The following is a 115343-nucleotide window of genomic DNA, read 5'->3' as shown; positions in this document are numbered from 1 at the left end:
CTGCCCGCCACCGGCGGTACGGAACCCGAACCGGTCGAGCAGGTACGCCAGTCGGCCCCGCTCGACCTGCGCCGCACCAGGCTGCGCGCCGTCACCGCGGACGACTACGCGGCCCTCGCCGCCGCCCTGCCCGGCGTCCAGCGGGCCGCCGCCACGCTCCGCTGGACCGGCAGCGGCCAGGAGGCCCACATCGCCGTGGACGCGTACGGCACCGGGGAACCCTCCGCGGGCCTGCTCGCCGAGGTGACCTGGGCGCTGGAGGCGTACCGCCGTATCGGCCACGACCTCGTCGTCGGCGCCGCCCGGCCGGTGCCGCTCGACATCGCGCTGCGGGTCTGCGCGGTCCCGGGCCACCAGCACGGGCAGATCCTGGCCGAGCTGTACCGCGTACTCGGCCGGGGCCGCCTCCCCGGCGGACGGCTCGGCTTCTTCCACCCGGACGCGCTCACCTTCGGCGAACCGGTCCGGCTCAGCCGCCTGGTCGCCGTCGCGGCCGCGGTGCCGGGCGTGCGGAGCGTCCACGTCACCCGGCTGCGAAGGCAGTTCCACGAGGACCGAGGAGAGAGGGGGGACGGCGTGCTGCGGCTCGGCCCGCTGGAGATCGCCACCTGCGACAACGACCCCGACCGGCCGGAGAACGGCCGGCTGACGATTTCCCTCGGAGGTGCCCGATGAGCGACGACTGCACCTGCGGCGGAGCGTGCGGCGACGGATACGGGCCCGATGGCGGCACCGGTCGCGGTGGTGGCGCGTGCGGCGGTGGCGCGTGCGGCGGTCACGACGAGCGCCTCGCCCCCGCCCCGCTCCACAATCCCCCCGGCCGCACCGCCCTCGACTACCGCGTCGGCGACCACGGCTCCTTCCTGGCCGCCCTGCTCGACCGGCTCGCCTCACCCGCGTACCCGGCGCTGCGCGGGCTGACGGTCCGCACCCCGGACGACCCGGCGATCGGCCTGCTCGACGCCACCGCCGTCCTGGGCGACCTGCTCACCTTCCACTCCGAGCGGATCGCCGACGAGGCCTACCTGCGCACGGCGGACGAACACCGCTCCCTGGTGCTGCTGGGCCGGCTGGTAGGCCACCGGCCGCGTCCGGGCGTCGCCGCCGCCACCCATCTGGCGTACAGCCTCGAACGGGACCCGCGCGCCGAGAGCCTGCCCGTGGTCATCCCGCGGGGCGCGCGCAGCCACAGCGTGCCCGCGTCCGCCGACGAGGAGTCGCAGACCTTCGAGACGAGCCGTGACCTGACGGCCCGCTGGGACTGGAACGAGCTGAAGGTCCGGCGCCGCCGCCCCTCCCTCGTCACCCCCGAGGATCTGGAGCGCCGGTCCGCGCTGTTCGTCGCCGGCACAGCCAACTCCCTGGCCGTGGGCGACCAGCTGCTCTTCGTCTTCGGCGAACAGGCGGGTGCCCGGCGGCTGCTGCTGCCCGTGGCGAGCGTCCGTGTCGACCGGGACGACGAGATCACCGCCATCGGGCTGCCCCGGTCGGCCCCGCCCACCTTGCGGGAACTCGTCGACGAGGTACGGCGCTGGACCACCGAGCCCGCGGCCCCCGGCGAGCCCGGCGACGAACCGCCCACACCACAGGTGCCCAACCCGCGCCCGGTCAGCCGCCTGATCGACGACCTCGACGACCAGGTCCTCGCCCCGCTGCGCGCGGACCTGGACGGCATCGGCACACCGGAGAGCCTCGCGGCCCGCCTCGCCGAGCCCGGCGCACGCCTCGGCGAGGCCCAGGTCCTCGCGACACCGTACGAGGACGTGGCGGCCTGGTTCGAGCAGCTGGCAGCCGTACTGGCCGAACTGGGCGAGCGCGCACTGGAGTTGGCGCCCGCCCAGCCGGTCCCGCCAGAGGAGGGGGAGGGCCCGCCGGCGGCAGTGGCCCGGAGCGCGCCCGCGTCGGCGACCGGCCGCCACGAGGCCGCCTTCCAGGCCCTCGGCTCCGTCCTGCCCGCCCTCCGCGGCAGGGCACCGTCACCGTCCTCCACCGCCGGGCGCAGGTCCCGCCGCCCCGGCGCGGACACGGCCCGACTGCTCTCGGTCCTCGACCCCGGCCTGAGCGGCCTCTACCCGGCCTGGCGCACGGCCGCCGCCCCCGGCACCCCACAGCTCCTGCGCGAGCTGCTCGCCCTGCGCGTGACCACCGCCCCCTTCGGCGCGATGGCCCCGCTCAAACCCGTCCAGGACGACCGGGGCCGGGTCATCCGCACCGCGGACTGGCCCCTCACCGGCGCCTCCCTCGTCAGCATGCGTGTCGTGTTCGACACGGCGGGCAAGGCCCCGGTGCGGGCGGAGTTCCAGTACGTCGAGGGCAGCAGCTCCGACCAGCGCGCGGAGAACCTCCCCCTCGCCGTACCGGTCACCTTCCGGCTCGGCACGGGCGAGGTGGACCTGAACACCCACGCGGTCCAGGACAGCGAACAGAGCCGGCCCGACGAGCGGCCCGCCGCCGCCCAGGAGCCCGGCGTCACCGCGGTCCTGCGGGCGGGCCTGCCCGAGCGCACCCTCTTCGTGTCCCGCCCCGACGAGGACGGCCTGGTCCACGTGGGCGTCCACAACGGCACCAGCGAACAGGTCACCCTCCGGCCCGGCGTCCCCGAGCAGTTCACGCACGGCGAGTACGAGGTCGGCCTCACCTACACCGTGGGCAGCGCCGCCCCGAACGTCGAGGTGGTCATCGCCTCGAAACCCGCGCCCGCCAACCGTCGCCTGCTCCAGCTGGACTCGGTGCGCGACGGCATCACGGTAGGCAGCTGGGTGGCGATCCAGCGCCCCACGAAGGGGGCCGAGGGCGGCATCCCGGGCGATCCCGCCCTCGCGTACGTCACCACGAAGGTCGTGTCGGCGCGGACGGCCGCGTACACCAACTACGGCATCACCGGCCGGGGCACCGAACTCGTCCTGGCCGACCCCTGGCTGGACGAGTTCGACGTCCTGCTCTCGCACATCCGCGACACCACCGTGCACGCGGCGGGCGAACCGCTGCGCCTCGCCGACGAACCGCTCGGCGAGGACGTGCACGGCAACGACATCGAACTCGCCGAGCTGTACGACGGGTTGCGGCCCGGCCGCACCCTGATCGTCGACGGGGAGCGCAGCGACCTGCCCGGCGCCACCGCCGTACGGGCCACCGAGGTCGTCACCGTCGCCGCCGCCCAACCGGCGCTCGACCCGCGCCTGCCAGGCGACCACGTGCACACCGAGCTGACGCTCACCACGGACCTCGCGTACCGCTACCGCCGCGACAGCGTGCGGATCCTCGGCAACGTGGTCGAGGCGACGCACGGCGAGTCCCGCGACGAGGCGATCGGCGGCGGCGACCCGGAGCGGGCCAACCAGACGTTCGCGCTCTGGCAGTCGCCCCTCACCTGGCTCGCCGACGACAACCCGCTCGGGGCCGCCCCCGTCCTGGAGGTCAGGGCCGACGGCGTGCTCTGGCACGAGGTCGACAGCCTCGCCGGACGCGGCCCGCGCGAGCAGGTCTACATCACCGGCAGCACCGCCGACGGCCGCACCACCGTGACCTTCGGCGACGGCGTCCACGGCGCCCGGCTGCCCGGCGGCCACGAGAACATCCACGCCCGCTACCGCTTCGGCACGGGCCGGGCCGCCAACGTCCCCGCGGGCCGCGTCACCCAGGCCCTCACCCGGCCCCTGGGCGTCTCCGCGGTCACCAACCCGCGCCCGGCCACCGGCGGAGCGGACGCCGACGGACCCGCCCTGACGCGCCGCACGATCCCGCTCGCCGTCTCGGCGCTCGACCGCCTGGTGTCGGAGGCCGACTACGAGGACTTCGCCCGCTCCCGGGCCGGCGTCGGCCGGGCCGCCGCGCGGGAACTCTTCGACGGCCGGCGGCGTGTGCTGCACGTGACCGTCGCCGGCACGGACGACGTGCCGATCGGGGGAGCCGGAGTCGGGACGGGAGCCGGCGACGGCGGCGACTCGCCCCTCCTGCGGTCCCTGCGCGCCGCGCTCACCGAGTACGGCGACCCGAACCTCCCGGTCCGCGTGGACGCCCGCGAACTCGTCGCACTCCTCGTGTCCGCGAAGGTGAAGGTGGCGCCCGACCACTCCTGGCAGCTCGTCGAAGCACGCCTGCGCCAGGCACTCCTGCGCGAACTGGGCTTCCAAGGACGTGAGTTGGGGCAGACCGCCCGCCTCTCCGACATCCTGGCCACGGCCCACCGGGTGCCCGGTGTCGACTACGTGGACGTCGACGTCTTCACCGGCGTACCCGCCTCCACCACCGCGGGGGAGCTGACAGAGCTGCTCGCGAACCCCGGCCTGCCGAAGGCCTCGGTCCCGGCGCGCGGAGCGACGTACGACGAGAGGACCCACACCGTCCGCAGGAAGGACGGCGAGACGCTGTCGGGGATCTGCGCCCGCTACGGCGTCCCGCTCACCGAACTCCTGCGCCTCAACCCCGACATCACCGACACCCGCCGCCTGGCGAAGGGCCGCTCGGTGTACGTCTTCCGCGGCATCCGCCCCGCCCAGCTCGCCCTGCTGTCGCCGAGGGCCGCGGACACCCTGATTCTGACGGAGGTCAACTGATGTCCAGGGAACCGGACGGACTCGCCGAGCTGCTTCCCCAGTGGCACCGGCTGCGCGACGCCCAGGAGGGCGAACCCCTGCGCGCCCTGCTCGCCGTCATGGCCGAACAGCTCGACCTCGTACGCGAAGGGGTCGAGCAGGGCTACGAGGACCTGTTCGTCGAGACGGCGGCCCCCTGGGTGCTGCCGTACCTCGGCGACCTGGTCGGCTACCGCACCCTGCCGGGGTACGAACGTGTGCTCACGCCTGGTCTGCGCGGCGGGAGTCCGGCCGCGCTCACCGAGGCCGTCGCACCCCGCGCCGACGTCGCCGCCACGGTCGCGAACCGCCGCCGCAAGGGCACCCTCCACCTCCTCGAAGAGCTCTCCGAGAACGTGGCCGGCTGGCCCGCACGCGCCGTCGAACTCTCCCGCCACCTCTCCCACCAGCAGCCCGTAAAGCTGTACGAGGCCGGAACCGATGCGGCGGGGCGCGGCACCCGCGGGCGGCTGGCCGACCTCAGGGACGGCTCCGCGCTCGACCTGGCGGGCGGCCCCTTCGGTGAGGTGGCCCGCTCGGCCGACGTACGAAGGGCCGACTCCCGCCGCCGGCAGGGGGGTTGGACCCCGGCGGGCGTCGGACTGTTCGTCTGGCGGCTGAAGGCGCACTCGCTGACGTCGTCACCCGCGTACTGCGTCGACCGGGCCCGCAACCTCTACACCTTCTCCATCCTCGGCAACGACACCCCGCTCGTCACCAAACCGGTCCCCGAGCCCTCGCCCCACCACATCGCGGAGATCGACAACGTCCCGGCGTTCATCCGGCGCCGTCGCCTCCACGACCGCCTCGCCGACCACTACGGCCCCGGCAAGAGCTTCGTCATCCGGCGCGACGGCGAGGACCGGCCCGTACCGCCCTCCGACCTCGTGGTCGCCGACCTGTCGGACTGGCGCTACCGCCCCAAGCGCGGCCAGGTCGCGGTCGACCCCGAACTCGGCCGCATCGCCTTCGGCGCGAGGACCGCGCCCCGCAAAGGCGTCTGGGTCGACTACCACTACGCGTCCGGCGCCGACCTGGGCGGCGGAGAGTACGTACGGGACCGCGAGCCCCGTCCGGACGCCACCGTGTTCCGGGTCGGCCCCGGTCAGACCCACCGGCAGATCATGGACGCCTACCGGGCCTGGCAGCACGACCGCCGGGCGGGCCGCTGCGGACCCGAGGGCATCATCGAGATCACCCACAGCGGTGCCTACCAGGAGCAGCTGGACTTCGACCTCGACCCGGGCGACCGGCTGGAACTGCGCGCCGCCGAGGGCACGCGCCCGGTGATCCGGCTGCTCGACTGGTACAGCAACCGCCCCGACGCCCTCAACATCCGTGCCGTCTCCGACGACTGCGCGCCCGGCGAGCGGCCCCGGATCGTGCTCGACGGGCTGCTCGTCACCGGCCGCGGCATCAACGTCACCGGCCCGATGTGCGCCGTCGTCGTACGCCACTGCACACTCGTGCCCGGCTGGTCCCTGGAGCCGGAGTGCGACCCGCACTCCCCGGAGGAACCGAGCATCGTCCTGGAACGCACCACCGCGTGCCTCCAGATCGAGCACAGCGTCCTCGGCACCATCGAGGTCATCGGTGACGAGGTCTCCGAGGAGCCCCTCGACATCCACCTGCGCGACAGCATCCTGGACGCCACCGCCGACGACCGCGAGGCACTCTCCGCCCCCGACTGCCGGCACGCCCACGCCGTCCTGCACCTGCACCGCACGACGGTGATCGGCGAGATCCACACCCACGCGGTCCGCATCGCGGAGAACTCGCTCTTCACCGGCCGCCTCCACGTGGCCCGCCGAGGCATCGGCTGCCTGCGTTTCTCGTACGTCCCCACCGGCTCCCGTACGCCCCGCAGGTACCGCTGCCAGCCGGACCTGGCGGGCCCCGGCCGGGCCTTGCGGGTACGCCCGCGGTTCACGTCCACGCGCTACGGGACGCCCTGGTACGGGCTGCCGGCCGACCGGGTCGCGGAGGAGATCCGGCGCGGCGCCGAGGACGGGGCCGAACTCGGCGCCTTCCACGACCTGTACCGGCCCCAGCGCGAGGACAACCTGCGGGCGCGGCTCGCGGAGTACACGCCGGCGGGAACGGACGCCGGAATCTTCTTCGTGACGTAGACCCGACCGACCCGACCGACCCGACCGACCCGACAGGCCCGACCGAGGCGCCCCGCCCGCCTTCTCCGCCCCACGACTTCGACGACAGCGGTTGGCAGTTGTGAACCGCGCTTTCCAAACCAGGGGGACACCCTTCATGCACGCAGACCTTTCCCGCTCCACCTTCCGCCCGGAGCGGCACTACTCGGCGGTCCTGGTCCAGCAGGGCCGCGTCCAGCTCGACGCGGACGCCAACGAACAGACCGCGATCCAGCTCCATCAGGCCCGCGCGCTCACAGCCGACCTGATCGGCCCGCACGGCGGACCGCGCGACGCGGCCGGCTTCCGGATCGAGTACGTCGGCGGCAAGCACGACATCGACACCCTCCACATCCACGGCGGCCGCTACTACGTGGACGGCATCCTGTGCGACGCGGACCGCCCGGCCGCCGGGGTCCCGGTACCGCACGAGGACGCGGAGGACAGCGCGGACAGCGCGGACAGCGACGGGCAGGACACCGCGCGGCCGGCGCCGCACTGGACCTACTGGGACCAGCCGGACGGCTTCCGCGACCCGGAGAAGCCCGGCGACCGGCTGCCCTCGCCCGCCCGGGCGCCCTTCGTCGCCTACCTCCAGGTCTGGGAGCGCGCGGTCACCGCGGCCGAGGACCCGACGCTGCGGGAGGTCGCGCTCGGCGCGGCGATGCCGGACACCGCCGCCCGCGCCAAGGTCGTCTGGCAGGTCCTGCCCCTGGCGCTCGGCGACCTGCAGATCGAGGAACCCGAACCCTCGAAGGACACGGTCCGCGAGGCCTTCACCCGCTGGGCGGCCAGGCAGACCATCTCCACGGCCCGCCTGGCCGCCCGCGCCGAACGCCCCGGACACGCCGACGAGGACCCCTGCCTGGTCAAGCCGGACGCGCGCTACCGGGGCCCGGAGAACCAGCTGTACCGAGTCGAGATCCACGCGGGCGGCGAGGCGAAGGACGCCTCGTTCAAGTGGTCGCGCGAGAACGGTTCCGTGGTCTTCCCGGTGCACGAACTGGACGGCATGTGGGTGGAGTTGGCGTCCCTCGGCCACGACGACAAACTGGACCTGGACGTGGGCGACCGCGTCGAGTTCACGGACAGCGCGTACGCCTCCCGCCTCGAACCCCTGCCCCTGCTGAGGGTCGAGGAGCTGGACCTTCCCGGCCGCCGCGTACGTCTGTCGGCGGAGCCGGAACCGGGCGTCGGCAGGCTGCCGCACCTGAACCCGTTCCTGCGCCGCTGGGACCACCACGAGGGACCACGGCGCAAGGGCCGCACGACAACCCCGCGGGGCGGCGCGGTTCCTGTCACGGAGGGGGAGTGGCTGCCCTTGGAGGACGGTGTCGAGGTGTACTTCGCCAAGGGCGGCGCCTACCGCACCGGCGACCACTGGACCGTGCCCGCCCGCACCGCGACCGGCGGCGTCGAATGGCCGGCCGACCGGTCCCGCAGGCCCCTGCTCCAGCCCCCGGCCGGCATCACCCGCCACTTCGCGCCGCTGGCCCTGGTCAAGGGCGAGGCGGGCGCCGTGGACCTCCGCCTCGCCTTCGCACCTCTCGCCACCGACATCCCGGCGGCGGACGAGGCGACGCTCGCGGCGGAGGCCAGGGCCCGCGAGGAGGAACAGCGGGCAGAGGCAGCCGACCCGTCAGGCGGCAGGTCGCAGACCACCGCGGAGGCGGAGAACGCCGCAGACGCAGACGCAGACGCACAAGGAGAGAAGTAACCCATGGCCACGCCACTGACCGCGTCCAAGTTGCTGGAGATCCTGCGTGCGGAGGGCCTGACGGTCCACGAGGTCCGCAACTGGCGCAGTCACAACCGCAACAGCAAAGGCGCCTGGGGCCCCATGAACGGCGTGATGATCCACCACACCGTCACCTCGGGCACCGCCGCCTCCGTCGACATCTGCTACGACGGCTACTCGGGCCTGCCCGGCCCCCTGTGTCACGGAGTCATTGACAAGAAGGGCGAGGTCCACCTGGTCGGCAACGGCCGCGCCAACCACGCGGGCCTGGGTGACGGAGACGTCCTGAGAGCCGTCGTCAACGAGACGAAGCTCCCGGCCGACAACGAGGCGGACACCGACGGCAACCGTCACTTCTACGGCTTCGAGTGCATCAACCTCGGCAACGGCAAGGACCCGTGGCCCGAGGTCCAGAAGGAGGCCATCGAGAAGGTCTCGGCCGCGATCTGCCGCGCCCACGGCTGGAGCGAGCGGTCCGTGATCGGCCACAAGGAGTGGCAGCCCGGCAAGATCGACCCGCGCGGCTTCACGATGGACAGCATGCGCACCCGCATAGCGAACCGACTGAAAGGCAAACCCACCACTCCCAAGCCCCCCACGACGCCCCCCAAACCGTCGTACGTCCCGTTCCCCGGCAGCGCCTTCTTCCACATAGGCCAGAAGTCCGCCGTCATCACAGCGATGGGCCGCCGCCTGGTGGCGGAAGGCTGCGGCCGCTACGAATCGGGCCCAGGCCCGGACTGGACGGAAGCAGACAGGAAGTCCTACGCGGCCTGGCAACAGAAACAGGGCTACAAAGGCAAGGACGCGGACGGCATCCCAGGCAAGAAAACATGGGACGCCCTGAAGGTCCCCAAGCCCAACTAGTACTCCAGCCGTAGTCAGTGATCTTCATTCCTGTGCGGGTGTGCGGCTGTGCGGCTTGTCGTCGGTAGTGGCCGGCCTGGGACCGGGCTTGGTAACGGCGTCGCCAGTCAAACCAGCCAGCCGAGCCGGTGGGCAGTGTCGTGGACGGGGCGGCGGATCAGCAGCCGGCGGCTGCCGGAGGGCGGGGTCCGCCAGGTCGACGGCGGCCCCATGTTCCCGGTCCACTGCCGCGTGCCCGCTCCGGCCGGCATAGACCGATCAGACGGCGACCTGGGCATTTTCGATCCTGCCGGCGGTGCCGGTGTACTGGCGCTGGACGCCGACTGCACCGATGCCCTTCTTCACGTCCCCGGGCTCGTCGAGCACCGGCACCGCCTGGTCGTCGTGCAGGTGCTCCACCACGTACTCGCGCAGGTCGTCGCGTACCTGGTCGGCGTCCTTCTCGGCCTGGCCGAGCGGATGCTGCATGCCGTCCGGGGTCCTGTCCCCAGCCCACTCGGTGATGGTCCAGCAGTTCTCGCGCATCAGGCGCTCGAACGCCTCCTGCCGGCGCGCAGGGTCTACGCTGTGACCTGCGGCCACCGCATGATCCTCAGTCTTCACACACCGACGATCAACGGGGGACGCACCCGTCTCCCCAACACGTCAGGGCCGCGCAGCGTCCGCCTGCCGTCCTGTGCCAGGAGGACATGTGCCAGGAGAACGAGTGCCAGGAGGACAGGTGCAACGTGGCGAAGTCTGGTGGGTCGCGTTCGACGAGCGGCGGCCGGTCGTGCTGTTGTCGGAGGACGACGCGTCCGGGATCCAGGTGATGCAGATTGTCGCTCCGGCGGGCGTCGACCTCAGCGGTCTGGGCGTTGAAGTGGTAGTAGGAGCCGTGGAAGGACTGCCCTTTGAAGGCGTGCTGCGGATCGCGCTCCCTCGTCCAGGCTTCACCCCTTGCACGTGGCTGACCACAGTGGCCCGGGACGACCTGATCGAGCGAGCGGGCGTCCTGGGCTCCGCGAAGCTCAGCGAGATCAGGGACGCCCTCCGTCTCGGTGGACTCGGGTAGGCGAACTCGGGTAGGCGAAGCGGCTCGGTGGGTAGCCCCGGCCTTTACGCCGCCGTGGTGTCCGAGGGCGCCGGGCGGGCCGGCGAGCGGGTGTGCGAGGGCTGTGGTGAACAATTGAGGGCCGCAGCTCGGCCACGATCTCGGCGTAACGGGACGCGCTGACACTGCCGACCCTCTCGCCGGTGTCAGCGCTCTTCTCGATCCCCTCGGACACGGACTTCGCACCATCAGCAGTAGACGGCGTTCGCCCGCCGGTCCGCCCCCGCCACACAACGTGCCCCGCAGACCAGGCACCTGGCCAAATCCTCGCCGTCCAGCTCCGCCGCCGCCCGCGTCCGCAGCCGTCGAACCCGACGCCACTGAGCTGGTGGAGACGGCCGGCCGCATCCGGTTCGCGATCGCTGACTGCGCGCTGGAGGCCGCCACTACCCCCCGCTGGGCGGATAAGAAGGCCGCTCAGGAATAGCCACCCCCGCAGAAGGCAACACCGGCAACGCCCCTTCATAGACCCACGCGGCAAACAGCTCATCCAACGGCTCAGCCGAATACCGAGCCACATGCGCAACAAACGCAGCAGTGGTAACAGCCCCACCCCGATGCACGGAAACCCACCCCCGCAACATCCGGAAGAACACCTCATCCCCCAACGCACACCGCACGGCGTGCAACACGAGCCCGCCCCGCTCATACAGCCGATCGTCGAACATCAGCTTCCGCCCGGGATCGGCCAGCCGAAGATCCTGCGGCTTCCCGGCCAGCCCTCGGTGCGCGATCCCGGCCAAGGCCTGCGCGCTACGCCCACCCGACCGCTCGGACCACAACCACTCCGCGTACTTCGCGAACCCCTCGTTCAGCCAGATGTGCCGCCAGTCGGCGATGCTCACACTGTTCCCGAACCACTGGTGCGCCAACTCGTGCGCGACCAGCCGCTCGGACCCCCGCCCCCCGTCCACATGGTTCGCACCGAACAGTGAGAGCCCCTGCGCCTCCACGGGCACGTCGAGCTCCTCCTCGGTGACCACGACCGCGTACTCACCGAACGGATAAGGCCCGAACAGCTCCTCGAAGAGCGTCATCATCGCGGGCTGCCGCGCGAAGTCCCGCGAGAACTCGGTGAGCAGCCGGGCCGGAATGTGCCCCGACTGCGGAACCCCGCCAAGACCCGGATCGCCGAGCAGCACGGTCTGGTACTTGCCGATGGAGAGCCCGACCAGATAACTGGACGTCGGCGCCGCCTGCTCGTACACCCAGGTGGTCGTGGACGCCTTGGGCGTACGCGTCAGCAGCCGCCCGCCCGCCACCACCGAGTACGCCGACGGCGTGGTCACGGCGATCTGGTACGAGGCCTTGTCGGCGGGCCGGTCGTTGCACGGGTACCAGGACGGCGCCCCCACCGGCTGGCTCGCCACCAGCGCCCCGTCCTCCAGCTCCTCCCAGCCGATCCCACCCCACGGACTGCGGACCGGCTTGGGATTGCCCGACCAGTGGATCTCCACGGTGAACGCGGCCCCGGCGCGGATCGCCTTCCCCGGGCGGATCCGCAGCCGGCCGCCCCGGTGGGTGTAGTGCTGGGCCCGCCCGTCGACCCTGACCCGTCCGATCCGGAAGTCGGCGAGGTTCAGCTGGAACTCGGCGAGCGGCGAGCGGCCCGCTATGGCGTTCAGGCGCGCGGTGCCGGACAGCCGGTTGGGTCCCGGACGGTAGTCCAGGGCGAGTTCGTACCGGTGCACCCGGTAGCGGGGATCACCGTTGGCCGGGAAGTACGGATCCGCTCCCGTTGTCTGCTGAACCACTGAAGTGTCTGCTCCCTGCGCTGTGCTCGTACGGCGTGCCGGCATCGCCTCCCGGGCGCCGTACGAGTCGCGCCTAGGAACGCCACGCCTCGATCGGGTTGCCCAGCCAACGGGTGTCGTCGGGAACGGACTCCGCCGCCATGACGAGGGACGCGGGTCCCAGTGTGCTGCGCGCCCCGACGGTGCTGCCGGGCAGAACGATTCCGCCCGGGCCCAGGGTGGCGCCCTCACGGAGGACCACAGTATCCGTCCTCAAGATCCGGTCGTGGAAGAGGTGGGTCTGCAGCACACAGCCACGGTTGACCGTCGCCGCGTCCTCCAGTGTCACCAGATCCGTCTCGGGCAGCCAGTAGCTCTCCACCCAGACACCCCTGCCGATGTGGGCGCCGAGGCCGCGGAGCCACAGGTTCATGACGGGGGTACCCGGCACGGACCCGGCCAACCACGGCACGGCGACGACCTCGACGAAGGTGTCGGCCAGCTCGTTTCGCCACACGAAACCGCTCCACAGCGGGTGCTCACCGGCGCGGTGACGCCCCACGAGCAGCCACTTCGCGACCACGGACAGCAGCCCCGCCGCGGCCCCGGCAGCCGGCAGCACCAACCCGGCAAGGGCCCAGGCCCACGCCCCCAGCGCGCTCAGCGCGGCCACCGTCAGTACGGCGAGCGCCGCCGAGCAGAAGACGGGCACGATCCGGCACAGCTCGACGAGCCCGCGCGCCCACAGCAGCCGCACGGGCGGGTCGTACGTCAGACTCTGGTCGCCGCCCTGCGTGGAGCGGGGCAGCCTGACCGGCGGCAGCCCCAGATAGGAACTGCCCTTCTTGGCCTTCTTCGGCGTCGCGGACAGCACCCCGACCAGGCCGCCGTCCGGCACCGAGCGGCCAGGTCCGGTCATCCCGGAGTTCCCGAGGAAGGCCCGGCGTCCGATCTCGGCCCGCCCGATACGCATCCAGCCGCCGCCGAGTTCGTACGGCGCGGTCAGCGTGTCGTCGGCCAGGAACGCGCCCTCGCCGACCGTCGTCAGGCTCGGCAGCGCGAGGACGGTCGACACCTCGGCGCCCCGCCCGATCCGCATCCCCAGCAGCCGGAGCCACACCGGCGTGACGAGTCCCGCGTACAGCGGGAACAGCGTCTCCCGGGAGCGGTCCATCAGCTGGGTGACCGTCCAGGCCTGCCAGCCGATCCTGCTGTGCGTCGGATGCGTACCGGGCCGCAGCCCGAGGCTGAGCACCCGCACGGCGACCAGCAGGAGCAGGGCGAACGCGAGACCGAAGGCGAGCGTCGCCGGCACCAGCGCCACGGCGGCACCACGCAGGGCGTCGACGAGCCCGGCGTCCGGCGCGACGAAGGCGCCCACCACGAGCAGCGCGGCAAGTCCGGAGACCACCGGCAGCATCGTCAGCGCGAACCCGGCCGCCCCGTACATCACACGCCAGTACATACCCTTCTGGGGGCGCTCCTTGGGCCAGTCGCGCTTGGCCTTGCCGAGCTTGGCCGCGGGCGCGCCGGCCCACCGCTGACCGGTCGGGACGTGCCCGACCACGGCGGAACCGGGAGCCACCTCGGCCCGCTTGCCGACGCGGGCGCCGGGGAAGAGGATGCTCCGGGTGCCGACCACGGCGTGCGCGCCGACCTTGACCGCGCCGATCTCCAGCCGGTCGCCGTCCAGCCAGTGCCCCGACAGATCCACCTCGGACTCCACGGCGGCACCGCGGCCCAGCTTGAGCAGGCCGGTCACGGGCGGCAGCGAGTGCAGATCGACGTCGGGCCCGATCTTGGCGCCGAGCGCACGCGCGTACCGCTCCAGCCAGGACCCGGTCAGCGAGGTCGCTCCGCTGAACTCGGCGAGCCGCTCGGCCGTCCACAGCCGCAGATGCACACTCCCGCCGCGCGGATACCGCCCCGGCGTCACGTTCCGCAGCAGCAGCCGCGCCCCGCCGGCCCCGATCGCGAGCCGTCCGGGCGGGCTGAAGAGCAGGGCGGCCAGCGGGGCGACCAGCCACCAGGAGGCGGTCGGCGCCCACGGGTACGCCCCGAACCAGTGCAGCGCGTTGCCGAGCGCGGCCAGCGCCACCGTCCAGCGCAGCCCGAGCAGCGCGAACAGGGGGAGGAGCACCAGCAGCTGCACGACCTTGGCCCTTGGCGGCACCGGCGCGATCAACCGCTCGGCACCGTCACCCTGCGCGGACTTCTCCAGATGCCGGGCCAGCTTCCGCAGCACCGGCTGCTGGTAGATGTCGAGCACGGCGGCGCTCGGGTAGCGGGTACGCAGCCGCGTGGTGAGCAGGGCGGCGGCGAGACTCCCGCCGCCGATCGCGAAGAAGTCGTCCCGGGCGGAACCCACCGGGATGCCCAGCACCTCACTCCACTGCTCGGCGAGCCACGCCTCGGTCCCGTAGAGCTGCTCGGTGGGTCCGCCGGTCTCCAGGTTCTCCAGCGGCCAGGGCAGCGCGTCGCGGTCGACCTTGCCGGACGTACGGGTCGGCAGCTCGGGCACGAGCGCGATCAGCGGGACGAGGGCGGCGGGCAGCTCGGCCCGCAGCCGCTTGACAGCCGCCGCGTGATCCCAGCCGCCGTCCTGGGGCCCTTCTTTCCGGAGGCTGTCCTGCACCTCGTCCTGGAGGACGACATAGCCGACGAGCAGCTGGTTCCCGCCGCGCGCGGTCCGTACGGCGGCAGCGGCGCCCGCGACGCCGGGCAGCCCCTGGAGAGCGGTGTCCACTTCCCCCAGCTCGATCCGGCGCCCGCCGAGCTTGATCTGCTCGTCGGCCCGCCCGAGGAAGATCAGCCCCTCCGGCTCCGCCCTGACCAGGTCACCGCTTCGGTACGCGCGCTCCCACCCGAGCGACGTCAGCGGGGCGTACTTCTCGGCGTCCTTCTCCGCATCGAGATAGCGGGCGAGCCCCACCCCGCCGATGACGAGCTGCCCACTGCCGCCCATCGGCACGGGTTCCCCGGCCTCGTCGACGACGGCCAGCTCCCACCCGTCGAGCGGCAGCCCGATCCTGATCGGCTCCTCGCCGGTCATGAGCGAGGCACAGGCGACGACGGTGGCCTCGGTGGGTCCGTAGGTGTTCCACACCTCGCGCCCCTCGGTGACCAGGCGCTGCACCAGTTCGGGCGGGCAGGCCTCACCGCCGAAGATCAGCAGCCGTACCTCGTTGAGCGCCTCCGGCTCCCACAGGGCGGCCAGCGTCGGCACGGTGGAGACGACGGTGATCTCCTGCTCGATCAGCCAGGACCCCAGGTCGGCGCCGCTGCGCACCTGCGAGCGCGGTACGGGCACCAGGCAGGCCCCGTAACGCCAGGCCAGCCACATCTCCTCGCAGGAGGCGTCGAAGGCCACGGAGAGCCCTGCCATGACCCGGTCACCGGGCCCGACGGGGTCCTCGGTGAGGAAGAGACCGGCCTCGGCGTCCACGAAGGCGGCGGCACTGCGGTGTGTGACGGCCACACCCTTGGGCTTGCCGGTCGAACCGGAGGTGAAGATGATCCACGCGTCGTGCCCGACGCCCGGCCGCGAGGCGGGCACCTCGCTCCGCCCCTCGACGGTCAGCTCGTGCCCGGCCCCGACGACAGCGCGTACGTCCGCCTCCCCGAAGACCAGCTCGGCCCGCTCGTCCGGGTCCTCGGCGTCCACCGGCACGTAGGCGGCCCCGGCGGCCAGCACGGCCAGAACGGCCACGTACAGCTCATTGGTGCCGGACGGCACGCGTACGCCGACGCGGTCCCCGAGGCCGACGCCCGCGTCACCCAACCGCCGCCGCAACGCCTCGACCTCTGTGGCCAGGGCACGGTAGGTGAGGGAGTGACGGCCGTCGTCGAGGGCGGGCTCGTCGGGATACGTGCGAACGGAGGCGTCGAGGATGTCGACGAGCGTGCGCGCAGAAGGTGCGGAGGCTGCGGAGAATCGTGCCCGGTCACCGAACTCGGCCCGTACTTCGTCGTCGGACAACTGGAACGCGGGGCCATGCTGGAGGGCTGCCATCGGGTCCTCACATGTCGTTCCCGGAACTCCCGGGGGAGCCGACGGACCCCAGGTATGCCTGGGGGTATTCCGGTCAGTTCCGAACAAGCGTGGAATTTTAGTACGACGCTAGCCCCGACCTCGCGCGTCAGCGACGCGAACGGGTCTGTGCGGGGCCCTGGGACCGGCCGTCGCACCCCTCTGACGTGGAGTTATGTCACCTTGACGAGATCTGCCCCACACATGACGGAAACGCGGCGACGAACGCCGTCCAGGTGTCCGGCGAGACGGCCAGCGACTGCTTCCGAATGTCCTTGGAATCCCGCACGTGGACGGTGGCGGTGTGCACCGCGACCTCGACGCAGTTGTCGCCACCGCCACCGCTGTAGCTGCTCTTGAACCAGGTCGTTTCACTGGTAGTCATAGCGCTCCTCGCATCTGTTCCAGCAAGCTGGTTGTGGCCTGATGGCTCAGGGCCTGCGAGCGAATTTTGCCATAGCGCTGAAGCATGTGACTTGCGGCTTTCGGATCGGTGATCAGCAGGCTGCTGCCGTGCCCCTCGACATAGCCGACCCATCGGTGATCGGGCGTCTCGGCGAGATACATGTCGCCCTCGGCGCCCGCGTGTTCCTCCTGCAACGATGGCATGACCTGCAGTTCCACGTTGCGGTAGCGGCCAACCGTGAGGAGGTGCTCCACGAGGGTTCTTGTCACCGCGACTCCGCCCATCCGGCGCTCCAGAATCGCCTGCTCGACAACGAAGCTGAACGACGTGTTCGGGCGCTCGACGAGGAGTTGCTGCCTGGCCAGCCGAGCCGCCACCTGGAGTTCGGACTGTTCATCCGTGAGCGGAGGGAGATAGCGCTCGAAGAGGGCCCGGATGTACGACTCGGGCTGCAACAGGCCCGGAACCACCCGGCACTCGTACGCGTACAAGGAGATGGCCTCTTCCTCGATGCCCGCCCACTGGCGGAACCAGGACGCCAGGCCCGCCTTACGGGTAAGGCTGCGCGCCGCCGCTGCCAACACCCGTGCCGCAACGGCACCCAACACCTCCTCCGAGCGATCCAGCAACTCCCGGGGAGGGAACCGCCTCCCCTGCTCGATCTTGGCGACGTACGCGGTCGAGTAACGCACGAGAGGCGCGAACTGCTCCTGCGTGAGCCGGGCTTCCTCCCTCAGGACCTTGAGTACCGCGCCGAAGGTCTTGAGGCTGTCGGACAGTTCCGGTTCACAACCCCCGCCCACCCCGCCGCCGTTGTCAGCCGTCGCCATTGAAGCCGCCTTCCCCAGTGCTGCTGTGCTGTCGAGCGGATCAATGGTTACGTAAAGCGACCATCCCAGTCCAGAGAGTGAACCCGTACAACGCGATCTGTATCGGCGCCGACCCTGCTGTCACTGGTGCCGCTCCCCGCAGGCTGAGGCGCATGCAAGCCCCTCACATCCCCGCCCCCGCGCAGCCGACCCGCACGTTCGCGCAGCGCTTCTCCGCGACCAGACGCGGCGCCCGCCTGGCCCGGCTGCTGGCCGCACACCAACTCACCGAGTGGGGCCACCCCTACGGCACGGAGGTGCACGACACGGTGGTCCTGGTCGTCGCCGAACTGGCCGCGAACGCGGTCCTGCACGGCCGGGTACCGGGAAGGGACTTCGCCCTGGACCTGGCCGGTGACGAGGCGCGAGGCGTCATCCGCATCGAGGTGACGGACACGCACCCCGCCCTGCCGACCCGCAGAACCCCGCCCCCGGACGAGGACCAGGGCCGAGGCCTGCTCCTGGTCGACGCACTGGCCACCCGCTGGGGCGTACGAGACCGGGTCGGCCCGGGCAAGACCGTGTGGGTCGAGTGCTCGGCTGTCTCTTCAACCTGAAGTTCGTGGTGTCGGGCTTGCTGGACCGTCGGTGGGCGAGGCCGCTGACCGGAGCGGAGACTGGGCGCTCGGGACCACGGTGGCTCCTCAGGGAGTGCTCCTGTGACCGTACCCTCCCGCGACCGTGTCGCTGAGGCGGCGGAGTCTTCTCAGCGCCTCCCGCCACCCAGCCGAATATCCTGGTTCCAGGCGTTGCTCCGGCCGTTCGCCCCCGTCTTGCACACCGTGTCGTAGCAGCGCCAGAACCAGGTGCTGTTCTTGCGGCGGCGCAGTTCGATGCTCGTGCCGCCGCAGCGGGCGCACTTGGGTGGGCGGGTGAACAGCTCGGCGTGCTGGATCTCCAGCAGCTTGCGGGCGAAGTAGCCGCCGCGCATCGTCAGCATCACCTCACGGGTCCAGGACTGGGACAGCGTGTTGAGGCTGCCGATCATCACTGTCCGCTCGTCGACCACCACGATCTTCTGGTGCATGAAGTTGACCGGGATGACGGTGGGGACGACGGCCCGGAGGTCCGCGATGAGGTCCTGGTTGGCCGGGCGGCCCTGGAGCTGGTCCGTGTCGTCGCGGAGGAACACGGTGACGCGTACACCGCGTCGGACCGCGTCGCGCAGCAGGGGCAGGATGCCGCGTACGCGCTTCGCCACCCAGGGCGCCCACAGCCACAGCGAGGTCTCCGCCTTGCGGATCTCGTCCTCGAACGTGCTGTAGAAGGTCAACTCGTCGTCGATACCGGTTACTTCGACATGCCTCGCCAGGATGTCGGCGAGTTCCGTGCCGAATCCGCCCAGGTCCCGTCCGTTCTCCTGCGGCGGGGTGATCAGGTGGCTGGCCCGCAGCCGCCGTACCCCGGGGGTGTTGACCAGTGCGGCCAGGTGCGCGAAGACCCTGCCGTCCTTCGCGGCCTCGATGCGCTCCCAGCTGCCGATGACGTAGAGGCGGCTCTGGGCACGGGTGGCCGCCACGTTGAAGAGGCGCACACCGTCCCGTAGCCAGTCGGAGGCGTCCGTCCCCCGGTGTGCCATCGACATCCACAGGTCCCTGCCCTCGGCGCCCTCGACCGTGTCGAAGACGACGACGGGGAACTCCCGCCCCTGGAAACGGTGTGCCGTACCCACCTCCGCCAGCGGGCCGCCGCCGCTCTCCACGTCCCGCAGGGCCTCCAGGGTCGCGTCCGACTGGACGCCGTACGGCGTGACGACGCCCGTCTCCTCGCCTCGCGCGCGGTGGTACTCCACCAGCGCCCTGGCGATCAGGGACCCGGCCGGCCACCAGCCGCTGCGACTGCCCGTCAGGTGGGGCCTGGCCAGTTCGTGCAGCCCGTCGGTGTCGACGATGACGATCTCGGGGTCGTCCTCGGGCCTCGGTGCCGCGATCTGCCGGCCGCCCTCCAGCATCCCCCCGTACGCGAGCGAGTTGGCCAGCCCCATCACCGCCGGACCGAAGCGGTGTTGCTGGACGAGGGCGACGCAGGCCGGATGACGTTGCGCGTCCTGCGGGTCCCGTACTCCGCAGTGCTGGAAGACGTCCGGGAGCAGCCAGCGCTTGACGTCCGGGCGGCCGAGATCCTTGAGCTGCGACTCGATGACCGGGCCGAGCTGCATGAAGTCGCCCAGCAGGACCGCGGTGCGCGTCGCCTTCGCGGTCGCGAGGATCACCTCGGGCAGGGTCGCCGCCCCCGCCTCGTCGACCAGGACGACGTCGTACGGGCCCTCGAAGACCGCCTTGTTGGTGCGGAACCGGGCGAGAGTCGTCGCCACCAGCTTGGCACTCTTGATGATTTCGCCCTCGGCGTCGCGGGCGAGCCGTTCGTACTCCTCCTGGACCTGCTCGAACTCGCCCTCCAGCGAGGCCCGCCGGGCGGCATCCGCCGCGACCTGAGGGCGCAGCCGCTCGGCGCGGGCGTGCCGGGCGGGCCAGTTCTGCCGCTCGGCGAGGGCGGTGAGCGCCGCTGCCTGCTGGGCGCTGAGTACGGCCTTCTCCAGGCGGGTGGCTGTGTCGCGCCGGACGGTCACGAGTTCCAGAACCGACTTGTAGGAGGACTGCGTCGAGATGACGGCCTGCTCCAGCATGTTGATCTGCTGAGGGGTGTGGGCGATGCCGGCGATGAGGCCCGCCAGCTCGGTCTCCAGCGCGGTGACGTGAGCGTTCGCCGTGATGCGTGCGGCCTTCGCCGCACGGTGCTCGCGCGCCGCGTCCTCAGCTGCGACGGCCAGCTGCTCCTGGATCTCCTGCCGTTTCTCACGGGCGCGCCACCGGGCCATGGACCCCTTGGCGTCGAGTTGCTTCGCCTGTTCCCGCAGATCGCGGAGGTGGTCATCGGTCAACAGGACGTCGGCCTCCTTGCGCTCCGCCGCCCTGAGGATGCGGGCCTGCTCCTTGCGCAGGCGGTCGACCGCGGCCCATTTCTGACGCGACGCCTGCGCCTCGTCCCTTCTCCGGCGGGCCGCCTCCGCTCCTCGCCGCACCGAGTCCCGTACCGTCACGGCCTCCTTCGCCAGGGCTGCGGCCGCTACTGCCTTGTCCTGTACGGAGACCGGATCCTGGCCGGGAGTGCGCAGCAGCTTCAGGGCTTCGAAGTACGCGGCCGGATCGAAACGCACGAGTGAGGTGTCCAACGCGGCCAATTCCGCGGCACGGGCGCGGACGTCCACCAGCGCGGCCTCGATCCCGCGTCGGCGCTCAGCCGTCCCGGTGAGCCGCTCGCGGACCATGAGAGGTAGCGACACCTCGGGGTTGTCGGCGACCTCCCGGAGTTGCGGAGGGCCCACCCGGACGATGTCACCGGGACCGTGCCGGTTCTCCTTCACCACACCCGACAGGGCGTTGTCCACCGCGATGTTGGTGGCGGACACCAGCAGTACCCGCTCGCCCCGGGCGATCAGGTCGCCGATGGCTCGCCTGAGCACGGTGGTCTTGCCCGTGCCCGGTGGACCCCACACCAGATGGACACCCTCGCCGAGACACGCGCGGTAGGCGTCGCCCTGCGCGGGATGGAACCCCGGAGGGTCGGGATCCGAGGAGGACGTGCCGCCGATCGAGGCGGCAGCCAGCGCGCTCGCCAGCGGAGCCTCACCCAGCCCCGCGATGCCGTCGCGCAGGGCGGTGACGAGGAAGGTCGGTGGCTGCTTGTACATCCACAGATACGGATCCGTCAGATCGGCGAACTCGGCAACCTTCAGTGTGAGCAGAGAGCCGTTCTGCACCGTCTCGGAGACGGAGAACCCCTGCGCCTCGATGCCGTCCGGATCCGGGCCCGCCAGGCGCAGGTCGTTCAGCTGGTCCGGTCCGATGTCGGAACCGCGCACGTCGACCGCGTACCAGCCCTCCTCCTTGGTGCGGACCGCGCGCCCCACCCGCTGCCAGCGCGGTCGTTTTCCCGTCCCGCCCATGACCGCGATCAGTTCGCCCAAGGCAGTAGTGATCTCCTCGCGCCACCCCATCTGCCGTCGCCCCCATCCACGTTCGCGACAGATTCCGCGCAGACCCTACCCAGTAGGCACCCGTGGTGACACCGAGGTCATCCGCGGTGAACGTCGCGGGCACGGTGCGGTCCGGGCGATCCCTGCCCGCCGCACCGGGGCCAGGCGGTCGATACGGCCGAGAGGGGGCTGTCGGCCGTTTCCGGAGAGCAAGCGAAAGGTGGTCAATCTGATCAAGACGCAGCGCATCCCGTGCCTTCCGCTTCGTAGCTTGCGCGCTTGTAACCGCCTGCCGTGACGCACGAGGCGCAAGTTCCGCTCAGCCACTGCGCCAGAGTGCTTTTTGGTCATACCAGTGGCAACTACTGCCTGGTGCATGGTGGTTGCATGTACGGTCACCTGCGGCACTTGGGGCTATGCACGGAACGCGTGGTTCCAGGCCGTAGTCAGTCGTAACCGGTCGGGGGGCAGGTTTTGTGGAGGCGCTCAGCGAGTGACTGGGCTGGACCGCGTTGCTGTATGGGCGCCTGACCCCGACACCTTGATGCTCGCGCGCGGCCCCCGCCATCGGCCTGCAGGCTCATACCCGAAAGGCGGACTTTTCCCGCTCCAGGAGACAGTGCTGCGCGACATTCTCGCCGACTGCGACTGCGACTGCGACTGCGACTGCGACTGCGACTGCGACTGCGACTGCGACGGCGTGGTGCGCTGGGGCGGTGACGACTCCCGCGTCGACGAATCCCTGTTCCATCTCGACCGTGGCCCCGCCGACCCGCAGGTCCGCGAACTCGCCGACAGACTGCGTAAGGGCGAGGCAACGCCCGGCCAGGGCGCGGGGAAGGCTGTGAACGTCATGGCCGACTCGCGACGCTCACGTGCGAACCGTCTTGCGAAGGAGCAGCGCGAGCGCTGACCTCACCTCTGGCTGAGTCCACACCTTTCGCACGGTGGTAGTCCACAAGTGCCCTCGCCCGTGCACCGGTGGACTGACTGGTGTTCCGCGTCCGGGACACCGGCCCTGTCAGGTTCCAGGTGTTGGAAAACAGAAAAACCCCAGGTGAACTGGGGTTTTTCGCTGGTGTCCGAGGGGGGACTTGAACCCCCACGCCCGATAAAGGGCACTAGCACCTCAAGCTAGCGCGTCTGCCATTCCGCCACCCGGACAAGGTGTCTGTCGCGCGGGGTTCCCCTCGCGGCGACGAAGGAAACATTACCAGGCTTTGGAGAGCCCCCGATCACCGGCCGATCGCCTGACGCCCGCCGGTTGGCGGGCGTGAACGGCGTGTGACGGGCGTGGTCCGGCCTTGGGCGGGGAGGACCGGAGAGAGAGGATGAGGGGGAAGGACGTGGGGAACCACCAGCAGTGACAGTGGGAGGAAGCGCGTGAGCGAGCAGGACACGACCAGGAGCATCAAGGGTGAGGACGAGGTCGTCGACCTCTGCCGCGAGCTGATCCGCATCGACACCAGTAACTACGGCGACCACTCAGGTCCGGGTGAGCGCAAGGCCGCCGAGTACGTCGCTGAGAAGCTCGCCGAGGTGGGTCTCGAACCGCAGATCTTCGAGTCGCACACGGGCCGCGCCTCCACGGTGGTCAGGATCGAGGGGGAGGACCGCTCGCGGCCCGGCCTGCTCATCCACGGCCACACCGACGTCGTACCGGCGAACGCCCAGGACTGGACCCACCACCCGTTCTCCGGCGAGATCGCCGACGGCTGTGTGTGGGGCCGCGGCGCGGTCGACATGAAGGACATGGACGCGATGACCCTCGCGGTCGTCCGCGAGCGGGTGCGCGGCGGTCGCAAGCCTCCCCGCGACCTCGTGCTGGCCTTCCTGGCCGACGAGGAGGCGGGCGGCAAGTTCGGTGCCAAGCACCTCGTCACCAAGCACCCCGACCTCTTCGAGGGCGTGACGGAGGCGATCGGCGAGGTCGGTGGTTTCTCGTTCACGGTCAACGAGAACCTGCGGCTGTATCTGGTGGAGACCGCCCAGAAGGGCATGCACTGGATGAAGCTGACCGTGGACGGCACCGCCGGGCACGGTTCGATGATCCACAAGGACAACGCGATCACCGAGCTGTCGGAGGCGGTCGGGCGGCTCGGGCGGCACAAGTTCCCGGTGCGCGTGACGAAGACCCTGCGGCACTTCCTGGACGAGCTCGGCGACGCCCTCGGCACCGAGCTGGACCCGGAGAACATGGACGCGACGCTGGCCAAGCTCGGCGGTATCGCCAAGCTCATCGGCGCCTCGCTCCAGAACACCGCCAACCCGACCCAGCTGGGCGCGGGCTACAAGGTGAACGTCATCCCGGGGCAGGCCACCGCGCACATCGACGCCCGCTACCTGCCGGGGTACGAGGAGGAGTTCCTCGCCGACCTGGACCGGATCCTCGGCCCGAACGTGAGGCGCGAGGACGTGCACGCGGACAAGGCCCTGGAGACCACCTTCGACGGGGCCCTGGTGGACGCCATGCAGACCGCGCTGATCGCCGAGGACCCGATCGCGCGGGCCGTCCCGTACATGCTGTCCGCCGGCACCGACGCCAAGTCCTTCGACGACCTCGGCATCCGCTGCTTCGGCTTCGCCCCGCTGAAGCTGCCGCCGGAGCTGGACTTCGCCGGGATGTTCCACGGCGTCGACGAGCGGGTGCCGGTCGACGCCCTGAAGTTCGGCGTGCGGGTGCTCGACCGCTTCATCGAGGCGTCCTGAAATAAACCGCTGAAACGACACTCCAATAATCGCCAGCGCGTACGGAGCCGACTGAGAAGAGTGAATGCGCTCATAAGCTCGTAGCCCTATTACTCCCTCCTCGTTACTGCTGATGTGATCCGCGGCTGGGATCACATTTACCTACCAGGAGGAATAATGATCAAGAAGATCGTCGCCGCTGCGGCTGCCACGGGTGGCCTCGTTCTCGCCGGTGCGGGTCTTGCGGTTGCCGACGCCGGTGCTCAGGGTGCCGCTGTCGGCTCCCCGGGCGTGCTCTCGGGCAACGTCGTCCAGGCGCCCATCCACATCCCGGTGAACGTCTGCGGCAACACGGTCTCCGTGATCGGGCTGCTGAACCCCGCCTTCGGCAACACCTGCGTCAACGTCTGACGTTGTGCTCACCTCATGAGGGCCTGTATCCCATGAAGGCCTGAGTCCATGAGGGTCTGAGTCCGCGGCCCCGGAGTGCGTGCCATGCGCTCCGGGGCCGCGGACATTCCGTATATCGCGATACCACGCACCACACGGTTCACAAGGGGCAGGGAAAACTATGCGACAGGTCACCCGCAAAGGCCTGATGACGGTGGCGGCGGCAACCGGTGTGCTCGCGGCCACCGGCGGTTACGCGCACGCCGACTCGGGGGCGCACGGCACCGCTTCGGGCTCCCCGGGCGTACTCTCCGGCAACTCGGTACAGGCCCCGGTGCACGTGCCGGTCAACGTCTGCGGCAACACCGTGAACGTGGTCGGCGTGCTCAACCCGGCGGTCGGAAACAAATGTGCCAACAAGGGGGCAGGTAAGGGAGCAGGCAAGGGCGCCGGCTCCGGTCACCACGGGAACGGCGGCTCGGGTGGGGGAGCCGGATCGCAGGCCGGGGAGCATACCGGTGACTCGTCCGGAGTGGGCTCCGGCAACCACGTGCGGATCCCGGTGGACGTACCGGTGAACGTCTGCGGCAACAGCGTCTCCGTCGCCGGTGTCGGCAACACGGCCACGGGCAACGCCTGCGGGAACACCGGCAGCGACGGGCACGGGGGACCCAATTCTCCGGGCAGGCCGGGACAGCCCGGTGACTCGGAGCACCCGGGTACGCCGGGTGGGCCGGGCAGGTCGGGAGAGTCGGACGACTCGGGGCGGCCCGGTTCGTCGGGGCACGGAAACCAGGGCGCCTCGCACGCCGACACCTCGAACGCGCATGCCTCGGACGCGAACGCCCTCGGCGCCCAGGCCGCCGGCCGCTCGGACGGCTCCGCGCACCTCGCGCAGACCGGCGCCGGTGTGCCGCTCGGCCTCGCGCTGCCCGTGGGCGCGGGCGCGCTGCTGGCGGGCGCCGTGCTCTACCGCAAGGCACGCGCGGCGGCGTGAGCCCCTGAAGGCGAGCAGGTCGAACGGAGCGGGCCCCGCACGAGCGGGGCCCGCTCCGTTTCAGCCTTCCCGCGTCACCAGGTGGCCCGCACCTGGCGGATGATCCGCCGGCGCAACCGCACCCTGCGGCTGCCGTCGGTATGCAGGCTGAGGCGGTCCAGCTCCCAGTGCCCGTACTCCGCGTGGTCCGTCAGCAGGCGTGCCGCTTCCTTGCGGGAGACCCCGCGCGGCACATACACGTTGACAAATTCGTATTCCGGCATCGCATCTATTGTGCGTGCGGAGGCCCGGTACGGATAGCGTCTGCACTATGTCTGATGCTGCGCAGCCCACCGCTGCCGAGGTACGCGCCGCCGCCGAGGCGGTCAAGACCGCGCTCGACCGCCACCTGGCTGCGGTCGAGCGCAGGTCGGGTGAGGACGACCCGGCCGTCTACGAGGCGTTCAACGAGTTGGCGGCGGCCGCCGAGGAGTACGACGAGCTCCTCTACGACCGCTACGACGAGGTCACCCCTTTCGAGATCCCCGGCTCGGACGACGCGCTGCCGCCGTACACCGGGCCGGAGGAGCCCAACGCGCTGAGCGTGCTGATCCGCCGGGACTATGTCGTGGTGGAGCCGCAGCGGCTGCTGGCGCAGGCCCAGCGGGTCGAGGCGGTGGAGGAGTCCGGGGCCGTGACGCCGGGCTTCGACGCCGCGTCCGGGACCGTGCACGGTGCCCTCGGCGTCCTCTTCGGCGAGTTCGAGCCCGACGAGATCGGCTCCCGGCACAAGGAGTTCGGCCTGGAGGAGGGCGACTCGACGCTGTGGGTGACCGCCTCGGACGAACCGGCCGAGCCGGGTGAGTGGCTGGAGGCCCCGTTCGAGCAGGCCGACACCCACCAGGTGGTGTGCCGCTTCGACGTCAGCGCGGTCTTCGACGACGACGCCGACATCGAGGACATCGAGGACATCGAGGACATCGAGGACGAGGTGGCGGACGAGGTGGCGGACACCGTCGGGCCGGAACTGGAAGACACGCTCGACGGGACGGAAGCCGAGAACCTCCGGTCGCGCAACGCGGACCGCTGACAGCCCGGCCGCACTGCGACAGCCCGCTCCACCGCGATGGTGGCGGTCACCGGCCTCAAAGGGGCCCGTGACCGCCACCATCGCGTTCGGAGATCCGGGCGGACTCAGACCGACGGCGGGATCTGCGCCGTGATCAAGGCCGGCAGCCTCGTCGTGCGGGGCTTCGCGGGGGTCTCCGCCACCGCGTGCGGGAGTGCCTGTTCCACGCCGTGCACCACGGAGAGGTGTCGGTCGGCGCGGCCGAAGGCGGTGTAGACCCAGGGCCTGGAGAGCGCCTGCGCCGCGTCGCCGGGCAGGACCACGACCGCGGCGGGCCAACGGACCCCGACGGCCTGGTGGGCGGTGAGCGCCCAGCCGTGCCGCACGGTCTGCTCCACCCGCTCCTTCGGTACGACGACGGGCACACCCGCGCACTCCAGGTGCAGTCCGGCGGCGTCGGCCTTCACCACCTGGCCCAGGACCGCACGGCCCGGTGTCGCGGAGTACGCGACCCGGTCGCCCGGATCGAAACCGCCGAAGCGGCCGGGGCCGGGGTTGAGCCGCTCCTTCAACGCCGCGTTGAGGACACGGGTGCCCGCCGCGCCGCCGTGGCCCGGAGTGATCACCTGGGTCTGCTCGGCGGGGATGCCGATCGCGCGCGGGACCGAGTCGGCGACCAGCTGCACGGTGCGGTGGACCGCCTCCCCGGCGTCACGCACCGGGATGATCACCACTTCCTTACCGGGAGCCTCGACCTGGTTCAGCTCGCCGATGCCGATGCCCGAGACCAGCTCGCCGACGGGACCCGGATCCGGGGTCCGCGAGGCGATCTGCGGGCACACCCGCGCGGCGAGCAGATCCGCGAAGACCCGCCCGGGACCCGCCGACCACAGCACGCCGGGGTCCCCGCTCAGCACGAGCCGGGCGCCGTCGGGCAGTGACTCGGCGAGCATCGCCGCGCTCTCGACGTCGAGCTGCGGCGCGTCCAGCACCACGAGGAGGTCGGTCCGGAACATGCCGTCGCGGTCGCGCCCCGGGCCCTCCTCGCCGGAGAGCAGACCGGCGACGGTGGCCACCACAGCGGCCGACGGATCCGCGGCCGGGGCCGCGTCCCGCGCCTCCCGCGCGCCCGCGTCGGCGAGCAGTCCGGCGAAGCGGCGGCGGCCGTCCGGGTGATGGGCGGCGGCGCACACCCTGAGACCGAGGGACAGAGCCGCCGCCACCAGGGCCGCGGGCTCCGCGCGGGACGCCTCGCCGCCGGTGTGCAGGACCAGACCGTGGCCCGCGACCGCCCGGATCAGCCCGGCGGCCGAGCCCGTCGCGGCGGGCTCCCAAATTGCGGCCGCGCCGTCCTCCTTGGGCAGGGAGTTGACCACCCGGGCCAGCCCGTCGGCGAGGCTCTCCTCGGCGAGCGCGTACCGCTCCAGGCCGATGAGGACGCGCACGGGACGCGCCTCCTCGGCCTTCTCACCCTCCGCGCCGTCCGCGCCGACCTCGCCGTCCTGGGCGTCGTCCTCCTCGGACCGCCGGGGAGCCGGTGGTGCGCTGCCGGGCTCGTCCAACGCGTCCTGGAAGACCAGGGCGTCGCCCTCGGCCAGCGCGCTCTGCACGGCGGCGTCGGGGTCGGGCACCGAGCGCTGCGCGAGCGCGGCGTGCAGGGCCGCGGCCTCCAGGGCGGTGTGCCCCACCAGCGCTGCCTGTTCGAGGAGCCACACGGTGACCGCGCGGCCCCGCCGTTCGTCGTCGGGACCGCACTCCGCGCTGAGCAGGGCCCGGGCGAACCCGTCGGCCTGCTCGGGACGCACGCCTGCCACACGGAGCAACTGCCAGGGGTCCTCGCGCAGCTGCCCGTCCGCTCCCTCGCCGAGGGTGGCGGCGGTCTGCGGCGCCAGCGCCTCCGGGGCGCCGCCCCGGACGAGCACGGCACGGACCGCCTCGACGGACTCGGAGGCCATCGACGCCGGGGCGCCGGAGGGCACGGGCTGCGGGCGGCGCGCCGGCTCCTGCGCGACCCTGCGCGGGGTGGGCTCCGGCCCGCCGAAGACGCTCGCCGAGGGCTTCTCGCCGCTCTCCACCGCCCGGACGGCCGCGAGCAGATCGGCGGCCGTTCCGCTCAGCGCCGTCCCCGCCAGGACCGGCCCTTCCTTCTCCGCCTTCCGCCGCTCGATCCGCTCCCGCAGCTCCCGCTGCGCGGCCAGCTCGGCTTCGGCCTCGGACAACTGGACCGCACCCTCGGTGGCGCCCTCGGCAGGACTTTCGGTGCCCTCGGCGGCGCTGTCGGCGGCCCCACCGTCCGCACCGGCGTCCCCGTCGACGGGGACGGCTCCACTCGAAGAGCCCTCTGCGGTGTCCGCCGAGGAGTCCTCGGCCGCGTCCGCCGTGTCCCCCGCACCCGTGTCCGGCGAGGCGCCGGCGCGGGCCGCGGTGCCCGGCTGATCCCCTGCTCCCGGCATCCCGGACTCGGGACCGGCGTCCGGCGTACCCGGCTCGGCTTTCTCCGCGGCGGCGGACGGCTCCGTGGTCACAGCGTGCTCCAGTCGTGATCGGGATAGTCTGGCGATGTACTGGAGAAAGGCAAACACGTTGAAACGCATCCTGGGCGTTGTCCGCCTGTCCCAGCTCACGGACGACAGTAGCTCTCCCCACCGACAACGAGAGGCCATCGAACACTGGGCCGACTCACCCCATGTAGACGGGGAGATCATCGGTTGGGCGGAAGACCTCGACGTGTCCGGCGGACTGTCCCCGTTCAAGCGGGGAGAGCTTGGGCCCTGGCTCACTGAGCGCGCAGACGAGTTCGACGTCATCGCGTTCATGAAGATCGACCGCATCAGTCGCAGGGCTACCCACTTCTCGGAACTCATCGAGTGGTGCAAGGCCAACGGTAAGACCCTGCATTCCGTACAAGAGGGATTCGACCTCGACAACCCTTACGGCAAGATGCTGGCTCAGATGATTGCCGTATTCGCGGAAGGCGAATTGGATGTCATCAAAGCCCGGATCAACGACGGTGTGGCTACTCGCCTAGCTCAGCGTGTATGGATTGGAGGCCGCCCCTCCATGGGATACGCCCTGGAGAAGCTGTCTGATGGAATCGGGAAGCGCTGCGTACAGGACAAGGATTACGCTCCGAATGTTCGGAGAATCTTCGATCTTCTGATGCAGGACTGGACTCCATTCCGGATCGCAGTACAGCTTACGGAAGACAAGGTTCTTACCTGGGTCGACCGGCAAAGGGAGACGGCAGGAAACGAGGTCCGCAATGCCGCATGGCGAGCAGACAGCGTGAATGCGGCAATGTCCAATCCCAGGGTGGCAGGTATCTACACCTATAAGGGTGAGATCGTGGAGGACGAGAACGGAGACCCGGTGACTATCACTGACACTCCGATTCTCAGTTACCACGAATGGAAGAAAGCTGTATCCAAGCTGAGCGAGCTTGCCGGTACAACTCCTGCGAAGAAGTCGCAAAGTATGCTGGCCGGTGTCGGCTCCTGCACTGTGTGCGGCCGTAGCTTGGCCGCTGTCTACGGAACGGGAAAGCTGGCATCTGGGGAAGTGAAGAAGTACCCCCGATACCGGTGCTCGACTTACAGCATCCCTGGGGGGAAGTGCCCGCAGAAACTCTTGGTAGACCGGCCCGCGCTGGAAGGCATCGTGAATTCAATGTTCCTCGGTTCGGTGGGAACCCTGGAGGTTCACGAGAAAGTGGGCGGCCCCACCAACGACTACGAATCTGAGCTAAAGGCGGTCGCTGCTCGCCTAACCAAGCTCGAAGAGGACTTCACTAAGGGGAGGTATGACGGGGACGAGAAAGAGGCTTCCTACTGGAGGATGCAGGAATCTTTGACTTCCCGCATTTCGGTCCTCCGCAGGAAGACGCGAGAAGATCAGAGCAGGACTCCCGGCTACCGTGCCACAGGCGAGACATTCGCTGAGGTCTGGACTCAGAAGGACGACGACCAGAAGCGGACGTTCATGCAAAAGCATGGAGTCACGGTAAAGGTGATGAACCGGCAGACCGAGGACGACCCGGTTACCGTATTCATGGATCTGGGAGACATTACGGGTATGGCTAGGGCGGCAGGTCTTCAGCTGCCGTCCGAATTTCAAGACAAGTGGGTCGTGGTGAATGTGACCACTGAGGAATCAGAGGAGCTGGCCAATACTCCTGCTGTAGATCGTGATCACGAGTGAGTCGTCGTAGTGGCTGTGAGGGGCTCGTCAGTTGTTGCCGGTAACGCTTACTGCCCGCCGAGTCGGAGTACAGCAACCACGTACAGGCTCCCGGACACCGTCAGAAGCAGAAAGGCGAGAACCGTGTGGACGACGAGCCCTCGCCCTGGGGCAAGGCCCAGACGTGCCCGGGCCGCACGGCTCACACGGGGCCTGGGGGCGCCTCGCGCGGCGTTCGCGTCCGCCTTCTCGATCGCTCGGCGCAGCTTCCTGCGGCTTCTCTCGGTCGTGAGACCCAGGCGCACGCCGTGGGCGTCACGCACCAGCAAGGTCCGGTACACGCCGCCGTACGAGAAGGTCGTCAGCAGCCAGACTGTGGTGATCCGGTTGAAGTCGACGGCTCGTTCGCCGGTCAGGGTGTGCGCAGTCAGGTACGACGATGAGTGCCGGAACGGGACGCGTTCCTCGCACAGTGCGGGCAGGAGGACGAAGCTGGCAATCGCGGACAGCAGGCCGAGCACGATCGGTGTGCCTTCGGGGGCTACCCCCGCCCTGGCCAGTCCGTAGCCGCCGAAAGGCAGCAGGAGTACCGTCACCGCCAGGCCCGATCCCATGCGTGCACGCGTCACGCTGCGGGTGGTGGTTGCTTCCACTCACGCCCCCGTTTCTGCCGGCAGACATCAGCATGCATGCGCGGCGGCTTTTGCGCATTGCCGGTGTCCGGCAATCTTCAGCTCGGGACCCGTCGGGTCCAGGGCCCCAGTACCAGCAGCAATAGGTGATCGTCGTTCGTCGCGGGAACAGGACGACCACCGCTGATCTTGGTGAGGTGTGTGGACTCTTCAAGATAGTGCGGTGGCCGCGAGCCACGGCGTAGACACTGCTCGCTGGCAGGAGGCGTTCGAGGCCCTGATGGGCCAGATAGCGGGCCGGTTCGCGCGGGTTGAACCCCGGCGCCGGGTCCGGGACTTGGTGCAGGGGCTGGTGTCGGACCTGCCGCGCAAGAACTGTTGGTCGATCGCCGAATGGGCCGGGGAGGCGAGTCCGGACGACATGCAGCACCTGCTCGGCCGGGCCAAGTGGGATGCCGGCCGCGTGCGTGATGACGTGCGTGAGTATGTGCTGGAGCATCTACGCGACGAGGATGCGGTGCTGGTGGTCACGGTTCCCTTGTCGAACATCCAGAAGTCCCCGACTTCCGACAGGGGGTTTTTTCGGTCGGTCACGTCGAGAATCCGGATGTCTTCGCCTGCGGGGGCCTGGTGCTGGTAATACCTCTCGAACTCGAATCGCAGGTAGTCAGAGAGCGGCTGAGACACGATGTGTACGCGTCCCACATTTCCGGTGCGCACCATCTGAATCCAGGAGTCCTCATACGGGCCAGGGAATTTCTTGCCCCGCTGGAAGGCTGGGAATTCGGCAGCTTCCTGCGCCATCCGGTATTCGGGCAGGGTCTCAAGTCGCCATGTTTCGCTCTGGAAGTCACGGAATTTGGCCTGCCACTCGTCACCATCCAAGAGCACGAATTGCCTCCCTCAGGACGGCTTCCGGGATCTCTACGAGCCCCTCGCCGGACGGCGGGGTGAAGGCGTCGGACACGTCGCCCTGGACGACGAACGAGCCGGACACGGTCCGGTAGACGTTGGGACAGTCCCCCTGCCCGCACTCTCCTGTGCCGTTGCCGGTCAGTCGGGTCAGTTCCTCGCGTGCCATCTGAACTCCCCTTGTGAGCGGCCCCAGTTGGACCCTCTGGGACGACCGTACGAGGGCGGGACCAGGGGCGTCTATGCACACACGCGGGTCATGCACGTCTACGACTAATGATCATGGTCTAGAGGGCCTGAGGCCCCCAGTAGCGGTAGTGTGGTCCCGTTCCATTGATCGATACATCGTCGGGATAGTGATGCACGGGCGCCGACACGTCGTCGAGCGCCCGGCAGATCTCGTCAGGAAGACTAAGGGTCTCCACTGACAACGCGGCCGTGAGCTGCAGTGCGTTGCGCGCGCCGATGATCGGGGCGGCCACCCCCGGCCGGTCGCGGACCCAGGCGAGGGCCACCTGGAGCGGCGTCACCGCGAGGCCGTCCGCGGCCGTCGCCACCGCGTCCACGATGCGGCTCGCCGCGTCGTCCAGATACGGCGCGACGAACGGCGCCAGCTGCTCCGAGGCGCCGCGCGAGTCCGCGGGCGTCGCGTGCCGGTACTTGCCCGTCAGGACGCCCCGGCCCAGCGGGGAGGACGGCAGGAGCCCGATGCCCAGGTCCAGGGCGGCGGGCAGCACCTCGCGCTCGACGCCGCGCTGCAGCAGCGAGTACTCCATCTGCGTACTGGCCAGCCGCGTGCGTGTCCCGGGGGCCGCGAGTTGCCAGGTCGCCGCCTTCGCGAGCTGCCAGCCGCAGAAGTTGGAGACCCCGGCGTACCGTGCCCGGCCGCTGCTGACAGCGATGTCGAGGGCCTGCAGGGTCTCCTCCAGTGGCGCGCCCGGGTCGAAGGCGTGGACCTGCCACAGGTCCACATGGTCCGTGCCGAGGCGGGCCAGTGAGGCGTCGAGGGCGGACAGCAGGTGTCCCCGCGAGCCGTCGAAACGCCGGACCGGGTCGGGCACACTGCCCGCCTTGGTGGATATGACGAGGTCCCGGCGGGGGACCAGCCCCTCCATGAGCCGTCCGAGCAGATACTCGGACTCCCCGTCCCCGTACACGTCGGCCGTGTCGACGAGGGTGCCGCCCGCCTCCCAGAACGCCTTCAACAGGTCCGCGGCGTCGTGTTCGACGGTGTCCCTGCCCCAGGTGAGGGTGCCGAGCCCGATGCGGGACACGCGCAGGCCGGTACGGCCGAGATGCCTCTGCTCCATGGTGGCTGAGATTACTGGCCACGGGTCGACGCGTGGGAAGCCTGTGGACAACCTTCGTCACATGATCCGCAACGCTGTCCCTGCCGCTCGGCCCGGCGGCGCGCTAGGGTGCCGGACAAGGGACGTTACTGATCAGTAAGGGGAATCGGCCATGCAGCTCGGGATCAACCTCGGCTACTGGGGCGCCGGAATGGACGCGGACAACCTCGCCGTGGCCAAGGAGGCCGACCGCCTCGGGTACGCGGTCTGCTGGGCCGCCGAGGCGTACGGATCGGACGCGGCCACCGTGCTGAGCTGGGTCGCCGCACAGACCGAGCGCATGGACGTCGGGTCGGCCATCTTCCAGATCCCGGCCCGCCAGCCCACGATGACCGCGATGACCGCGGCCACCCTGGACTCGCTCTCCGGCGGCCGTTTCCGCCTCGGCCTCGGCGTCTCAGGACCGCAGGTCTCCGAGGGCTGGTACGGCGTCAAGTTCGACAAGCCGCTGGCCCGCACCCGCGAGTACGTCGAGATCGTGCGCAAGGCGATGACCCGCGAGCGCCTGTCGTACGAGGGCGCGCACTGGACCCTGCCGCTGCCGGGCGGCCCGGGCAAGCCGCTCAAGCTGACCGTGCACCCGGAGCGCGAGCACATCCCGCTCTACATCGCCGCGATCGGCCCGAAGAACCTGGAGCAGACCGGCGAGATCGCCGACGGCGCCCTGCTGATCTTCCCGTCCGCGGACCACATCGAGGACACCGCCATCAGGCACCTGCGCGCGGGCCGCGAGAAGGCCGGTCTGACCATGGACGGTTTCGACGTCTGTCCGACCGTGCCCCTCGCACTCGGCGACGACAAGGACGTGACGGCGCTGGCCGACATGTTCCGCCCGTACACCGCTCTCTACGTGGGCGGCATGGGCAGCCGCAAGCAGAACTTCTACAACCAGCTCGCCCAGCGCATGGGCTACGAGAAGGAGGCCGCCGAGATTCAGGACAAGTACCTGGCCGGCGACAAGGAGGGCGCCGCGGCCGCCATTCCGCACCAGCTCATCGACCAGACCACGCTGCTCGGTTCCGTGGACCGCATCGCGGACCGGATGAAGGCCTACGCCGCCGCGGGGGTCACCACGCTCACACTGGCCCCGGCGGGCTTCACCCTGGACGAGCGGATCGCCGCGCTGCGGGCCGGCACCGACGCCGCGGAGCGGGCCGGAGTCGCGTAGCCACGCCCGGCGGGACGGGGGACTTGCGCGGGACGGGAGAGTTCTGCGGCCGTGGTGGGGGCTCGGGGGTCTTCCCCGCCACGGCCGTCACGCAGAACAACGCGCGACGGCCCGCTCGGTTACGCGCCCCGCATTCCCTTCGCGTCCACCGTTCAGCGGATTTGTCCGACACAGATGTTGCCGCACCCCTGGCTGCCCATTTGACTCTTTCTTTGCGGACTCCCGCAGCAGGTGGGAGTCGCGCGTGGAGGTGGCAGTCATGCTTTCGGCCAAGAGTCTTTTCCAGGAGATCATCGACAACGACGAGTCCTTCCGGCTCTTCTGCTCCATCGCCGCCAGCGGGGAGACACAGGGAGGCTGGGAGAACGCGCGGATCGCGGCCCTCGTACCGGAGGCCGAGCGCGCACTCGCACCCAAGATCACCCGGCACGGTGCGGACGAGGACAAGCACGGCCGGATCTTCATCGCCCTCATGAGCAAACGGGGTCTCACACCCGTCGAGGTACCGCCCGAGACGGACTACACGATGCTCCTGGAGAAGAACGGCATCGGCCTCACGCACGACAAGCTCAAGGGTGACGAACCGCTCACCGTGCAGGACATCGTCACCTACCTGTCCCACAGCAGGGTCACGGAGCAGCGTGCCGCGGACCAGATGGTGATGCTCCGCAAGGACTTCGGGGACCACCCGGAGATCGGCAGGGCCGTACGGATGATCTCCGACGACGAGGACAACCACCTCGCGTACTGCCACGAGGAACTGCTGCGCTTCGCCCGGGCGGGGCACGGCCGGACCATCCAGCGGACACTGCGCGAGTGCGCGCTGGCCGAGGCCGGCGTCTACCGCGACATCAGCCTCGCGGTGATGGCCCGCATGGGACGCGTCCTCGGCTGGTCCCGGCCCAAGGCGGCGCTGCTCGCCACGGGCATCCGCGCCGTGTACGCGTACGAGCGGACGGTCGGCTGGCGGCGGATGGTCTCCCTGACGATGCCGGAGCGACGCGACGCCCTGGGCGGACCGGCGACGGCGGCACCCGGATACGCCTGACCGCCACCGCCCACCGCCGCCCACAGCTACCGTCCACCACGCGCGCGTGGCGCCTCGTACGCGTCACGCGCGCGTGGGGCTCGTCGAAGGCCCGGCCGTACCCCCGGCCGCGACCCGCTACAGCCACCCCCGCCGCTTGAAGAGCCGGAACAGCAGCACCTCAAGGACCACCATGAGCAGAATGACCGCCGGGTAGGCCCAGAGCCAGCGCAGCTCCGGCATGTGCTCGAAGTTCATGCCGTAGATCCCCGCGATCATCGTGGGGACCGCGGCCATGGCCGCCCACGAGGAGATCTTCCGCATGTCGTCGTTCTGCCGCACGCTCATCTGGGCCAGGTGCGCCGACAGGACGTCCGAGACCAGCCGGTCCAGGGACTCCACCGACTCGTTGACGCGGGTCAGGTGGTCGTTGACGTCCCGGAAGAACGGATGGGCCTTGTCGTCGATGAACGGCACCGCGGGGCCGACCACACCGGCGCCCGCCAGGCGGTTCAACGGCACCGACAGCGGCCCGGTGGCTCTGCGGAACTCCTGGATCTGCCGCTTGAAGGTGTAGATCCGGGACGCGGTGTGCCGGGAGCCGCCGTCGTCCGGAGAGAACACCTCCGCCTCCAGCTCCTCCAGGTCGGTCTGCAGCTCGGTCGCCACCTCCAGGTAGTGGTCGACGGTGGCGTCGGCGATCGCGTAGAGCACCGCCGTCGGACCGAGACGCAGCATCTCCGGGTCCTTCTCCAGCCGGCCGCGCACGGACTTCAGGGGCGAACCCTCGCCGTGCCGCACGGTCACCACGAAGGAGTCGCCCAGGAAGAGCATGAGCTCGCCGGACGACACGGTGTCGCTGTCCGGCTCGTACGTCACCGGCTTGAGCACCGCGAACAGCGAGTCGTCGTAGACCTCCAGCTTGGGGCGCTGATGCGCCTTGAGGGCGTCCTCGACGGCCAGCTCGTGCAGTCCGAATTCGTCCGTGACGAGATCGAACTCCCGCTCCGTCGGCTCGTGCAGCCCTATCCATACGAAGGAGTTCCCGGAGGCACGTGCCGCGGCCAGCGCGTCGGACAGGTCCTCCGGGCCCTCGGTCCGGTGCCCGTCCCGGTAGATGGCACAGTCCACGATCACAGAGCGAAGTCTCCTGTCACTGATTCTCCGGCGCACTCGATAGGGCGCCTACGCTGGGCCGCATGCCCACCTTGATCCTCGTCCGGCACGGACGCTCCACCGCCAACACCGCGGGACTCCTCGCCGGATGGACACCCGGCGTCGCCCTCGACGAGCGCGGCAACGCGCAGGCGGCGGCACTGCCCGGGCGCCTCGCGGACCTGCCGCTCGCCGAAATAGTCAGCAGTCCCCTCCAGCGCTGCCAGGAAACGATTCAGCCGCTCCTCGACGCCCGTCCCGCCCTGACGGCCCACTCCGACGAGCGCATCGGGGAGTGCCACTACGGAGACTGGTCCGGGCGCAAGCTCGCCGAACTGTCGGGCGAGCCGCTGATGGAGGTCGTGCAGGCACACCCCTCCGCCGCCGCGTTCCCGGGCGGTGAGTCCATGCGCGCGATGCAGACCCGGGCCGCCGAGGCGGTACGGGAGTGGAACGCGCGCGTGGAGCGCGATCACGGCAGCGACGCCGTCTATCTCATGTGCTCGCACGGCGACATCATCAAGTCGCTCGTCGCCGACGCACTCGGTCTTCATCTGGACCTCTTCCAGCGGATCTCCGTAGAACCGTGTTCCATCACCGCGATCCGTTACACACGACTGCGGCCATTTCTCGTACGCCTGGGGGACACCGGCGATCTCGCCTCCCTCGCGCCGCGCGAGGAGCCGTCAGGCGGCGAAGCCGCGGTCGGGGGTGGTGCGGGCGCACCGTGATCGTCGGCCGCAGTAGGGTGATGCGGTCGAAGCAGCGCAGCAGTTGTCAGCAGCAGACGCAAGTGACGGCAGAAGCAGTCGATCGATCCAATGGAGACAGGACGTGTCCCGTCAGGTGTTCCTCTACGACCCGCCGGACCGTTTCGTAGCCGGTACGGTCGGGCTGCCAGGGCGCCGTACCTTCTTCCTGCAAGCCTCCTCCGGCCCCCGGGTGACCAGCGTCGCCCTGGAGAAGACGCAGGTCGCGGCGCTCGCCGAACGAATGGACGAGCTTCTCGACGAGGTCGTACGGCGCACCGGCGGCATCGCCCCCGTCCCCGTCATGGCCCCGACGGTGATCTCCGACACCGCCCCGCTCGAAACGCCCGTCGAGGAGGAGTTCCGGGTCGGCACCATGGCCCTCGCCTGGGACGGCGACGAGCAGCGCATGATCGTCGAGGCGCAGGCGCTCGTGGAGCTGGACGCCGGCTCCGACGAAGACCTGGCCGCCGCCGAGGAGGAGCTGCTCCAGGACGAGGAGAACGGGCCGCCGATGCTGCGCGTACGCCTCACCGGCGCACAGGCCCGCGCCTTCGCCAAACGCGCCCTCGAAGTCGTCAACGCCGGCCGGCCGCCCTGCCCGCTGTGCAGTCTCCCGCTCGACCCGGAAGGACACGTATGTCCGCGCCAGAACGGATACCGCCGCGAGGCGTGACCACGGCCGAGCTGCTCGCCGAGGGTGAGCTGACCGTCCGCGGCCGCATCCGGGAGGCCTCGAACGCGGTACTGCTGTGCGACGTGTCCTACGAGGGGCGCGAGGCGTCCTGCGTCTACAAACCGGTCGCCGGCGAGCGGCCGCTGTGGGACTTCCCCGACGGCACCCTCGCCCAGCGGGAGGTCGCGGCCTACGAGGTGTCCGAGGCCACCGGCTGGGGGCTCGTCCCGACCACCGTGCTGCGCGACGGCCCGTACGGCCGGGGCATGTGCCAGCTGTGGATCGAGCCGCCGGGCGATGAACCGGGTGACGGCCACGACGACGGCAGCGCCGACGGCGACGACGGCGAAGGCATCGGCGAAGGCATCGACGGAGGCGCCGGGCTGCTCGCGCTCGTCGACGCCGAGGAGCCGGGCGAGGGCTGGAAGGCCGTCGGTCTGGCCGAGGTCGGCGAGGGGCGCACCGCCCTGCTCGTGCACGCCGACGACGAACGGCTGCGCCGGCTGGCCGTCCTCGACGCGGTGATCAACAACGCGGACCGCAAGGGCGGGCACCTGCTGCCCACCTCCGGGGGACGGCTGTACGGAATCGACCACGGCGTCACCTTCAACGCCGAGAACAAGCTGCGGACGCTGCTGTGGGGCTGGGCGGGGGAGAAGCTCACCGCCGAGGCCGTCGAGGCCCTGGAAGGGCTCAGGGACGCCCTGGGAGGGCCGCTGGGCGTACGGCTGGGGGAACTGATCACCGAGGCGGAACTGGACGCCACACGCGCCCGTGTGGCCGGTCTGCTCGCCTCCGGGCGGCATCCGGAGCCCTCGGGGGAGTGGCCCGCGATCCCGTGGCCACCCGTATAGCTGAAACGCACACATCGAGGCCGTGCGCAAGAACGCCTGTCCGGCCATCTGCCCTGGTCCGGTTCGTATACGGAACATCCGTCCGGTTAGGCTCAAGGTATGCATGCCTGGCCCGCTTCCGAGGTCCCCGCCCTGCCCGGCAAGGGCCGCGACCTCAGGATCCACGACACCGCGACCGGTGGTCCCGTGACCCTCGACCCCGGTCCCGTCGCCCGAATCTACGTCTGCGGCATCACTCCGTACGACGCGACCCACATCGGTCACGCGGCGACCTACAACGCGTTCGACCTCGTACAGCGCGTGTGGCTCGACACCAAGCGGCAGGTTCACTACGTCCAGAACGTGACGGACGTCGACGACCCTCTGCTGGAGCGCGCCGCGCGGGACAACGTCGACTGGGTCTCTCTCGCCGAGCAGGAGACCACCCTCTTCCGCGAGGACATGACCGCCCTGCGGATGCTGCCCCCGAGGCACTACATCGGCGCGGTCGAGGCCATACCCGGGATCATCCCGCTGGTCGAACGGCTGCGGGACTCCGGTGCCGCCTACGAACTGGAAGGTGACGTCTACTTCTCCGTGGAGGCGGACCCGCACTTCGGCGGGGTGGCCAACCTCGACGTGGCGGCCATGCGGCTGCTGTCCGCCGAGCGCGGCGGCGACCCGGACCGTCCGGGCAAGAAGAACCCGCTCGACCCGATGCTGTGGATGGCGGCCCGCGAGGGCGAGCCCAGCTGGGACGGCGGATCGCTCGGCCGGGGACGGCCCGGCTGGCACATCGAGTGCGTCGCGATCGCGCTCGACCACCTGGGGATGGGCTTCGACGTCCAGGGCGGCGGCTCGGACCTCGCCTTCCCGCACCACGAGATGGGCGCCTCCCACGCGCAGGCGCTGACCGGCGAGTTCCCCATGGCGAAGGCGTACGTGCACGCCGGCATGGTCGGGCTCGACGGCCAGAAGATGTCCAAGTCCAGGGGCAACCTCGTCTTCGTGTCCACGCTCCGCCGCGAGGGCGTCGACCCGGCTGCCATCCGGCTCGCCCTGCTCTCGCACCACTACCGGGCCGACTGGGAGTGGACCGACCAGGTGCTCCGGGACGCCCTCGCGCGCCTGGAGCGCTGGCGGGCCGCCGTGTCGCGGCCCGACGGCCCGTCGGCCGAGACGCTCGTCGACGAGATCCGCGAGGCCCTCGCGAACGACCTGGACGCGCCGGCCGCCCTCGCGGCCGTCGACCGCTGGGCCGCGCTCCAGGCGGAGCGGGGCGGTACGGACGAGGGTGCCCCCGGCATCGTCTCCCGTGCCGTGGACGCCCTGATGGGCGTGGCCCTCTAGGAGCCTTCGGAGAGCGGGCGCCGCACAACACCGGGCGCCGCACAACACCGGGCGCCGGACGGGTTGTCGCCCGTCCGGCGCCCTCTGTGCCCTCCACCGCGCGTCACGCGTGCGGTGGTCCGTTCGTCGTGCCCCTACTTGTTCACGATCACGGCCTGGATGGTGTTCGTCGAGGAGTCGTAGATCCCGATGACCTGCTGGTTGAAGGCGAAGGCCTCCTGGACCTCGTCGTGCGTCACCTGGTTCGGGTTGACCAGCGGACGCCAGCCCTGGTTGATGTACAGGTAGAGGATCGACGGCTGGCCCGGCAGCGGGGTGACGACGTCCCAGAAGTGCTCGGCGACACCGCTCGTCAGCGCGGCGGCCTCGACGGCGCTGCGCATGACCAGTGGCTGGCCGTGCTGCTGTTGCTGCTGCCCGCCGAGTTGTTGGAGTAGCTGCTGGTACGGCTGCTGCTGGCCCAGCTGCTGGAGCTGCTGCTGCAGATGCTGGGGAACCTGCTGGCCCATGCCCTGCTGGCTCATGCCTTGCTGGCCGGACGGTTGCTGCTGACCGTATCCCTGCTGCTGCCCGAACGGCTGCTGACCGTATCCCTGCTGCTGGCCGAAGCCCTGCTGCTGCCCCTGCTGCGGGGGAGCCGTGCTCGGACCCTGCTGCTGGCCTTGCTGGCCGAACCCTTGCTGGCCCTGCTGGCCCTGCTGGCCCTGCTGGCTCATCTGCGGGGTGGTGCTCATGCGGGTGCCACCTTCCCTCAATGGTTGGGCGATGGTCGAGCGTTGATGGTCGGTCGGTAGGGTCAGCCCGTGACGACCAGGCCGACGATCTCGTCGTCCGAGAACCAGACCCGTACATCGGGCCGGCCACCGGCGAAAGCGGCCTGCACCGACTGGCGGATCTCCGGAGACGGGTTGTTCAGGCTCCGCCAGCCACCGGCCACGAAGAGCCGGAGCCTGGGCGGGAGCTCACGCGGATAGGGCACCAGTTCGTCCCAGTACCGTTCGGCCCGGCCCGAACCGACCGCCCCCGGCAGCAGGTGGGCCACCGCCGCCTTGATGTCCGGCCTGCTGCCGATCCGCTGCGACGCGGGCCGGCCCGGCGCGTCCTGCTGCGGGGAACCGGTGGCCCGCAGTACCTTGCGCGCCTTCTCCGGGGTCATCGGCTCCTGGCCGGCCGCCCTGAGCATGCCCTGCAGCGCGGCCAGGGCGCCGACCACCACCGGGGAGGCGGAGGACGTCCCGGAGAACGTGTCGGTGAACCAGGCGATCTCCTCGGCACCGCCCTGCAGATCGCCGGGCCGGTCCCAGAAGCCGCCGGTCGTGGTGACCTCACGGCCCCAGCCCTGCGCGTCCACCCGTGCCCCGTAGTTGGAGAACGCCAGCCGCGAGCGGTCCGGGCCGTGGTCGCGGCCGTGGGTGCCGGGCGGCGGGGCGCCCGCGCCGACCAGAATCGCGCCGGAGGACTGGTGGGACGGGTTGAAGGGGTTGCGCCACCACTCGGGGAAGTCGTCGGGGCGGCGTTCGTACTCGGCGTCGTCCAGCGACTCGCCGCCGTTGCCTGCGGCCTCCACCACGATGATGCCCCGGGCGGTCGCGTACCGGATGGCCGCGAAGTCGTCGGGCCACCACTCGATGGGGGTGTAACCACGCTGGTCGTCGCGCTGCTGGTAGTCGAACCGCGGTCCCGGGCGGTGCAGTTCGATCAGGATGATGTCGCCGGGGCCGAGCCGGTCGGCCGCCGCCTGGATCGCCGCCGCCGTGCCGATGCCGTGGAAGGACGCGGCAGCGGTCACGCTGTCCGGCGCGATGCCGGTGATCCCGTACTCGTTGCGGTCGCCGCCGATCACGCCGATCACGGCGGTGCCGTGGTTGCGCCAGGCCAGGTCCTGGATCGGCGTGCCGACGACAACACCGGCGAGCTTCGCGGCCAGGTCCTCGTGGCCCAGCTGCCAGGCCCCCTCCACGTCGATCACGGTGACGCCCTGCCCGGACCCGCCGGGCCGCTGCCAGGCCCAGTACGCGTCCACACCTTCGGGCGCCGGGCGCAGATAGCCCTGGCGGCTGGTGAAGTCGGGGGTGACGGGGGCGCCCTCCTTGTGGCGCCTGGTCTCGTCGGCGCTCTGGCCGACGGACCCCACGGAAGCCGGTACGGCGGCCGGTTTCACGTACGCCGTGGCGATCTCCGGCAGCGCGGCGATCCGTGAACGCAGTTCCTGGGCCCGTTCCTCGCCGCCCCGTACCCGGTAGAACAGGCCGAGGTCGGGCAGTGTCTCGGCGCCGACGGCCGGCGGCTGGGCCGCCGACCGGAGCCGTTCCTCGCTGCCGAACAGCGGCTCAAGAGCGAGCTGTTCGTCGCTGAGGAACATGGTGAGTGCCGACACGTCGGCGCCGGCCGCCGAACGGACCCCTTGGGCCCCGGCGCGCAGTTGGGCCTCGGGCCGAGCGACGGCGATCAGCTCCTGCTCGGCCCCCCGGTAGTCGAATCCCGCTCCGTCGGGTCCCGGTCCGGACGCTCCCGGGCCCCGCTCGGGCTGTACCTGGTCGGTCATCGCGTGCCGCTCCCCTCGGTCCGTGCGGGTACTCAAGTTGTCGGTGTCGCCGTCCAGTTGCCGTGCGTCGGCGAAGTGTTCCGGTGCTGATTCCTCCGGTCGTCTCCTCCGGTCGTCTCCTCCGGTCGTCGTTCCGGTCGTCTCTCCGGTTGTTTTCTTCGGTGGTGTCCTTCGGGCACACCCTGCTCCTCCCGGGCCGACTCGTCCACCCCCGAGTTCGCCAACTGCGTTTGGGAACAAATTGAATTGGGTACCGTGTGCAATTCGTCCGGAAACCGATGTCACGTCACAATCCGGCCAAAGGCTGCGGAGACGGGTGTCATGTGATGGGGTGGCAGCGTCTGTTGACCGTAGGGCCGACAGCGCGTCGGCCCTCTGGTGGAAGGACGCACCGTGGCACTCGCAGACCGTTCCTTCGCACGTCGAAGAGTTCTCACCACGGCCGCTGCCGTCGGGGGCGCGACACTCCTGGGCGGCACGGCGCACGCGGCCGACACGCGAGTAACGGCAGACACGCGGGTAAAGGCCTGGCCCGATCGATTGCCGCTGCCGGCCGGCTTCCAGCCGGAGGGCATAGCCATCGGCTCGACCCCGTACGCGTACTTCGGATCGCTGGCCGACGGCTCCGTCTACCGGGCGAGCCTCGCCACCGGGCGGGGCTCCGTCATCAGCCAGGGACCCGGCGCCGGACACCCGTGTGTGGGCCTGAAGACCGACGACCACGGTCGACTGTTCGTCAGCGGCGGAGTCGGCGGGGATCTGCGTACCGTCGACATACGCACGGGGAAGACCGAGAGGACGTACGCCGTCGGTGGGTCGTTCGTGAACGACGTGATCCTCACTCCGCGCGCGGCCTGGTTCACCGACTCGTTCGCGCCCCGGCTCTACCGGCTGGCGCGCGACAGGCACGGGCGGCCCGGAGCCGTACCCCAGGTGTGACAGGTGACAGGTGACAGGTGACGGGTGACAGGTGACGTGTGACGTGCGAAAGGGCGGTGCGCCCGCAGCGCACCGCCCTTTCGGCCGGTCGGTTCGGTCGGTCAGTCCTCCGACGACTCCGGCGGCTCCTTCGAGTCCGCGGTGCCCGGCGACTCCTCCGCGGAGCCGTCGGTGGTGCCCTCGGCGTCACCCGTCGTGTCCGTCGTGTCACCGGTGGCGCCGTCGGTCGTCTCCGGCCGTTGCGGCCTGAGCGGCCTGGCGCGACCGCCCGGACCGTCACGCAGGTACGTGGCGGGGTCGCCGCTCTCCGTGGCATGGCTGCCTGGTGCCGCCGCGGGCCCGCTCCCGTCCCGCCGGCGCAGATAGCGCTCGAACTCGCGGGCGATCGCCTCGCCCGACGCCTCCGGCAGCTCGGCGGTGTCCCGGGCCTCCTCCAGCGTCTGCACGTACTCCGCGACCTCGCTGTCCTCCGCGGCCAGCTGGTCCACGCCCACCTGCCAGGCCCTGGCGTCCTCGGGCAGCTCGCCCAGCGGGATCCGCAGGTCGATGAGGTCCTCCAGGCGGTTCAGGAGGGCCAGCGTCGCCTTCGGGTTCGGCGGCTGCGACACGTAGTGCGGCACGGCCGCCCACAGCGACACCGCCGGTACGCCCGCGTGCGTGCACGCCTCCTGGAGAATGCCGACGATGCCCGTGGGGCCCTCGTACTTGGTCTCCTCCAGGTCCATCGTGCGGGCCAGGTCCGGGTCGGAGGTGACTCCGCTGACCGGCACCGGACGGGTGTGCGGGGTGTCGCCGAGCAGCGCGCCGAGGATCACCACCAGCTCCACGCCCAGCTCATGGGCGAAGCCCAGCAGCTCGTTGCAGAAGGAGCGCCAGCGCATCGACGGTTCGATGCCCCGTACCAGCACCAGGTCCCGCGGTTTGTCGCCGCCGACCCGGACCACTGACAACCTTGTCGTCGGCCACGTGATCTTGCGCACACCGCCGTCCAGCCACACCGTCGGCCGGTTCACCTGGAAGTCGTAGTAGTCCTCGGCGTCGAGCGCCGCGAACACCTCGCCCTTCCACTCGCTGTCCAGATGCGCGACCGCGGTGGAGGCGGCGTCGCCGGCGTCGTTCCAGCCCTCGAACGCGGCCACCATGACCGGGTCGACCAGCTCGGGAACCCCGTCGAGCTCGATCACTCAGCGCCTCCTTCCGACGTACCCTCGCGTACGCCCCAACCTTACGGCTTGCGCACCGGGCGTCCGCAGCCCCCTCGCATGGGGGAGTGCCCGGATCACTGCCCCGTTCGGTGCCTCGGAACACCCCGCGGTCATCCGAGCTGTCGGGATCCTCACAGCGTCGAACGCAGCCACTGCTCCACGCTCGCGATGTGCACGGTCGCCCACGAGCGGGCCGCCTCCGCGTCCCGGTCGCGCAGGGCGCCGAGGATCGCGCGGTGTTCGCGCAGGGTGCGGCTGACCGCGTCCTCCTGGGTCAGGCCCCGCCAGATGCGGGCACGGGTGGTGGGTCCCGAGAGGCCGTCGAGGAGGGAGCAGAGCACGGAGTTGCCCGAGCTCCGCACGATGCCCCGGTGGAACTCCAGGTCGCAGGCGACCAGTTCCTCCACCGAGGGTCCGGCGCCCAGGGCGTCCAGCTGTGCGGTCAGCGCGTCCAGTTGCTGTTCGCTGATCCGCCGCGCCGCCATCGCCGTCGCGGCCGGCTCCAGGATGCGGCGTACCGCGAGGAACTCCAGGACCGTGTCGTCGCGGTGGAAATCCACGACGAAGCTCAGTGCCTCCAGGAGGAGCTGCGGGTCGAGGCTCGTGACGTAGGTGCCGTCGCCCTGCCGTACGTCCAGGATGCGGATCAGGGAGAGGGCGCGCACCGCCTCGCGCAGGGAGTTGCGGGACAGGCCCAGGTCGGCGGCGAGTTCACTCTCCTTCGGCAGCCGGTCGCCGGGGCGCAGCGTGCCGGAGACGATCATTCCCTTGATCTTCTCGATCGCCTCATCGGTGACTGCCATGGCAGGCCTCCCCGTCCCTCAGGCTGTCACGCGGACACCCGATGACTTACGTCTGTCGTGCGTCCGTCTCGCATCCGACTCGCATCCGATGTCTCATTATGCGGCTCACACAAGGTCGGACCGTGACACGAGAGCCGCCAGGTCCGCAAGCGCCGCGCCCTCGTCGAGCGTGGTGAGCGTACGGCCGCGCATCAGGAACCGGCCGTCGACGAGCGTGTCCCGTACGTCCTCGGCGCGGGCCGCGTACGCGAGCGCCGACCAGGGATCGTGGCGGGGCGCCAGATGCGGGCCGCCCAGGTCCAGGACGATCAGGTCGGCGCGCTTGCCGGCCTCCAGCGAACCCAACTCGGCGTCCAGTCCCAGCGCACGGGCGCCCTCGATCGTGGCCATCCGCACGGCCTGCTCGGCGCCGACGGCCGTAGGGTCCTCGTCGGCCTTGTGCACGAGGGCGGCGAGGCCCAGCGCGCGCAGGACGTCCAGCGTGTTGGAGCTGACCGCGCCGTCCGTGCCGAGGCCGACCGTCACACCCGCGCTCAGCAGCCGCGGCACGGGGGCGATGCCGCAGCCCAGCTTGAGGTTGGAGACCGGACAGTGGGCGACCGACGTGCCGGTACGGGCCAGCGCCGCGATCTCGGCTCCGGTGAGGTCCACGGTGTGCGCCAGCAGCAGATCGGGGCCGAGCAGTCCGAGCGAGTCGAGCAGTTCGACCGGCCGCTTCCCGTACCGCACCTCGACGGTGGCGACCTCGGTGGCGTTCTCCGCCGCGTGGATGTGCAGCAGCGCGCCGAACTCCCGCGCCAGCGCCGCGATCTCGGTCAACTGCCCGGGGGAGAGGGTGTAGGCGGAGTGCGCGAAGAGGACGGGACGCGTACCGGGCCGCCGCGCCCCCGCCCCGGCACGGCCCGCCAGGTCGCGGCGGGCCCACGCCAGCCGGTCCTCGTACGCGATGCCGTCGGCCGGGTCCGGTACGTCCATGAAGGTCGGGCCCGTGTGCAACCGCCAGCCCGCCTCGCGCGCGACCTGCTCGGCGGCCTCGTGGAACCAGTACATGTCGAGCGCAGAGGTCACCCCGGCCCGTACGCTCTCCGCGATCGCGACCCGGATCGCCGTGGCGACGTTCTCCGCCGACAGCAGTTCGCTCTCCCAGCGGATCACCCGCTCCAGGAACCCCTGGAGCGTCACGTCGTCGGCGCGGCCCCGCAGCAGCGTCATCGCCAGATGGGTGTGCGCGTTGACCAGGCCGGGGAGCACGAGGCAGCCGGTCGCGTCGAGGGTGTCGGCGGCCGTGAACCGCCCTCGCAGCTCCTCGGCGGGACCCACCTCGACGATCTCGCCGTCGCGGACGGCCACGGCTCCGCCGGGCACGATCGTGCCGGCCTCGTCGACGGTCAGGACGTCACCGCCGTGCACCAGCAGGTCGGCGGTGGCGGTGGTCGCGGAACGCGGGTTCGGGACGGTCACAGCGCGCGCTCCTCCGCCTCGGCCAGCAGGCGCAGCGCCTCCAGCGCGACCACCGCGCCGCGCTCCACGCCCACCGCGACGACCTCGCGGTGCGGGTTGTAGCCGCCGGTACCGGCCTCGTCGACCAGCTCGTCCGCGTTCGCGCCGTCGATCACGAGCACCCCGCCCGCGGTCAGCCCGCGCAACGAGGCCGTCACATACAGAGCGGACAACTCCATCTCGATGGCCGCGAGCCCCGCCCCGTCGTACGAGAACAGGGGGAGCAGCCCCGGCTGGAACGCGGCCCGCGTCCACACGAGACCCCGGTGGTGCGGAGCGCCCTGCTCACGTGCCGCCAGCTGGAGCGCGAGCACCGCCTCCGGGGTGGCCACCGCCGGATACTCGGGCGGCAGCAACTGCTGGGTCACCCCGTCGTCGCGTACCGCCGCCTCCGCGATGACCAGGTCGCCGTCCTGGATCCCGGGCCGCATCGCACCGGCCGTACCGAACCGCACGAAAGTGCTCACGCCGGCGTCCGCCAGCTCCTGGAAGAGCAGGATCGCACCCGGCGCGCCCACCCCGTGGGAGGCGACGACGACCGGCACACCCTGCCAAGTCCCCGTGAAAGCACGGTATTCGCGGTGGTACGAGACCTCCTCGGTACCGTCGAGCAGCGCGGCGACGATCGCGGCCCGCGCGGGATCGCCGACGACGACGGCGCGCGCGGGCAGGCCGGTGCGGGGTATGCGGGTGATGGGGGCCAGGTCCTGCGGGGCCTGTTCCTGCGTCATGGGGTGACTCCAGTGGTACGCGTGGTCATGCGGGTACGGGCGGCGCGGCGGCGGCGCTGCGCCGTGCTGAGGAAGAGGGCGACGAGCGTGACGACGTACGGGGCGGCGTCGGTCGCCTGCTGCGGCATACCCAGGCCCTGGAGCCGGAAGCCCGCGGCCTCGGCGAGTCCGAAGAGCAGCGCGGCGAGCAGCACACCGAGCGGCAGGGCCCGTCCGAGCATGACCGCCACGACCGCGATCCAGCCCCGGCCGGCCGTCATGTTCTCGGAGAACAAGGTGACGTTGCCCAGGGCGAGTTGCGCTCCGGCCAGTCCGCACAGCACACCGGACACCAGCACGGCCGCGTACTTGTAGCGCGTCGGGCTCACGCCGAGCGTGGCGGCGGCGTCCGGTGCCTCGCCGACCCCGCGCAGCCGCAGCCCCCACACATGGCGGGACAGCAGCAGCGCGGACACCCCGACCGCCGCCCACGCCAGATACGCGAGCGGCGAGAAACCGCCGACCAGCGGCAGCCCGGCCAGTGACGGGTCGTCGAAAGTGCCCTGCACGCCGAAGACCGTACGCAGCAGGAAGCCGGTCAGGCCCACGGCCAGGAGGTTCATGGCGATGCCGAGCACGACCGCGTCACCGCGCAGGGTGACCGCGCCGACGGCGAGGATCAGGGAGTACGCGGCGGCGGCCAGCGCGGCGGCCAGGACACCGAGCCAGGGGCTGCCGGTGAACCAGCTGGTGGTGACGGCCGTGAAGCAGCCCATCAGCATCATGCCCTCAAGGCCGATGTTGAAGACGCCCGCCCGCTCGCACAGGGCGCCGCCGAGCGCCGCCAGCAGGATCGGCGTCAGCGCGCGCAGCGCCGACATGAGGAGATCGGAGTCGAAGAACATCAGGCGAACTCCCCCTGGGAGGCGGGGTCTTGGGCAGTGGGCGCCGGGTCGGCGGGCTCCTGGGGTTGCTGCGGCTTTCGGCCACGCGGTCGCGGGAAGCGCAGCCGCGGGAAGCGCAGCCGCGCCGCGAGGAACACGATGACGATGGCCTGGAGCACCTGCGTCAGCTCGCGCGGCACCTCGGTCGTGCGCTCCATGGACAGTCCGCCGACCTGGAGGACGGCGAAGAAGAACGCCGCCAGCACCGTGCCCAGCGGGGCCGCCGCGGCGAGCAGTGCCGCGGTGAGACCCGTCCAGGTGTAGCCGGGGGCGGTCAGCGATCCGTCGAGGAAGCGGTAGGGGAAGCTCAGCACACCGATCGCGCCGACCAGCCCGGCCAGCCCGCCGGAGGTCGCCACCAGCCGGAGCGTGAGGCCCTTGCGCTGCACGCCCGCGTACGCGGCGAAGCGCGCGTTGAGGCCGGTCATCCGGATCTCGTACCCGACGGCCGTGCGCCGGTCGGCGAACCAGTACGCGCCCGCCGCCAGGACGACCAGCAGCAGTCCGGCCGTCACGGTCGACGTGCCGAAGGCGGGCAGGGCCACGCCCTCCGGGAGGCGCCGCGTCTGGGGCAGGCTGGAGCCCGGCTCCTTCAGCGGATAGCGCACCAGGTAGGAGGCGAGCGAGGTCGCCGGATAACTGAGCAGCAGGCTGCTGACCAGCAGCGGCACCCCGAACCGGTTCTCGCACAGCGCGGCCAGCGCGGCGTACGCGGCGCCCGCCAGGACCCCGGCGAGGAGCGCCGTGACGACGGTGAGCGGCGCGGGCAGCGGTGAGTACAGGCCGGTGACGGCGGCGGCGATGCCGCCGAGCACCATCTGCCCGTCCCCGCCGAGGTTGATGAGCCCGGCGCGCAGCGGGATCGCCAGCGCGAGGGCCATGCCCAGCACACTCGTACCGGTGGTGAGCGTCGACCCGATCCCGTCGGCGCCGAGCGAGCCGGTGACGACCGCCCCGTACGCGGCGAACGGATCGGCGCCCGTGCCGACCAGGAACAGGGCGCCGATGACGAGCCCGGCGACGACCGAGAAGGTGACGGGGGAGCGCAGGGCCCCCTTGATACGGGCCGCCCCCTTGGTACGGGCCAGGTCCAGGGCCGAGGCCATGTCAGTCTCCGTCCGGCGCGGGGGTGTCGGTTGCGGCAGAGGTGTCCGGCGCGGCGGCTGCCGGGGCCGGCGTTTCGGACCTGCCGCCCGCCATGGCCAGGCCCAGCGTCGCCTCGTCCGCGTCCGACCTGTCGTACGAGGCCGTCACCCGGCCCTCGTACATCACCAGGATCCGGTCGGCGAGGCCCCGGATCTCGCTCAGTTCGGCGGAGACGAGGAGGACGGCGTGGCCCGTGTCACGGTAGGCGACCAGCTCGTCGTGGATGGCCTGGATCGCGCCGATGTCCACCCCGCGCGTGGGCTGCTCGACCAGCAGCAGCGGCGCTCCGTGCGCCAGTTCGCGGCCGATCAGCAGCTTCTGCAGGTTGCCGCCGGACAGGGCCGAGGCCGGCACGTCGGGTGTGGACGCCTTGATGCCGAAACGCTCGACGAGATCGCGCGCGTGGGACCGTACGGCCGAGGGCGGCAGCAGGCCGTGCCGCGAGGACAGCGAGGTGCGGTGGTGTCCCATGGCGAGGTTGTCCGCGACGGAGGCCGCGGGCGCGGTGCCGACCGCGTGCCGGTCCTCCGGCACGTAGGCGAGGCCCTTCGCGCGTCGCTCGGTGGCCGAGGCGTGCGTGATGTCCTCGCCCCGCAGCCCGACCCGCCCGGCGACGGTCGGCCGCAGCCCGGCCAGCGCCTCGACCAGCTCGCTCTGGCCGTTGCCCGCGACCCCCGCGACACCGACGATCTCCCCGGCCCGCACCGACAGCCCGACGTCGTGCACGCCCGCCGTGCGCAGCCCCTCGACGTCCAGCACCACGTCACCGGGCGTGCCCGGCGGGTGGACGCGGTCCAGCTCGACAGCGCGGCCGGTCATCGCCGCCGCGATCCCGGCGCCGCTCGTGTCGGCCGTACGCAGCCGGGCGACGACCCGCCCGTCCCGCAGCACCGTGACGTTGTCGCTGCCCTCCAGCACCTCACGCAGCTTGTGGGTGACAAGGATCACCGTCCGACCGCGTGCCGTCAGCGACCTGAGTACCGCGAACAGCGCGTCGGCCTCGGCGGGCGTCAGCACCGCCGTCGGCTCGTCGAGGATGAGCGTACGGGCGCCGCGGTGCAGCAGCTTCAGGATCTCCACGCGCTGGCGCAGCCCCACCGGCAGGTCGCCCACCCGGGTGTCCGGATCGACGACGAGGCCGTGCTCGGCGCACAGTTCACGTACCCGGCGCCGTGCCGCGGCCCGGTCGACCAGGCCGAAGCGGCGCGGTTCGGCCCGGTAGACGACGTTCTCGGCGACCGTCAGCGAGTCGAACAGCTTGAAACTCTGGTGGACCATGCCGAGCCCGGCGGCCATCGCGGCGGCCGGACTCCCGAAGGCCACCTCGACGCCGTCGACGCGTATCGAACCCGCGTCAGGCCGTTCCATCCCGTACAGGACGGACATCAGCGTCGACTTGCCCGCGCCGTTCTCGCCCATCAGCGCGTGGATCTCGCCGCGCCGGACCGTCAGATCGACCGCGTCGTTGGCGAGGGTGCCGGGGAAGCGCTTGGTGATGCCGCGCAGCTCGACGGCGGGAGGCAGCGCGGGAGCGCCGACGCCCGCCGCCGGTATGTCACTTGGCGGCCGGGTCATCGACCGTCAGCTCTCCGGACACGATCTGGTCGCGCAGCGCCTCGACCTTCTTCAGTACGTCCTTGTGGTCGGCGATCACGCACTTCGACGCGTCCACACCGTCCTCAAGGCCGGTCAGGCTGATGCCGCCCTCCTTGAGGCCGTACGAGACGGTCTTGCCCGCCTTGCCGGCCAGAACCTGCTCGATGCCCTCCTGGACGGCGACATCGGTCTTCTTGATCACGTTGTCGACGACGGTGCCGGGAGCGGCCGTGCACTGGTTGACGTCCACGCCGTACGCGTACGCCTTCTTCGCCTTGGCCGCCTCGAAGACGCCGTAGTTGCCGGCCGCGGCCGCCGCCATGATCTGGTCGGTGCCCTTGGCGAGCAGCGAGTTCGCCTGCTCCTTGGCGCGCGCCGAGTCGTCGAACGGCGACTGCCCGCCGACGAAGCGGGTGCTCGCGGACGCCTTCGGGGCGACCTTCTTCGCACCGGCCGCGAACGGGTCGCTGTAGCGCCGGAACTGCCCGGTGTCGAGCACGACGACCGCGCCGACCTTGCCGCTCCCGCTGAGCAGCCCGGCCTCCGCGCCCGCCAGGTAGACGCCCTCGTGCTCGCGGAAGACGGCACAGCTCACGTTCGCGAACGTCTTCTCGGTGCAGGCGTCGACCATCAGGAACTGCTGCTTCGGGTGCGCCTCGGCCTGCTGCGCGACCACGTCGGCGAACTCGAAGCCGACCAGCACGACGACGTCGGGCGCGGCGTCGACCGCGGCCTGCACGTTCTGCTGCTGCGAGGCGCTGTCGGAGGACTGGTAGACCTTCTGCGTCCCGTCGTGCGCCTCGGCCGCCGCCTTCACCCCGTCGACCGCCAGCTTCAGGAACTGGTTCTGGCCGACCGAGTCCGGCGTCACCAGCGTGAAGGACGTGCCGCCGCCCTTGGCGCCGGCCGAGGAACCGTCGTCCTTCGCGGCGGCGTTGCAGCCGGTGGCGGCGACGGCCAGCAGCACGGTGCCGGAGGCTACGGCGGCGAGGCGCAGCGAGCGGGGACTACGGGTACGGGTACGAGGCATGGGACCGGCCTTCCGTGAAGGTGCGTGCGGCGGTGCGCGCTCAAGCGGAAACGCTGAGAGGTGGAGCGGGGGCGGAGCGAGGGGTGGCACGGTGGACACCGGAACGGGAGCCGGTGCCTCGGCGGTCAGCGTCGACAGCCGTCGCTTGCACAGCGGCCGTGGTCGGGGAAGCGGCGCGTCGTCAGCAGCACACGTCCTCCAACACATCGGCCCACAGGGTCGCGGGTGCTGGACTGTAACACCGGTTTCCGGACATCCGCGCGCCCGTCTCGAACTGTGGTTCTCGGCGCTTCTCTCGGGGTTCCCCGAGGTCATGTACGGTGTCGCGCATCTTCGGAACTTCAGGAGTGCCCCGCTATGCCCCAGGAACTGCGCGCTGTCGACTGGACCGGAAACAGCCTCGCGCTCATCGACCAGACCGTCCTCCCGCAGCACACCGAGACCCGCCACATCCGTGATGTGGACGACCTGGTGGACGCGATCAGGCGGCTCGTCGTCCGCGGGGCGCCCGCGATCGGAGCGGCCGGGGCGTACGGGGTGGCGCTCGCGATGCTCCAGGGGGAGCGCGAGGAATGGTCGCGCGGTCAGGTCCTCGCGGCCGTCGCGCGCATCCGTCAGGCACGGCCCACCGCGGTGAACCTGATGGTGTGCGTCGACCGGGTACTGACCCGCTTCGACGACGGACTGGACGCGGTGCTCGCGGAGGCGGCCGCGGTACAGCGCGAGGACGTGGCGGCGAACCGGGCGATGGGCGCGTTCGGCGCGGACTGGCTGCTGAAGCGCGTCGGCGTGGACCGGCCGCTGCGGGTGCTGACCCACTGCAACACCGGGGCGCTCGCCACGGCCGGGTGGGGCACGGCGCTCGGCGTCATCCGCGAACTGCACGCCAGGGGACGCCTTGAGCTCGTGTACGCCGATGAGACGCGCCCGTTGCTGCAGGGCTCGCGCCTCACCGCCTGGGAGCTGGTGCAGGAGGGCATCCCGCACTTCGTCCAGGCGGACGGGGCGGCGGCCGGGACGATCCTTCGGGGCGAGGTGGACGCGGCGATCGTCGGGGCCGACCGGATCGCGGCCAACGGGGACACGGCGAACAAGGTGGGCACCGTCGGGGTCGCGCTGGCGTGCGCCGACGCGGGTGTGCCGTTCCTGGTGGCCGCGCCCACGACGACGGTCGATGTGGCGACGGCCACGGGGGCCGAGATCCACATCGAACTGCGGGACGAGGGTGAGGTGCTGGAGTGGGCGGGCGTCCGGACCGCGCCGGCCGGGTCCCGCGGGCACAACCCCGCGTTCGACGTCACGCCGGGACGGTTGGTGACGGGGCTGGTCACCGAGCGGGGTGTGCTGGAGGTCTCCGCGGGGGAGCTGCCGGGGGACCGGCTGCGGTAGCCGCGTCCGCACCTGGCGGGACGTCGACTCGGATTCACTCTTGGCTGCGGGCCGGGCTGGGCCGGTAGGGGCTGCCCGCGCAGTTCCCCGCGCCCCTGAAAACGGGGCTGCGCCCCAACTTTCGCCCCCGGCGAAGGAACAACCGGCGCCCTGCAAGCGCCACAAGGGGGCGTGCGGGACGGCGCGCCCGGCCCCATGCCCTCGCGTGCCCCCGCACCCGACGCACAACCGGCGCCCCGCCAGCGCCTCAAAGGGGCGCGGGGAACGGCGTGCCCGGCCCCGCGCCCTCGCGGCCCTGCGGCGGAGGAGCAACGGGCGCCTTGTAAGCGCCTCAAGGGGGCAGGGGGGACGGCGTGGCCGGCGCCCGCGTGCCCGGCCCCCGCGCCCTCGCGGCCCCGTGGCGGAGGAGCATCCGGCGCCCCGTAAGCATCTCAAGGGGGCGTGCGGAACGGCGTGCCCGGCCCCCGCGCCCTCGCGCCCCCGCGGCGGAGGAGCAACCGGCGCCCCGTCAGCGCCTCGAAGGGGCGCGGGGAACGGCGCGACCGACCGCACACCCCCGACGCACACCGACGTCCCCCCAGCGGCGCAGCCTGACGCGCAGGCCAGGGCCCCGAAGGGGCGTAGGGAACTGCGCGACCAGCCCCCACCGGCCCGCAGCCGGCGGGCGACGACGCTCAGCGGCCCGTGAGTTCCAGTTCCAGGAGCCACTCCACGACCTCCGTGTGGTGGCGCGCCCGGCGAGGCGTGTCGCCCCAGACGTACAGGCCGTGGCCCGCCACGACAACCGCCGGCATACGCGGATCCCGCGCCGCCTCCAGCCGGTCGCCGAGCACCGTCATGTCCTGGCTGTTGGCGATGACGGGAAGGGTGACCTCCACGTCATGGGCCGGCACTCCGACCCCCTTCAGCATCTCCAGGTCCTTGAACACGATCCCGCCCGGCGACCGCCGCCCCAGCGCGACGGACGCCACCGTGTGCACGTGCACCACGGCACCCGCACCGGTCAGCGCCGCCACGCGCGCGTGCAGCTCGGCCTCGGCGGATGGCTTGCCGCCGCTCACCGCGCCACCCCGCCCGTCGACCAGCACGACGTCCGCGGGCGTCAGTTCACCCTTGTCGTGACCGCTCGCGGTGACCGCGAGCCGCAGCGGATCGCGGGAGAGCACAACGGAAAGGTTCCCGGAGGTGCCGCGCATCCAGCCGAAGGAGGCGAAGCGGGCGGACTCGGCGGCGAGGACGGCCCCGGCCTCCTCCAGATCGAGCGTGCTGACGTCGATGGTCACGTGGTGCTCCCTGAAGTACTGGTGCCGGTACCGCTACTGGTACGGGCACTGGTGTCGCTGCCGCTGCCGCTGCGGATGATGTCGATCTCGTCGAACGAACCCGCCTGCGCGTGGTCACCGACGCCCTGCTCGTAGTACGGCTCCCCGGGCCGCCTGATTCCGACGGCGTGCCAACCCGCGGCACGGGCCGCGTCCAGCTCGCCCGGCCGGTCGGAGAGGAAGAGGAGGCGCCCGGCCTGCGTACCGGTCGCTGCGGCGATACACCGGTACGACTCCGGCTCCTGCTTCGGCCCCGCGTTCTCCGTGTCGTACAGCCCGTCGACGAGCGGCAGCAGATCACCGTCGGGGCTGCTCGCGAACCACGCGCGCTGCGCGGCCACGGACCCGGACGAGTACACGTGCAGCCGTATGCCGTCGCCGTGCCACCGGCGCAGCACCGGCACCACGTCGTCATAGAAGTGGGAGACCAGGTCGCCCCGGGCGAACCCCTCCGCCCAGATGACGCCCTGAAGGGTCTTCAGCGGGGTGGCCTTCACATCCCCGTCGAGCCACTCGTTCAGCGCCTCCTCGATCCGTACGGTGCCGGCGTCCGGCTCGCCCAGCAGTTCACGTACCTGGGCGACCGCCCGCCGTACCTGCGGATCGTCGCCCCGCTCCGCCAGCAGCGCCCCGAAACGGGAGCGCGAGTACGGGTAGAGCACGTCGACGACGAAGCCCGTGGCGCTCGTGGTGCCCTCGATGTCGAGCACCACGACGTCCACGTCGAACGTCGATCGCAGGCTCACGCCGCGGCCCGGTCCTGCTCGTACCCCGCCGCGATGGTGTCGTAGTCGGGGAAGCGGCCGGCGATGGTGGAACCGGTGAAGCTGCCGATCCAGCCGTCCTCCTCGTGGAAGAACCGGATCGCGGTGAACGCCGGCGAGGTCCCCATGTCGAACCAGTGCGTCGTGCCGCGCGGCACACCCAGCAGGTCGCCCTTCTCGCAGAACACGGCGTGCACCTCGCCCTCGACGTGCAGATAGAAGATCCCGGAGCCCGCGACGAAGAACCGGACCTCGTCATCGTCGTCGTGGGTGTGCTCCTGGAGGAACTTCTCCCGCGCGGCCTTCGCCTTCGCCGGGAACTGCGGGTCGTCGCTCGGGTGAAGTCCGAGGACGTCGACCTTGGTGAAGCCCTCCTCGGCGTTCAGCTTGTCGATCTCCCGGCCGTACGCGGCGAAGACGGTCTCGGTGTCGGCGTCCGCGGGGACGTCCTCGCGGACCGGCCACTGCTCGTAGCGCACCCCGAGCGGAGCGAGCGCGGCGGCGATCTCGGCGGGCTCGGAGGTGCGGCGCACCGTCGTCTCGGGTCCGGACTCGGGCCACGTGGTCAGCAAGGTCATGAGAGCACTCCAGGAGTGGGGAGGGACGAAGGGCAGAGACGAAGGACAGGGACGAAGGACAGGGACGGCGGACCGCCCGGAACGGTGGACACCCGTCCGCATACTGGACCGGCGGTCGGCCGGCCCCGTCGCGAAGCAGATGGCCGGGGTCCGCGCGGCGGACAGCGGTCGGAAGCAGGGATCTCGACGTCGGGATCCGGACCCGTGATCAGCCGCGACACACCGCGCCGGTACAGCGGTGTGTCGCTGTCGCGCCTGGTGTCGCCATCGGAGACCTCACTGTCCCGGGTCGGGTGCCGGTCTTGAGATCGTAACTCCCGACCGGCGGTCGGCCGAGTGTGACGAAGTTGTTGTCTCAACCACTGAGAATGCGGTCCCAACACTTTGACGACTGGCTGGAAACATTCTCATGATCTGCGTATGAAGACGCTGCTGCTCGTGCGGCGGCTGTACGTGGACTTGCTCCGGTCGACCACAGCCCGCTGTCGCTGACCCGCCCGCGGCCATGGCCTGAATCGGCCCCCGCCCGGCGTTCCGGACCGGCACCCCCGCACTCCGCACGCCCTCTTCTTCCCCTCCGCGCACCGCCCCTGGAGCCGTCATGCCCCGTACCCGTACGCGTCTGCCCCGTGCCCGTATGCCCCGCACCCGTCTGCCGTTCGCCGCGCTCTCGCTGGCGTCCGCCTCCGCCCTCCTCCTCGCGGGGTGCTCGCAGTCGTCGGACGCCTCGGAGAAGGCCGGCGACAGCGCCGCGCCCGCCGCCACCGCCACCGGAAAGAAGCCCGCGCCCTTCAGCGGGGGCAAGGTCAAGGTCGCGCTGGTCCGGCAGAGCGGCGCCGGCGACTACTTCGAGCAGTGGGGAAACGGGGCCAAGGCGCAGGCCAAGGCCCTCGGCATCGACCTGACGGTGTACGACGCCCAGGCGGACAACGCCAAGCAGGCGACGGACCTCTCCTCGGCCATCAACTCCGGGGCGAAGACGATCATCGTCGACCACGGGTTCCCGGCCACGATCCAGCCGGAGATCGACAAGGCGGTGAAGAAGGGCATCAAGGTCGTCGTCTACGACGTGGAGACCACGAACAAGTCGGTCGTCAGCACCAAGCAGGACGACGCCAGCATGGCCCAGGCCGTCCTCGACGTGATGGCCGACGAACTCGGCAAGGACGCGAAGGTCGGCTACGTCAACGTCGCCGGGTACGCGGCCCTGGACAAGCGCGACAGCGTCTGGAAGAAGACGGCCGACGCCAACGGCTGGAAGCAGGCGTTCAAGGTCGGCAAGGTCACCGACTCCACGGCCACCGACAACGTGCCCCTGGTCAGCGCGGCGCTCACCCAGCACCCGGACGTGGCGGGCGTCTTCGCCCCCTACGACGAACTCGCCAAGGGCACCGTCCTCGCCGTCCAGAACAAGAAGCTCCAGGACAAGGTGAAGGTCTTCGGCGCGGACGTCTCCAACGCCGACATCCAGAACATGACCGCGAAGGACAGCCCCTGGGTGGCCACCGCGGGCACGGACCCCTCGGCGGTCGGCGCCGCCGTCGTCCGTACCGCGGCGCTGGCTCTGGCCGGGCAGCTGAACAAGACCTCGGTCGAGTTCCCGGCCGTCGCGATCACCCAGGACTTCCTGAAGAGCAAGGGCATCGAGAACATGGACCAGCTGCGCGAGGCGCTGCCCGCGCTGAACCTCGCCAAGGTCAGTACGGCCGACTGGATCCCCAATGTCGCCCACTGACCGGCCCACTGACCGGCCCACTGACCGGCCCGGCGACCGGCCCGTCGGCCCACCGGGTGCCGCTTCCGCCGCGGTGAGACTGCGCGCCGTCGGCATGGCCTTCGCCGGGAAGACGGTCCTGGAGTCCGTCTCGCTGGACATCGAGCCCGGCAGCGTCGTCGCGCTCCTTGGCGCCAACGGCGCGGGCAAGTCCACCCTGATCAAGATCCTCTCCGGGGTGCACACCGACCACAGCGGGCAGGTCGAGGTGAACGGCAAGCCCGCCGCCCTCCAGTCTCCGCTCGCCGCCCGCCAGTTGGGCATCCAGACCGTGCACCAGCGCATCGGCGAGGGGATCGTCCCCGGCCTCACGGTCGCCGAGAATTTGGTCTTCGAGGAACTGGCCCAGCGGCGCGGCAACCCGTTCCTCGACGGACGCCGGCTGCTGGCCCGCGCCCGGGAGATCCAGTCGGCGCTCGATCTCGGCTGGAGCGACCAGGTCCTCAAGCGGGACGTCACCGAACTCGGCATCTCCGACCGGCAGCTGCTCATCCTTGCCCGCGCCCTCGCGACCAGCCCCCGGCTCCTCGTCCTCGACGAGCCGACCTCCGCGCTCTCCGCCGCCGAGGCCGAGCGCCTGTTCGCGCTCGTCGAGCGGATGCGGGACGACGGCATCGCCGTCCTGTACGTCTCCCACCGACTCGGTGAGATCGACGCGCTCGCCGACCGGCTGGTCGTCCTGCGGGACGGCCGTCTCACCGAGGACCAGGTCAAGCCCTTCGACTGGGACCGCGCGCTGCGCGCCATGCTCGCGCAGGCCCAGGGCGCGCGGACGGCCCGCCCCACGGACGCCAAGCAGGCCCCCGGCTCCGGCTCCGATTCCGATTCCGGCTCCGGCTCCGGCTCCGGCTCCGGCACCGGGTCTGATTCCGGCTCCGGCTCCGGGTCTGATTCCGGCTCCGGCTCCGGCACCGGGTCTGATACCGGCTCCGGGCCCAATTCCGGGCCCAATTCCGATTCAGGTCCCGGTTCCGGTGAGATCGCCGTCTCGATCAAGGGCGTACCGCTGCTCCCCGGCCGCACCCCCCAGGACCTCGACCTTCGGGCGGGTGAGGTCACCGGAGTGGTCGGGCTGCTGGGCGCGGGCAAGACCGAACTGGCCCGCGGTCTCTTCGGCGCCGAGCCGTTCCCGACCGGAACCGTCGAACTGGACGGGAGGCCCTACGCACCCCGCCGCCCCGCCGACGCGATCCGCCGGGGTGTGCATCTCGTCCCGGAGGACCGGCACGCCGACGCTCTGGTCCCCGGCTGGTCGCTGGCCCAGAACGTCTCGCTGCCGTTCCTCAGGTCCCTCTCCACGGCCGGGCTCGTGAACCGGCGCAGGGAGAACGCCCTCGGCCGCGACACCATCGAACAGCTCGGCGTCGTCGCCCGCGACGAGCACAGCACGGTGGAGGAGTTGTCCGGCGGCAACCAGCAGAAGATCGTCGTCGGCCGCTGGCTCGCCGAGAAACCCCGTGTCCTCATCCTGGACGAGCCGTTCCGAGGCGTGGACATCGGCGCCCGCCGCGACATCGGCCGCCGCGCCCGCGCCCTGGCCGCCGAAGGAGCCGTCGTCCTCGTCCTGTCCGCCGACGTCGACGAGGTCCTGGAGGTCGCCGACCGGGTCGTCGTCCTCGCCGCGGGGGAGATCCACCTCGACGCGTACGGCGAGGACGCGGAACGCGACCGCGTCATCCGGACCATCTCGGCGTCCGTCTGATGCCGGTCATCACGAAGCCACAGCGGAAAGTACGGGGAAGTACGCCATGACCACCACCCGGAGCACCGAGGTGCCGACCAAGGCGGCCCTGCCGCCCGCGACCTCTCCTGCCCTGCGGGTCCAGAGCGCCGTCATCAAGTACGGCTTCATCTTCGTCACCGTCACGCTCTTCGCGTACTTCGCGCTCAGCGAGCCGTCGTTCCGCGACTCCGCGACGCTCCTGGACACCCTCCGGTACGTGTCCGTCGCCGCGATCCTCGGCCTGGGCGTCACCCTCACCATGGCGGTGGGCGGCATCGACATGTCCGTCGGCGCCGTCGCGGGGCTCGGCGTCACGGTCGCCGCCAAGACGATGGTCTCGTACAACCAGGTCGGCCTCGTGGCGATCCTCGCCGTCATCGCGGCGGGCGCGCTGGCCGGGCTGCTCAACGCGCTGCTGATCGTGGTCCTCAAGATCCCCGACATGCTGGCCACGCTCGGCACCATGTTCGTGATCCAGGGCACCAAACTCGTCCTGGTCGACGGCCAGTCCATCACCCCAGGCATGACCCGGTCCGACGGCTCCACCGCGCCGGGCAAGTTCACCGAGGGCTTTCTGCGCATCGACCGCGGTTCGGTCCTCGGTATCCCGGTCTCGGTGCTGATCTTCGGCGCGCTCACGGTCGTCGCCTGGGTGTTCCTCGCCCGCACCCGCTGGGGCCGCGTCCTGTACGCGATCGGCGCGAACCCGGAGGCATCCCGGCTGGCCGGCATCCGAGTCGGCGCCTACCGGGCCCTGGCGTACGTCATGTCCGGCGTCCTCGCCTCGATCGGCGGCCTCATCCTGGCCTCCCGTATCGGACAGGGGGACGTCTCGGCCGGCACTTCCCAGCTCCTGGAGGCGGTGGCGGTCGCCCTGGTCGGCACCTCCGTCCTCGGTCGTGGCCGCCCGAACGTCTGGGGCACCGCCCTGGGCGCCGTTCTGATCGGCATCATCACGACCGGTCTGACCATCAAGGGCCTGCCGTACTACACGCAGGACGTCGTCGAGGGCGCGGTCCTCATCCTCGCCCTGGTCTTCAGCTTCACCCTGTCCAAGCGCCGCACCGCATAGCCGTACCGCCGATCGTCTGTCGCGTACCGAACAGCCGTACCGACGCGTACCGAACAGCTGTACCGAACAGCGCTACCGCACAAGAGAGTTCACATGGGCTACCGCATTCTGGAGACCGAGGACGTGCCCGCGTACCTGCGCGAGCGCGGCCACTGGGACGACCTGGACGACCCGGACGACCCGGACGACATCCAGGTCCGCGAGGTCTCCGACGGCAACATGAACCGCGTGTTCCTCGCCTCGAACGGCGCCGGCACCCGCGGCCTCGCCGTCAAGCAGGCCCTGCCCTGGGTCCGGGTCGCGGGCCCCTCCTGGCCGATGAGCCCCGAGCGCGCCGACGCCGAGGCCCGCGCCTACGAGCAGGTCGCCAGGGTCGCCCCGGACAAGATCCCGGCGATCCACGGCTACGACGCCGGCAACCACGCCCTCGTCATGGAGGACATGTCCGACCTTGAGGTCCTGCGCACGGTCCTGAACGAAGGCGGCTCCTACGGCCCGGACACCTCACGCAGGGTCGGTGAGTTCGTCGCCCAACTCGCCTTCGCCACCAGCGACTTCGGTATGCCGTCCGCCGAGCGCAAGGCTCTGATCGCGGCCTCCGTCAGCCCCGAGCTGTGCAGGATCACCGAGGACGTCGTCCTCTCCGAGCCCTACATCGAGCACGAGCACAACCACTGGCATCCCGAACTCGACGACCTCGCCGCCGAGTTCCGCGCCGACACCCGGCTGCGCACCGAGGTCGCCGACCTGCGCCACACCTTCATGACGTCCGCGCAGGCCCTGCTCCACGGCGACCTGCACACCGGCAGCGTCATGGTCGGCGAACGCGACGACACCCCCGTGATCCGGGTCTTCGACCCCGAGTTCTCCTTCGTCGGCCCGATCGGCTACGACCTCGGCCTGTACTGGGCCAACGTCCTCGTCGCCACGGCCCGGGCGCGGGCCCTCGGCACGGTCACCGACCACGCGGCCCAACTCCGCCTCTGCTGGGAGGGGTTCGAGACCGGGTTCCGTGGCCTGTGGCCGACCCGCGTCGACACCTTCTTCGACGACGCCTACCTCGACCGCTTCCTGCGCCGTGTGTGGACCGACGCGGTCGGATTCGCCGGCACCGAGATCGTGCGCCGCGTCATCGGCTTCGCCCACCTCACCGACCTGACGACCCTGCCCGACCCGGTCCCCGCCTCACGCGCCACACTCCAGCTCGGACGCCAACTCATCCTCCGCAGGACGGAGTTGCTCCGCCCCGAGGACATCGAGGACATCGAGACCACCGGCAGCACCGGCAGCACCGGCAGCGTCAGGGCATCGCAGATGTGAACGAGCCAACAGGTGTGCCGATCCTGTGAGTTCGCGTGACGGACGGCGTGCGCACGGTGACAATCTGCTCATGGACACGCTACGGGGCGGACGGGACGGGCGAGACGGGGGGCACGGGGGGCACGGGGGGCACGGGGGGCACGGGGGGGACGAGTGGAGACCACCGTCCGAGGTGCGCAACATCGTGCGCGACAGCACGATCGAGTACCTCGTCCAGGCCGGCTGGATCCAGGGCGACCTGGTCGTCAACCTGCCGCCTCCGCGCGAGGCGGTCGACACCGCGGCCGAGGAACTGGCCCGGTCCGTACGCGCCCAGTGGTCGGCCGAGGTGGCCGCCTGGGAACTCGGCGACATCGAGGGCCCGCTCGCGGTGCGCTGGCTGGCCCGCTGGGGAGCCACCGCCCCGGCCGGCGGCACGGCACCGGCCGCGGACGCCACCGCGGCACGGCCCGCGCGCAGCGACCGGCTCGGCGACATCGCGGACGCCCTGCTCGACCTGGACGCACGGCGCCTCCTCGTGCTCGGCGGCCCCGGCTCCGGCAAGTCGACCCTGCTCGCCATGACCGTCGTCCTGCTCGCCGCACGCCACCTGGGTGATGTGACCCGCCGCGTGCCCGGCGACCGGGGCGTACCCGTCCCGCTGCTCCTCTCGCTGGAGTCGTGGGACGCGGAGAGCGTGGGGCTGCGCGACTGGCTGGTCGCCCGGCTCGCCGAGGACCACCCCGGGCTGCCCCGGGTGGCCGGCGCGCATCCCGCCCGCCGCCTCGTACGGGACGGCCGCGTCCTGCCGGTACTCGACGGCCTCGACGAACTCCCCGAGCACCGCCGGGCCGCCGTGATCCGCGAACTGAACTCCGCACCCAGGGAGTTGGGCTTCGTCCTGGCCTCCAGGACCCAGGAGTACCGGACACTCGACGTCAGGGTCGTGGGCGCCTCGGACATCGAGGCCCTGCCGGTGGGCCCACGTGACGCCGCGGTCCATCTGCTGCGCACGGCCGACCGGGCACGGCACGAACAGTGGGGCCCGGTCCTCGACGAACTCGCCGAACACCCCGAAGGACCCCTCGGCCAGGCCCTCTCCACCCCGTTGATGATCTGGCTCGCCCGGCGCGCCCACCGGCCGGCCCACACCGACCCGGCCCGCCTCGCCGACCGCGTCCGGCTGCCCACCAGGGAGGCGGTCGAGAGCCACCTGATGGACACGGTGATCCCGGCCGCCTTCGCACCCCGAGCCCACGACAGCGAGCGGCTGCACGCGCCGGGCCACTGGAACCCCGCCCGCGCCCGGGGCTGGCTCGCGTTCCTCGCCCGCGAGCTGGAACGCCGCCGCACCGGCGAGTTCGCCTGGTGGCGGCTGAACCGGGCCAGGGCGGCACGGCTGCTCGCGATACCGACCCTGGTGGCCCTCTGTATCGCGCTCGCCGAGTCGATGATGGCGGCGGTGACCCGGGTGGAAGACGCCTACAGCGACTCGCCCCAGCTGAACATCGACATGTTCGACCGCAACTACCTGTTCGGCGCCGCCGTCCTCGCCACCGGCATCCAACTCACCACGCTCCAGTGGTACGGCGACCGCTTCTGGGAACCGCGCCGCCGGGCCAACCCTTTCAAGGCCGGTGCCGCGCTGCGCTCCGTGTCCCGGGCGGCCTCCGTGCGCCGCGCGTTGACCTCGCTCGCCATTCTCGTGGTGCCCGGCGGGTTCCTCCTGCTCATGGCCCAGGGCACCTATCACAGTGAGGCGTTCACGGCTCAGGCCGTCCTCGGATACATCCTGCCCGCGCTCGTGATGCTCGTGATCGCCGCGCCCGCCGACACGGTCGACGCGGCGACCCCCGACGAACTGCTGGCGGGCGAGCGCCGCGCGGGTCTGCTCACCCTCGGCGTGGTCGCCCCGCTGATCGGCCTGGGCACCGGAGCGCACAGCCTGCTGACCGAGCACGGCACGGTCGACTTCTGGGTGGCCTTCGCCAAGGGCATGACGGGCGCCGTGATCGTCCTGGTCGCCGTCAGCCCCTGGTGCCTGTGGGTGGTCTCCAAGTCATGGCTCGCCGTGCTGGGCCGGGTGCCCTGGTCCCTCATGGAGTTCCTGCGGGACGCGTACGGCGGGGGACTGCTCCAGCGGTACGGTGGCACGTACCGGTTCCGGCATCTCAGGCTGCAGGAACATCTGGCGGGGCGTCCGGCCGCCGTGCTGCCGGCGGACCCACTCCTGGCCGCCTCCACCGGGGCCGGCCCGCGGCAGCCGTTCACGGTGACGGGCCCGCAGCCGAGCCCGCAGCCGAACCGGCAGCCGCACCCCGCCGGGCCGCAGCCCCGGCTCTCGGAGTTCCTGGACAATCCACCGCCGCTGCACGAACTGTCCGGCTACACCGTCGTCTCCAACGACCACGAGTACGCCCTGGACGCCCGTGACCGGCGTCTGCCGCTGGGGCACTGGCCGCTGTGCGGTCTCTTCATGGTGCTCGCGGCGGTGCGCATGGCCGCGACCGGCAACTGGGACAACACGATGGGCTGGAGCAGCGTGCTGTTCTGGCCCGTGTTCGCCGTGTTCGTGAACGTGGCCGCGTTCCTGCTGCCGAAGATGCGCCTGACCTTGCGCATCGACCACTGGGGGATCGTCGCGTCCAGGGGAAGACGGCGGGCCGCGTACTCCTGGGAGGACGTTCTCGCCGTTCGCGTCCGGCAGGTGTACGTCCGTGGCCGCAACCAGCGGGTGTACGGGCCGCATGTACGGTTGCGGCCGGGGGCGCCGGAACCACCGGGGATGTTCCGGGGGCGCGATGGGTGGTACCTGGTGATGGCGCTGCACTTCCGGGAGAGCGTGCCGCCTGACCTCGCCGGTGCGCTCACCCGCTTCTCCGGCGGGCGTTGGCGGGGTTGAGCGTTCCGCCGCGAGCGTGATGATGCGGCTGCGGGGCGATGGAGGCCGGCCGCGCCGTTCTCCGCGCCCCCGAAGGACTGCGCCGTTCCCCGCGCCCCTGAAAGGTTGAGGTGGCGGGGTGCGTTGCTTGTCGTTCTTGGGGGCGCGGGGAACGGCGCGGCCGGCCACGACGGGCCCGCACCCGCTCACCGGCAGGGGCCCTCGGGGCCTACTTGTTGTCGAGCAGGTTCTGGACCTTCCCGCGTATCTCGTCGTTCGCGAGGCCGCGGATGGTCAGGGTGGTGCGGCGGCGCAGGACGTCGTCCGCCGTCTGTGCCCACTCGTTGTCGCGGGCGTACACGACCTGGGCCCAGATCTCGGGAGCGTCCTCGTGCACGCGTCCGGCCAGCTCCGGGTTGTCCTCGGCCAGCCGGGCGATGTCGAAGGCCAGCGAACCGTAGTGCGTCGCCAGGTGCTTGGCCGTGTCGGCGGCCATGCGCGGACCGGGCGCCGGGGAGTCGACCAGGAGCCGGTGCGCGACCGCGCGCGGGTTGGCGACACCCGGCAGCGGCAGCTTCTTCGGCAGCGCGGAGATCGGCTCGAAGTCCTCACCGAGCGGACGGCCCGGCAGCGACTCCAGCTGCTTCATGACGGTCCGGCCGATGTGCCGGAAGGTCGTCCACTTGCCGCCCGCGACGGACAGCATGCCGCCCCTGCCCTCGGTGACGACCGTCTCCCGCTTGGCCTTCGACGTGTCGCCGGGGCCACCGGGCAGGACGCGCAGACCCGCGAAGGAGTACGTGATCAGATCGCGGGTCAGCTGCTTGTCGCGGATCGAGAAGGCGGCCTCGTCCAGGATCTGGGCGATGTCCCTCTCGGTGACCGAGACGTCCGCCGGGTCGCCCTCGTACTCCTCGTCGGTCGTGCCGAGCAGCAGCATGTCCTCCCAGGGGAGGGCGAAGGTGATGCGGTACTTGTCGATCGGGGTGGCCAGCGCGGCCTTCCAGGGGGAGGTGCGCTTGAGGACCAGGTGCGCGCCCTTGGAGAGGCGGATGGACGGCGCCGCGTTCTCGTCCTCCATCTTGCGCAGGTGGTCCACCCACGGCCCGGTCGCGTTCAGCACCAGGCGCGCCGACACGCCGAACTCGTCACCGGAGAGTGTGTCCTTCAGCTCGGCGCCGGTCACCCGGCCCCGGGTGAAGCGCAGGCCGGTGACCGCGGCGTGGTTGAGCACGGTGGCACCCGACTCGACGGCCGCGCGGACCGTCATCAGGGCCATCCGGGAGTCGTTCATCTGGTCGTCGCCGTAGACGGCGACGGCCTTCAGGTTGTCCGTACGCAGCTCGGGAACGTCCTGTGCGGCCTTCGACGGCGAGAGCAGATGGCCCACACCGTCACCGAAGGCCGAGAGCGCCGAGTACGCGAAGACACCCGCGCCCAGCTTCGCCGCGCCGTGCGGCCCGCCCTTGTACACGGGGAGGTAGAACGTGAGCGGGTTCGCCAGGTGGGGGGCCACCTGACGGGAGACCGCACGGCGCTCGAAGTGGTTCTCCGCCACCAGCTTCACCGCGCCGGTCTGCAGGTAGCGCAGACCGCCGTGGAGCAGCTTGGAGGAGGCGGAGGAGGTCGCGCCGGCGAAGTCGCCGGCGTCGACCAGGGCCACCCGCAGACCCGACTGAGCGGCATGCCAGGCGGTGGAGATGCCCAGGATTCCGCCACCGATCACCAGGAGGTCGTATGTCGTCCTGGACAGCTGCTCCCGGGTCTCGGCGCGGCCCACTGCCTTCGCATGGAACGCGGCGGAGCCGTTGGCCGGGTGCGTCCCAAGAGCCGGGACACTCTGCAGGGTGGTCATTGCGAATTACTCCTCGTCAGCATCGTCTTCGAGCCAGCCCATGGACCGCTCGACGGCCTTGAGCCAGCTCTTGTACTCACGGTCGCGGGTCTCCGCGGCCATGTTCGGGGTCCATTCCGCGGCCCGCCGCCAGTTGGCGCGCAGGTCCTCGGTGTTCGTCCAGAAGCCGACGGCGAGACCGGCGGCGTAGGCGGCGCCGAGGCAGGTGGTCTCGGCGACCATCGGGCGCACCACGGGGGCGTCCAGGACGTCGGCCAGGGTCTGCATCAGCAGGTTGTTGGAGGTCATGCCGCCGTCGACCTTGAGGGCCGTGAGCTCGACGCCGGAGTCCTTCGTCATGGCGTCGCTGATCTCACGGGTCTGCCAGGCGGTGGCCTCCAGGACGGCGCGCGCGATGTGCGCCTTGGTGACGTACCGGGTCAGGCCGGTGATCACGCCGCGGGCGTCGGGCCGCCAGTACGGGGCGAACAGACCGGAGAAGGCCGGTACGAAGTACGCGCCGCCGTTGTCCTCGACCGACAGCGCGAGCGTCTCGATCTCGGCGGCGGACTTGATCAGGCCCATCTGGTCGCGCATCCACTGCACGAGTGAGCCGGTGACGGCGATGGAGCCCTCAAGGGCGTAGACCGGCTTCTGGTCGCCGATCTGGTATCCGACGGTGGTCAGCAGGCCGCTGTACGAGTTGATGAGCTTGTCGCCGGTGTTCATCAGCATGAACGTGCCGGTGCCGTACGTGGACTTGGCCTCGCCCTCGGCGAAACAGGTCTGGCCGAACAGGGCCGCCTGCTGGTCACCGAGCGCGGAGGCGACCGGGATGCCGCCGAGCAGGTCGCCCAGCTTGCCGCCGGTGACCTCGCCGTACACCTCGGCGGAGGAGCGGATCTCGGGCAGCATGTTCAGCGGGACGCCGATGGACTCGGCGATCTTCGGGTCCCACTGCATGGTGTGCAGGTTCATCAGCATCGTGCGGGAGGCGTTGGTGACGTCGGTGACGTGCCGGCCGCCGTTCACACCGCCCGTCAGGTTCCAGATGACCCAGCTGTCCATCGTGCCGAAGAGGATGTCGCCGGCCTCGGCGCGCTCGCGCAGGCCCTCGACGTTGTCGAGCAGCCAGCGGGCCTTGGGACCGGCGAAGTACGAGGCGAGCGGCAGGCCGGTCTCGCGGCGGAAGCGGTCCTGGCCGACGTTGCGGCCGAGCTCCTTGCAGAGCGCGTCGGTGCGGGTGTCCTGCCAGACGAGGGCGTTGTGGACGGGCTCACCGGTGTTCTTGTCCCACAGCAGCGTCGTCTCGCGCTGGTTGGTGATGCCGATGGCCTTGATGTCGTCGCGGGTGATGCCGGCCTTCTCGACGGCCGAGGCGACGACCTCTTCGACGTTGGTCCAGATCTCGGCGGCGTCGTGCTCGACCCAGCCCGGCTTCGGGAAGATCTGCTCGTGCTCCTTCTGGTCGACGGAGACGATCCGCCCGTCCCGGTCGAAGACGATGCAGCGGCTGGAGGTGGTGCCCTGGTCGATGGCGGCGATGAAGGGGCCGGCGGTGTGCGCGTCGGTCACGGTGTGCTCCTGAAGGTCCGTGGATGAAGGGCTGGCTTACGGCGTATTGCTCCCGGCTCCGGCCGACGTCCGTCCCGTACCGGACGGACGTCGGCGCCGAGCGGACGTACGGCTCTAAGCAAAGGCGACGTTGTAGATGCCTGCGGCGATCGCTCCGCCGATCAGCGGTCCGGCGACCGGGATCCAGGCGTAGCTCCAGTCCGAGCCGCCCTTGTTGGGCAGGGGCAGCAGGGCGTGCACGATGCGCGGGCCGAGGTCACGGACCGGGTTGATCGCGTACCCCGTCGGACCACCGAGCGAGAGACCGATGCCGACGACCACGAAGGCGGTGATCAGCGCGCCGAGGGTGCCGAGACCCTTGCCGCTGTCGTTGAGCCCTTGGGTGAGGACCGCGAGCACCAGCACGATCGTGCCGATGATCTCCGTGGCCAGGTTCTGCCACACGACCCTGATCTCCGGGCCGGTGGAGAAGACACCGAGCACCGGGCCCGCCTTGGCCTCCCGGGCCTCCACGGACTTGACGTCCTGTGCACCGGGGCCCCCGACGATGGCGCGGTCGGTGAGGTGCGCGAGGAACTGTCCGTAGTACGCGATCCACACGAGTACCGCGCCGATCATGGCGCCGAGGAGCTGGCCCGACCAATAGGTCAGGACGTTGCTCCAGTCGTCGTCCTTGATCGCGATGCCGAGGGTGACGGCCGGGTTCAGATGGGCACCGGAGAGAGGCGCCGATATGTACACGGCGGTCATCACCGCGAAGCCCCACCCGAAGGTGATGGCGAGCCACCCGGCGTTGCGTGCCTTGGAGGCCTTCAGCGTGACGGCGGCGCACACGCCACCGCCGAGCAGGATGAGTATGGCGGTACCTATGGTCTCGCCGATGAAGATGTCGGAGCTGGACACCCGCGACTCCTTTGTCCTTCGTCCAGGGGAAGGCGAACACCGGGTCCCTCCGGTGGTTCGCGACCTCAGGTGAGGTCGTTGCCGGCCCTTGGCCTTGTCACACTCTAACGCGTATTGCCGGTAGGTGTTCGACAATGCCGACCGATGGACGGGAGTCTTGCTCTGCTAATACCACCTCGTCAAGGCCCCTGTTATCGAAAACACGATCGTTATTGACTGCTGTGACCTATCGATCAAGAGAACGACCGCACACCGCGTGCGAGCAGGAACGTTCCGTGGCCGGCGGAGCACGACGAAGGCCGGTACGTCGTCGACGTACCGGCCTTCTTCCCACGATCGCGGGCCCGGACCCGGCCGGGCCCCACCCGGGGCCCGGCGCGGGCTCAGAACCGCCCGGCGCCCAGGTCCCTGGAGACCGAGCGGGCACAGTCGCGGACGGCGGCGATCAGTTCGGGACGCAGCTCGCCGTCCTTGTCGCAGACACGCTCCACCGCCCCCGTGACCCCCACCGCTCCGACGGGCATCCGCCGCTGGTTGTGAACGGGGGCCGCCACCGAGGCCACTCCCGTCCAGGTCTCCTCGACGTCGGCCGCGTACCCGCGCGCGCGGGTGAGGTCGAGGATGTGCTCGAACGCCTCGGGCGCGCTGACCGTACGCGCCGTGAACTCCTCGCGCTCGGCCTCCAGGGCCTCGCTGTGCGCCACCGGGTCGTACGCCGACAGGACCTTGCCCAGCGCCGTGGAGTGCAGGGGCTGCATGGCCCCGACCTCCAGCACCTGCCGGCTGTCGTCGGGCCTGAACACGTGGTGCACGATCAGCACGCCCTGCTGGTGCAGCACCCCCAGATAGACGCTCTCGCCGCTGGAGCGGGCCAGGTCGTCGGTCCACACCAGGGCGCGCGCCCGCAGTTCGTGCACATCGAGATAGGTCGTCCCCAGGCGCAGCAGCTCGGCGCCCAGCTGGTAGCGCCCGGAGGGCCCGTCCTGCTCGACGAAACCCTCCTGCTGCAGTGTGCGCAGGATGCCGTGGGCCGTGCCCTTCGCCAGGCCCAGCGACGAGGCGATGTCCGACAGGCCGAGCCGTCGCTCCCCGCCCGCGAGCAGCCGCAGCATCGCGGCCGCCCGTTCGAGCGACTGGATGTTCCGTGCCATCGCCGTCGTGCCCTCCGTCCCTTTGGACCGTCGGTCGCCGCTTCGCTGCCACCGTTCGGCAATGTCGAACATTACCGCTCGCCGCCGACCTCCCGCTAACGGGTGGTCGTGATGAGTTGCGAACGCATCCCACCCGGCACCGGGTACGGATCGCGCGTCCGTCCCGTGGACGCCCTGACCCTCCGGTGCCGCCGCGGGCTACCCTGACGGCGTGCGCCTTCCGCAAGAAGCGCAAAGCCGACAGCCGTCGCACTCCAGGGAGCATCTTCCATGGCCTCGTTGCCGAACCCGTCCCTTCCGTCCGAGTCGGCCTACAGCCGGACTCGAACCGACGCCCTCCGCGAGGCGCTCGCCACCCGCGTGGTGGTGGCCGACGGCGCGATGGGCACCATGCTCCAGGCACAGGACCCGACCCTTGAGGACTTCCAGAACCTTGAGGGCTGCAACGAGATCCTGAACCTCACCCGCCCCGACATCGTGCGCTCCGTCCACGAGGAATACTTCTCGGTGGGCGTCGACTGCGTCGAGACCAACACCTTCGGCGCCAACCACGCGGCCCTCGCCGAGTACGACATCGCCGAACGCGTCCACGAACTCTCCGAGTCCGGCGCGCGCATCGCCCGCGAGGTCGCCGACGAGTTCACCGCCGCCACCGGACAGCAGCGCTGGGTCCTCGGCTCCATGGGCCCCGGCACCAAGCTGCCGACCCTCGGCCACGCCCCGTACACGCTCCTGCGCGACGCCTACCAGCGGAACGCCGAAGGCATGATCGCCGGCGGCGCCGACGCGCTGCTCGTGGAGACCACCCAGGACCTGCTGCAGACGAAGGCATCCGTGCTGGGCGCCCGCCGGGCCCTGGACAACCTCGGCGTGGACCTGCCGCTGATCGTCTCCGTGACCGTCGAGACCACCGGCACCATGCTCCTCGGCTCGGAGATCGGCGCCGCGCTCACCGCGCTCGAACCGCTCGGCATCGACATGATCGGCCTGAACTGCGCCACCGGGCCCGCCGAGATGAGCGAGCACCTGCGCTACCTGGCCCGCCACTCCCGCATCCCGCTGTCCTGCATGCCGAACGCGGGCCTCCCGGTCCTCGGCAAGAACGGCGCCCACTACCCGCTGACCGCACCCGAACTCGCCGACGCCCAGGAAACCTTCGTCACGGAGTACGGCCTCTCGCTGATCGGCGGCTGCTGCGGCACGACGCCCGAGCACCTGCGGCAGGTCGTCGAGCGCGTACGGGACATGACACCGGCCCCGCGCAACCCGCGCCCCGAGCCCGGCGCCGCCTCGCTCTACCAGACCGTGCCGTTCCGCCAGGACACCGCCTACATGGCGATCGGCGAGCGCACCAACGCCAACGGCTCGAAGAAGTTCCGCGAGGCCATGCTGGAGGGCCGCTGGGACGACTGTGTGGAGATCGCCCGCGACCAGATCCGCGAGGGCGCGCACATGCTCGACCTGTGCGTCGACTACGTGGGCCGCGACGGCGTCGCCGACATGCAGGAACTGGCCGGCCGCTTCGCCACCGCCTCCACCCTGCCGATCGTCCTCGACTCCACCGAGGTCGACGTCCTGCGGGCCGGCCTGGAGAAGCTCGGCGGTCGCGCGGTCATCAACTCCGTCAACTACGAGGACGGCGACGGCCCCGAGTCCCGCTTCGCGAAGGTCACCAGGCTCGCGCAGGAGCACGGCGCCGCGCTCATCGCCCTCACCATCGACGAGGAGGGGCAGGCGCGCACCCCCGAGCACAAGGTCGCGATCGCCGAGCGCCTCATCGCCGACCTCACCGGCAACTGGGGCATCCACGAGTCGGACATCCTCATCGACACCCTGACCTTCACCATCTGTACCGGCCAGGAGGAGTCCCGGGGCGACGGCATCGCCACCATCGAGGCGATCCGGCAGCTCAAGCAGCGCCACCCCGACGTCCAGACCACCCTCGGCCTGTCGAACATCTCCTTCGGCCTCAACCCGGCCGCGCGCGTCCTGCTCAACTCGGTCTTCCTCGACGAGTGCGTCAAGGCCGGCCTCGACTCGGCGATCGTGCACGCCTCGAAGATCCTGCCGATCGCCCGCTTCACCGAGGAGGAGGTCACCACGGCCCTCGACCTCATCCACGACCGCCGCCGCGAGGGCTACGACCCGCTGCAGAAGCTGATGGCGCTGTTCGAGGGCGCGACCAGCAAGTCCCGCAAGGCAGGCCGCGCGGAGGAACTCGCCGCCCTGCCGCTGGACGAGCGGCTCAAGCGGCGCATCATCGACGGCGAGAAGAACGGCCTCGAACAGGACCTGGACGACGCCCTGAAGGAGCGCCCGGCCCTCGACATCGTCAACGAGACGCTGCTCGACGGCATGAAGGTCGTCGGCGAGCTGTTCGGCTCGGGTCAGATGCAACTGCCGTTCGTGCTCCAGTCCGCCGAGGTCATGAAGACCGCGGTGGCCCATCTGGAGCCGCACATGGAGAAGACCGACGACGACGGCAAGGGCACCATCGTGCTGGCCACCGTGCGCGGAGACGTCCACGACATCGGCAAGAACCTCGTCGACATCATCCTGTCCAACAACGGCTACACCGTCGTCAACCTCGGTATCAAGCAGCCCGTCTCCGCGATCCTCGATGCCGCCAAGGAACACCGCGCGGACGTCATCGGCATGTCGGGGCTCCTGGTCAAGTCCACGGTGATCATGAAGGAGAACCTGGAGGAGCTCAACCAGCGCAAGATGGCCGCCGACTACCCGGTCATCCTCGGCGGCGCCGCCCTCACCCGGGCGTACGTCGAGCAGGACCTGCACGAGATCTACGACGGCGAGGTCCGTTACGCCCGCGACGCGTTCGAGGGCCTGCGCCTGATGGACGCCCTCATCGGGGTCAAGCGCGGGGTACCGGGCGCCGTGCTGCCGGAGCTGAAGCAGCGCCGGGTGCGCGCAACCGCCCAGCCGGTCGTCGAGGAGCACCCGGAGGAGGGCGCGGCCCGCTCGGACGTGGCCGTCGACAACCCGGTCCCCACCCCGCCCTTCTGGGGCACCCGCGTCATCAAGGGCATCCAGCTCAAGGAGTACGCGTCCTGGCTGGACGAGGGCGCCCTGTTCAAGGGCCAGTGGGGCCTCAAGCAGGCCCGCACGGGCGACGGGCCGACGTACGAGGAGCTGGTGGAGACGGAGGGCAGGCCGCGCCTTCGCGGCCTCCTGGACCAGCTGCAGACAGGGAACCTCCTCGAAGCGGCGGTCGTATACGGCTACTTCCCGTGCGTCTCCAAGGACGACGACCTGATCCTCCTGGACGACCAGGGCAACGAACGCACCCGCTTCACCTTCCCGCGCCAGCGCCGCGGCCGCCGGCTGTGCCTGGCCGACTTCTTCCGCCCCGAGGAGTCCGGCGAGACGGACGTCGTCGGCCTCCAGGTCGTCACCGTCGGCTCCCGGATCGGCGAGGAGACGGCGAAGCTCTTCGAGGCGAACTCCTACCGCGACTACCTCGAACTGCACGGCCTGTCCGTCCAGCTGGCCGAGGCGCTGGCCGAGTACTGGCACGCGCGCGTGCGCTCCGAACTCGGCTTCGCCGGCGAGGACCCGGCCGACGTCGAAGACATGTTCGCGCTCAAGTACCGCGGCGCCCGCTTCTCCCTCGGCTACGGCGCCTGCCCCGACCTGGAGGACCGCGCGAAGATCGCCCGCCTCCTGGAACCGGAACGCATCGGCGTCCACCTCTCGGAAGAGTTCCAACTCCACCCGGAACAGTCCACGGACGCCATCGTCATCCACCACCCGGAAGCCAAGTACTTCAACGCCCGCTGAGGGGGGCGCCCCACAGGCGCGCGAGGAACGGCGCAGCCTTTCGCCCTTCTCCAAGGGGCGCGGGGAACGGCGCAGTCTTTCGTCTTCCAGGGGCGCGGGGAACGGCGCGCGCAACCACGACGCACCGTCAGCTGACCAAACACCTCCGCGCCCCCAGCCCTCGCAGGGGCCCGCCCCGTCCCATGAGGCGCTCGCGCGAGCGCCGACGTACACTGGTCGGTCCAGTGCAGGCCGGTTCCCCAGGAGGGAACCGGCCTTCTCGTCCCTAAACGGAGGTGCGCCTATGACCAGTACGGTCCCCCCACCAGGCACCCGGACAGCCGAAGGCTCCACCCTTCAGGCAGTTCTCCTGGACATGGACGGAACCCTCGTCGATACGGAGGGCTTCTGGTGGGACGCCGAGGTCCAGGTGTTCGCCCAACTCGGCCACCGGCTGGACGACGCCTGGCGCCACGTCGTGGTCGGCGGCCCCATGACCCGCAGCGCGGGCTTCCTCATCGAGGCCACCGGCGCCACGATCACCCTCTCCGAGCTCACCGTGCTGCTGAACGACGGGTTCGAGAACCGCATCGCCCGGTCCCTCCCGCTGATGCCCGGCGCCGCTAGACTCCTGGCAGAGCTGGCCGCACACGGCATCCCCACCGCGCTGGTCTCCGCCTCGCACCGCCGCATCATCGACCGCGTACTGCTCTCGCTCGGCGCGCAGAACTTCGCCCTGACCGTCGCGGGCGACGAGGTGGAGCGCACCAAGCCCTTCCCCGACCCGTATCTGATCGCCGCCGCCGGGCTGGGCGCGGACCCGGCCAGGTGCGCGGTCATCGAGGACACCGCGACGGGCGTGGCCGCCGCCGAGGCAGCGGGCTGCCAGGTGGTGGCCGTGCCCTCCGTGGCGCCGATCGCGCCGGCCGCCGGAAGGACCGTCGTGCGGTCCCTCGAACAGGTCGACCTGCCTTTTCTCCGAGGCCTGATGACAGAGAAACGCTAATCGTTCACTCACGGTGCACGAGTAAATGCGGAAAAACTGCGTGGTCACAGCACCGGAATAATTCGATCGCCTCCCGCGCGCCTCGGATGGCCGAATTCCGGTACTGTCACACACAGTTGCAGGTGTGACGTTCGCCACTGCGGCGGGGGTCGACAGAGGGCTGTCAGTGTGCCTGACAAGCCATTTCGGTGGTCGCAGGCGTGCCCTTGTGTCCTGATTCGTGGACCGACGTACGAATCCTTCCACTGTCGGTTTTTCGGTGCGTCCGCAGCCGGTCTCGCAGCGTGATGGGAACTCAACTCCGGTACCTGCGAACCGTCCTGCCGGTCCCGACTAATCTCAACGCGAGAACATCGCCGTAACCCCCGTGTACCCGACCGCAACACCCCGGCATGCCGGGCCCGCGGGATCGACAGCTCTGGAGAACTTCGAGCATGAACCGTAAGCCTTTGGTGCTGCCGGCCGCGATCGGTCTGCTCGCCTCTGTCCTCGCCGCATGCGGCGGATCCGACAGTGGAGGCGACGGCGGCGACGCAATCGTCGTCGGTACCACCGACCGGTTCACCGCCTCGAAGGAGGCACCGGCCCCGTTCGACCCGGCCTACGCGTACGACGTCGGCGCCTGGAACGTTCTGCGCCAGACGGTCCAGACCCTGATGGCCATGCCCAACGGCGGTGGCGACCCCACTCCGGAGGCTGCCGAGGAGTGCGGATTCACCGACTCCGGCAACGAGCGCTACGCCTGCACGCTGCGCAAGGACCTCAAGTTCTCCAACGGTGACCCGGTCACCGCCGAGGACGTGAAGTTCTCCATCGACCGCGCGCTGCAGATCAAGGCCGACACCGGCGTCTTCGCCCTGCTGTCGACCGTCGACGCCGTCGAGACCAAGGGTGACCGCGAGGTGATCTTCCACCTCAACAGCGCCGACGCCACCTTCCCGTTCAAGCTGTCCACGCCGGTCGCGGGCATCGTCAACCCCGACGACTACGCCAAGAACAAGCTGCGGGACGGCTTCGAGGTCAGCAGCTCGGGCCCGTACACCCTCAAGGCCGAGGCCAGCGGCGACGACGTCACCAAGATCGTTTACACCAAGAACCCCTACTACCAGGGGATCTCGGACATCAAGAACGACAAGGTCGAGCTGCGGTCCTTCGAGGACGCGGACGCCATGGGCGCCGCGATCGACAAGGGCGACATCGACATGATGACCCGCACCATGTCGCCCGAGCAGATCAAGAAGCTGCAGAACGCCGAGGACAGCGACATCGATGTGATCGAGCAGCCCGGCCTGGAGATCCGCTACATCGGCTTCGACGTCGAGAAGCCGACCCTGAAGGACAAGGCGGTCCGCCAGGCGGTCGCCCACATCGTCAACCGCGGCGAACTGACCTCCAAGGTGTACGGCACCGGCGCCGACCCGCTGTACTCGATGGTCCCGGCCACGGTCACCGGCCACGCCAACTCGTTCTTCAACGAGTACGGCGAGCCGGATGTCGCCAAGGCCAAGGCACTGCTCACCGCGGCGAACATCACGACGCCGGTGAAGTTCACGATGAACTACACGACGGACCACTACGGACCCGCCACGAAGACCGAGTTCGAGACGCTGCAGAAGCAGCTCAACGACACCGGCCTCTTCGACGTCGACATCAAGGGCGAGAAGTGGGACACCTACCGTCCCAAGCAGCGTGAGGGCAAGTTCGCCGTCTACGGCATGGGCTGGTTCCCCGACTTCCCGGACGCGGAGACCTTCCTCACGCCGTTCCTGGACAAGGACAACACCATCGCGTCGCCGTACGTGAACAAGCGCATCCGGGAGGACCTGATCCCGGAGTCGCGTCGCGAGGCCGACCGCCTCAGCGCCTCGAAGAGCATCGAGGAGATCCAGAGCATCGTCGCCGACGACGTCCCGCTCCTGCCCCTGTGGCAGGGCAAGCAGTACGTCGCCGTACGGGACGACATCACCGGCGCCGAGTACGCGCTCAACTCGTCGGCCACGCTGCAGCTGTGGGAGCTGGGCCGCGGAGTGGGCAGCGACTGACGACCTCCGTCTCCATGAGAATGGCCGCCCCCCGCTGAAAGGGGGCGGCCATTCTCACTGTGCGGCCGGTACCGTTCTCGGCCCTCACTCCGGGGCGCCGCACGGTCACTGCGCGCCGGGGCGCACCAGACCGCTCTCGTACGCGTACACCGCGGCCTGCACACGGTCCCGCAGCCGAAGCTTGGTCAGGACATGGCCCACATGCGTCTTGACCGTGGTCTCGCTGACGAACAGATCGGCGGCGATCTCCGCGTTCGACAGCCCGCGGGCCACCAGCTTCAGAACCTCCACCTCACGCTCGGTCAGCGTGTGCAGGGTGTCCGGCACCGGCTCGTCGCCCGAGGGCAGATGACCCGCGTACTTGTCGAGCAGCCGACGGGTGATACTCGGCGCCAGCATGGCCTCGCCCGCCGCCACCACCCGGATCGCCTGCACCAACTCGTTGGCCGGGGCGTCCTTCAGGAGGAAACCGCTGGCGCCGGCGCGCAGGGCCTCCACCACGTACTCGTCGAGATCGAAGGTCGTCAGCACCAGCACCTTCGCCGGACCGTCCCGGCCGGGGCCGGTGATCTGCCGGGTGGCCTCGACCCCGTCCATCCTCGGCATACGGATGTCCATCAGAACCACATCGGGCTGCAGGGCACGTACCTGATCGATCGCCTGGAGACCGTCACCGGCCTCGCCGACGACCGCGATGTCCTGCTCCGCCTCCAGAATCATCCGGAAGCCGGTGCGCAGCAGCGGCTGGTCGTCGACCAGTAGGACGCGGATGGCCACGTGAGTCTCCTTCGCTAGTCCGGCCCCATTCTGCCCTGCGGGGGTCACCCGCTACGCCCGCGGGGCACGCGCGCGGCCCGCACGCTCAGGCGCCGCCGGACCCGGGCGTCCGCACCGGCAGCGGATACGGCGGGGGAGTGCCGCCGAATTCCGGGCAGACCGCCCGGTGATCGCACCAGCCGCAGAGCTTGGTGGGCCGCGGACGCCAGTCACCGGTCTCCGTGGCGAGCCGGATCGCCTCCCACAACGAGTGCAACTTGCGCTCCACATGCTCCAGATCGGCCGGCACCGGGTCGTACGTGAGCACGTCGCCGCTGCCCAGATAGACGAGCTGGAGACGGCGCGGGACGACCTGTCTCAGCCGCCACACCACAAGGGCGTAGAACTTCATCTGGAACAGGGCGCCCTCCGCGTACTCCGGACGCGGGGCCTTGCCCGTCTTGTAGTCGACGATCCGCACCTCACCCGAGGGCGCCACGTCCACACGGTCGATGATGCCCCGCAGCTTCAGGCCCGAGTCGAGCTGAGCCTCCACGAACAGCTCGCGCTCCGCCGGTTCCAGACGGGTCGGGTCCTCCAGGGTGAACCAGCGCTCGACCAGCCGCTCCGCCTCACCGAGCCAGCGCGTCAGCTTCTCGCCCGCGCTCTGCTCGTCGGAGTCCGCGAACAGCTCGGCCAGCTCGGGCTTCGCCTCCCGCAGCCGGTCCCACTGACCGGGGATCAGCGACTTGGCGCGCGGCGCGGTCCGCTCGGTGGCCGGGGCGTCGAAGAGCCGCTCCAGCACCGCGTGCACCAGCGTCCCGCGGGTCGCCGCCTCGCTCGGCTTCTCCGGCAGCTTGTCGATCACCCGGAAGCGGTACAGCAGAGGACACTGCATGAAGTCCCCGGCCCGCGAGGGCGACAACGAGGTCGGAGCCGCGGGATCCCTGACACGGCCCAAGGACGCGCGCCCGGAGGACCCGCTCCCGGAGGACTGCGCTTCCGCACCCGGAGCCGACCCGTCGCCGCGCGCGTCCTCGGCCCCCGGTGTTGCGACCGCGGACCCGGCCGCCGCGTCGCCGGGCCGGGGCACCACGGCTCCGGCCGGCCCGGCAGGGGACGCCGCGAGAGGCGCGGCCACGACGTCGGACGGCTGGACCACGTCGTCCGCCGGTACGGCTTCGGAGCCGTCCCGCGCGACGCCGTCGGTGCTGGTTTCCATGACGACAGACCTTACGGCTCGCCACTGACACCGCGACCCACGGTGACCTGCGCGCGGTACGCCCGCCCGGGAAACGGAGGGGGTGCCGGGGCCGAACACACCGCGACGGCCGCATACCATCGACCACAAGACCTCTCGCGTGCATGATCGCGAGCGGGACACGCGTCGAACGAGGGGACATCGTGGACGAGAGCGGCGGGAGCGGGCAGCCGCTATCCGGTACTGACGAGGCGGACGAGCGCCGCACGGGTCAGCCGCGACCCGGTGACCCGGCGACCACGACGGCCCGGCCGCCCTCCGACCAGCAGCCGCACGACGCCGGCACCCCGACGGAACCGGGGGAAGCGACCGGCCCGGCCCACCCCGAACCGACGGACGACCAGGACGGCGAAGAGCACACGCCCGCACCGCACACCGACACGAGCCACCACCCCGCGCACACAACCGAGGCGCACACGACCGAGGCGCACGGGCCCGAGGGCCACAGGTCCGAGGCGCACACCACCCCGGCGCCCGGCGGCAGGAAGGGCCCCGCCCCCAAGCGGCCCAAGGAACCCGGCGGCGGCCTCCTCATGGGACGCCCCTTCGGCGTACCCGTGTACGTGGCACCCAGCTGGTTCCTCGTCGCCGCCCTCATCACCTGGGTCTTCGGCGGCCAGCTCGACCGCGTCCTGCCCGAGCTTGGCATGGCCCGCTACCTCGTCTCCCTGTTCTTCGCGGTCGCCTTCTACGCCTCCGTACTCGTCCACGAACTGGCGCACACGGTCGCGGCCCTGCGCTTCGGGCTTCCCGTGCGCCGGATCCAGCTCCAGTTCTTCGGCGGCGTCTCCGAGATCGAGAAGGAGTCCGAGACACCCGGACGCGAGTTCGTCCTCGCCTTCGTCGGCCCCCTGCTCTCCCTCATCCTCAGCGGCCTCTTCTACCTCGCCCTCCAGACCGTCGAACCGGGCACCGTCCCCGGCGTCCTGCTGGGCGGCCTGATGATCTCCAACCTGATCGTCGCCGCGTTCAACCTGCTCCCCGGCCTGCCCCTCGACGGCGGCCGCATGCTCCGGGCCGTCGTCTGGAAGATCACCGGCAAACCCATGAGCGGCACCATCGCCGCCGCCTGGGTCGGCCGCGCCCTCGCGATCTCCGTACTCATCGGACTGCCCCTGCTGACCCACTCCGGCAGCCTCGGCACCGACGCCCAGGACATCGGCGGCATGGACACCGTCATGGACGCCCTGCTCGCCGCGATCCTCGCCGGGATCATCTGGACCGGCGCGGGAAACAGCCTCCGCGTCGCCCGCCTGCGCGAACACCTTCCCGAGCTGAGGGCCCGCGCCCTCACCCGGCGCGCGGTCCCCGTCGAGACCCACACCCCGCTCTCCGAAGCACTGCGACGCGCCAACGAGGCCGGCGCGCGCGCCCTGGTCGTCGTGGACGCCGACGGCGACCCCCTCTCCCTCGTCCGGGAGGCCGCCATCGTGGGCGTTCCGGAACACCGCCGCCCCTGGGTCGCCGTCAGCGGACTCGCCCAGGACCTCACCGACGGCATGCGCGTCTCCGCCGAACTGGCCGGCGAGGACCTCCTGGAAGCCCTGCGCGCCACCCCGGCCACCGAGTACCTCGTGGTGGAGGACTCCGGTGAGATCTACGGAGTCCTCTCGGCGGCAGACGTGGAGAAGGCCTTCGTGAAGGCCATGGCCCGCCCGAGCTGAGCACGCGCCCGCAGTACACCGGGCCCCTGGTCGGCGCCCTCCGCAATCGCCGGTAGGCTGAGTGACATGTCCGAACCGACCGGTGCCGCCCGCAGACGCGGGCCCTTCAAGGTCGGGGACCAGGTACAGCTGACCGACCCCAAGGGCCGCCACTACACGTTCACGCTCGAAGCGGGGAAGAACTTCCACACCCACAAGGGTTCCTTCCCGCACGACGAGCTGATCGGCGCACCCGAGGGCAGCGTTGTCCGCACCACGGGGAACGTCGCCTATCTGGCACTGCGCCCCCTGCTCCCCGACTTCGTCCTGTCCATGCCCCGCGGCGCCGCCGTGGTCTACCCCAAGGACGCGGGGCAGATCCTCGCCTTCGCCGACATCTTCCCCGGCGCACGCGTCGTGGAAGCAGGCGTGGGCTCCGGCTCGCTCAGCACCTTCCTGCTCCGTGCCGTAGGTGACCAGGGCATGCTCCACTCGTACGAGCGCCGCGAGGACTTCGCCGAGATCGCCCAGCAGAACGTGGAGCGCTACTTCGGCAGCCCCCACCCCGCCTGGCAGCTCACCGTCGGAGACCTCCAGGACAACCTCTCGGACACCGAGGTCGACCGCGTCGTCCTCGACATGCTCGCCCCCTGGGAATGCCTGGAAGCCGTCTCCAAGGCGCTCGTCCCCGGCGGCATCGTCTGCTGCTACGTGGCGACCACCACCCAGCTCGCCCGGACCGTCGAGTCCATCCGCGAGATCGGCTGCTTCGCCGAGCCGTCCGCCTGGGAGTCGATGGTCCGCAACTGGCACATCGAGGGCCTGGCCGTCCGCCCCGACCACCGGATGATCGGCCACACCGGCTTCCTGCTCACCGCCCGCCGCCTCGCGGACGGCGTCGAGCCGCCCATGCGCCGCCGCCGCCCCTCCAAGGGCGCGTACGGCGACGACTACACCGGACCGAACGCCGACGGCGGCGCCGCCGGCCGCTGAGGCGGCCCCGTGCCGCACACAACGCGCAAGCACCGTGGCCGAGTTCCCGAGAACCCCTCGGAACTCGGCCACAGCGCATTTCCCTTGACGTTGTGCCAGTACCGTCCACCCCACCGTTCCCTCGCGGTGTGACGTGTGGCACCATTCTGGCCACCCCACCGGCACAGCCCTCACAGGAGACACTTCCTAGTGCAGCACTCCGCCGTCCCGGAACTGGCCCACACCCACACCCGCCCGATCCACTGGGTCGCCACGGCAGCAGCGCTGGCCGCGGTCGTCGCGGCCTCGGGCTTCCTGCAGCCCGACGAGGCCACGGCCGCCCAGCACGGCATCGAGGCGAAGAGCGCCCCGGCGGCCATCACACCCCCCGACCCCGCCCACGCCGACTACCCCCTGGACTGCGGCCCCGCGAAGGTCCTCGTCCAGAAGAAGGCCTCCGGCGACCTCGACGGCGACGGCCTCCCCGAGACGGTCGCCGTCGTCCGCTGCGACGCGGGCTCCGGCACCCCGCCCAGCGGCGTCTACGTCCTCACCAGGTCCGAGGGCACCTCGAAAGCCAGAGTCGTGGCCACCCTCGTGGACCCCGAGGACCGACTGTCCGTCCAGGACTTCGCCCTCCGCGACGCCACCGTCACCGCGACCCTGCTCGGCTACTCGTCGCCCGACGTACCGAGTTGCTGCCCCGACGTGAACGAGGGCGCCAAGTGGCAGTGGAAGAACGGCGCCTTCGTACGCTCGACACCGCCCGCGGCCCGCAGTATGTGAGACCGGGGCACCGCGGCGGGTGGAACCGCACATGTGAGAAGAAAGACAACCAGGAGGAACCGGGCACCCGCGTCACGCGAGGTGCCCGCGCACTCACTCCGCGTCTGGACCGAAGACCTCGACACTGTCCGACACGCGGCGTACATGGATGCAGTCGCCCGGACACTCCTTCGCGGAGTCGGCGACATCACGCAGAAGCGTCAGGGGTACGGGCGTTGTCGCCCCCGGGGTCTGCAGAAGCTCGTCACCAGGGCTCTTGACATAGGCCAGCCCGTCGATGTCCAGTTCGAACACCTCGGGCGCGTACTGGGCGCAGATCCCGTCACCGGTGCACAGGTCCTGATCGATCCAGACCTCAAGCGCCTCGCCGTCGACTCCGGCCTCCTGCTGCACGGTCATTTCTCCTGCCGTTTCCTGCGCAGAGCGGCCCGAAGACGGGGAATCGGGCCAGCTCTGACGGGTGTTGAACAGTTCGACCCTACCTCTGTCGGCTTCCCGAGCACGTTGGGTGGGTATCCCACTGGCGTGAGGGAGAGCGCAAGGGTGAAGATCGGACACACCCCGACAGTCTTTTGATCTAGGGGTTTCAATCGACACCCACCCAGGTAGGGTCTGGAAGCGTCCAGCTCCCCTTGGAGGAGGTGAGGACCGTGGCAGCCCACGACGACGACATGAACCGCGGCATCCGCCCGGGACGAGGGTCCGACGACCCGTCCGGGCAGATTGCCTACCTTGAGCAGGAGATCGCCGTCCTGCGACGCAAGCTCGCCGACTCTCCGCGACACACGAGGATTCTCGAAGAGCGGATCGTCGAGCTGCAGACCAACCTGGCCGGCGTCTCCGCGCAGAACGAGCGGCTGGCCAACACCCTCCGAGAGGCCCGCGACCAGATCGTGGCACTCAAGGAGGAAGTCGACCGGCTCGCACAGCCGCCGGCCGGCTTCGGAGTCTTCCTCGCAGCCAACGAGGACGGCACCGCCGACATCTTCACCGGAGGCCGCAAACTCCGGGTGAACGTCAGCCCCGGCGTCGAGCTCGAAGAGCTCCGGCGCGGCCAGGAACTGATGCTCAACGAAGCCCTCAACGTGGTCGAGGCCATGGAATACGAGAGCGTCGGCGACATCGTCACCCTCAAAGAGATCCTTGAGGACGGCGAGCGCGCCCTCGTACAGGGGCACACCGACGAGGAGCGGGTGGTACGGCTCGCCGAACCACTGCTGGACGTAGTCATCCGTCCCGGCGACGCCCTCCTCCTCGAACCCCGCTCCGGCTACGTCTACGAGGTCGTGCCCAAGAGCGAGGTCGAAGAGCTCGTCCTCGAAGAGGTCCCCGACATCGGCTACGAGCAGATCGGCGGTCTGGGCGGCCAGATCGAGATGATCCGCGACGCGGTCGAGCTCCCCTACCTCTACCCCGACCTCTTCAAGGAGCACGAACTGCGCCCACCCAAGGGCGTACTGCTGTACGGGCCCCCCGGGTGCGGCAAGACACTCATCGCCAAGGCCGTCGCCAACTCACTGGCCAAAAAGGTCGCGGAAGTGACCGGGCAAGCCACCGGCAAGAGCTTCTTCCTCAACATCAAGGGCCCCGAACTCCTCAACAAGTACGTCGGTGAGACCGAGCGGCAGATCCGCCTCGTCTTCCAGCGCGCCCGTGAGAAGGCCAGCGAGGGCACCCCCGTCATCGTCTTCTTCGACGAGATGGAATCCCTCTTCCGCACCCGCGGATCAGGCGTCAGCTCGGACGTGGAGAACACCATCGTCCCGCAGCTGCTCGCCGAGATCGACGGCGTGGAAGGCCTGCAGAACGTCGTGGTGATCGGCGCCTCGAACCGCGAGGACATGATCGACCCCGCCATCCTGCGCCCCGGCCGCCTCGACGTGAAGATCAAGATCGAGCGTCCGGACGCCGAAGCGGCCAAGGACATCTTCGCCAAGTACCTCACCGAGCGGCTCCCGCTGCACCCCGACGACGTCGGAGAGCACGGAGGCAGCAAGAGCACCACCGTCCAGAGCATGATCCAGACCGCCGTCGAGCACATGTACACCGAATCCGAGGAGAACCGCTTCCTCGAAGTCACCTACGCCAACGGCGACAAGGAAGTCCTCTACTTCAAGGACTTCAACTCCGGCGCCATGATCGAGAACATCGTCGGCCGCGCCAAGAAGATGGCGATCAAGGACTTCCTCGAACACGCCCAGAAGGGCCTGCGAGTCTCCCACCTGCTCCAGGCCTGCGTGGACGAGTTCAAGGAGAACGAGGACCTGCCGAACACCACCAACCCGGACGACTGGGCCCGAATCTCCGGAAAGAAGGGCGAACGGATCGTTTATATCCGGACACTCATCACCGGAAAGCAGGGCGCGGACACCGGACGCTCCATCGACACGGTGGCGAACACCGGTCAGTACCTGTAAAAGACAGGGTGGCTGCGGGTGCCCTCACCGGGTACCCGCAGCCAACTGTTTTCCAGGGCACAGCTGGAGCTGAGCAATGACGCAAATGATCTCCCCACCAGTGCAAAGGCGCTCTAGGCTCTTCGGTACCGCCGAGTCGCGCAGTGCGGGGACGGGCACCGCACACGCACCGGAGCGCCAGCGGTACTTGAGCGGCGTCCCCGACCGAGGACGCCGCCGGGCAAGGAGGGCCGCATGACCGTACGGCGAGTAATGGGCATCGAGACGGAATACGGGATCTCCGTCCCCGGCCACCCCAACGCCAATGCCATGCTCACCTCGTCCCAGATCGTCAACGCCTACGCGGCGGCGATGCACCGGGCCCGGCGGGCCCGCTGGGACTTCGAGGAGGAGAACCCCCTGCGGGACGCGCGGGGCTTCGACCTCGCCCGCGAAGCCGCCGACTCCAGCCAGCTCACCGACGAGGACATCGGCCTGGCCAATGTCATCCTCACCAACGGGGCACGGCTGTACGTCGACCACGCACACCCCGAATACAGCTCCCCCGAAGTGACCAACCCACTGGACGCCGTCCTGTGGGACAAGGCCGGCGAACGCATCATGGCGGAAGCCGCCGAGCGCGCCGCCCAGCTCCCCGGCGCCCAGCCGATCCACCTCTACAAGAACAACACCGACAACAAGGGCGCCTCCTACGGCACGCACGAGAACTACCTGATGAAGCGGGAGACCCCCTTCTCGGACATCGTGCGCCACCTCACGCCGTTCTTCGTCTCACGTCAGGTCGTCACCGGAGCCGGCCGCGTCGGCATCGGTCAGGACGGGCACGAACACGGCTTCCAGCTCAGCCAGCGCGCCGACTACTTCGAGGTCGAGGTGGGCCTCGAAACCACCCTGAAGCGCCCCATCATCAACACCCGCGACGAGCCGCACGCGGACGCCGAGAAGTACCGCCGCCTGCACGTGATCATCGGCGACGCGAACCTCTCCGAGATCTCGACCTACCTCAAGCTCGGCACCACCGCCCTCGTCCTGTCCATGATCGAGGACGGCTTCATCGCCGTGGACCTCGCCGTGGACCAGCCGGTGCGCACCCTGCACCAGGTCTCGCACGACCCGACCCTCAAGCGCCTGATCACACTCCGCAGCGGCCGGACACTCACGGCGGTCCAGCTCCAGATGGAGTACTTCGAACTGGCGCGCAAGTACGTCGACGAACGCTACGGAGCCGACGCGGACGAGCAGACCAAGGACGTGCTGACCCGCTGGGAGGACGTCCTGGGCCGGCTGGAGACCGACCCGATGAGCCTGTCCGGCGAGCTGGACTGGGTGGCCAAGCGGGAGCTCATGGAGGGCTACCGGCGCCGTGACGACCTCGACTGGGACGCCGCGCGGCTGCACCTGATCGACCTCCAGTACGCCGACGTACGGCCCGACAAGGGCCTCTACAACCGACTGGTGGCCCGCGGCCGGATCAAGCGGCTGCTGGACGAGACGGGCGTCGAGCGGGCCGAGACGAAGCCGCCGGAGGACACCCGCGCGTACTTCCGCGGGCGTTGCCTCGAACAGTACGCGGACGACGTCGCGGCGGCCTCCTGGGACTCGGTGATCTTCGACCTGCCGGGCCGGGACTCGCTCCAGCGCGTTCCAACCCTGGAGCCGCTTCGCGGAACGCGTAATCACGTGAAGGAGCTTCTCGACCGCTGTCGGACGGCAGAAGACCTGGTCAAGGTCCTGTCGGGCAACTGAAACGGCCACCGGGCCGATCCGCCCCGACAGGGTGGAAAGGCCGCAGTCCGGGAATCATCGAGGTGGTTCCCGGACGTTGTGGCAACTGTGGGGCCGATGTCGGACCCTGCTTGTAGGGTCTGATCAAGAACGTCGAAACCGAGCGGGGTGAGGGTTATGGCGACCAAGGACACCGGCGGCGGACAGCAGAAGGCGACGCGCGAGACCGAGCAGGTCGAGGAAGCGCCCGAGGTACAGGCATCGGAGGACCTCAAGGAGCGCCAGGAGAAGCTGAGCGACGACGTGGACTCCGTCCTGGACGAGATCGACGATGTCCTGGAGGAGAACGCAGAGGACTTCGTTCGAAGTTTCGTTCAAAAGGGTGGCCAGTAACCTTCGAACCGAAGGTGGCGGGGGTTCTTGGCTTGGCGAGTGAAGAAAACGTGAAGTGCTGCGTGCGGTGTGGCGAGGAAAAGCCGTACGCGGCCTTCGCTCGCGGGCGATCAAATGCCCGAGGGGCACACATTCTGTCTCACATGCGGTGAGGTCAAGCCGTGGAGCGAGTGGCACTGCAATGCGACCGCCTCGGACGGGTTGTCAACGCGTTGTAAGACGTGTCGGGCCGTAGAGGGGCGTGCGGGTCACCTGAAGCGTCAATACGGCATGACCGAAGCCCAACGCGACGAGATGGTCGCCTCTCAAAAGGGGCTCTGTGTGATCTGCCTGAAAGCTCCGGCCGTTCATGTGGATCACTGCCACAAGACGGGTAGGGTCCGTGGCGTACTGTGCTTCAACTGTATTTCCGGCCTCGGCCTGTTGAGGGATGACCCCGACGTGATGAACCGAGCTGCCGACTACCTGGAAGGAAACGCGTGGAAGCCAACACTCGTAGCACCGGGCGTCTACCAGCTGCCTTCCTGACGCCTGGGTCGTCGTCCTTCATGGACTTCCTGTCCGACCACCAGCCGGAGATGCTCCCGGGCAAGCGGCAGTTGCCGCCCATGCAGGGAGTCATCGAGGCCCCGCACGGCACGACCATCGTCGCCACCACCTTCGTCGGCGGTGTCGTCCTCGCCGGTGACCGGCGGGCCACGATGGGCAACGTCATCGCGCAGCGGGACATCGAGAAGGTGTTCCCGGCGGACGAGTACTCGGCCGTCGGTATCGCCGGTACGGCAGGTCTGGCCGTCGAGATGGTGAAGCTGTTCCAACTGGAGCTGGAGCACTTCGAGAAGGTGGAGGGCACCACGCTCTCCCTGGAGGGCAAGGCGAACCGCCTCTCCACGATGATCCGTTCGAACCTCGGCATGGCCATGCAGGGCCTCGCCGTGGTCCCGCTCTTCGCCGGTTTCGACGTCGACCGCGACAGGGGCCGCATCTTCTCCTACGACGTGACGGGCGGCCGCTCCGAGGAGCACGGCTACGCGGCCACGGGCTCCGGCTCGCTCTTCGCGCGCGGTGCCATGAAGAAGCTGTACCACAAGGACCTGACGGAAGAGCAGGCCACGACGCTCGTCGTACAGGCGCTGTACGACGCGGCAGACGACGACTCGGCGACCGGCGGTCCCGATGTCGCCCGCCGGATCTACCCGATCGTCACCGTGATCACCGAGGACGGCTTCCGCCGGCTCACGGACCAGGAGGCCTCCGAGATCGCCGGTGCGATCATCGAGCGGCGCCTGCAGCAGCCCGACGGTCCGCGCGCCGCGCTGCTCTAGCGGCGGCCCGTTTTCCAGGTGATCCAGTGACTTCCACAGAAAGGGACGGATAGCCGGTGTCGACGCCGTTCTATGTATCACCCCAGCAGGCCATGGCCGACCGGGCGGAATACGCCCGCAAGGGCATCGCCCGTGGTCGCAGCCTCGTTGTGCTGCAGTTCGCCGACGGCATCGTGTTCGTCGGGGAGAACCCGTCCCGCGCGCTTCACAAGTTCAGCGAGATCTATGACCGGATCGGCTTCGCGGCCGCCGGCAAGTACAACGAGTACGAGAATCTCCGCATCGGCGGTGTGCGCTACGCCGACCTGCGGGGTTACACGTACGACCGTGCTGATGTGACCGCCCGTGGTCTCGCCAACGTCTATGCCCAGACGCTGGGCACGATCTTCTCGTCCGCGGCGGAGAAGCCGTACGAGGTGGAGCTGGTGGTCGCCGAGGTGGGGGAGACCCCCGAGGGTGACCAGATCTACCGGCTGCCGCACGACGGGTCGATCGTGGACGAGCACGGGTCGGTGGCGGTCGGCGGCAATGCCGAGACGATCAGTACGTATCTCGATCAGCGGCACGAGGACGGGATGTCCTTGGCCGAGGCGCTCAAGTTGGCCGTTCAGGCGTTGTCGCGCGACACGAACGGCAGTGAGCGGGAGATTCCCGCGGAGCGGCTGGAGGTCGCCGTGCTGGACCGGACGCGGCCGCAGGCGCGGAAGTTCAAGCGGATTGCGGGGCGGCAGCTCGGTCGGCTGCTGGCGGAAGGCGGGGCGTCCACCGCTGCTGAGGCGGAGGATCCTGAAGACGAGGAGTGATCTCCTCGTCCTCCTCGACCTGCTTCCCTTTCTTGACCCTTGCGTGCCCTCGGCCTCTTCTGGCCGGGGGCACGTGGTGTTCTGCGGGCCCGGTGAGGGCTGGTCGCGCCGTTCCCCCGCGGCTGCGCCCCTGAACGGCGAAAGACTGCGCCGTTCCCCGCGCCCCCAAAGCCGCGCCCGCAAAAGGCCGCGCCCTCCTACAAGGTCCCCGGTGGTGCCGTGGAACCTCGGATCACCAGGGTGACCGGGATGTCGTCCGGGGTGGGGGTGCGGGTGTCCAGGACGGCCAGGAGGGCTTGCATGCCGCGTTCCCCGAAGAGTTCGGCGTCCAGGCGGACGGTGGTCAGTTCGGGGTCGAGGGCGGTGGCGAGGGCCAGGTCGTCGAGGCCGGTGACGGAGAGGTCGTCGGGGATGCGCAGGCCGAGGCGGCGGGCGGCCTTGTAGGCGCCGGCGGCCAGTTTGTCGTCGTCGCAGACGAGGGCCGTGGGGCGGGGGCCTGGGGCGGAGAGGGCGGTCTCCGCGGCGGCCCGGGCGTCGTCGATCGAGATCGGGGCGGAGGCCGTGCGCAGTGCGGTGCCGGGGACGGCGGCCAGGCGTTCGGCGAGTTCGCGGGCGCGAATGTCGAAGGTCCAGGAGGGGATGTCCGCCGCGAGGTGCAGGAAGCGGCGGTGGCCCAGGGCCAGGAGGTGTTCCGCGACCTGTCGGACGCCGTCGCGGATGTCGAGGTTGACGGTCGCCGCGCCGGTGCTGCCCGCGGGGTCGCTGTCGAGCATGACCAGGGGGAGCTGGTCGCCGCGGAGGGCGGTGAGGGCGTCGGCGGCCATCGAGGAGGCGATGACGCCGTCGAGGGCGGCCGGTGCGGAGGCGAAGGGGTCGCGGGCCGGTCCGATGCCTTCGGGGGAGGGGTAGAGCAGTACGCCGAATCCGTGCTGGGCGGCCACGCGGGCCGCGCCGGTGTACACGCCCGCGAAGAACTCCGTGGTGAGAGCGGGTACCACCAGGAGCACGGTGCGGGTGCTGCCCAGGCGGAGGTTGCGGGCGGCGAGGTTGGGGCGGTAGCCGAGTTCCCGGGCGGCTTCGCGTACGCGCTCGGCGGTGCGTTCGGAGACCCGTCCGCGCCACTTGTCGCCGAGCACGAGGGAGACGGCCGCCTGTGACACTCCGGCGGCCTGGGCGACGTCACGGCTCGTGGGGCGGGGGCTGCCTGCTGCCACCGTCGACCTGTCTTTCTGCTGGACTCGCGGACAGCGCACATGGTACGTATGACGAGCGACGTTATACGTAAAACCTTCGGCGTTCGCGACAGTCGGACGAGACAGAGGGGCGGGACATGGCCGCGGGGTATGTGGAGATCCTCCGGACGAGACATGCCGCGCGGCTGCTCGCGGGCACTCTGGTGGGCCGGCTGCCGAACGCCGCGGGTGCCATCGCCGTCGTGCTCTTCGTGCGCGCCGAGGGCGGCAGCTACAGCCTGGCGGGGGCGCTCACCGCGGTCTACGGAGTGTCCAACGCCGTGGGGCAGCCGCTGCTCGGCCGTCTCGTGGACCTGCACGGGCAGCCGCGCATCCAGTTGCCCGCCGCGCTCGTCTCCGCCCTCGGGGTGAGCGTGTTCGCCCTGACGGGCATACAGTCGCTCCCGCTCGCGTACGTCCTCATGGTGGTCGCCGGCCTCTTCACGCCGCCGCTGGAGGGCGGTCTGCGGGCGCTGTGGCCGTCGGTCCTCCACAAGGAGGGGCAGGTGCACACGGCGTACGCGATGGACGCCGTGGCGCAGGAAGTGATGTTCACCGTCGGGCCGTTGCTGGTGACCCTGTGCGTGTCCCTGTGGTCCGCCCAGGCCGCGCTGGTCGTCATCAACGTCATCGGTGTGCTGGGTGCCCTCTCCGTGGTCGTCTCGGGGCCCTCGCGCGCGTGGCGTTCGGCGCCCCGGGAGGCGCACTGGCTCGGCGCGTTGCGCTCGCCCGGGCTCGTCGCGCTGCTCGGCGCGTTCCTTTTTGTGGGTATGGCGCTCGGTTCCATCACGGTCGCGGGTCTGTCGTACGCGGACGACCACGGGGGTGACGCGACGTACGGCTGGCTGATGGCGGCGCTCGGGCTCGGTGCGCTCGTCGGTGGCACGGTGTACGGGGCCCGGCGGTGGAGCGGTGAGCCGGAACGGCGGCTGACGGTGCTCGTGGCCCTTCTGGCGGTGTGTTACCTGCCGCTGACGCTGATGCCCGGCGCGGTCGCGATGACGGCGCTGGTCGCCCTGGCAGGAGTTTTCCTGGCGCCCTGTATCGCCTGCGCGTTCATCATCGTCGACCGGCTCGCGCCGCGGGGCACGGTCACCGAGGCGTTCTCCTGGCTGGTGACGACGTTCACCGTGGGCGCGTCGGTCGGAACGGGCCTGGCGGGACCGGTGGTCGAGTGGGGCGGAGCGGTGCGGGGTTTCGCCGTACCGGGGCTGGCGGGGGGTGCCGCGCTGCTGGTTCTGCTGGCCACGCGGCGGGTCCTCGCAGCTACGGGCGGCGGCGCGGTGGTGGAGGGAAGTTCGGAAATGATCGAAACGTAGGAGCCGAACCCCGTTTCAGCACAGGCCATCAGGCGTAATGTTCAGTCATGGACCGCCGCATTTTCGGGCTGGAGAACGAGTACGGCGTCACGTGTACGTTCAGGGGACAGCGGCGCCTGTCTCCCGACGAGGTGGCGCGGTACCTCTTCCGCCGTGTCGTGTCATGGGGCCGCAGCAGCAATGTCTTTCTGCGAAACGGTGCCCGCCTCTATCTAGACGTGGGATCACATCCGGAATATGCCACTCCCGAATGTGACAACCTGACGGAACTCGTCACCCACGACAAGGCCGGCGAACGCATTCTGGAAGGACTCCTGGTAGACGCGGAGCGACGCCTGCACGAGGAAGGAATCGCGGGCGACGTCTACCTCTTCAAGAACAACACCGACTCGGCGGGCAACTCCTACGGCTGCCACGAGAACTATCTGGTGGCCCGTCACGGGGAGTTCTCCCGGCTCGCGGACATCCTCATTCCGTTCCTCGTCACCAGGCAACTCCTCTGCGGTGCCGGCAAGGTGCTGCAGACCCCGCGGGGCGCGGTGTACTGCGTCAGTCAGCGGGCGGAGCACATCTGGGAGGGCGTCTCCTCGGCGACGACCCGTTCCCGGCCGATCATCAACACCAGGGACGAACCGCACGCGGACGCCGAGCGCTACCGCAGGCTGCACGTCATCGTCGGCGACTCGAACATGTCCGAGACGACCATGCTGCTCAAGGTCGGAGCCACCGACCTCGTGCTGCGCATGATCGAGGCGGGCACGGTGATGCGTGACCTGACCCTGGAGAACCCGATCCGGGCGATCCGCGAGGTCAGCCATGACATCACGGGCCGCCGCAAGGTGCGCCTGGCCAGCGGCCGGGAGGCCTCCGCGCTGGAGGTGCAGCGCGAGTACTACGAGAAGGCCGTGGACTTCGTGGAGCGCCGCGGAATCCGTACCGGCGTCGTGGACCAGGTCCTGGAGCTGTGGGGTCGCACGCTGGACTCGATCGAGTCCGAGGACCTCGACCGGATCGGTACCGAGATCGACTGGGTGATGAAGTACCAGCTCATCGAGCGGTATCGCGCCAAGCACAACATGACGATGTCGAATCCGCGCGTCGCCCAGATAGACCTCGCCTACCACGACATCCACCGGCGTCGGGGTCTCTACTATCTGCTGGAGAAGCGTGGTCAGGCCGCGCGGATCTGCAACGACCTGAAGATCTTCGAAGGCAAGTCCGTGCCGCCGCAGACCACTAGGGCCCGGCTGCGGGGTGACTTCATCAGGCGTGCGCAGGAACAGCGCCGTGACTTCACCGTCGACTGGGTGCATCTGAAGCTCAACGACCAGGCGCAGCGCACGGTGTTGTGCAAGGACCCGTTCCGGTCCGTCGACGATCGGGTGGAGAAGCTGATCGCCGGGATGTAGGAGTTCGTCAGTACGGCAGGGGTCCTGTACACCGCGGGTGCGCAGGACCCCTGTCACGTCTGTCACGTCCTCTGCGTGTCTCGATCGGTACGGCCGGTTCCGCCTGCCCCGGCCCGGTGGTGTGAGGGCGAACGTTGCCTGTCGCGGCACTAGAGTGGCCGGACCCCATCCGAGCGACCTGAGGATCGATGTGCGACGCCGACTTGCTGCTCTCCTGATCGTGCCTGCCCTGGCGCTGACCGCGTCCGCCTGTGGAAGTGACGACGACAAGGGCGACAAGGACAAGGCCGATCCGTCGGCGTCGTCCTCCGCGTCCACCGCCGCGGCGCCGAAGCCGGTGGAGTCGGCGTCGCCGATGCCCGCGGTGAAGGGCGCCTTCGGCAAACAGGCCACGATCGAGGTGCCCAAGGGCGACCCGAGCGACAAGTTCGTCGTGCACACGGTCTCCGAGGGCGACGGTTCGGTGGTGAAGAAGGACGACCTGGTGTCGATGAACTTTACCGGCAAGGTCTGGAAGAGCGGCAAGGACCTCGGTTCCTCGTACCAGGAGGGCGGAGCGCCGCAGTTGATCACGGCTGGCTCCGAGACGGTCATTCCGGCGTTCGCGCAGGCGCTGGTGGGGCAGAAGGAGGGCAGCCGGGTCCTGGTCGTCGCGCCGCCGGCCGCCGGGTTCGGCAGCCAGGGCAACGAGCAGGCCGGGGTCTCGGGCACCGACACCCTGGTCTTCGCGCTCGACGTGGGCGATGTCGTCCCGAACAAGGTCGAGGGCAAGCAGGCCGCGATCCCGTCGGACCTGCCGCAGATCAAGGCCGACGACGAGGCGCCCGCCACGATCTCCGTGCCGAAGAACGACCCGCCGGCCAAGCTCGTCGACAAGGTCCTCATCGAGGGCAAGGGCGCCGAGGTGAAGAGCGGCCAGTCGGTCACGATGCAGTACAGCGGCGCCGCCTGGAAGCTCAACGAGGGCAAGGCGAAGGCCACGCTCTTCGACTCGTCCTGGAAGACCGGCCAGCCCTTCAGCACCGTCATCGGTCAGGGCCAGGTCATCGCGGGCTGGGACAAGGGGATCGTCGGCAAGCACGTCGGGGACCGGGTCCTGCTGGTGATTCCGCCGGCCCAGGCCTACGGCGACGAGGCCAAGGGCGAGGAGCTGCCCGCCAAGTCCACCCTCGTGTTCGTGGTCGACATCCTGGCCACGAGCTGAGGATGACAGACTGTCCGGGTTGTCCCACCGAGAACGAGCAGGAGCACTGACGTGAGCATCGAGAAGCCCGAGATCGACTTCCCGGGCGGCGAGCCCCCCAAGGATCTCGACATCAAGGACATCTGGGAGGGCGACGGCCCGGTGGCCAAGGCGGGCGACACCGTCTCGGTCCACTACGTCGGTGTGGCCTTCTCCACCGGCGAGGAGTTCGACGCGTCCTGGAACCGCGGTACGCCGCTGCAGTTCAAGCTGGGTGTCGGTCAGGTCATCGCGGGCTGGGACCAGGGTGTGCAGGGCATGAAGGTCGGCGGTCGCCGCCAGCTGGTCATCCCCTCGCACCTCGCGTACGGCGACAGCGGTGCCGGTGCCCGTATCGGCCCCGGCGAGACGCTGATCTTCGTCTGTGACCTCGTAGGGGTCTGACGTCCCCTTTTTCCTCTGTCGTGTGATCGCGGTCCGACCAGGTTCGATCACTTGGGGCCCATGCCTGTCCGGGCATGGGCCCTCGGCTTTTGCCACGACACCCCGGGGCGGTACGGTCATCGGTCGGAAGCACCATAGGAAGGGCGTCCATGGCCATTGCCAAGGCAGAGCGGCTGATGAACCTGGCGCTGTGTCTGCTCGGGACGCGGCGACCCCTCAGCAAGCGCGAACTCCGCGAGTCCATCGAGGCCTATCTGGAGGCCGGCTCGGACGACTCCTTCAACCGGATGTTCGAGCGGGACAAGGACGATCTGCGTGAACTCGGCCTGGTCATCGAGACGGTGGAGAACCTCGACGGCGAGGTCGGCTATCTGGCCCGCCGCGACAGCAACCGGCTGCCGCCGATCACGCTCGACGCCGAGGAGGCCGCGGCCCTCGGGCTGGCCGCCAAGGTCTGGCAGCAGGCCCGGCTCGCGGGCGCGGCGAGCGGCGCCCTGCAGAAGCTGCGTGCCGCGGGTCTGCCCGAGGGCGTCGACCCGTACGAGCCCCACGGGGCCCTGGAACCGCGCATCCCCGTGCACGAGGCGGCCTTCGAGCCGCTGATGCTCGCCTGCCGCGACCGGCGCCCCGTCACCTTCGACTACCGCAAGGCGAGCGCGGCCCACCCCGCGCCCCGGCACGTCGAGCCCTGGGCCCTGGAGTGCTGGCGCGGCCACTGGTACCTGGCCGGCTGGGACCGCGACCGGGGCGCCGAGCGCGTCTTCCGGCTGTCCCGGATCACCGGCAAGGTCCGTACCCGCAGTGGCAAGTACACGGTGGAGGTGCCCGACGTCGTCACGGTGCGGGAGACCGTCGCGGGCTGGGCCGGCGACATCACCGACCGCTCCGCGCTGATCCGGCTGCGGACGGGCTCGGGATACCCGCTGCGCGCCAAGGCGGCGTCTTCGCGGGAACTCGGCGACGGGTGGGACGAGTTGGAGGTTCCGTACGGGCACGGTCTGGACGCCTGGCTGGTGGAGTTCGGGCCCGACGTGGTGGTCCTGGAGCCGGCCGAGCTGCGGGCCGACGTCGTGGACCGGCTGCGCGCTGTGGCCAAGGGCTGAGGGGGACAAAAGGAAAGTGGCAGGAAAACCGGCCAGACCCACGAGCGCGATCGACCAGACGCGGCGGATGCTGTCCCTGGTGACGTATCTGCGTGAGCGTCCCGGCGCGCGGATCGAGGACGTGGCGCGGGCTTTCGGGATCACCGAGGACGAGCTGATCTCCGACCTCGACGTGCTGCCGCTGTGCGGGACCAGCTTCCGGGGCGGCGACCTGCTCGACATCGACACCGACGGCGACCGGATCTGGTGGCACAACCCGGACGACGTCGCGGAGCCGCTGCGGATCGCCGCCGACGAGGCGACCGCGCTCCTGGTGGCGGCGCGGGCCGTGTCGACCCTGCCGGGGTTGCGCGAGAGCGACCGGCAGGCGCTGCTGCGGGCCACCGCGAAGGTGGAGGCCGCTTCCGGTGAGGCGGCGAGCGCCAGCTCCCGGCTGTCGGTCACCTTCGAGGCGGAGGGCGGGGTCTTCGCCGACGTCGACCGGGCCATCTCCGAGCGGCGCAGGCTGTGGATCCGCTACTACTCACCTTCGCGGGACGAGCTGAGCGAGCGCGAGATCGACCCGATCCGCCTGGTCAGCGTCGGGCACACGTATGTGGAGGCCTGGTGCCGCCGCTCGGAGGCCCGGCGCACCTTCCGGCTGGACCGGGTCGCCGAGATCAAGATCCTCGACGAGCCGTCCGCGCCGCCCGAGATCGAACTGCGGGACCTCTCGGAGGGGCTGGTGCAGCCGGCCGCCGAGGACCCCGAGGTGGTGGTGGAGGTAGGACCCGGCGGACGCTGGGTCGCCGAGTACTACCCCCACGACAGCGCCGAGGAACTGCCGGACGGCGGTCTGCGCATCACGCTGCGTACGCCGGACCCGGCGTCGCTGCGCCGCCTGGCCCTGCGGCTCGGGCGCGACGGCCGGATCGTCTCGCCGCCGGAGGTCGCCGACAGCGCCCGCCGGGCGGCGCGTGAGGCGCTCGCGGCCTACGACGGACCACTGGACGCGTATGAAGCCGGGAGCGGGCCGCAGGCCCTCCCCGGGGCGCCTCGCGACGGTGTCACGGATGCTCCCTCCGGTGGTGACGGGGGAGTGCGGCGCCCGGAGAGCGGGCCGCACGGAGTTGATGACGGGCTGTACGGCAGGCAGGAGCAAGGGCTGTGAGCGGGTCGGCAATGTCTGGTACGAGTGAGATGTCGGTGGCGTCCGCGTTCTCCGGGATGACGAGAGTGGACCCCGTGGTGTTCAAGGCCGCGTGCCCGGACTGCCGGGGCGGCTTCGAGCTCGCCGCGAGCGCCCTGCGCCTGGTCGTCGGCGCGACACATCGGACCACTTTCTACTCCTTCACCTGCCCTCGGTGCCGCACGGCGGTGCGCAAACCGGCCGGGGAGCGCATCGTGGAGCTGCTCACCGGGGGAGGGGTGCGGGCCCTGCGGCTGCAGGGGACGGTCCGGGGGGCTTAGGGTCGAGCCATGTTCTGGCCGATGTTCGCGATCGCTGTGGGTTTCCTGGGAATCGCCGTGCTCGGCGTGCTCGCCGTCCGTGTCTTCCTGGAGGCCGAGCGGCTGGGCAGGCAGGTCGACGAATCCGCACGCCGGATCAGCCGCGCGGCCGAGGATCTGGAGCACGCGTCCGTCGCGGTGACCCGCTCCGCGGACGCCCTCTGAGCTTTCCTGTCCATGGGCTTTGAACCACTCGGACCTGTCAACTTCGCAGGGTCGGCAGGTACGCTGCAGGTCGCGGACCGGAAAGTGAGGCGCCGACCGCGAACTGGGAGTACGCACAGGGATTGCCTCGCGTTCACCCCTGAGCGTTACGATCGCTGCCAGCGCGACCCTCGGGCAGACGTCCGACCGGTCGGGCAGCAACCCCACCACGCCGCCTCGGTGAGAAGGTAAAAGCTTATGTTCGGAAGGCTCGGCGCTCCCGAGATCATTCTCATCCTCGTCGTCGTCATCCTGCTGTTCGGCGCGAAGAAGCTTCCCGACATGGCCCGCTCCCTGGGCAAGTCCGCCCGCATCCTCAAGAGCGAGGCCAAGGCGATGAAGAGCGAGGGCAAGGACGACGCCGCCGCTCCGGCCGCGCCCCCGCACGACGACCAGCAGCCCCAGCGCACCATCAAGGCCGCACCCGGTGACGTGACCAGTTCCCGCCCGGTCACCGAGCCCACGGACACGACCAAGCGCTGACCTAGGGGGCCGGTGACCGCCGGCCGCCGCACGAGATGGGAACGTGGGTTGCTGAAGTCCGCCCGCAAGAAGGAAGAGAAGGATCCGGAGGGGCGGATGCCCCTCGCGGAACACCTTCGTGAGCTCCGCAACCGGCTCGCGAAGGCGATGCTGGCCATCGTCCTCGTCACGGTCGTCGCCGCCTTCTTCTACAACGACATCATCAACTTCTTCACGGAGCCGATCCTCAAGGAGGTCGGCTGCGACAAGACCTTCCAGCAGCTGGCGAAGTCGTCGTCCGACGACCCCTGTGCGCAGATCACGATCAACGGTCTGCTGACGCCCTTCACGCTGGCCTTGAAGGTGTCGCTGATGGCGGGTGTCGTGCTGGCCTCGCCGATCTGGCTCTACCAGCTCTGGGCGTTCGTCGCGCCGGGCCTGCACCGCAGCGAGAAGAAGTACGCGTACGCGTTCGTCGCGTCGGGTGTCCCGCTCTTCCTCGGCGGTGCCTTCTTCGCCTACAAGGTGCTTCCCACCACCGCGAAGGTCCTGATCGAGTTCACCCCGTTCGGCGTCGACAACCTGCTGCCGCTGGACGATCTGCTCGACCTCGTGACCCGCATGGTCGTCGTCTTCGGTCTCTCCTTCGAGCTCCCGCTGCTCCTGGTGATGCTCAACATGACCGGCGTGATCACCGGCAGGCGCATGGCCGGCTGGTGGCGCGGCATGATCATGGGCATCACCGTCTTCGCCGCCGTCGCCACGCCCAGCACGGACCCGCTGACGATGCTGGCGCTCGCCGGACCCATCTGGATTTTGTACTTCGCGGCCACCGCCTTCTCCCTGCTGAACGACCGCCGCAGGGCCCGTCGCGAGGCCGAGGGCCCCGACGACGACGAGGCCTCAGAACTCGACCTCAGCCCCGAGGCCATCGGCGAGATCGAGCCCGTGACGGCCAACCGCGCGCTGCCCGCCCAGGCGGAGACCGAGCGGGAGCGTATCAACGGTTACGACGACGTGACCTGACGACGTGACCTGACCTCGGCGCCGACCTTGTAGGGTCCGGGCCGTGAACCGCTCCCGCTGACGGCGGAATGCGTACGGGGAGCGGTGCGTGTCGCGGGGCCCTGAGCGGGAAGCCGGGGCCAGCGGTCCGACACACGTCGCCAGGGCGGCCGGACACACCGTCCGCAACCGGGCGGAGTCGGATCCGCGTGCTCCGATCGGATAATGATCGTCCTGTTGTCAGTGGTGGCCGGTAGTCTCGAAAGCACGATGACAGACGACCTCTCACCGGCCGAGCGGTACGCGGCAGCACGGAAGCGCGCTGTCGAGCAGGCCACCGCGCTCGCCGGCTTCCGCGAGATGTACGACTTCGGCCTCGACCCCTTCCAGATCGAGGCCTGCAAAGCTCTTGAAGGGGGCAAAGGAGTCCTGGTGGCCGCGCCCACCGGCTCGGGCAAGACGATCGTGGGCGAGTTCGCCGTCCATCTCGCCCTCCAGCAGGGCAAGAAGTGCTTCTACACGACACCCATCAAGGCCCTGTCGAACCAGAAGTACGCGGACCTGTCCCGCCGTTACGGCGCGGACAAGGTAGGCCTCCTCACCGGCGACAACAGCGTGAACAGCGACGCCCCGGTGGTCGTGATGACCACCGAGGTGCTGCGCAACATGCTGTACGCGGGCTCGCAGACCCTCCTCGGTCTCGGGTACGTCGTCATGGACGAGGTGCACTACCTCTCGGACCGTTTCCGCGGCGCCGTCTGGGAGGAAGTGATCATCCACCTCCCCGAGTCGGTCACGCTGGTGTCGCTGTCGGCGACCGTGTCGAACGCGGAGGAGTTCGGGGACTGGCTCGACACCGTGCGCGGCGACACCGCGGTGATCGTCTCCGAGCACCGGCCCGTCCCGCTGTTCCAGCACGTGCTCGGCGGCCGGCGGATGTACGACCTCTTCGAGGAGGGCGAGGGCTCCAGGAAGGCCGTCAACCCCGACCTCACGCGTCTGGCGCGCATGGAGGCGAGCCGTCCGTCGTACCAGGACCGCAAGCGGGGCCGCGCGATGCGCGACGCCGACCGGGAGCGCGAGCGCAGGCAGCGGTCCCGGGTGTGGACGCCGGGCAGGCCCGAGGTCATCGAGCGGCTCGACTCCGAAGGGCTGCTGCCCGCCATCACGTTCATCTTCAGCCGCGCGGCCTGCGAGGCGGCCGTCCAGCAGTGCCTGCACGCGGGCCTGCGGCTGAACGACGAGGGCGCCCGGGAACGGGTCCGTGCCCTCGTCGAGGAGCGCACGGCGTCCATCCCGGACGAGGACCTGCACGTTCTGGGCTACTACGAGTGGCTGGAAGGCCTGGAGCGCGGTATCGCGGCCCACCACGCGGGCATGCTGCCGACGTTCAAGGAGGTCGTCGAGGAACTGTTCGTACGCGGCCTGGTGAAGGCCGTGTTCGCCACCGAGACCCTCGCCCTCGGCATCAACATGCCTGCCCGTTCGGTGGTGCTGGAAAAGCTCGTCAAGTGGAACGGCGAGCAGCACGCGGACATCACCCCCGGCGAGTACACCCAGCTCACCGGTCGGGCCGGCCGCCGTGGCATCGATGTCGAGGGCCACGCGGTGGTGCTGTGGCAGCGCGGTATGAACCCCGATCACCTCGCGGGACTCGCCGGCACGCGCACGTACCCGCTGCGTTCCAGCTTCAAGCCCTCATACAACATGGCGGTCAACCTCGTCGAGCAGTTCGGGCGGCACCGTTCGCGTGAGTTGCTCGAAACGTCCTTCGCGCAGTTCCAGGCCGACAAGTCGGTCGTCGGGATCTCCCGCCAGGTGCAGCGCAACGAGGAGGGCCTTGCGGGCTACAAGGAGTCGATGACCTGCCACCTCGGGGACTTCGACGAGTACGCGCGACTGCGGCGCGAGCTGACGGACCGGGAGACCGACCTGGCCAAGCAGGGCGCCTCCCTGCGGCGGGCCGAGGCGGCCGTCGCGCTGGAGAAGCTCAAGCCGGGCGACATCATCCACGTGCCGACCGGCAAGTTCGCGGGGCTCGCGCTGGTCCTCGACCCGGGGCTGCCCGCGGGGCGGTCCAACGGCCACCGTGGCTTCGAGCAGCACGACGGGCCCCGGCCGCTCGTGCTCACCGCCGAGCGGCAGGTCAAGCGGCTCGCGTCGATGGACTTCCCGGTGCCCGTGGAGGCGCTGGAGCGGATGCGCATCCCGAAGTCGTTCAACGCGCGCTCGCCGCAGTCGCGCCGCGACCTGGCCTCCGCGCTGCGGACCAAGGCGGGGCACATCGTGCCCGACCGGCACCGCAAGAAGCGCGCCGAGGCCGCCGACGACCGTGAGATCGCCCGCCTGCGCACCGCCATCCGGGCCCACCCCTGCCACGGGTGCAGCGACCGCGAGGACCACGCGCGCTGGGCCGAGCGCTACCACCGGCTGCGTCGCGACACCGCGCAGCTGGAGCAGCGCATCGAGGGCCGGACGAACACCATCGCCCGCACCTTCGACCGCATCGTGGCGCTGCTGACCGAGATGGACTACCTGCGCCACGACGAGGTCACCGAGCACGGCAAGCGGCTCGCCCGGTTGTACGGCGAGATGGACCTGCTCTCCAGCGAATGCCTGCGCGAGGGAGTCTGGGAGGGCCTCGGACCGGCCGAACTGGCCGCGTGCGTCTCGGCGTTGGTGTACGAGTCCCGGGCCGCCGACGACGCGATGGCGCCCAAACTGCCGTCCGGCAGGGCGAAGGCCGCGCTGGGCGAGATGGTCCGCATCTGGGGCCGCCTGGACGCCCTGGAGGAGGACTTCCGCATCACCCAGACCGAGGGCGTGGGCCAGCGCGAGCCCGACCTGGGCTTCGCCTGGGCGGCGCACCAGTGGGCGTCGGGCAAGGGTCTCGACGAGGTGCTGCGCGAGGCGGAGATGCCGGCCGGCGACTTCGTGCGCTGGTGCAAGCAGGTCATCGACGTGCTGGGCCAGATCTCGGCGGCGGCGCCGATCTCCGGGGCGGCGAGTTCGACGGTGGCGAAGAACGCCCGCAAGGCGGTCGATCAACTGCTGCGCGGAGTGGTGGCGTACTCGTCGGTGGGCTGAGGCGCCGGAGGCGCTGAGACGCCGAGCGAGAGGACGGACCCGGGACCCCGACCGCGAGGGTGCCCGGGTCCCGGCATGTCCCGCGGCGGCGCGAAAGCCGCCGTCACCCCTTCTGACGGGGGGTTCTCGTATGCCCGTACGTCGTCACACTGGGTGTTCGTTTGAACGCGTGGCGTGTAAATGGGGCAGAGCGTACTCCTGTTGCGGGGGCGATTTCAGGTGGTTGCTGAACATGACACGGCGATGATCCGGTCGGACTAAGCTCGCCCGCAGCGCACCGAGTTGGGATGAATTCGTGCGCTTGTTCCCCCGAGTTCTGAAGATCCAGATACCTCCCCCCCCAGACCTCCAGTCGACTTGTCTCAGAGGGCATACATGGTGAGTGTTCAATTGCCTCCCGGTGGCCGCGATGTTCCCTACGCGCGCGTGCTGTTGCTGCCGGCCATAGTGATGGCCGCCGCGACCGGCACCGCCGTCGCCCTGGTGACGCAGCCGGCTCGCGCGGCCGTCGCCTGGTGTGGAGCCGTCGCGACCCTGCTCGTGATCGCCACAACGGCGGAAGCGATCCGGCGCGGCCGGGTCATCCGCGCGGCACGGGCCGAGCTCGCCCGCCGCACAGCATCCATGGAACGGCGCGTCTCCCTGCACGACGCCGAGATCGACCACCTCCGCGAGCACCTGCTGCCCACCGTGCTCAAGGCGATGCGCGGCGGCCGGTCGCCCCAGGAGACGGTCCGGCGGCTCGTCGACAACGACCCCGCCCAGCGGAACATCCCCCGCTCCCAGCGCGCACTCCTGATCGAACTGCTGCGGATCATCGACCGCGAGGAACTGCAGCGCGAGGCCGCGCAGCGCTCCTTCGTCAACATCGCCCGCCGCGTGCAGGCGATCGTCCACCAGCAGAACGTGGAACTCCGCGAGATGGAGGAGGACCACGGACGCAGCCCCGAGGTCTTCGACGACCTGCTGCGCATCGACCACGGCACCGCGCTGATCGGCCGCCTCGCCGACTCCATCGCCGTGCTCGGCGGCGGCCGCCCCGGCCGCCAGTGGCCCGCGCCGGTCCCGCTGTACAGCGTGCTGCGCGGTGCCATGTCCCGCATCCTGGAGTACCGGCGCATCGAGCTGCACTCCATCGCCAAGGTGAGCGTCGACGGCATCCACGTCGAGCCGGTCATCCACGCCGCCGCCGAACTCCTCGACAACGCCACGCGTTACTCGCCACCGCACACCAAGGTCCACGTCACCGCCGTCGAGGTGCAGACCGGCGTGGCCATCGAGATCGAGGACGCCGGCGTCAGCCTCAGCGAGGAGGCCCGCACCCGGGCCGAGCGGATGCTCGCACAGGCGGCGGAAGGCCCCGACCTCAACCAGCTCGGCGAGGACCCCCGGCTCGGCCTCGCCGTCGTCGGCCGCCTCATGGACATGTACGACATGCAGGTCTCCCTGCGGCAGTCCGCGTACGGCGGCGTACGCGCGGTCCTCGTCGTACCGCGCAAGCTGCTCACCGAGGACGACGCGCCCGGTCTCGCCCACGGCATCGGCGCGGCGGCCGTACCCAAGGTCGACTTCGACGGCGTCGAGGGCCCCCAGCGCGTCGAGAAGAAGCGCCGCCCCACCACCGGGCCCCGTACCTCCAGGCCGGACGAGATGGAGGACGACGTCCCCGAGGTCACCGAGTGGACGGCCAACGGGCTGCCGCAGCGCCGCAGCCGGGTCACGGTCCCCTACAGCCAGCGGGTGAGGGAGGCCAGGGCCGCCGCGGCGGAGGCGGAGGCCGCGCGCAAGGAGGGCCGCCCCGTCATCGACTGGACCCGGTCGTCCACCCAGGTGCCCAAGAAGAAGAAGGAAGAGAAGGAACCCGGGCTGTGGGTCGAGGCGTTCATGGCCGGCCTCAAAGGCGGCGACGGCGACCAGCAGCAGACGCCCGGAGCGACGAACAGTCCGGCCCGCACCGAGGCCGACGACGAGGGGGACCTCACGTGATCCAGCAGCGCGCCAATTTCGACTGGATGCTCAAGGAGCTGTCCGACGGGGTGTACGGCACCCGGCAGGTGGTCGTCCTCTCCGCCGACGGTCTGCGCATCGCCCGGTACGGCGGCGACCCCGACGCCGCCGACCGTATCGCCGCGGCCTGCGCCGGACTCCAGAGCCTCGCCGGGGCCGTCGCCACCGAGATCCCTGAAACCGACGGCAAGATGCGCATGGTCATCATCGAGATGGAGGGCGGCTACTTCTACATGATGGCCGCGGGGCCCAACGCCTATCTCGCGGTGCTGGCGGAGGCCCACGTCGACGCCGGACTCATGAGCGCCCGGATGCGTGACCTCGTCGTCCGGATCGGCGCGCACCTCACGAGTCCGCCCCGGCGGAACGGGCAGACCGTATGAGTCCTCCCCAACGACGCCGCCGCCTGCCCAAGGCGGCCCCCAAACCGAAACCCGCGCCCCCGCCCGAAGGGCCCGGCGGACACGCCGGGCCCTTCGGGCAGGGCCGGCCCCGCGAGCCGGAACGGCTGTATGTCGTCACCGGCCAGGTCGAGGGCGGCGACCGCGCCGAACTCGACCTGGTGACCTTGATCGTGGCGTGCGCCGACGCCCCGCCCACAGCCCAGCCGGAACAGTCGGCGCTGCTCCGGCTCTGTCAGGCCCCCATGTCCGTGGCCGAGGTATCGGCCTATCTCAATCTGCCGTTCAGCGTGGTGACCGTACTGCTGACCGAGCTGCTGACGGCTGAACTGGTACAGGCGCGCGCTCCCATAGTCCGAGCGGAGCTGCCCGACCGTTCCCTTCTCGAAGCGGTGATGCATGGACTTCAAAAGCTCTGACACCGTCCCGGGGCCCCGCGCCGAGGACCATCTCCCGCACACGGCGACCGCCGCGGTGAAGATCGTGATCGTGGGCGGATTCGGGGTCGGCAAGACGACGATGGTGGGTTCCGTCAGCGAGATCAGGCCGCTGACCACCGAAGAGACCATGACGCAGGCCGGCATCGGTGTCGACGACAACTACGGCTCCGACACGAAGACGGCCACCACCGTCGCGATGGACTTCGGCCGCATCAGCATCACCGAACAACTGGTGCTGTACCTGTTCGGCACCCCCGGACAGGAGCGCTTCTGGTTCCTGTGGAACGGACTGTTCGAGGGCGCTCTGGGCGCGGTCGTCCTGGTCGACACCCGGCGTCTGGAAGTCAGCTTCGACGTCATCGGACGCCTGGAGGAGCGCGGCGTGCCGTTCGTCGTCGCGGTCAACGACTTCCCCGACGGGCCCCGTTACCCCATGGAGGACCTGCGGGCCGCGCTCGACCTGTCCGAGGAGATCCCCATGATGACGTGCGACGCGCGCCGGCGGGCTTCCAGCCGGGACGTCCTGATGACACTGATGCGGTTCCTGCACTCCATCGCGATGGCCTCGACGTAGGCGCTCCGCTCGGGGGCCGTGATGACCTGCGGGTCCGCAGGGGCTGGTAACGCAGTTCCCCCGCGCCCCTGCAGACGGGGCTGCGCCCCTGTCCTCAACCTGCCGCGCACGCACTGTCCGAACATCCGGTAAGCCGGAACTCCCCATTCCCGAAAGCGATCACCGTGACGCCTGAATCCCACTCCCTGACCGACACGGACGACCCCATGTCCGGGCCGCCGCCGGGCTGCCCGGCCCACGGCACGGGCCCCGGCGGGCTGCGCCGGCTGTACGGACCCGACGCGCAGGATCTGGCGGGCCTGTACGAGAAGCTGCGCGCCGAGCACGGGGCCGTCGCGCCCGTGCTGCTCCACAACGACGTGCCCATCTGGATGGTGCTCGGACACGGCGAGAACCTCCACATGATCAGCAACCCCTCGGTCTACACCCGCGACAGCCGTATCTGGACCCCGCTCCTGGACGGCACGGCGGGCGCCGACCACCCGCTGATGCCGCTCATCACCTGGCAGCCCATCTGCTCCCACGCCGAGGGCGACGAACACCAGCGGCTGCGCGGCTCGGTGATGGGCGCCATGTCGACCATCAACTCCCGCGACCTGCGCCGCCACATCAGCCACTGGACCCAGGAACTGGTCAACCACTTCTGCCACCGCGGCACCGCCGACCTGGTCTCGCAGTTCGCCGAACACCTGCCGATGGCGGTGCTGTGCGAGATCCTCGGCATGCCCGAGGAGTACGACGACCGGATGGTGCAGGCCACCCGGGACCTCCTCAAGGGCACCGAGACCGCGATCGCCAGCAACGAGTACGTCATGAGCGTGCTGATGCGGCTCACCGTCCGCCGCCGGGCCGAGCCCGCCGAGGACTTCACCAGCCACCTCATCAACCACCCGGCCGCACTCACCGACGAGGAGGTGGGCCAGCACCTGCGGGTCGTCCTCCTCGCCGCGTACGAGGCCACGGCGAACCTCCTGGCCAACGTGCTGCGCGTGGTGCTCACCGACCCGGGCTTCCGTGCCCAGCTCAACGGCGGCCAGATGACGGTGCCCCAGGCGGTGGAGCAGTCCCTGTGGAACGAGCCGCCTTTCAGCAACGTCCTCGGTTACTTCGCCAAGCAGGACACGGAGCTGGGCGGGCAGCGCATCCGCAAGGGCGACGGGCTGCTCTTCGGGATGGCGGCGGGCAACGTCGACCCGCACGTCCGCCCGGACCTCAAGGCGAACATGATGGGCAACCGCTCGCACCTCGCCTTCGGCGGCGGCCCGCACGAGTGCCCCGGCCAGGACATCGGCCGTGCCATCGCGGACGTGGGTGTCGACGCGCTCCTCAAGCGGCTTCCGGACGTCCGGCTAGCCGTGGACGAGGACGACCTGACGTGGACCGCGTCGATCTCCTCGCGGCATCTGGCGGAACTGCCCGTCGTGTTCGCCCCGGCTTCGCCGCAGGACGTCATGCAGCGGCCCGGCGTCAGTGACGTGCCCCGCCCGCGTCCGGACTGGGACCTCTCCGACCCGTCCCCGGACGCCGCCCCGGTGCCGCGTCCCACGATCGACCTGCCGGAGCCCTCGGCCGCCGACCCGGTCACCGGACCGGGACACCGGCTCGGCGCCTGGCAGCGCTTCGTGCGCTGGTGGCGCGGCTACTGAGCCCGACTGCCACGGACGTCACCGGGTCTGTCCGTCACCGGCCCAGTCGTCGTGCGCGGACCACGCCAGGAGTGTCCGTCCGCTGCGGAACGAATGGCTGTGCCCCGTGACCGGATCGGTGAACTCCAGCACCCGTGCCAGCAGTTGCAGCGGGCGCCGGAAGTCACCGGTCGGCACGGGGCCGGTGACTTCCGGATACAGCGGGTCGCCGAGGATCGGCACACCCAAAGCGCTCATGTGCACCCGTAGTTGATGCGTCTGCCCGGTGTGCGGCAGCAACCGGTAGCGGGCCCGGCCCTCCCAGTGCTCCATCAGCTCGACCCGGGTCACGGCGTTCGGCTCGCCCGGCACCTCCCGCGCGGCGAGCACCCCCCGCTCCTTGAGGATCCGGCTGCGGACGGTGACGGGCAGGTCCAGCGCCGGCGCGTACGGGGCCACCGCCTCGTACTCCTTGCGTATGAGCCGGTCGCGGAACAGCGACTGGTACGTGCCCCGTTCCTCGGGCCGCACCGTGAACAGCACGAGCCCGGCGGTGAGCCGGTCGAGCCGGTGCGCGGCGCCCAGCGCCGGCACTCCCAGTTCCCGCCGCAACCGTGCGAGAACCGTCTCGGTGACATGACTGCCCCGGGGCGTCGTGGCGATGAAGTGCGGTTTGTCGGCGACCACGATGTGCTCGTCGCGGAAGACGACCTCGACGGGGAACGGCACCCGCTCCTCGTCGGGCAGCTCCCGGTGGAACCACACGAACGACCCCGGCACGTACGCGGTGTCCGCCGTCACGGGCCGCCCGTCCGCGTCCACGATCTCTCCGGCGGCGAGCATCTCGTCGATCGCCGCGGCCCGCGGTGCGAGCCGCTCCGTCAAATGCTCCCGTACGGTGCTCCAGGCCCCGTCGGCCGGCAGCCGCACCCGCACCGGATCCACCCCTTCGCGCTGGGGCAGGGGAGAGGGCGGAATCCTGCTTCTGCGTCTCACCTGGTCAGCGTACGCAGAGGGGGCAAGAGCCGGGGCGAGGCCCTGCTTTCGAGGGGCGCGGGGAACTGCGCGACCGGCCCCCACGGACCCGCAGCCACCCTGTGGACCCCGCCCCGGAGGGGAGCATCTCAGGCCGAGGCGGCAGGAGGCGCACCCTCCTGCTCGGCCTCGACCTGCGCGTTCCAGTCCCGCTTCGCGGCCTGCCACCCGTCCTCGTTGTGCCCCAGCCGCCAGTACCCGGAGATGGAGATGTCCTCGCGCGCGATCCCCCGCTCGACGCGCAGCAGCCGCCGCAACTCCTTCACGAAGCCCGCCTCGCCGTGCACGAACGCGTGCACCCGGCCCGCCGGGAACTCCAGTGCCTGGACGGCCGCCACCAGGGCCTCGCCGACCGGCCGGTCACCGCGGTGCAGCCAGACGACCTCCACGGCGGAGTCGAACTTCTGCTCCTCCTCCGGCCCCGAGACCTCCACGAAGGCACACACCCGCGCCCCGATCGGCATGCTCTCCAGCGAGGCGGCGATGGCGGGCAGCGCGCTCTCGTCCCCGGCCAGCAGATGCCAGTCGGCCTCGGTGTCCGGCGCGTACGCCCCACCCGGTCCGAGGAACCGCACGAGCTCGCCCGCCTGTACGTGGGTCGCCCAAGGCCCGGCAAGCCCCTCGTCGCCGTGGATCACGAAGTCTAGGGTCAGTTCACGCTGCTCGGGGTCCCAGGCGCGCACGGTGTACGTACGCGTCACGGGCCACTGCTCACGGGGGAACTCGTCGCGGATCCGCGCCATGTCGAAGGGCTCCGGATACGTCACGCCCTCGGCGCCGAACAGCAGCTTCACGTAATGGTCGGTGCTGGTGCCCGCGGTGAAGTCGGCGAGCCCCTCGCCCCCGAGGACCACGCGCTGCATGTGCGGAGTCAGCCGCTCCGTACGGACGACTCGCGCGGAGTGCGGCTTGGGAGTCCTGCGTGCCGGACGCTCTGCCATAACGGCCTCCTGGATAAAGTTCGCTAAGGCTTACCTAAGTTAGCACCACTCCCTGCGCCGCACCCCCGTGACACGCCTCGGTTGAACAGGGGGCAGTCGTGCGACCCCACATGTCCAGTGTCCCTCTCAGGACCCGAGAGTCGACAGCAGGCGCGTCAGTGAGCCGCCGAGACCCCAGCGCGCCGCCAGCGCGTCGAGGGCCGCCGGATCGCGTGGCGCGCGCGGCACCGCGGTGTCCACCTCCGGCAGGGGCACGTCACCGGCCACCTTGACGACCTTCGGCGCGACCGACACGTACGGCCGTGACTCGTCCAGGCGCTTGCGCTGCGACGGAGTGAGCCTGGCCTTCGGGTCGTCCACCGCCGCCATGATCCCGGCCAGATCCCCGAACTCGGCCAGCAGTTTGGCGGCCGTCTTCTCGCCGATGCCCGGCACGCCCGGCAGTCCGTCGCTGGGGTCACCGCGCAGCAGCGCGAGATCCGCGTACCCCGGCCCGTCCACGCCATACCTCTCGCGCAGCCAGCCCTCGTCCGTCAGCTGCAGGGAGCCGACGCCCTTGAGCGGGTACAGCACGCGGACGCCCCGCTCGTCGTCCACCAGTTGGTACAGGTCGCGGTCGCCGGTGACGATGTCGACCGGGCCCGTGGCGCGGCCGGCGAACGTGCCGATCACGTCGTCCGCCTCGTACCCCTCGACGCCCACGCGCGCGATGCCCAGCGCGTCCAGGATCTCCTCGATGACCGGCACCTGCGGCGAGAGGGTGTCGGGCACCTCTTCCTCGTCCGGTCCGGTCTCGGTCTCCTGGGCCACGCGGTGCGCCTTGTAGGAGGGGATCAGGTCGACCCGCCACTGCGGGCGCCAGTCCGCGTCCATACAGGCCACCAGGTCGTCCGGCCGGTGGTCCTTCACCAGCCGGTCGATGAACTCAAGAAGTCCCCGCACGGCGTTCACGGGAGTGCCGTCCGGGGCCTTCACGGATTCCGGCACCCCGAAGTAGGCGCGAAAGTACAGGGAGGCCGTGTCGAGGAGCATGGTTCGCCGGGGCTGCTGAGTCTGCTGCGTCACGCCTCGCATCATGCCGTACGCCACTGACAGTCACCGCCGGGCGCGGACAGTGCGCGAAAGGCCCGCACGGACAGGCGGGCGAAGGCGAGTTCCGCAACTGTCCGAAAGTAAACAAGATGTGAACTGGGACACGGTCGGGTTTGCGCCACCGCAACGGGGGCAGGGGCGCACGCGGAGCGAACCCGGTCGCATTTCAACAACACCTGAACATGCGCGGACCGGATGAGCGGGCGGAACCCGCATCGCTCCACGGCCCGCCGGCGGGGGAGGCGGGCCGTCTTCGTTCTACCGGAGAGGTACTTGTGTCATCCAGGCTGCAGGCGGAACAGCTCTACAAAGTGTTCGGCAGACGACCCGGCGAGGGCGTCGAGCGACTGCGAGGGGGAGCCGACCGCGAGGAACTGCGCGCCGACGGCATCACCGCCGCGGTGATCGACGCCTCCTTCACGGTGGAACCGGGCGAGATCTTCGTCGTGATGGGACTGTCCGGATCCGGCAAGTCCACGCTGCTGCGCATGCTCAACGGGCTTCTGGAGCCGACCGGGGGCCGCGTGGTCTTCGACGGGCAGGACCTGACCGCGCTGAACGACCGTGAGATGCGCGAGGTCCGCTCCCGCAAGGTGAGCATGGTCTTCCAGCACTTCGCGCTCTTCCCGCACCGCAGCGTCCTGGAGAACGCCGCGTACGGCCTTGAGGTGCAGGGGGTGCCGCGCGCCGAACGCCACGAGCGCGCCAACAAGGCCCTGGTGCTGGCCGGCCTCGCCGGCTGGGAGAAGTCCTGGCCCGACGAACTGTCCGGCGGTATGAAACAGCGTGTGGGCCTGGCCCGGGCGCTCGCCACCGACGCCGACCTGCTGCTGATGGACGAGGCCTTCAGCGCGCTCGACCCGCTGATCCGCCGCGACATGCAGGACCAGCTGATCGAACTCCAGAAGAAGCTCAAGAAGACCATCGTCTTCATCACCCACGACCTCAACGAGGCCATGCGCCTGGGCGACCGCATCGCCGTCATGCGGGACGGCCGGATCGTGCAGATCGGCACCGCCGAGGACATCCTCGTACGCCCCGCGAACGACTACGTGGCCTCCTTCACCCAGGACGTCGACCGCTCCCGGGTCCTCACCGCGGCCTCCGTCATGGACACGGAGCTGCGCGGCGACGAGGCGGACTGCGGTTGCGAGACCGCAAGGCCCGACACCTCGTTCGGTGACCTGTGCGCGATCAGCGCGCGGCTGACGCACCCCGTCGCAGTCGTCGACAAGAAGGGCAAGCTGGTCGGGGTCGTGCCACGGCGACGGCTCGTCGGCTTCCTCGGCGACGAACAGGGCGAACCGGCACCGTGCGACACCCCGCGCGACAAGAACCTCGGAGCGGTGAAGACCGATGCCTAGAATCCCCTTCGGCGACTGGGTCAACGACGCGGTCGACTGGTTGCTGAACCACATGGCGTGGCTCTTCGACTTCTGCAAGACCGTCTTCCTCGGCGCCTACGACGGCATCAACGCCGTCCTGCAGGCCCCCGAACCGCTCCTCCTCGCAGGCATCTTCGCGGTCATCGCGTTCTGGCTGCGCGGCACCTCGGCAGGTCTCCTCACCTTCGTGGGATTCGCGTTCATCGACTCCCTCGAACTGTGGGAGAACGCGATGATCACCCTGTCGCTCGTACTGGTGGCGACGGTCATCGCGCTCGTCATAGCCGTGCCCGTCGGCATCTGGGCGGCCCGCTCGGACCGGGTCAGCAGCATCGTGCGGCCCGTGCTCGACTTCATGCAGACGCTGCCGGCGATGATCTACCTGATCCCGGCGATCCTGTTCTTCGGCACCGGCGCCCCCGCGGGCATCGTGGCCACCCTGATCTTCGCGCTGGCCCCCGGCGTCCGGATGACCGAGCTGGGCATCCGGCAGGTCGACAAGGAGCTGGTCGAGGCGGCCGACGCGTTCGGCACCACCCCCGGCAACATCCTGCTGCGCGTCCAGCTGCCGCTGGCTCTGCCCACCGTGATGGCGGGCGTCAACCAGGTCATCATGCTGGGCCTGTCCATGGCCGCCATCGCGGGCATGGTCGGCACCGGCGGCCTCGGCGGTGACGTGAACGAGGCCATCGGCCAGCTGAACGTCGGCCTCGGCTCCGAGGCGGGCGTCGCCATCGTCATCCTCGCCATCTACCTGGACCGGATGACCAGCGCGCTGGGCACCCAGGTCTCGCCGCTCGGCCGCCGCGCCGCCGCCAAGTTGAGCGCCGCGCGGGGCCTGAAGATCTGGACCTACCGTCCGCAGCCCACCGTGGCCGTGATCGGCGTCGTCGTGCTGGCGCTCGTCGCGGGCGGTATGGGCGTCTTCGGCTCCGGTGACAGCGAGACCACCGCGTCCGACTCGAAGAACGTCGGACAGGGCAAGAAGATCACCATCGGTTACATCCCGTGGGACGAGGGCGTGGCCTCCACCTTCCTCTGGAAGGAGATCCTGGAGCAGCGCGGCTACGACGTCAGGGTCAAGCAGTTCGACGCGGGCCCCCTCTACACCTCCCTCGCGCAGGGCGACATCGACTTCCAGACCGACTCGTGGCTGCCCACCACCCACGCGGAGTACTGGAAGAAGTACGGCAAGCAGCTCGACGACCTGGGCTCCTGGTTCGGCCCGACGTCCCTGGAGCTGAGCGTGCCCGCCTACATGAAGGGCATCGACTCCCTGGCGGACCTCAAGGGCAAGGCCGACGAGTTCGACGGCAAGATCACCGGCATCGAGTCCAGCGCCGGAATGATGGGCCTCCTCAAGACGAAGGTCCTCAAGGAGTACGGGCTCGACAAGGAGTACAAGGTCGTCGACAGCTCCACGCCGGCGATGCTGGCCGAGCTGAAGCGCGCGTACGCCAAGAAGGAGCCGTTCGTCGGCACGCTCTGGTCGCCGCACTGGGCGTACAGCGAGTACAAGCTGAAGAAGCTCAAGGACACCAAGGGTGCCTGGGGCGAGGGCGACGGTGTGCACACGCTCTCCCGCAAGGGGTTCGCCAAGCAGAACCCGGTCGTCGGCAAGTGGCTCAAGAACTTCAAGATGACCGAGAAGCAGCTCACCAGCCTTGAGGCGGAGATCAACAAGGCCGGCAAGGGCGCTCAGCAGGAGGCCGTGCGCACCTGGCTGAAGAGCAACTCCAAGGTCGTCGACACGCTGGCCCCGGTCGCGAGCTCCTCGTCGAGCACCCCCGCCGAGGCGAAGAACGCCATCGACGTCGCCTGGTTCCCGTGGGACGAGGACGTCGCCGTCACGTACCTGTGGAAGAACGTCCTGGCCCGGCGCGGCTACACGCTGAACCTGAAGCAGATGGACGTCGGCCCGGTCTACACCGGCCTCGCCTCCGGCGACATCGACCTCAACTTCGACGCGTGGCTGCCGTACGCGCAGTCGAACTACTGGAACAAGCACAAGGACAACCTGAAGGACCTCGGCACCTGGTACGAGCCCACCTCCCTGGAGGTCGCGGTGCCCTCCTACGTCAAGGGCGTCAAGTCCCTGGCGGACCTCAAGGGCAAGGCCGACACCTTCGACGGCAGGATCATCGGGATCGAGCCGGGCACCGGCGAGATGAACCTCCTGAAGAAGGACGTGCTGCCGGGCTACGGCCTGGACAAGGAGTACGAGGTCGTCGACGGCTCCACGCCCGCCATGCTGGCCGAGCTGAAGCGCGCGTACGCCAAGAAGGAGCCCGTCGCCGTCGTCCTGTGGTCCCCGCACTGGGCCTACAGCGAGTACGAGCTGACCAAGCTGTCGGACGAGAAGAAGCTGTTCGGTGAGGGCAACACGATCCGGACCATCTCCAACAAGAAGTTCCCCGGGCAGTATCCGCAGCTCACCGAGTGGATCAAGAACTTCACGATGAGCGAGGACGAACTCGGCAGCCTGGAGGCCGAGATCAAGGACCGCGGCCAGGGACACGAGGAGGACGCCGTCGCCGCGTGGCTCAAGGAGCACCCGGACATGGTGGAACGTATGACTCCGCAGTAGCGGACGAGCACGACGACGAGGGGCGGGGGGGGGGGGGGGGGCCCCCCCCCCCCCCCCCCCCGGGACCCCCCCCCCCCCCCCCCCAAACCCCCGGGGGGGGGGGGGCCGGGAAAAAGGTGTGGGGGAACACCAAAGGGGGGGGCACAAC

Annotated in this window: 91 protein-coding genes, 1 tRNA gene and 4 pseudogenes (1 of these 96 running past the window's edge); 57 read left to right on the top strand and 39 right to left on the bottom strand. The window is 70.3% G+C overall.

Annotation, left to right across the window (positions count from 1 at the left end):
- The 5 genes from ACIOKD_RS11305 to ACIOKD_RS11285 form a co-directional block, all read left to right on the top strand.
- Positions 1–675 carry the 3' end of a putative baseplate assembly protein gene (locus tag ACIOKD_RS11305; RefSeq protein ID WP_402081342.1) on the top strand. It extends 2670 nt beyond the left edge of the window, so 675 of the gene's 3345 nt are visible here — the last part of the coding sequence; its start codon lies off the left edge, out of view; its stop codon occupies positions 673–675.
- Positions 672–4556, top strand: coding sequence for a putative baseplate assembly protein (locus tag ACIOKD_RS11300; RefSeq protein ID WP_402081339.1), 3885 nt, complete (start codon positions 672–674; stop codon positions 4554–4556). Before ACIOKD_RS11305 ends, ACIOKD_RS11300 begins: the two co-directional genes overlap by 4 nt.
- The gene (locus ACIOKD_RS11295) at positions 4556–6703 is read left to right on the top strand and encodes a hypothetical protein (RefSeq protein WP_402081337.1); all 2148 of its coding nucleotides are present in this window, start codon (positions 4556–4558) and stop codon (positions 6701–6703) included. The genes ACIOKD_RS11300 and ACIOKD_RS11295 overlap by 1 nt, the downstream gene beginning before the upstream one ends.
- Positions 6704–6839: 136 nt before the next feature.
- Positions 6840–8438: a DUF6519 domain-containing protein gene (locus ACIOKD_RS11290; RefSeq protein ID WP_402081335.1), complete on the top strand. Its 1599-nt coding sequence runs from the start codon at positions 6840–6842 to the stop codon at positions 8436–8438.
- Positions 8439–8441: 3 nt separating this feature from the next.
- Positions 8442–9326 (top strand): peptidoglycan-binding protein, encoded by an 885-nt coding sequence (locus ACIOKD_RS11285; protein ID WP_402081332.1) that lies wholly within the window; start codon positions 8442–8444, stop codon positions 9324–9326.
- A 107-nt stretch (positions 9327–9433) separates the two neighbouring features.
- Here ACIOKD_RS11285 and ACIOKD_RS11280 read toward each other — a convergent pair whose 3' ends face one another.
- Both ACIOKD_RS11280 and ACIOKD_RS11275 read right to left on the bottom strand, forming a co-directional pair.
- Entirely contained in the window at positions 9434–9577 is a 144-nt protein-coding gene (locus ACIOKD_RS11280; protein ID WP_402081329.1) for a hypothetical protein, read from the bottom strand.
- A gap of 10 nt (positions 9578–9587) precedes the next feature.
- A pseudogene (locus ACIOKD_RS11275) lies at positions 9588–9851 on the bottom strand (transposase); the annotation flags it as partial.
- Between the two features lie 196 nt (positions 9852–10047).
- Between ACIOKD_RS11275 and ACIOKD_RS11270 the strand changes: the two are divergent.
- On the top strand, positions 10048–10380 hold the full coding sequence (locus ACIOKD_RS11270; RefSeq protein WP_402081326.1) for a type II toxin-antitoxin system PemK/MazF family toxin: 333 nt from the start codon (positions 10048–10050) through the stop codon (positions 10378–10380).
- Between the two features lie 425 nt (positions 10381–10805).
- Here the strand turns inward: ACIOKD_RS11270 and ACIOKD_RS11265 are convergent, their stop codons facing one another.
- The 4 genes from ACIOKD_RS11265 to ACIOKD_RS11250 all read right to left on the bottom strand — a co-directional run bounded on the left by ACIOKD_RS11265 (position 10806) and on the right by ACIOKD_RS11250 (position 17418).
- The gene (locus tag ACIOKD_RS11265) at positions 10806–12218 is read right to left on the bottom strand and encodes a M1 family metallopeptidase (RefSeq protein WP_402081323.1); all 1413 of its coding nucleotides are present in this window, start codon (positions 12216–12218) and stop codon (positions 10806–10808) included.
- Between the two features lie 28 nt (positions 12219–12246).
- Positions 12247–16164 carry a Pls/PosA family non-ribosomal peptide synthetase gene (locus ACIOKD_RS11260; protein WP_402081321.1) on the bottom strand — a complete coding sequence of 1306 codons (3918 nt, stop codon included), beginning with the start codon at positions 16162–16164 and terminating at the stop codon, positions 12247–12249.
- A 196-nt stretch (positions 16165–16360) separates the two neighbouring features.
- Positions 16361–16567 carry a DUF397 domain-containing protein gene (locus ACIOKD_RS11255; RefSeq protein ID WP_402081319.1) on the bottom strand — a complete coding sequence of 69 codons (207 nt, stop codon included), beginning with the start codon at positions 16565–16567 and terminating at the stop codon, positions 16361–16363.
- Positions 16564–17418, bottom strand: coding sequence for a helix-turn-helix domain-containing protein (locus tag ACIOKD_RS11250; protein ID WP_402081316.1), 855 nt, complete (start codon positions 17416–17418; stop codon positions 16564–16566). Before ACIOKD_RS11250 ends, ACIOKD_RS11255 begins: the two co-directional genes overlap by 4 nt.
- A 152-nt stretch (positions 17419–17570) precedes the next feature.
- Between ACIOKD_RS11250 and ACIOKD_RS11245 the strand changes: the two genes are divergently transcribed.
- Positions 17571–18014, top strand: a complete 444-nt coding sequence (locus ACIOKD_RS11245; RefSeq protein WP_402081314.1) for an ATP-binding protein — start codon at positions 17571–17573, stop codon at positions 18012–18014.
- A gap of 149 nt (positions 18015–18163) precedes the next feature.
- Here ACIOKD_RS11245 and ACIOKD_RS11240 read toward each other — a convergent pair whose 3' ends face one another.
- Positions 18164–21424, bottom strand: coding sequence for an AAA domain-containing protein (locus tag ACIOKD_RS11240; RefSeq protein ID WP_402081312.1), 3261 nt, complete (start codon positions 21422–21424; stop codon positions 18164–18166).
- Between the two features lie 628 nt (positions 21425–22052).
- Here ACIOKD_RS11240 and ACIOKD_RS11235 point away from each other — a divergent pair.
- Positions 22053–22346 carry a hypothetical protein gene (locus ACIOKD_RS11235; protein ID WP_402081310.1) on the top strand — a complete coding sequence of 98 codons (294 nt, stop codon included), beginning with the start codon at positions 22053–22055 and terminating at the stop codon, positions 22344–22346.
- A 163-nt stretch (positions 22347–22509) separates the two neighbouring features.
- On the opposite strand, the gene ACIOKD_RS11230 is transcribed toward ACIOKD_RS11235, so the two are convergent.
- Positions 22510–22597, bottom strand: a tRNA-Leu gene (locus ACIOKD_RS11230).
- 219 nt (positions 22598–22816) lie between these two features.
- Between ACIOKD_RS11230 and ACIOKD_RS11225 the strand changes: the two genes are divergently transcribed.
- From ACIOKD_RS11225 to ACIOKD_RS11215, 3 genes are all read left to right on the top strand, one after another.
- Entirely contained in the window at positions 22817–24142 is a 1326-nt protein-coding gene (locus ACIOKD_RS11225; RefSeq protein WP_402081307.1) for a M20/M25/M40 family metallo-hydrolase, read from the top strand.
- 156 nt (positions 24143–24298) lie between these two features.
- Positions 24299–24532: a chaplin ChpH gene (chpH, locus tag ACIOKD_RS11220; protein ID WP_402081304.1), complete on the top strand. Its 234-nt coding sequence runs from the start codon at positions 24299–24301 to the stop codon at positions 24530–24532.
- A gap of 160 nt (positions 24533–24692) precedes the next feature.
- Positions 24693–25508 carry a chaplin gene (locus ACIOKD_RS11215; RefSeq protein WP_402081300.1) on the top strand — a complete coding sequence of 272 codons (816 nt, stop codon included), beginning with the start codon at positions 24693–24695 and terminating at the stop codon, positions 25506–25508.
- Positions 25509–25582: 74 nt separating this feature from the next.
- Here the strand turns inward: ACIOKD_RS11215 and ACIOKD_RS11210 are convergent, their stop codons facing one another.
- Positions 25583–25771 (bottom strand): DUF5703 family protein, encoded by a 189-nt coding sequence (locus ACIOKD_RS11210; protein WP_107021061.1) that lies wholly within the window; start codon positions 25769–25771, stop codon positions 25583–25585.
- 47 nt (positions 25772–25818) lie between these two features.
- On the opposite strand from ACIOKD_RS11210, the gene ACIOKD_RS11205 reads away from it, so the two are divergent.
- Positions 25819–26577, top strand: coding sequence for a hypothetical protein (locus tag ACIOKD_RS11205; protein ID WP_402081297.1), 759 nt, complete (start codon positions 25819–25821; stop codon positions 26575–26577).
- A 104-nt stretch (positions 26578–26681) separates the two neighbouring features.
- On the opposite strand, the gene ACIOKD_RS11200 is transcribed toward ACIOKD_RS11205, so the two are convergent.
- Positions 26682–29081: a helix-hairpin-helix domain-containing protein gene (locus ACIOKD_RS11200; RefSeq protein ID WP_402081294.1), complete on the bottom strand. Its 2400-nt coding sequence runs from the start codon at positions 29079–29081 to the stop codon at positions 26682–26684.
- A gap of 34 nt (positions 29082–29115) precedes the next feature.
- Here ACIOKD_RS11200 and ACIOKD_RS11195 point away from each other — a divergent pair, with 34 nt between their 5' ends.
- Positions 29116–30753, top strand: a complete 1638-nt coding sequence (locus tag ACIOKD_RS11195; protein ID WP_402081291.1) for a recombinase family protein — start codon at positions 29116–29118, stop codon at positions 30751–30753.
- Positions 30754–30800: 47 nt separating this feature from the next.
- Here ACIOKD_RS11195 and ACIOKD_RS11190 read toward each other — a convergent pair whose 3' ends face one another.
- The gene (locus ACIOKD_RS11190; RefSeq protein WP_402081288.1) at positions 30801–31361 is read right to left on the bottom strand and encodes a hypothetical protein; all 561 of its coding nucleotides are present in this window, start codon (positions 31359–31361) and stop codon (positions 30801–30803) included.
- Between the two features lie 283 nt (positions 31362–31644).
- Here ACIOKD_RS11190 and ACIOKD_RS11185 point away from each other — a divergent pair.
- A pseudogene (locus tag ACIOKD_RS11185) lies at positions 31645–31893 on the top strand (transposase); the annotation flags it as partial.
- A 35-nt stretch (positions 31894–31928) separates the two neighbouring features.
- Here the strand turns inward: ACIOKD_RS11185 and ACIOKD_RS11180 are convergent.
- The 3 genes and pseudogenes from ACIOKD_RS11180 to ACIOKD_RS11170 form a co-directional block, all read right to left on the bottom strand.
- Positions 31929–32255: pseudogene (locus tag ACIOKD_RS11180) on the bottom strand (DUF6879 family protein); the annotation flags it as partial.
- A complete protein-coding gene (locus ACIOKD_RS11175) occupies positions 32239–32445 on the bottom strand; it encodes a hypothetical protein (RefSeq protein ID WP_402081285.1) in 207 nt (68 codons plus the stop codon). The gene ACIOKD_RS11175 and the pseudogene ACIOKD_RS11180, both read right to left, overlap by 17 nt.
- 118 nt (positions 32446–32563) lie before the next feature.
- Complete coding sequence (locus ACIOKD_RS11170) at positions 32564–33586, bottom strand: aldo/keto reductase (RefSeq protein WP_402081283.1); 1023 nt, start codon at positions 33584–33586, stop codon at positions 32564–32566.
- Between the two features lie 151 nt (positions 33587–33737).
- On the opposite strand from ACIOKD_RS11170, the gene ACIOKD_RS11165 reads away from it, so the two are divergent.
- Both ACIOKD_RS11165 and ACIOKD_RS11160 read left to right on the top strand, forming a co-directional pair.
- Positions 33738–34793, top strand: a complete 1056-nt coding sequence (locus tag ACIOKD_RS11165; RefSeq protein WP_402081280.1) for an LLM class F420-dependent oxidoreductase — start codon at positions 33738–33740, stop codon at positions 34791–34793.
- Between the two features lie 259 nt (positions 34794–35052).
- Entirely contained in the window at positions 35053–35841 is a 789-nt protein-coding gene (locus ACIOKD_RS11160) for a ferritin-like domain-containing protein (protein WP_402081278.1), read from the top strand.
- 117 nt (positions 35842–35958) lie between these two features.
- On the opposite strand, the gene corA is transcribed toward ACIOKD_RS11160, so the two are convergent.
- Positions 35959–36957, bottom strand: a complete 999-nt coding sequence (gene corA / locus ACIOKD_RS11155; RefSeq protein WP_402081276.1) for a magnesium/cobalt transporter CorA — start codon at positions 36955–36957, stop codon at positions 35959–35961.
- A gap of 62 nt (positions 36958–37019) precedes the next feature.
- Between corA and ACIOKD_RS11150 the strand changes: the two genes are divergently transcribed.
- From ACIOKD_RS11150 to mshC, 4 genes are all read left to right on the top strand, one after another.
- Positions 37020–37706: a histidine phosphatase family protein gene (locus ACIOKD_RS11150; RefSeq protein ID WP_402081274.1), complete on the top strand. Its 687-nt coding sequence runs from the start codon at positions 37020–37022 to the stop codon at positions 37704–37706.
- Positions 37707–37809: 103 nt separating this feature from the next.
- On the top strand, positions 37810–38400 hold the full coding sequence (locus tag ACIOKD_RS11145) for a DUF3090 domain-containing protein (protein ID WP_402081272.1): 591 nt from the start codon (positions 37810–37812) through the stop codon (positions 38398–38400).
- Positions 38364–39254 (top strand): SCO1664 family protein, encoded by an 891-nt coding sequence (locus ACIOKD_RS11140; protein WP_402081269.1) that lies wholly within the window; start codon positions 38364–38366, stop codon positions 39252–39254. Before ACIOKD_RS11145 ends, ACIOKD_RS11140 begins: the two co-directional genes overlap by 37 nt.
- Positions 39255–39353: 99 nt before the next feature.
- Positions 39354–40583, top strand: a complete 1230-nt coding sequence (gene mshC, locus ACIOKD_RS11135) for a cysteine--1-D-myo-inosityl 2-amino-2-deoxy-alpha-D-glucopyranoside ligase (protein ID WP_402081267.1) — start codon at positions 39354–39356, stop codon at positions 40581–40583.
- 134 nt (positions 40584–40717) lie between these two features.
- On the opposite strand, the gene ACIOKD_RS11130 is transcribed toward mshC, so the two are convergent.
- Both ACIOKD_RS11130 and ACIOKD_RS11125 read right to left on the bottom strand, forming a co-directional pair.
- Entirely contained in the window at positions 40718–41317 is a 600-nt protein-coding gene (locus tag ACIOKD_RS11130) for a hypothetical protein (RefSeq protein ID WP_402081266.1), read from the bottom strand.
- 62 nt (positions 41318–41379) lie between these two features.
- Positions 41380–43128: a S8 family peptidase gene (locus tag ACIOKD_RS11125; protein ID WP_402081265.1), complete on the bottom strand. Its 1749-nt coding sequence runs from the start codon at positions 43126–43128 to the stop codon at positions 41380–41382.
- 393 nt (positions 43129–43521) lie between these two features.
- Here ACIOKD_RS11125 and ACIOKD_RS11120 point away from each other — a divergent pair, with 393 nt between their 5' ends.
- Positions 43522–44067 (top strand): hypothetical protein, encoded by a 546-nt coding sequence (locus ACIOKD_RS11120; RefSeq protein ID WP_402081262.1) that lies wholly within the window; start codon positions 43522–43524, stop codon positions 44065–44067.
- 101 nt (positions 44068–44168) lie between these two features.
- Here ACIOKD_RS11120 and ACIOKD_RS11115 read toward each other — a convergent pair whose 3' ends face one another.
- From ACIOKD_RS11115 to ACIOKD_RS11080, 8 genes are all read right to left on the bottom strand, one after another.
- The gene (locus tag ACIOKD_RS11115) at positions 44169–45251 is read right to left on the bottom strand and encodes a PAC2 family protein (protein WP_402081260.1); all 1083 of its coding nucleotides are present in this window, start codon (positions 45249–45251) and stop codon (positions 44169–44171) included.
- A gap of 152 nt (positions 45252–45403) precedes the next feature.
- The gene (locus tag ACIOKD_RS11110) at positions 45404–46075 is read right to left on the bottom strand and encodes a FadR/GntR family transcriptional regulator (protein ID WP_402081259.1); all 672 of its coding nucleotides are present in this window, start codon (positions 46073–46075) and stop codon (positions 45404–45406) included.
- 105 nt (positions 46076–46180) lie between these two features.
- Positions 46181–47536 carry an amidohydrolase gene (locus ACIOKD_RS11105; RefSeq protein WP_402081258.1) on the bottom strand — a complete coding sequence of 452 codons (1356 nt, stop codon included), beginning with the start codon at positions 47534–47536 and terminating at the stop codon, positions 46181–46183.
- Complete coding sequence (locus ACIOKD_RS11100; protein ID WP_402081256.1) at positions 47533–48306, bottom strand: nucleoside phosphorylase; 774 nt, start codon at positions 48304–48306, stop codon at positions 47533–47535. Before ACIOKD_RS11100 ends, ACIOKD_RS11105 begins: the two co-directional genes overlap by 4 nt.
- The gene (locus ACIOKD_RS11095) at positions 48303–49190 is read right to left on the bottom strand and encodes an ABC transporter permease (RefSeq protein ID WP_402081254.1); all 888 of its coding nucleotides are present in this window, start codon (positions 49188–49190) and stop codon (positions 48303–48305) included. The genes ACIOKD_RS11100 and ACIOKD_RS11095 overlap by 4 nt, the downstream gene beginning before the upstream one ends.
- Positions 49190–50335 carry an ABC transporter permease gene (locus ACIOKD_RS11090; protein ID WP_402081252.1) on the bottom strand — a complete coding sequence of 382 codons (1146 nt, stop codon included), beginning with the start codon at positions 50333–50335 and terminating at the stop codon, positions 49190–49192. The genes ACIOKD_RS11095 and ACIOKD_RS11090 overlap by 1 nt, the downstream gene beginning before the upstream one ends.
- A gap of 1 nt (position 50336) precedes the next feature.
- On the bottom strand, positions 50337–51950 hold the full coding sequence (locus ACIOKD_RS11085; RefSeq protein ID WP_402081250.1) for an ABC transporter ATP-binding protein: 1614 nt from the start codon (positions 51948–51950) through the stop codon (positions 50337–50339).
- The gene (locus ACIOKD_RS11080) at positions 51931–53001 is read right to left on the bottom strand and encodes a BMP family ABC transporter substrate-binding protein (protein WP_402081248.1); all 1071 of its coding nucleotides are present in this window, start codon (positions 52999–53001) and stop codon (positions 51931–51933) included. The genes ACIOKD_RS11085 and ACIOKD_RS11080 overlap by 20 nt, the downstream gene beginning before the upstream one ends.
- Positions 53002–53358: 357 nt before the next feature.
- Here ACIOKD_RS11080 and mtnA point away from each other — a divergent pair, with 357 nt between their 5' ends.
- Complete coding sequence (mtnA, locus tag ACIOKD_RS11075) at positions 53359–54390, top strand: S-methyl-5-thioribose-1-phosphate isomerase (protein ID WP_402081245.1); 1032 nt, start codon at positions 53359–53361, stop codon at positions 54388–54390.
- Positions 54391–55064: 674 nt separating this feature from the next.
- On the opposite strand, the gene mtnB is transcribed toward mtnA, so the two are convergent.
- From mtnB to ACIOKD_RS11060, 3 genes are read right to left on the bottom strand one after another with little or no spacing between them, the layout of a single operon-like run.
- Positions 55065–55673: a methylthioribulose 1-phosphate dehydratase gene (gene mtnB / locus ACIOKD_RS11070; RefSeq protein ID WP_402081243.1), complete on the bottom strand. Its 609-nt coding sequence runs from the start codon at positions 55671–55673 to the stop codon at positions 55065–55067.
- Positions 55670–56452 carry an acireductone synthase gene (gene mtnC / locus ACIOKD_RS11065; RefSeq protein ID WP_402081726.1) on the bottom strand — a complete coding sequence of 261 codons (783 nt, stop codon included), beginning with the start codon at positions 56450–56452 and terminating at the stop codon, positions 55670–55672. Before mtnC ends, mtnB begins: the two co-directional genes overlap by 4 nt.
- Before the next feature lie 2 nt (positions 56453–56454).
- Positions 56455–57054 (bottom strand): 1,2-dihydroxy-3-keto-5-methylthiopentene dioxygenase, encoded by a 600-nt coding sequence (locus ACIOKD_RS11060; RefSeq protein WP_402081240.1) that lies wholly within the window; start codon positions 57052–57054, stop codon positions 56455–56457.
- Between the two features lie 601 nt (positions 57055–57655).
- On the opposite strand from ACIOKD_RS11060, the gene ACIOKD_RS11055 reads away from it, so the two are divergent.
- The 5 genes from ACIOKD_RS11055 (at position 57656) to ACIOKD_RS11035 (ending at position 65824) form a co-directional block, all read left to right on the top strand.
- Positions 57656–58789: a substrate-binding domain-containing protein gene (locus ACIOKD_RS11055; protein WP_402081238.1), complete on the top strand. Its 1134-nt coding sequence runs from the start codon at positions 57656–57658 to the stop codon at positions 58787–58789.
- A complete protein-coding gene (locus tag ACIOKD_RS11050) occupies positions 58776–60530 on the top strand; it encodes a sugar ABC transporter ATP-binding protein (protein WP_402081235.1) in 1755 nt (584 codons plus the stop codon). Before ACIOKD_RS11055 ends, ACIOKD_RS11050 begins: the two co-directional genes overlap by 14 nt.
- A 46-nt stretch (positions 60531–60576) precedes the next feature.
- Complete coding sequence (locus ACIOKD_RS11045; RefSeq protein ID WP_402081233.1) at positions 60577–61623, top strand: ABC transporter permease; 1047 nt, start codon at positions 60577–60579, stop codon at positions 61621–61623.
- Between the two features lie 93 nt (positions 61624–61716).
- A complete protein-coding gene (mtnK, locus tag ACIOKD_RS11040) occupies positions 61717–62943 on the top strand; it encodes an S-methyl-5-thioribose kinase (protein ID WP_402081230.1) in 1227 nt (408 codons plus the stop codon).
- 184 nt (positions 62944–63127) lie between these two features.
- Entirely contained in the window at positions 63128–65824 is a 2697-nt protein-coding gene (locus tag ACIOKD_RS11035; protein WP_402081227.1) for an NACHT domain-containing protein, read from the top strand.
- Between the two features lie 208 nt (positions 65825–66032).
- Here the strand turns inward: ACIOKD_RS11035 and ACIOKD_RS11030 are convergent, their stop codons facing one another.
- The 4 genes from ACIOKD_RS11030 to ACIOKD_RS11015 form a co-directional block, all read right to left on the bottom strand.
- Entirely contained in the window at positions 66033–67658 is a 1626-nt protein-coding gene (locus ACIOKD_RS11030) for an FAD-dependent oxidoreductase (protein ID WP_402081225.1), read from the bottom strand.
- 6 nt (positions 67659–67664) lie between these two features.
- Positions 67665–69212 carry a glycerol kinase GlpK gene (gene glpK, locus ACIOKD_RS11025; RefSeq protein WP_402081222.1) on the bottom strand — a complete coding sequence of 516 codons (1548 nt, stop codon included), beginning with the start codon at positions 69210–69212 and terminating at the stop codon, positions 67665–67667.
- A gap of 114 nt (positions 69213–69326) precedes the next feature.
- A complete protein-coding gene (locus ACIOKD_RS11020) occupies positions 69327–70115 on the bottom strand; it encodes an MIP/aquaporin family protein (protein WP_402081220.1) in 789 nt (262 codons plus the stop codon).
- Positions 70116–70498: 383 nt separating this feature from the next.
- On the bottom strand, positions 70499–71266 hold the full coding sequence (locus ACIOKD_RS11015; RefSeq protein WP_402081218.1) for an IclR family transcriptional regulator: 768 nt from the start codon (positions 71264–71266) through the stop codon (positions 70499–70501).
- Positions 71267–71536: 270 nt separating this feature from the next.
- On the opposite strand from ACIOKD_RS11015, the gene metH reads away from it, so the two are divergent.
- From metH to ACIOKD_RS11000, 3 genes are all read left to right on the top strand, one after another.
- Positions 71537–75064: a methionine synthase gene (gene metH / locus ACIOKD_RS11010; protein ID WP_402081215.1), complete on the top strand. Its 3528-nt coding sequence runs from the start codon at positions 71537–71539 to the stop codon at positions 75062–75064.
- Between the two features lie 283 nt (positions 75065–75347).
- Positions 75348–76049, top strand: a complete 702-nt coding sequence (locus tag ACIOKD_RS11005; RefSeq protein ID WP_402081212.1) for an HAD-IA family hydrolase — start codon at positions 75348–75350, stop codon at positions 76047–76049.
- Between the two features lie 434 nt (positions 76050–76483).
- A complete protein-coding gene (locus tag ACIOKD_RS11000; protein ID WP_402081210.1) occupies positions 76484–78091 on the top strand; it encodes an ABC transporter substrate-binding protein in 1608 nt (535 codons plus the stop codon).
- Between the two features lie 105 nt (positions 78092–78196).
- Here ACIOKD_RS11000 and ACIOKD_RS10995 read toward each other — a convergent pair whose 3' ends face one another.
- The gene (locus ACIOKD_RS10995; protein ID WP_402081207.1) at positions 78197–78868 is read right to left on the bottom strand and encodes a response regulator; all 672 of its coding nucleotides are present in this window, start codon (positions 78866–78868) and stop codon (positions 78197–78199) included.
- An 85-nt stretch (positions 78869–78953) separates the two neighbouring features.
- Positions 78954–80069 (bottom strand): RecB family exonuclease, encoded by a 1116-nt coding sequence (locus ACIOKD_RS10990; protein ID WP_402081205.1) that lies wholly within the window; start codon positions 80067–80069, stop codon positions 78954–78956.
- Between the two features lie 182 nt (positions 80070–80251).
- On the opposite strand from ACIOKD_RS10990, the gene ACIOKD_RS10985 reads away from it, so the two are divergent.
- The 3 genes from ACIOKD_RS10985 (at position 80252) to ACIOKD_RS10975 (ending at position 83509) form a co-directional block, all read left to right on the top strand.
- The gene (locus ACIOKD_RS10985) at positions 80252–81772 is read left to right on the top strand and encodes a site-2 protease family protein (protein WP_402081203.1); all 1521 of its coding nucleotides are present in this window, start codon (positions 80252–80254) and stop codon (positions 81770–81772) included.
- 66 nt (positions 81773–81838) lie between these two features.
- Positions 81839–82744 (top strand): tRNA (adenine-N1)-methyltransferase, encoded by a 906-nt coding sequence (locus ACIOKD_RS10980; protein WP_402081201.1) that lies wholly within the window; start codon positions 81839–81841, stop codon positions 82742–82744.
- A 189-nt stretch (positions 82745–82933) separates the two neighbouring features.
- Complete coding sequence (locus ACIOKD_RS10975) at positions 82934–83509, top strand: hypothetical protein (RefSeq protein ID WP_402081199.1); 576 nt, start codon at positions 82934–82936, stop codon at positions 83507–83509.
- 93 nt (positions 83510–83602) lie between these two features.
- Here ACIOKD_RS10975 and ACIOKD_RS10970 read toward each other — a convergent pair whose 3' ends face one another.
- Positions 83603–83908 (bottom strand): ferredoxin, encoded by a 306-nt coding sequence (locus tag ACIOKD_RS10970; protein WP_402081198.1) that lies wholly within the window; start codon positions 83906–83908, stop codon positions 83603–83605.
- 251 nt (positions 83909–84159) lie between these two features.
- On the opposite strand from ACIOKD_RS10970, the gene arc reads away from it, so the two are divergent.
- The 6 genes from arc to prcA all read left to right on the top strand — a co-directional run bounded on the left by arc (position 84160) and on the right by prcA (position 90172).
- Entirely contained in the window at positions 84160–85926 is a 1767-nt protein-coding gene (gene arc / locus ACIOKD_RS10965) for a proteasome ATPase (RefSeq protein ID WP_398288996.1), read from the top strand.
- A 234-nt stretch (positions 85927–86160) separates the two neighbouring features.
- On the top strand, positions 86161–87672 hold the full coding sequence (dop, locus tag ACIOKD_RS10960; RefSeq protein WP_402081191.1) for a depupylase/deamidase Dop: 1512 nt from the start codon (positions 86161–86163) through the stop codon (positions 87670–87672).
- A 156-nt stretch (positions 87673–87828) separates the two neighbouring features.
- Positions 87829–88044 (top strand): ubiquitin-like protein Pup, encoded by a 216-nt coding sequence (locus ACIOKD_RS10955; RefSeq protein ID WP_210892065.1) that lies wholly within the window; start codon positions 87829–87831, stop codon positions 88042–88044.
- A gap of 114 nt (positions 88045–88158) precedes the next feature.
- On the top strand, positions 88159–88572 hold the full coding sequence (locus ACIOKD_RS10950) for an endonuclease VII domain-containing protein (RefSeq protein ID WP_402081188.1): 414 nt from the start codon (positions 88159–88161) through the stop codon (positions 88570–88572).
- Positions 88524–89369, top strand: a complete 846-nt coding sequence (gene prcB / locus ACIOKD_RS10945) for a proteasome subunit beta (protein ID WP_402081185.1) — start codon at positions 88524–88526, stop codon at positions 89367–89369. Before ACIOKD_RS10950 ends, prcB begins: the two co-directional genes overlap by 49 nt.
- Before the next feature lie 56 nt (positions 89370–89425).
- Positions 89426–90172 carry a proteasome subunit alpha gene (prcA, locus tag ACIOKD_RS10940; RefSeq protein WP_402081182.1) on the top strand — a complete coding sequence of 249 codons (747 nt, stop codon included), beginning with the start codon at positions 89426–89428 and terminating at the stop codon, positions 90170–90172.
- Positions 90173–90369: 197 nt separating this feature from the next.
- Here the strand turns inward: prcA and ACIOKD_RS10935 are convergent, their stop codons facing one another.
- Positions 90370–91386 carry a LacI family DNA-binding transcriptional regulator gene (locus ACIOKD_RS10935; RefSeq protein ID WP_402081178.1) on the bottom strand — a complete coding sequence of 339 codons (1017 nt, stop codon included), beginning with the start codon at positions 91384–91386 and terminating at the stop codon, positions 90370–90372.
- A gap of 116 nt (positions 91387–91502) precedes the next feature.
- Here ACIOKD_RS10935 and ACIOKD_RS10930 point away from each other — a divergent pair.
- From ACIOKD_RS10930 to ACIOKD_RS10855, 16 genes and pseudogenes are all read left to right on the top strand, one after another.
- Positions 91503–92761 (top strand): annotated as a pseudogene (locus ACIOKD_RS10930) (MFS transporter).
- A gap of 9 nt (positions 92762–92770) precedes the next feature.
- Complete coding sequence (gene pafA / locus ACIOKD_RS10925; RefSeq protein ID WP_402081175.1) at positions 92771–94132, top strand: Pup--protein ligase; 1362 nt, start codon at positions 92771–92773, stop codon at positions 94130–94132.
- Between the two features lie 190 nt (positions 94133–94322).
- A complete protein-coding gene (locus ACIOKD_RS10920) occupies positions 94323–95336 on the top strand; it encodes an FKBP-type peptidyl-prolyl cis-trans isomerase (protein WP_402081173.1) in 1014 nt (337 codons plus the stop codon).
- A 51-nt stretch (positions 95337–95387) separates the two neighbouring features.
- Positions 95388–95759: an FKBP-type peptidyl-prolyl cis-trans isomerase gene (locus ACIOKD_RS10915; protein ID WP_402081170.1), complete on the top strand. Its 372-nt coding sequence runs from the start codon at positions 95388–95390 to the stop codon at positions 95757–95759.
- Between the two features lie 149 nt (positions 95760–95908).
- Entirely contained in the window at positions 95909–96862 is a 954-nt protein-coding gene (locus ACIOKD_RS10910; protein ID WP_402081167.1) for a helix-turn-helix transcriptional regulator, read from the top strand.
- 16 nt (positions 96863–96878) lie between these two features.
- Positions 96879–98012, top strand: a complete 1134-nt coding sequence (locus tag ACIOKD_RS10905) for a helix-turn-helix transcriptional regulator (RefSeq protein WP_402081164.1) — start codon at positions 96879–96881, stop codon at positions 98010–98012.
- A gap of 11 nt (positions 98013–98023) precedes the next feature.
- Positions 98024–98311 carry a hypothetical protein gene (locus ACIOKD_RS10900; RefSeq protein WP_402081162.1) on the top strand — a complete coding sequence of 96 codons (288 nt, stop codon included), beginning with the start codon at positions 98024–98026 and terminating at the stop codon, positions 98309–98311.
- Between the two features lie 9 nt (positions 98312–98320).
- Complete coding sequence (locus tag ACIOKD_RS10895; protein WP_402081159.1) at positions 98321–98515, top strand: hypothetical protein; 195 nt, start codon at positions 98321–98323, stop codon at positions 98513–98515.
- 237 nt (positions 98516–98752) lie between these two features.
- Positions 98753–99037 carry a Sec-independent protein translocase subunit TatA gene (gene tatA, locus ACIOKD_RS10890; protein ID WP_402081157.1) on the top strand — a complete coding sequence of 95 codons (285 nt, stop codon included), beginning with the start codon at positions 98753–98755 and terminating at the stop codon, positions 99035–99037.
- Between the two features lie 48 nt (positions 99038–99085).
- Positions 99086–100042 (top strand): twin-arginine translocase subunit TatC, encoded by a 957-nt coding sequence (gene tatC, locus ACIOKD_RS10885; RefSeq protein ID WP_402081154.1) that lies wholly within the window; start codon positions 99086–99088, stop codon positions 100040–100042.
- 204 nt (positions 100043–100246) lie between these two features.
- On the top strand, positions 100247–103108 hold the full coding sequence (locus ACIOKD_RS10880; protein WP_402081150.1) for a DEAD/DEAH box helicase: 2862 nt from the start codon (positions 100247–100249) through the stop codon (positions 103106–103108).
- Between the two features lie 375 nt (positions 103109–103483).
- On the top strand, positions 103484–105094 hold the full coding sequence (locus ACIOKD_RS10875; protein WP_402081147.1) for a sensor histidine kinase: 1611 nt from the start codon (positions 103484–103486) through the stop codon (positions 105092–105094).
- Positions 105091–105498 (top strand): roadblock/LC7 domain-containing protein, encoded by a 408-nt coding sequence (locus ACIOKD_RS10870; protein WP_402081145.1) that lies wholly within the window; start codon positions 105091–105093, stop codon positions 105496–105498. Before ACIOKD_RS10875 ends, ACIOKD_RS10870 begins: the two co-directional genes overlap by 4 nt.
- A complete protein-coding gene (locus tag ACIOKD_RS10865) occupies positions 105495–105935 on the top strand; it encodes a DUF742 domain-containing protein (RefSeq protein ID WP_402081142.1) in 441 nt (146 codons plus the stop codon). The genes ACIOKD_RS10870 and ACIOKD_RS10865 overlap by 4 nt, the downstream gene beginning before the upstream one ends.
- Complete coding sequence (locus ACIOKD_RS10860) at positions 105916–106530, top strand: GTP-binding protein (protein WP_402081139.1); 615 nt, start codon at positions 105916–105918, stop codon at positions 106528–106530. The genes ACIOKD_RS10865 and ACIOKD_RS10860 overlap by 20 nt, the downstream gene beginning before the upstream one ends.
- A gap of 164 nt (positions 106531–106694) precedes the next feature.
- Positions 106695–108176: a cytochrome P450 gene (locus tag ACIOKD_RS10855; protein ID WP_402081137.1), complete on the top strand. Its 1482-nt coding sequence runs from the start codon at positions 106695–106697 to the stop codon at positions 108174–108176.
- Between the two features lie 18 nt (positions 108177–108194).
- On the opposite strand, the gene ACIOKD_RS10850 is transcribed toward ACIOKD_RS10855, so the two are convergent.
- The 3 genes from ACIOKD_RS10850 to ACIOKD_RS10840 all read right to left on the bottom strand — a co-directional run bounded on the left by ACIOKD_RS10850 (position 108195) and on the right by ACIOKD_RS10840 (position 111205).
- Complete coding sequence (locus ACIOKD_RS10850) at positions 108195–109151, bottom strand: RluA family pseudouridine synthase (protein ID WP_402081134.1); 957 nt, start codon at positions 109149–109151, stop codon at positions 108195–108197.
- A 128-nt stretch (positions 109152–109279) separates the two neighbouring features.
- Entirely contained in the window at positions 109280–110131 is an 852-nt protein-coding gene (locus ACIOKD_RS10845) for a siderophore-interacting protein (RefSeq protein ID WP_402081132.1), read from the bottom strand.
- A 126-nt stretch (positions 110132–110257) separates the two neighbouring features.
- On the bottom strand, positions 110258–111205 hold the full coding sequence (locus tag ACIOKD_RS10840; RefSeq protein ID WP_402081724.1) for a 5'-3' exonuclease H3TH domain-containing protein: 948 nt from the start codon (positions 111203–111205) through the stop codon (positions 110258–110260).
- A 293-nt stretch (positions 111206–111498) separates the two neighbouring features.
- Between ACIOKD_RS10840 and ACIOKD_RS10835 the strand changes: the two genes are divergently transcribed.
- Positions 111499–112587, top strand: a complete 1089-nt coding sequence (locus ACIOKD_RS10835; RefSeq protein ID WP_402081129.1) for a glycine betaine/L-proline ABC transporter ATP-binding protein — start codon at positions 111499–111501, stop codon at positions 112585–112587.
- Complete coding sequence (locus ACIOKD_RS10830; RefSeq protein ID WP_402081125.1) at positions 112580–115195, top strand: ABC transporter permease/substrate binding protein; 2616 nt, start codon at positions 112580–112582, stop codon at positions 115193–115195. The genes ACIOKD_RS10835 and ACIOKD_RS10830 overlap by 8 nt, the downstream gene beginning before the upstream one ends.
- Positions 115196–115343: the final 148 nt, after the last annotated feature.

Origin of the sequence: Streptomyces sp. NPDC087844 (assembly GCF_044742785.1) — a bacterium.
In the GTDB taxonomy this organism is placed as follows: domain Bacteria; phylum Actinomycetota; class Actinomycetes; order Streptomycetales; family Streptomycetaceae; genus Streptomyces.
The sequence above is the reverse complement of the archived record's forward strand: the minus strand, read 5'-3'. Positions and strand labels throughout refer to the sequence as shown.

Coding starts and splice junctions, on each gene's coding strand:
- ACIOKD_RS10900 (WP_402081162.1), top strand. CDS start 98,024: ATGTCTGGTACGAGTGAGATGTCGGTGGCGTCCGCGTTCTCCGGGATG.
- ACIOKD_RS11210 (WP_107021061.1), bottom strand. CDS start 25,771: ATGCCGGAATACGAATTTGTCAACGTGTATGTGCCGCGCGGGGTCTCC.
- ACIOKD_RS11080 (WP_402081248.1), bottom strand. CDS start 53,001: ATGCCTCGTACCCGTACCCGTAGTCCCCGCTCGCTGCGCCTCGCCGCC.
- ACIOKD_RS11100 (WP_402081256.1), bottom strand. CDS start 48,306: ATGACGCAGGAACAGGCCCCGCAGGACCTGGCCCCCATCACCCGCATA.
- ACIOKD_RS11265 (WP_402081323.1), bottom strand. CDS start 12,218: ATGCCGGCACGCCGTACGAGCACAGCGCAGGGAGCAGACACTTCAGTG.
- ACIOKD_RS10840 (WP_402081724.1), bottom strand. CDS start 111,205: ATGCGAGGCGTGACGCAGCAGACTCAGCAGCCCCGGCGAACCATGCTC.
- ACIOKD_RS11215 (WP_402081300.1), top strand. CDS start 24,693: ATGCGACAGGTCACCCGCAAAGGCCTGATGACGGTGGCGGCGGCAACC.
- ACIOKD_RS11245 (WP_402081314.1), top strand. CDS start 17,571: ATGCAAGCCCCTCACATCCCCGCCCCCGCGCAGCCGACCCGCACGTTC.
- tatA (WP_402081157.1), top strand. CDS start 98,753: ATGTTCGGAAGGCTCGGCGCTCCCGAGATCATTCTCATCCTCGTCGTC.
- ACIOKD_RS10970 (WP_402081198.1), bottom strand. CDS start 83,908: ATGACCGTGCAGCAGGAGGCCGGAGTCGACGGCGAGGCGCTTGAGGTC.
- ACIOKD_RS10865 (WP_402081142.1), top strand. CDS start 105,495: ATGAGTCCTCCCCAACGACGCCGCCGCCTGCCCAAGGCGGCCCCCAAA.
- ACIOKD_RS11300 (WP_402081339.1), top strand. CDS start 672: ATGAGCGACGACTGCACCTGCGGCGGAGCGTGCGGCGACGGATACGGG.
- ACIOKD_RS10845 (WP_402081132.1), bottom strand. CDS start 110,131: ATGGCAGAGCGTCCGGCACGCAGGACTCCCAAGCCGCACTCCGCGCGA.
- ACIOKD_RS10895 (WP_402081159.1), top strand. CDS start 98,321: ATGTTCTGGCCGATGTTCGCGATCGCTGTGGGTTTCCTGGGAATCGCC.
- pafA (WP_402081175.1), top strand. CDS start 92,771: ATGGACCGCCGCATTTTCGGGCTGGAGAACGAGTACGGCGTCACGTGT.
- ACIOKD_RS10830 (WP_402081125.1), top strand. CDS start 112,580: ATGCCTAGAATCCCCTTCGGCGACTGGGTCAACGACGCGGTCGACTGG.
- ACIOKD_RS11260 (WP_402081321.1), bottom strand. CDS start 16,164: ATGGCAGCCCTCCAGCATGGCCCCGCGTTCCAGTTGTCCGACGACGAA.
- ACIOKD_RS10910 (WP_402081167.1), top strand. CDS start 95,909: ATGGCCATTGCCAAGGCAGAGCGGCTGATGAACCTGGCGCTGTGTCTG.
- ACIOKD_RS11150 (WP_402081274.1), top strand. CDS start 37,020: ATGCCCACCTTGATCCTCGTCCGGCACGGACGCTCCACCGCCAACACC.
- ACIOKD_RS10880 (WP_402081150.1), top strand. CDS start 100,247: ATGATCGTCCTGTTGTCAGTGGTGGCCGGTAGTCTCGAAAGCACGATG.
- ACIOKD_RS11125 (WP_402081265.1), bottom strand. CDS start 43,128: ATGACCGACCAGGTACAGCCCGAGCGGGGCCCGGGAGCGTCCGGACCG.
- ACIOKD_RS11195 (WP_402081291.1), top strand. CDS start 29,116: ATGTACTGGAGAAAGGCAAACACGTTGAAACGCATCCTGGGCGTTGTC.
- ACIOKD_RS11015 (WP_402081218.1), bottom strand. CDS start 71,266: ATGGCACGGAACATCCAGTCGCTCGAACGGGCGGCCGCGATGCTGCGG.
- dop (WP_402081191.1), top strand. CDS start 86,161: ATGACCGTACGGCGAGTAATGGGCATCGAGACGGAATACGGGATCTCC.
- ACIOKD_RS10860 (WP_402081139.1), top strand. CDS start 105,916: ATGGACTTCAAAAGCTCTGACACCGTCCCGGGGCCCCGCGCCGAGGAC.
- ACIOKD_RS11055 (WP_402081238.1), top strand. CDS start 57,656: ATGCCCCGTACCCGTACGCGTCTGCCCCGTGCCCGTATGCCCCGCACC.
- ACIOKD_RS11280 (WP_402081329.1), bottom strand. CDS start 9,577: ATGCCGGCCGGAGCGGGCACGCGGCAGTGGACCGGGAACATGGGGCCG.
- mtnA (WP_402081245.1), top strand. CDS start 53,359: ATGCCCCAGGAACTGCGCGCTGTCGACTGGACCGGAAACAGCCTCGCG.
- ACIOKD_RS11140 (WP_402081269.1), top strand. CDS start 38,364: ATGTCCGCGCCAGAACGGATACCGCCGCGAGGCGTGACCACGGCCGAG.
- ACIOKD_RS10955 (WP_210892065.1), top strand. CDS start 87,829: ATGGCGACCAAGGACACCGGCGGCGGACAGCAGAAGGCGACGCGCGAG.
- ACIOKD_RS11255 (WP_402081319.1), bottom strand. CDS start 16,567: ATGACTACCAGTGAAACGACCTGGTTCAAGAGCAGCTACAGCGGTGGC.
- ACIOKD_RS10875 (WP_402081147.1), top strand. CDS start 103,484: ATGGTGAGTGTTCAATTGCCTCCCGGTGGCCGCGATGTTCCCTACGCG.
- ACIOKD_RS11095 (WP_402081254.1), bottom strand. CDS start 49,190: ATGTTCTTCGACTCCGATCTCCTCATGTCGGCGCTGCGCGCGCTGACG.
- ACIOKD_RS11005 (WP_402081212.1), top strand. CDS start 75,348: ATGACCAGTACGGTCCCCCCACCAGGCACCCGGACAGCCGAAGGCTCC.
- ACIOKD_RS10990 (WP_402081205.1), bottom strand. CDS start 80,069: ATGGAAACCAGCACCGACGGCGTCGCGCGGGACGGCTCCGAAGCCGTA.
- ACIOKD_RS11085 (WP_402081250.1), bottom strand. CDS start 51,950: ATGACCCGGCCGCCAAGTGACATACCGGCGGCGGGCGTCGGCGCTCCC.
- ACIOKD_RS11290 (WP_402081335.1), top strand. CDS start 6,840: ATGCACGCAGACCTTTCCCGCTCCACCTTCCGCCCGGAGCGGCACTAC.
- ACIOKD_RS11060 (WP_402081240.1), bottom strand. CDS start 57,054: ATGACCTTGCTGACCACGTGGCCCGAGTCCGGACCCGAGACGACGGTG.
- mtnK (WP_402081230.1), top strand. CDS start 61,717: ATGGGCTACCGCATTCTGGAGACCGAGGACGTGCCCGCGTACCTGCGC.
- ACIOKD_RS11295 (WP_402081337.1), top strand. CDS start 4,556: ATGTCCAGGGAACCGGACGGACTCGCCGAGCTGCTTCCCCAGTGGCAC.
- ACIOKD_RS11205 (WP_402081297.1), top strand. CDS start 25,819: ATGTCTGATGCTGCGCAGCCCACCGCTGCCGAGGTACGCGCCGCCGCC.
- ACIOKD_RS10980 (WP_402081201.1), top strand. CDS start 81,839: ATGTCCGAACCGACCGGTGCCGCCCGCAGACGCGGGCCCTTCAAGGTC.
- ACIOKD_RS11165 (WP_402081280.1), top strand. CDS start 33,738: ATGCAGCTCGGGATCAACCTCGGCTACTGGGGCGCCGGAATGGACGCG.
- ACIOKD_RS11285 (WP_402081332.1), top strand. CDS start 8,442: ATGGCCACGCCACTGACCGCGTCCAAGTTGCTGGAGATCCTGCGTGCG.
- ACIOKD_RS11110 (WP_402081259.1), bottom strand. CDS start 46,075: ATGGCAGTCACCGATGAGGCGATCGAGAAGATCAAGGGAATGATCGTC.
- ACIOKD_RS11130 (WP_402081266.1), bottom strand. CDS start 41,317: ATGAGCACCACCCCGCAGATGAGCCAGCAGGGCCAGCAGGGCCAGCAG.
- ACIOKD_RS11000 (WP_402081210.1), top strand. CDS start 76,484: ATGAACCGTAAGCCTTTGGTGCTGCCGGCCGCGATCGGTCTGCTCGCC.
- ACIOKD_RS11030 (WP_402081225.1), bottom strand. CDS start 67,658: ATGACCACCCTGCAGAGTGTCCCGGCTCTTGGGACGCACCCGGCCAAC.
- ACIOKD_RS11170 (WP_402081283.1), bottom strand. CDS start 33,586: ATGGAGCAGAGGCATCTCGGCCGTACCGGCCTGCGCGTGTCCCGCATC.
- ACIOKD_RS10950 (WP_402081188.1), top strand. CDS start 88,159: ATGCCCGAGGGGCACACATTCTGTCTCACATGCGGTGAGGTCAAGCCG.
- ACIOKD_RS11160 (WP_402081278.1), top strand. CDS start 35,053: ATGCTTTCGGCCAAGAGTCTTTTCCAGGAGATCATCGACAACGACGAG.
- ACIOKD_RS11175 (WP_402081285.1), bottom strand. CDS start 32,445: ATGGCACGCGAGGAACTGACCCGACTGACCGGCAACGGCACAGGAGAG.
- ACIOKD_RS11250 (WP_402081316.1), bottom strand. CDS start 17,418: ATGGCGACGGCTGACAACGGCGGCGGGGTGGGCGGGGGTTGTGAACCG.
- ACIOKD_RS11090 (WP_402081252.1), bottom strand. CDS start 50,335: ATGGCCTCGGCCCTGGACCTGGCCCGTACCAAGGGGGCGGCCCGTATC.
- ACIOKD_RS11045 (WP_402081233.1), top strand. CDS start 60,577: ATGACCACCACCCGGAGCACCGAGGTGCCGACCAAGGCGGCCCTGCCG.
- chpH (WP_402081304.1), top strand. CDS start 24,299: ATGATCAAGAAGATCGTCGCCGCTGCGGCTGCCACGGGTGGCCTCGTT.
- mshC (WP_402081267.1), top strand. CDS start 39,354: ATGCATGCCTGGCCCGCTTCCGAGGTCCCCGCCCTGCCCGGCAAGGGC.
- metH (WP_402081215.1), top strand. CDS start 71,537: ATGGCCTCGTTGCCGAACCCGTCCCTTCCGTCCGAGTCGGCCTACAGC.
- ACIOKD_RS11050 (WP_402081235.1), top strand. CDS start 58,776: ATGTCGCCCACTGACCGGCCCACTGACCGGCCCACTGACCGGCCCGGC.